This window comes from Rhizobium sp. 05L429, from assembly GCF_056397645.1.
On record NZ_JBFTNV010000008.1, the window covers coordinates 115,344 to 230,686 of the forward strand.

Sequence of the window (115,343 nt, forward strand, 5' to 3'; positions counted from 1 at the left end):
CTCCGCTGACTCAGCCAGACGCTGACCAGCACCATGGCAAAACCGACAAGCTGGGTTGGCGTCAGGCTTTGGCCGAGCGCCAGCCAGCCGAGCAGGGTCGCGACGACGGGGCTCAGGAAACCGAGCGATGCCGCGGCTGAAGGCTCGATGCGTGACAGACCGCGKAACCACAGCAGATAGGTGAAGGCTGCGCCGATGAGGCCGAGATAGGCGATGCCGACTATATTGGCTGCCGTCGGCACCGGAAGCGCAGGCTCCAGAAAGAAGGCGACGGGCACGAGCAGGATGCCGCCCGCAGTCAGTTGCCATGAGGTAAAAGTCAGGCTCGATACGGGCGGCTGCCAATGGCGGGTCAGCACCGTACCAAAAGCCATGGAGACGGCACCGGCAAGACCTGCGGCAAMACCGACAGGATCGAGTGCCGCTTTGGGGCCGAGCACCAGAAGTGCCACCCCACCCATGCCGATCAGGCCGGCAATGACAGCGAAGAATCGGATCGGCTTGCCAAGGAAAAGGCGCGACAGCGCGATGACGATCAGTGGCTGCACGGCGCCGACCGTGGCGGCCACGCCGCCCGGCAATCGGTAGGCCGAAACGAAAAGCATCGCCCAGAAGAATGAGAAATTCAGCGCGCCGAGAATGAAGGCGCGGCCCCACCAGATGCCCGTGGGCAGCGTCCGGACAATCAGCAGCAGAAGCAGACCGGCCGGCAGCGCGCGCAGCATCGCAACCGTCAGCGGATAATCCTGCGGCAGGAAGGACGTCGTGACGAAATAGGTGCTTCCCCAGATGGCGGGAGCAACAGCGGTCATCAGCACATCGGTGGCATAGCGTGCATTTGTCTTCATTTCAAGAATCTCTACTTCAAGATAAATTCAGGATAATGCATTTTATCTTGACGTCAAGAGATCTCCTGATATCGATGCGGTATGGGCAAAACCAATGAAGATCACGTCGACCGGATCCTGGCTCAGTGGCGGCGCGAGCGGCCAGAGCTGGATGTCGAACCCATGGGGATCTTCGGCCGGTTGAAACGGCTGACGACGCATATCGGCCGGGAAGTGGAAAACGTACTGCTCAAGCATGGCCTCTCCTCTTCCGCCTTCGATGTGCTGGCGACCCTTCGCCGCTCCGGCGCGCCCTACCGGCTTTCGCCCGGAGAATTGCTCGGCATGACTATGGTGAGTTCGGGCACGATGACGAACCGGATCGACCAGCTGGAAAAGGCCGGCTTCGTGGAACGGCTGTTTAATCCCGAAGACAGGCGCAGCGTGCTGATTGCGCTCACCGAGAAGGGGCTGGCGATCGTGGAAGAGGCGGTTGGCGCCCATGTCGCCAACCAACAGCGGTTGACGCGCAATCTGACAGATAAAGACAAGGCGGAGCTTGATCGGCTGCTGAAGAAATTCCTGTCGGACTTCGAATAGTCAGACGGCCGCGAGCACCTTGCGGATGCGCTCCAGATGCGCCCTGCGTCTGGCATCCGTCGTGCGGTCCATGTCGTGCAGGTTCAGCATACGGAAGACGAGTTTCTTCGAGCAGAAATTGGCAATGCCGCGCCTCAGCAGGCGGCGGACGGGATTGCCCATATAGAAATGCACCAGCCACCAGGGTGAACCTGTCGTCGTCAGCGCATAGAGCAGCCTGATATTGGTGAGCTGCGGCACGATGCGGCCGCCGGCGGCATCGTGGGTGAAAGCGACGCCCGGCGCAAAGATGCGATCGAAGAAGCCCTTCAGGATGGCCGGGAAATTGAACCACCACTGCGGGAAAACGAGGACGAGCCCGTCAGCAGCCTGAAGACGAGCCAAGATACCGGCAACGGCACAGGTGTCGTAAGGCACGTCGAAATAGCCGCTCCGCTMGGCCTTCGATAGCCGAGGGTCAAAATCCTCGGCATAGAGATCCAGCAGATCGACAGTATGGCCGGAGGCTTCGAGTGCCTCCTGAGCGGTCCGGGCCACAGAAGCAGCAAAGCTTTCCGGCAGCGGATGGGCGAGCACGAGCAGAATGTGCATCGCTAGAACAGGCTTCCCTGCTTCGGCGGCTCGCCGCCCCTTGCGGTGCGCTTCTTAGACCCTGCCGGTGGAGTGCCGCCTTCGGTCGTCATGGCTCCGACGCGGCCATCGGCAAACTCGATGGCGATGCCCATCCCGGCGGAGAGTGCGGCAGCCTGCGATACCGGCCTGTTGTCCTCATCGCGGATGACCGCATACCCGCGCTTCAGCACGTTCTTGTAGGAGAGAGACTGAAGAACGCGGTCCTGTGCAGAAAGCTCGGCGCGCGCACGCGTCAGCTGATGGCGGATCGCAGTATCGGCGTGGCGCGAAAGATTGCCGAGCCGCTCGCGGCCACGATCGGTCTGAGTCTTCAGCCGCGCCGGAAGCGAGGCGAGAATTGCTTCGGCGCGCTCAATGCGGGACTTTGAACGATCGAGCAGACGCTCGACGGTACGCTCAGCCCGGGCCATGCGCTCGTTGAGAAGCTGGCGACGCTCGGTGATGCGGTTCGACAGCACGTCCGGACGCAGATGCGAGGCGACACGCTCGAAACCGCGGCGCTTGTTGATGGTGTTGAGTTCCAGCCCGCGGCCGAGGCCGGTGGCCGCCTCATCGAAGCGGCGGCGGGGCAGCGCCAGCAATTGGTCGAGCGACGGCAGAGCGCGCATCAACGCGCGAACGGACTGGCGGCGCTGATCCATCTGGCGGCTCATGCAGCCCTGCAGGCGGGCAGTGAGATCTGCGGTCTGCGCCTCAAGCTCGGCCTTGACGGGCACGGCCATTTCAGCGGCACCCGTCGGTGTCGGCGCACGGACATCGGCGGCGTAATCGATCAGCGTCCAGTCCGTCTCGTGGCCAACAGCGGAGATCAAAGGAATTCGGCTGTCGGCTGCGGCACGCACGACGATTTCGTCGTTGAAGCTCCAGAGATCTTCGAGACTGCCGCCGCCTCGCGCGACGATCAGCACATCCGGACGCGGGATCTCACCGCCGGGTTCCATGGCATTGAAGCCGTTGATGGCGTTCGCCACCTCCTCGCCGGAGCCCTCCCCCTGCACCTTGACTGGCCAGACGATGACATGGACCGGGAAACGATCGGAGATACGATGCAGGATATCGCGGATGACGGCCCCGGTGGGCGAGGTCACGACGCCGATGACCTCAGGCATGAAAGGCAGGCGCTTCTTGCGCGATGGATCGAACAGGCCCTCAGCGCCGAGCCTGCGCTTGCGCTCCTCGATCAATGCCATCAGCGCGCCTGCACCAGCAGGCTCCAGGGTCTCGATGACGATCTGATATTTAGAAGAGCCGGGGAAGGTCGTGACCTTGCCGGTCGCGATCACCTCCATGCCCTCTTCCGGACGGAACTTCAGGCGGGAAAAAGTGCCTTTCCAAATGACCGCATCGATGCGAGCGCGGTCGTCCTTCAACGAAAAATAGGCATGACCGGAAGAATGCGGCCCGCGGTAGCCGGAAATCTCGCCGCGCACCCGCACCTGATCAAAGGCTGTCTCGACGGTCCGCTTGATGGAACCGGACAGTTCAGAGACTGAATATTCCGCAAGATTGGTGGGCGAATCGCCGTCAAAGACATTGCTCATCCGCCCTTTCTATTTTGATCGACCCCGAACGGGAAGGTCGGCTCCGTCGAAGGGCGTATTTTTACCCGAAAATCGACGAAAGACCCTAGAAATAGGGATATCGCTACGTCCAAAAAAAACTTAGTATTATTCATGTTCGTAGGGAGTGGCGAACACTGACCCGAAAATGAGCATGCTGGTGACAGTGAAAATTCCCCGCCGATGAAAGGCGCGGGAGCGATCGCTTATCTTATCGTCGCTATTGCTCAACCTTATTGGGTATCGGCTCGCCCTCTTTCCGAACAACCAGTCGATCCGACGTCGATCGAATTGCCAGCGTGATGCTGCTTCGTTCAACACCGGTGCTGTCACTGGAGAGTTCCGTTTACGTAAGCGAGAAAGTAACGGAACTTTTCAGCCTGTAACAGAGTTGATTTGTATCGAAACATGTACCCGGCGCGAGCCGGAGGAAATGCCGTCAGGTGAACGCATCCGTAACCATGGCCGCAATTGAAGCTTCCATGGAGGGTGGCCAATAAACTTTTGTTAGCGGAGGGCCCCTAGGCTCCTCGCAAACGACCTGAAGAAGAGGTGACGACATGATCATCCTGACAGCAACCACACTGGGCCTCACCGTCGGCCTCATGCGCTCGGCCAGCGTCATTGCGCTGGTCGCCATGCTGATCGGCGCGACCTTTGCTCTCGCCGCAATCGCTTCCGGCGGCGCGGTGTCATTCCTGGCGCTTCTCTACACGATCATCGGCTATAATGCCGGTCTGCTGCTTTATCTCGGTGGTCTCTTCACCACCGATCGTCTGCGAGCCGTACTCGTCCATTCCTGAAAGATAGGACGTCAGTCCGGCGTCGGCCGGTAACGGAAGAACTGGACGCCGCTGTTGGCGGCTTTCGGAAGCGGGTCGAGGTAGGGCGGAATCATGCCCTTGCCGAGCTGCGCATAGAGCCCATCGGGCTTCAATCTGGCGATTTCACGGGTCTGCAGATCATCCGCGCAGAACGCAAGCATCGTGACACCCGCTCCTTTCAGAAATGCTCCCGCCTCCAGCGGCTCAGCCAGACCGATATGCATCTCGGTCAGCATGCCACCCTGGTTTCGATGGTAGGGCGCCGACAGGACACGGTTGACGGTGTAGCGCAGGATTGGCACGCCCATTTCCGATGGCGCCGAGATCAGACCAGCGGGCACGGCGGCAAGCGGAGCGAGCGCCTGTTTCGATGAGCAGGAGAGACGCTCTGCCTCCTCCCCATTCTTCGTCTTGTCGAGTTGCATTTCGACAAGCGCGCCGCCGACGGCCCATACCGCCGGTACGCTTGCCAGAACCGTCACGATATAGACGAGGGCAATCGCGGCATTCTCGCTATCGCCGTTCGACATGCGACGCACATCGATGATCAGCAGGGCAAGCGGCAGGATGGACAGAAGGTTTGCGAAGACGGCTCCCCGGACCTGGACCAGGGCGACAGCCCAGCTGACGCTCAAGAGCGCCAGAAGGACGAGATGGATCTGCACGCGATCGCCCCGCACGGAGCGAAAAATGCAGACGGCGATCGCTAGCAGGCCCGGCGCATAGAATGCGCCAATGGAAAAGGGATCCGTCCGGCTGAGCGCGAGAATGGATTGCGCTTCCGAAACATTGCGAAGCCAGAGCTCGACCAGCATAGGATCAAGATCGGCAAGCGGATTGCGTAGGCATTGCGGCGCAATGACCATTGCCGAGCCGAGAACAGCAGCGCCGACGGCCGCAAGTATGGCAAAGCGCAGGCCGCGGCCGAGACGGCTGGCAAAGACTGCGGAAGCGAGCAGCAGGCCACCGCCAATCGTCGCCAAGCTGTAGAAGCCGAGCGAAAGATTGTCGCACGTCACCGTCGAATATTGTTGTTGCGGCACCGTCGCAAAGAAGAGGATGCTGATCGCAACAGCGAGGCTGAGGCCGAAAGCCTTGGTGGCGGCAGCGAACGGCTCGCCTTCCCAGGCCCAGAGCAAAGCCACCACCAGGCAATAGGTGGCAACGAAGGGTGTGGTTTCCGCGCCGATCGCGATCGCCAATGCCGCTGACACACCAGCGACGGCGTAGTTCCACGCGCGCTGTCTTTCATCGAACAACATCGCCACCATGGTTGCGACAAGCGCGAGCTGGGCATTGTGATGATCGATGGCGCCGGGCGCGAAGCGATTGCCGGTATAGATTGCCATACCGGCAAAGCAGAAGGACAGGTGCATACCGGCAAGGCCGCCGACACGCCTGCCGGCAAGGCCCATGGCAAGCATGGCAGGAAAAACGAGCGACAGAGGCCAGACCACAAGGGCCGCGGCTTCTGCGGCATCATGGCCGAGGAAGAGGCCGAAAAAGCGGATCAGAGCAGCGATCGGCAGGTCGATCAGCCGCGACCAATGCATGAGCGTGCCCTCGCCGAGGCCGAGCCGATACTGCATCAGATCKAACCAGCCCTGCCCATTCAGGAAATCTCTGACCTCCACGAGGCGCATGCCATCGTCATTATCAGGGCCGACATAATCGACCGGGCCGCCGGCATATTTCATGACGGTGATAATGCCGATCAGGATCACCGTGTAGATGAGGGCGGAAGGCAGGAGATGAGTGAGCATCTGCCGGATTCTGCCGATGAATCCAGTCCTGGCTGATGCGGATTGCKCCTTGGCGATCGGCTGCACTGCGTTCATCATGATAGCCAGGTCGTTGCGTGATGGGCAAACCTTAGCCGTGGCTTATCAAGAAAGTGTAAACCACAGGACGTGACGGCTTCGGTTCCTATAGCGGCTTGTTAACGCTGCATGCAGTAAATTCGCCGCGGTTTCTTTGTAACGAGTGTAACCCCATGGCGCGATCGCTCAGCGAAAGTCCTGATATTGCCGTTCTGCTTCCCTGCTACAACGAAGCGGCGACGATCGGTGCTGTTGTCAGGGGGTTCCGGGCGGCCCTGCCCGATGCGCATATCCACGTCTACGACAACAATTCCACTGACGGCACAGCGCTGCATGCCATGCTTGCCGGCGCGCAGGTCGTGCGCGAGCGGCGCCAGGGCAAAGGCCATGTGGTGCGCCGCATGTTTGCCGATATCGATGCCGACATCTACATCATCGCCGACGGCGACGGGACCTACGCGCCTGAGGATGCCGAAGAGCTGGTACGGACGCTGCTGACGGAACGGGCCGACATGGTGGTCGGCACGCGGCGCGGTGTGCATGACGACGCCGGCCGGCAGGGGCATGCCTTTGGCAACCGGCTATTCAATATCCTCTACCGCGCAATCTTCGGACCTGACTTCACCGATATCTTCTCCGGCTACCGGGCCTTCTCACGCCGTTTCGTCAAGAGCTTTCCAGCGGTTTCCGGCGGCTTCGAGATCGAAACGGAAATGTCGGTGCATGCCTCGCGGCTGAAATTGCCTGTCAGTGAACTGGAATTGCATTATGGCAGGCGCCCGGAAGGCTCGCATTCGAAGCTCTCGACCTTCCGCGACGGCCGCAAGATCTTGTGGATGTTCGCCATGCTGATGAAGGAGACGCGGCCCTTTGCCTTCTTCGGCACGATCAGCGCGCTCTTCATGCTGGCAAGCCTCGGCTTCATGGGGCCGGTGCTGGCGGAATATTTCGAAACCGGCCTCGTCAGCCGCATGCCGACCTGGGTGCTCTCGACGGCGCTGGCGATGATCTCGATCATGCTGTTTACGGCCGGCGTCATTCTGGACTCCGTTGCGCGGGCGCGGGCCGAGCAGTTGCGTATCCATTATATGAGCCTCGCAGCGCCGGTCGCGGCAAAGGATAAAACCTTGCCCATAACACTTGATAGCAAGAAGGCTGACGCGGCATGAAGAAGCTCATTCGCTTCGCGGTCGCCGGTGGGCTGGGCTTCATCGTCGATGCGAGCGTGCTTGCGTTGCTTCTGCACCTGACGCCACTCGGTCCCTTCATCGCTCGGCTGATCGCCATTGTCCTGGCGATGGCAACGACCTGGGCCTTCAACCGGAGCTTCACTTTCGACCGATCCGGCCGGTCGCTGGCAGTAGAAGGTTTTCGCTACGGCTCGGTCGGCATAACCGCCGCCCTTGTCAATTACGGGCTCTATTCGGCACTGCTTCTGTCACTACCGGCGCTGCAGCCGCTTGTCGCGATGGTGCTCGCGACCGCGGCATCGATGTTTTTCAGCTTCTTCGGCTATTCCCGCTTCGTCTTCCGCGGCAATGCCGATTAGAGGTCAGACGGCTTCCCAGCCATCCTGCTCGCTGGCGCGATAGATGGCGTCGATGACCTTCTGATTGAGCTTCGAATCCTCCAGCGTGACGATGTCTTCCTTTTCGCCTGATGCARCACGGGCAAAGGCTTCCGCCTGGCATTTGTACTGGCGGCTGTCCTGGAAGCGGATGATCTGGGATTCGTTGTGGCCGCGATTGGTCACTTCGATCTCCTCCGGCCCCCAGCGATTGGCATTGAAGGGCGACTTGACCTCGATATAACCGTCGGTGCCATGGAAGACCATGATCTGGCGGCCGGCCATCTGGGTAGAGATGTAGAAGCTCAGCTCGAACTCGCCGAAATCCGCCTTCACGCTGGAATAGAAATCGGTGCCGAATTCCGCATCGCGTTCGGTGATCGCCTGGATCCAGGACGGTTCCTTGCCGGTGGAAAAGCGGGTGCTGATGACGGGATAGACACCGATATCAGGCAGGCCGCCACCACCGAGCTCGGGGATATTGCGCATATTGCCGGGGTCGCGGTTGTAATAGGTAAATGCACCCTGCACATGGCGAAGCTCGCCGATCGCGCCCTCCTGCAGCAGCGAGCGGACTTTGCGCCAGACCGGCGAATAGGTGACCATGAAGGCTTCGCTGATGATGACCTTGTTGCGGTCGCGGGCGGCGATCAGATCGTCGATCTCGGAGGCCTTCAGCGCGATCGGCTTTTCGCAGAGCACGTGCTTGCCGGCATCGGCAGCCTTGATCGACCACTCGACATGCTGGGCAGTCGGCAGCGGAATATAGACGGCATCGATGGTGTCGGACGCCAGCATCTCCTCGTAGGAGCCGAAGGCATGCGGCACGGAGAAGCGGTCTGCCATTTCGCGGGCACGCGCAAAATCGCGGCTGGCGATCGCGGTAATGACGCAGTTTTCCGCGTCCTGGATGGCGGGAACGACGTTGTCCCTGCCGATCTTAGCCGTTGAAATTATACCGAAACGCAGCATGAAAGGTCCTCCTGAAATCGTCTGGGCGCACCTTATGCAGCCCTGTCATGCGGCGCAATGGCGCGACGGCCGATCACGGAAGTTTGGTTTCCTTCGAGGGTACTCCGCGCTAGGTTACTTGCGAACGGCGTTCTGTCGTTTCCTCAGATTTCAATCACTTCAGCATTTTGGGAGAGCGTCATGGAAATGCGCCGGCTTGGAAAAACAGGCCTTTCAATTTCGCCGATCGTCTTCGGCGGCAATGTATTCGGCTGGACGGCCGATGAAAAAACGTCCTTCGACATTCTGGACGGCTTTTTTGACGCCGGCCTCAACACGATCGACACGGCCGACGTCTATTCGGCCTGGGTGCCGGGCAACAAGGGCGGTGATTCCGAAGAGATCATCGGCAAGTGGCTGAAGAAGGGAAAAGTCTCCCGCGACAAGGCCGTCATCATCACCAAGGTCGGCTCGGACATGGGTCAGGGCAAGACGCTGAAGGCCAGCTACATCCTGAAGGCAGTCGAGGATTCGCTGCGCCGGCTGCAGACCGACTATATCGATCTCTATCTGTCGCACTGGCCGGATGCCGATACGCCGCATGAGGAATCGCTTGGTGCCTATGCTAAACTCCTGGAACAGGGCAAGATCCGTTCCGTCGGCTGCTCGAATTATGATGCGAGCCTGCTGCAGGCCTCCTTCGACGCCGCCGACAAGGCAGGTCTGCCGCGCTATCAGGCGCTACAGCCGGAATATAACCTCTACGAGCGTGCGAGCTTCGAAGGTCCGCTTGCCGATCTCTGCGCCAAGGAAGATATCGGCGTCATTACCTATTTCAGCCTCGCGGCCGGCTTTCTCTCGGGAAAGTACCGCAGCAAGGCGGATACGGAGGGCAAGGCGCGGGAGGGCCGCGTTGCCCAGTATTTGAATGACAAGGGCATGCGCATCCTCACGGCACTCGACAAGGTCTCCGACGAGACKGGTGCAAAACCCGCGGAAATCTCGCTCGCCTGGCTGCTGCGCAAGAAGGGCGTGACGGCGCCGATTGCCAGTGCTACGAGCCTTTCCCAGCTTGAAAGCCTGGTGAAATCGGCAACGCTTGAGCTCTCCGACGAGACAATGGCGCTGCTCGACAAGGCCGGCGCCTGAAACGAGGTGATGCCATGAGCGTGACAATCCGCGATGCGAGGCCTGAGGACGAAGCACGCTGGCGTGCGCTCTGGGCGGACTATCTCGCCTTCTACGAGGTCACCGTCGATGCCGACATTACCGATTCCACCTGGCGCCGGGTCTTCGATCCGGCGTCGGCAATCTTCATGCGGGTGGCGGAACTCGACGGCGCGGTCGTCGGCTTTACGCTCTGCCTGACGCATGAGGGCACCTGGATCCGCGGCAAGGACTGCTATCTGGAAGACCTGTTCGTTTCCGAGGATGTGCGCGGCAAGGGTGTGGGCCGGGCGCTGATGGACGACCTCGTGGCACTCTGCAAAAAGAACGGCTGGTCGCGGCTCTACTGGCATACGAGCGAACAGAACAAAACGGCCCGCGCACTCTACGACACATACGTCAAAAGCGACGGCCACATCCGCTACCGCATCAATTTCTGAGTTGCGGAAAGCCTTCATACCATTCGGAATGATCGCCTTCCCAGTTGGTCATGCCCTCCTTGGTGAGGATGCCCCGCGGGCGTACATAACTCTGAATTATCCGCTTCGGCCGTTCATGCCATTGGATATTGAAGGCCCATAATTTGGGGAAGAAGCAGAGCGAGGCATAAGGCAGGTGGTMGTGGATCCACCAGGCGAGCCGCTGCCAGTCGCTTTCATCGCCATAGCGATCGACCATCCAGGGAATGGCGATGCAGACGGCAGCGCCCATGCAGCCGTCAAAGTCTCTGACATCCCATATGTGATGGGCAGCAGTGGCTGCGTTGGTCGAGCAATTCAGTCTGTTCTCGTTGCCGAAGCGGTTGACCGCGGGTGAACGGTAGCCGGAGCGGATATGCAGGCGTCCGAAGGTCGCTTCCAGCGGTTCCAGAAGTTGCGCGCAAAGGCGTCTGCCCACCTCGATCGCCAGATCGGGATCGTCGGGGATATTCGGGATACGGTAGAAATCGGCAATCTCGGAATGGAGAAAATCGCGAAAGAAGAAGTTCTTCGACAGGCGCACCCGGCCGAGATCCTCGAGCCCTTTCATCGATCCCGGTTTCTTCATGTGCGAGCCCCCCGATTGCTCCCGACATCATTGCCCGGAAAATGCAGCCGTTCCACCCGAAACGCKCCGGGAACAATTAGCGCCGTATTTGCTTCTAAGAGTGTCGCCGAAAAGGGCGCGAATCCCCAATGAAGGAACGGAACAATGGCCAAGGAAAAGACGCTGGAAGATCTATTTTACGACACGCTGAAGGACATCTATTTCGCCGAACGGCAGATATTGCGCGCCCTGCCGAAGATGGCGCGCGCTGCCCAGTCGACGGAATTGAAGGCGGGTTTCGAAAAGCATCGTGAGGAAACCGAAGGCCATGTCGAACGGTTGCAGCAGGTCTTCGAGCTGATCGGCAAGCGCGCCCAGGGCAAAACATGTGAGGCAATTCAGGGCATCATCGCCGAGGGCGAAGAAATCATGGAGGAGTTCAAGGGTACGCCTGCCATCGATGCCGGCCTGATCTCTTCGGCGCAGGCCGTCGAGCACTATGAAATCGCCCGCTACGGCACACTGAAGACCTGGGCGCAGACGCTCGGCTTCAAAGAGGCCGTCACGCTTCTCGACCAGACGCTGCAGGAAGAAGGCAAGACAGACAAGTTGCTGTCACAGCTTGCGACGACCGCCGCAAATCAGAAGGCTTCGCGCGCGGCCTGAGCTGGCGCCCGAATACCGACAGGCAGAGCTGCCCCGATCGGGCGGCTCGCTTTTCTTCGAGCTTGTCTTCGCGCATGGCCCCGCTATCATTTCATTGGAAACTTGAGGCGAGGTATCGATATGGCCGACAGGCAGGCAATCGAAGCAACGGTTCATCTCTATGTCGAGGGCATGGCCTTTGCCAATGAAGCGGCCCTGAAGAAAGCCTTTCACCCGAAAAGTTCGATCATCGGGCACTATCAGAATGCGGTGGAATGGCTCTCGCGCGACGAGTTCATCGCCGCAATCCTCGAGGAAGGGGCCGCACCACCCGGCACTCAGCCTTATATGGATATCGGCAGCATCGATATTTCCGGTGACGCAGCGACCGCGAAAGTGACCGACGAGTTCGCCGGCATGCGATTTACCGACTATCTTTCATTGTTGAGGATCGACGGTCGCTGGACGATCGTCAGCAAGCTTTATCACCTCCATCTATGAAAAGACTGCAGCTTTCGGTTCCCGGGTTGATGGTCGAGGTCCGCAACAGGCTGCAAGACTTCATCCGGCGCAATCGACTTTCGGAACGTTTCGTCTGCAGATTCACAAAGTCAGAGCATCGCGGGCCTGAATGGACACACGATGCTCTATCTCTCTGTTTTCACGCAATTGCGGACGCAAAACCGTTGCGCAGTTTTGCGAGAGCCTGCTTTAGCCGGTTCAGCTTCTCAGGGTACCGCCGGTGAACTTGGCGACGCTGGCGACGATCTTCTGCGTTAGCGCCTCGAAATCCTCGTCGGTCAGCGTGCGCTCGGCCGGCTGGATCTGAACCTCAATCGCCACAGACTTCTTGCCCTCGCCAACAGAGGCACCTTCGAAAATATCGAAGACGTTGACGCTGGTGATAAGCTTGCGGTCGACGCTGGTTGTCGCCTTGATGATAGCGCCAGCTTCCACCGACTTGTCGACGACGAAGGCGAAGTCGCGCTTGACTGCCTGGAAGGGCGAAAGGTCGAGCGCCGGCTTGGTGCGGGTCGCCTTCTTCTTGGGCTCGGCCATGGCATCTAGGTAAACCTCGAAACCGCAGAGAGCGCCCGAGACATCAAGCTTTTCAAGGGTGGTCGGGTGGAACTCGCCGAAGTAACCGAGGATCACCTTCGGGCCCATCTTGATCGTGCCGGAACGGCCCGGATGATACCATTCGGGACCGCCCTGTTCGATCTGGATATTGGCCGTCGGCAGGCCGCAGACTTCGATAACGGCCAGCGCATCGGCCTTGGCGTCGAAGACGTCGACCGGCTTGCCGCCGCCCTTCGTCGCATTCGACCACATGCGGCCGGCGCCAGAAAGCGAAGCCGTACCGCGGCGGATACCGCCGGCAACGCGACGCTGGCCTTCCGGAGTATCGTTTTCATAGGTGCCCGAGACCTCGAAGATTGCCACGTCGCCATAGCCCTTGTCGGCGTTGCGCTGGGCAGCGGTCAGCAGGCCCGGTAGCAGCGAGGGGCGCATGTCCGACATTTCTGCAGCGATCGGATTGGCGAGCTTGAGAGCCGGAGAACCGCCCCCGAAGAGCTTCGCCTGATCTTCCGGGATGAAGGACCAGGTGACGGCTTCCAGCATGCCGCGCGAGGCAAGGGCGCGCTTGGCGGCGCGGGTGCGGATCTGCAGCACCGTCAGGATTTTACCGTTGACGGCAGCATGGCTTTCGAGGGGCGCCGGTTTGATGTTGTCGACGCCGTGAATGCGCATGACCTCTTCAACGAGATCGGCCTTGCCGTCCACATCAGGACGCCAGGAGGGAACGGCGACGGAGACGCGTTCGCCGGAGCCGGAGACCTTGAAGCCGAGGCGGGTCAGGATCGTGTTGCTTTCTTCCGTCGAGACCTCGAGGYCGGTCAGGCGCTTGACCTCCGAATAGGGGAAATCGACGATCTTCGGCTCGTAACCCTTGTAGCCGACGATCTCGGCCTTTGCCGGGGTGCCGCCGCAAAGCTCCAGAACCAGCTCCGTCGTGCGCTCGAGACCGGGAACCATATATTCCGGATCGACGCCGCGTTCGAAGCGGTAGCGGGCATCGGTGATGATGCCAAGCGCACGGCCGGACTTGGCGATGTTCATCGGATCCCAGAGAGCGGATTCGATCAGCACATCGACGGTGTTTTCATCACAGCCGGAATGCTCGCCGCCCATGATGCCGCCGATCGATTCAACGCCGTTCTCATCGGCGATGACGACGTTGTTCGGGCCGAGCTTGTATTCGCGCTGGTCGAGCGCAAGTACGGTCTCACCTTCCTTGGCACGGCGAACCGTCAGGCTTCCCTTGACCTTGGCGGCGTCGAAGACGTGCATCGGCCGGCCCTGATCAAAGGTCATGTAGTTGGTGATATCGACGAGCGCATTGATCGGACGCAGACCGATGGCGAGAAGCCGCTGCTGCAGCCAGCGCGGGCTCGGGCCGTTCTTGACGCCGCGCACGAGCCTGAGGCCGAAGCCCGGGCAAAGCTTCGCATCGTCGAGATCGAGCGTCAGCTTGACCGGGGTTTCGCCTTCGGCGGCGAAGGATGGAGCAGGCCGCGTCTTCAGCGTGCCGAGGCCGGAGGCTGCGAGGTCACGGGCAATGCCATAGATCGAAGTGCAGTCCGGACGGTTCGGCGTCAGGTTGATCTCGATGACAGGATCGTCKAGATGGGCGTAGGTAGCATAGCTCGCGCCGACCGGCGCATCTTCCGGCAGGTCGATGATGCCGTCATGGCTGTCGGAGATCTGCAGTTCCTTTTCCGAGCACATCATGCCGCGGCTTTCGACACCGCGGATATTGCCGACCGACAGCGTTACATCGATGCCCGGAACGTAGGTGCCGGGTGCCGCGAAGGCGCCGATGAGGCCTGCACGCGCATTTGGCGCGCCGCAGACGACCTGCACCGGTGCACCCTGGCCGATATCGACCATCAGCACTTTCAGGCGGTCGGCCTGCGGATGCTTTTCAGCGGAGAGAACCTTGGCGATGACGAAGGGCTTGAAGGCTTCCTTGTCGTCGACATCCTCCACCTCCAGCCCGATCTGCGTCAGGCGGGTGCAGATTTCATCGAGCGTGGCATCTGTTTCCAGATGATCCTTAAGCCAGGAGAGCGTGAATTTCATATGTCCAATCCTCCCTTAAACGCTCAGGCCGCCGAACAGCGTCGGCATGTCGAGCGGGCGGAAGCCGTAGTGGTTTATCCAGCGGACGTCGGCGTTGAAGAAGTCGCGCAGGTCCGGCATGCCATATTTCAGCATGGCGATGCGATCGAGGCCCATGCCCCAGGCAAAGCCTTGATATTCGTCCGGATCGAGACCGCCGTAACGCAGCACGTTCGGATGGACCATGCCGCAGCCGAGGATTTCCATCCAGTCGGTGCCTTCGCCGAACTTGATGATCGGGCCGGAGCGGTCGCACTGGATATCGACCTCGAAGGAGGGCTCGGTGAAGGGGAAGAAGGACGGGCGAAAGCGCATCGTCACGCCGTCGACCTCGAAGAAGGTCTTGCAGAATTCCTCGAGCACCCAGCGGAGGTTGGCGACATTGGCCTTCTTGTCGATGACCAGGCCCTCGACCTGATGGAACATCGGCGAATGCGTGGCATCGCTATCCTGGCGGTAGGTCTTGCCGGGAATGATGATGCGGATCGGCGGCTTCTGCGCTTCCATGGTGCGCACCTGCACCGGCGAGGTATGCGTGCGCAGAACCTTGCGCTCGCCCTTCTCATCCGGATTGAAGAAGAAGGTGTCGTGCATCTCGCGGGCCGGATGGCCTTCGGGGAAGTTAAGCGCCGTGAAATTGTAATAGTCGGTCTCGATATCCGGCCCTTCGGCGATCGAGAAGCCCATATCGCCGAAGATCGCGGTGATCTCATCGACGATCTGGCTGATCGGATGGATACGGCCGCGCTCGGCAGGCGACGAGCGGACCGGCAGGCTGACATCGACCGTTTCAGCCGCCAGCCGGGCGCTGATCGCTGCCTCCTTCAGCACCGACTTGCGGTCGGTGAAGGCGTCGCTCACCTCGTTCTTCAGCGCGTTGATCGCTGCGCCGCGGGTCTGGCGTTCGTCTGGGGTCATMGCGCCCAGCGTCTTCAAGAGCTCGGAAATCGAGCCCTTCTTGCCAAGCGCCGAAACACGGACGGCTTCGAGCGCGGGCTCGTCATTGGCGGCGGCAATTTCGGCAAGCAGAGAGAATTTAAGCTGGTCGATATCTGACATTGTCTTCTTTCCGTCCAGATCAGGCGGCGTTCGAAAGGCGGGCGCGGCAAGGCCGCGCCAGCAGTACAAAGAAAGAAAAACCCGCGCTAGCCCAAACCAGCGCGGGTTTCCCAAAATTCAAAAAAGCGTCAAGCTTGGGAAGCGCTGGTTACCGAACCGCGCCTTCAAACTCGTTAGCCGTGCCGGATTCCTTGAGGTATTCAAGGGCCTTCTTGGCGGCAGCAACCAGGGCGCCGAATGCTTCCGGCTCATGGATTGCCATATCGGAGAGAACCTTACGGTCGACTTCGATGCCAGCCTTGTTCAGACCGTCGATGAAGCGGCCGTAGGTCAGGCCGAATTCGCGGACGGCAGCGTTGATGCGCTGGATCCAGAGGGCGCGGAAATTGCGCTTGTTAACCTTGCGGTCGCGATATGCGTACTGCTTGGAGCGATCGACTGCGGCCTTGGCGGTACGGATGGTGTTCTTGCGGCGGCCGTAGAAACCCTTGGCCTGCTTCAGAACCTTCTTGTGCTTGGCGTGGGCGGTGACGCCTCTTTTTACACGTGCCATTTCATGATCTCCTTAATCTAACGCGTTACCGGAATAGTCTCAGAGACCGTTCGGCAGATAGTTCTTCACAACCTTGCGGCCATCGGGTTCTGCCAGAACCATCGTGCCACGTGCGTCGCGAATGAACTTGTTCGAGCGCTTGATCATGCCATGGCGCTTGCCAGCGGCAGCCGCCTTGACCTTGCCGGTGGCGGTGATCTTGAACCGCTTCTTGGCAGAGGACTTCGTCTTCATCTTGGGCATTTTGCTACTCCGTTTCTGTCCTCCCTGCGCGCTTCATCAAAGAAACCCTTTTGCGCAAGCCGGTTTTCCGGTCTTCGCCCAAGGCGCRGGAGCGTTTGTTGTTGATCTGCGGGTCAGGCGACGAAACCTGTCCGCAAGCATTCGAAACTGCCACGGCATGCCCTGCCGGTCAGTTCGGACGCGCGCTTATAACCGCAGCGTCATGAAAGTGCAACGGGGCGGATGACGAATCTTGCCGCCCCAGGAAACACAAAAGCCGCCCTGTCGGACGGCTTTGAGCGAAAGAATGCGGCACCGGTCACTTCGGCGCCAGCACCATCATCATCTGGCGGCCTTCGAGCTTGGGCTCGGCTTCGACCTTGGCGATCTCAAGCGTGTCGGCCTTGACCTGCTGGAGAAGCTTCATGCCAAGTTCCTGGTGGGCCATTTCACGGCCGCGGAACTTCAGCGTCACCTTCACCTTGTCGCCTTCGTCAAAGAAGCGACCCATCGCCTTCATCTTCACCTCATAGTCATGGGTGTCGATGTTGGGACGCATCTTGATTTCTTTGACTTCGACAATCTTCTGCTTTTTGCGCGCCTCGGCGGCCTTCTTCTGGTTGGCATATTTCAGCTTGCCCAGATCAAGGATCTTGCACACAGGCGGTTCGGCATTGGGGGAAATTTCGACGAGGTCGAGGCCGGCTTCTTCCGCCATTTTCAAAGCCTGGTCAGTGGGCACGATGCCCATATTCTGGCCGTCAGCAGCAATCAGCTGAACTTTCGGAATGCGGATATCCCGGTTCGAGCGCGGTCCATCCTTTACGGGCGCGTCGGTTTTAAAGGGTCTGCGAATGGTCGTATTCTCCTCGCGTTGTTCGGAACGTTGCAGCTTCGTGTCCCAGTTCGAAAGGGGGGCACAAACGGGTCACGCCATCACTGCAACGGATTCAATAACACCCTATAGCGGAAAAATCACCTGCTGTCAGCCTGTCAAGAATCTGTTTTATAGGCGAAAACAATAGGAGTTCTGCCCGATGTCCGACCAGATGCCTGTTCTTGAGCCCAAGTTCCTTGATGTCGGCGAAGGCGAGGCCGCGCGGCAGATCGCCATGCTGGTACGCCCGGCGCAGGCCAACACCGATCTTCCCGCCCTCATTTGGCTATCCGGCTACCGATCCGACATGAGCGGCAGCAAGGCCGTCGAAATCGACCTGCTTGCCGCGGAACTGGGCGCGGCCTGCATCCGCCTCGACTATTCCGGCCACGGGCTTTCCGGCGGAGCCTTCACCGATGGCACGATCTCGCGCTGGCTGGAGGAAGCACTCGCGGTGATCCGTCACAGCGCGCCGGAACGAATGATCCTTGTCGGCTCTTCGATGGGGGGCTGGATTGCGCTGCGGGTCGCACAGGAGCTTGCCCGGCATGGCGGACCAAAGCTCGAAGGCATGGTGCTCATCGCACCGGCGCCGGACTTCACCTCCGATCTCATCGAACCGAACCTCAAGAAAAAGGAACGCGCCTCGCTGGAGGAGCGCGGCTATTTCGAGGAACGCTCGCAGTATAGCCCGGAGCCCAACATCTATACGCGCGCGCTGATCGAGGATGGCCGCCAGAACCGGGTGCTGACCGGCATCATCGAAACGGGCTGCCCGATCCATATCCTGCAGGGCATGAAAGATGCCGATGTTCCCTATCTGCATGCCATGAAGCTCGTGGAACATCTTCCGGCAGACGACGTAGTACTGACCTTCATTCGCGATGGCGATCAMCGGCTATCGCGTCCGCAGGACATCGAGCGGCTGCGCAGCGCCGTCAAAGGCCTGATCCGGTGAGCGCAAGCCAGTCCCTATCAAAGCATATGCAACTGGCCAAATAGAAGGCCATGGTTGAATAAGATCTGTTCAATCATCCGGAGGTTATGTTGCATTTTAACCATGTCTACGAGTTGTACGGCACTCCCAAGAAGTAACGATTGACTCCTTTCGGCCCTCTCCGTTAACTCTTTGTTAATAAATAAAGGGCGATGCAGGGAAGTAGGGCGTGCGGATCAAGGGTTTCCTCGTGGCCATGATGGCCGTGTTTGCAATGGCGCCGGCCGCTATTCCGGCTCCGAGCAAGAATGCATCCATGGTGACCGGTAATGCGACATCGCAGCCGGTTGGCCATTACGACTTCTGTCAGACGCACCGCAGCGAATGCGGTGCCAACCGCAATACCGGCCCGGTCGCCATGACGGGTGCCCGGTGGGCGACGGTCCGTTCGGTCAACGCGACGGTCAACCGCACCATCACGCCGATGACCGACAAGGAAATCTACGGCAAAGACGAGGTTTGGGCCTATCCGACCACGGCCGGCGACTGCGAGGATTTCGCACTTCTGAAGCGCCGTGTCCTCATCCAGCGCGGCTTCTCGCCTGCCGATCTGCTGATGACCGTGGTGCGCAAGCCCGATGGCGAAGGCCACGCTGTGCTGACGCTGCGCACTGCTGAAGGCGACTTCGTGCTCGACAACCTCGCCTCCGACGTCAAGCCGTGGTTTGCGACGCCCTATAGCTTCATCAAGCGCCAGTCGAGCTTCAACGCCGGCCGCTGGGTCACCATTGAGAACGGCCGCGACGTTCTGGTCGGCGCTCTCAAGTAAAGAGTTTCGAGGGGGACTGTGAAAGAGCCGGCGAAAGCCGGCTTTTTTTATTTTGGCGTGTGGACGTCTCTCCGCACTGGCTGGGGCTGTGCCAGACCGCAATTAGGCATTGCCGATCAGAATACCGGCTGCGAGCACGAGGCTGCCGCCGACGACCACCTGGAAGGCGGCGCGCAGGAACGGCGTCTCCATGTATTTGTTCTGGATGAAGGCGATCGCCCAAAKCTCGAAGAAGACGATGACGGCGGCGGTGATGGTCGCGGTCCAGAAATGCGGGATCAGGTAGGGCAGTGCGTGACCGAGACCGCCGAGCGCCGTCATGATACCGCAGGCAAGGCCACGCTTGATCGGCGAGCCGCGGCCGGAGATCTTGCCGTCGTCATGGGCGGCTTCGGTGAAGCCCATCGAGATGCCTGCACCGACCGAAGCCGACAGACCGACGAGGAAGGTCTGCCAGGTATCCTGCGTGGCGAAGGCGGCAGCGAAGATCGGCGCGAGCGTGGAAACCGAGCCATCCATGAGACCGGCGAGACCCGGCTGCACATAGGTCAGTACGAACCGGCGCCGCGCCGTCTCGTCCTCTTCCTTCTTCACATCGTCGGGCGTGTGCTTGTCGCCCAGCATGCGGGCAATTTCCTCATGCCCCTGTTCGGCAATCGCGAGATCGCCGAGAAGCTGACGCGTGGAGGCATCAGATGTCTGCTTGATCGCCTCGACATAGAAACGATAGGCCTGCTCCTCCATCGCCTCAGCTTCCTGCCTGATGGAGTCGAGTGAGAGATTGGCGCGAAGCCAGTCCGGCTTGCGTTCGTAAAAGCCCTGAACATGCTCGCGCCGGATCAGCGGGATACGCTCGCCGAAGCGCTGGCGGTAGATTTCGATCAGCGACTTGCGGTGCGTGTCCTCCACCTCAGCCATATCCTCGAACACCTTGGCTGACGCCGGAAACTCGGCACGCAGGTGCTCAGCATAAGCGAGATAGATGCGGGCATCGTCTTCCTCGGAGGCGATGGCGAGAGCCAGGATTTCCTGCTCGGAGAGAGAGCGGAAGGAACGTTTCGGTGATCTGAAAAACCGGGCCAACATAGATATTCTCCAATAGTTTAGAATTATTCTAAATTTAAAGAGTGATGTGGCGAGGGTCAAGATCCAAGCCCGGCAAGATTGGCGGATTGCCGCAATTCGTCCATCGCGGTTTGGCAATCCCGTGCGCGGGCCTATATGAGGGCTGCCAGCAGCAAGTGGCGCCGGGGTCTACGATGAATAATGAGATACAGGGACGGGCTGCGCATGTTGCCGCGATCCGCGAAAAGGCCGAGGCCGAGATGAAGGCGATCGGCGTCGACGAGGCCTTCATTGCGAAGCTTGTGGAAACCTTTTACGGGCGTGTGCTGCAGCATCCCAAGCTCGGACCGGTGTTCGACGCGCGGCTTTCCGGGCGTTGGCCCGAACATATGGACAGGATGAAAAGCTTCTGGTCGTCCGTCGCCTTTCGCAGCGGCGCCTATGGCGGCAAGCCGGTGCAGGCGCATCACGGCGTGGCGAACATGACGCCTGATCTTTTCCCGCAATGGCTTTCGCTGTTTTCCGAAACGCTCGAGGACGTGGCACCGACGCCAGAGGCCAAGGACTGGTTCATGGCGACGGCCGAACGGATCGCAAAAAGCCTGACGCTGTCGCTCTTCTACAATCCGGCGCTCGACGATCCCACGAAGAAAACAGGCTGAGGCTTCATTGCCTCGCGGAAAAGGTTGCACCGGCGCTTGCGGCAACGACCAAAGCTGTTCCGGCCATCTGCAGAAGCGTCATGGGCTGTGCCAGAATGATGAAGCCTGCGACTGCGGCAATGGCAGGCTCCAGGCTCATGAGGATGCCGAATGAAGCCGTCGGCATGCGCCGCAACGCAATCAGTTCCAGCGTGTAGGGCAGCAGAGGCACGAGAACGGCGAGACCCGCCATTTCGATCAGGCCGTAAGCATCGAGCTTCGGCACGGCGCCCGAAAAACCCAGGGGTGTCGCGACCACCGCGGCGACCATAAGCGACATGGAGAGCCCCTCCAGTCCCTTGAAGCTCGCGCCGATCTTCTTCGTGAGCACGATATAGATCGCCCAACCGGTTCCGGCGCCAAATGCAAAGAGAACACCGAGCGGATCTCCAACCCAGCCCTCACCATCATGGGCGAGTGCCAGAACACCGAACGCGGCGACGAGCGGCCAGATAAGACGCCGGCTGAGGCCGTAKCCAATGGTCGCGACCGACAGGGGGCCGAGAAAATCAATCGCCACAGCAAGACCGAGCGGAATACGCGCGATCGCTGAGAAGAAACTCGTGGTCATCAGCGCCGTCGTCGTGCCGAGAACCAGTGCACTTACCCATTGATCACGACTATAGCTGAAGATGCGCGGGCGAACGACGATGGCTAGAATGACGGACGCAAAGGCAAGGCGCAGCCATGTAGCACCCGCCGGTCCATAAGTGGCGATGGCGGAGGAGGAAAGTGCCGCGCCGAACTGGATGGAGGACATGGACATGAGGCACATCAGCCCACCAGCCGCTACGCCGCCGAATGCTGGTGATGTCTCCGCGGTCAAGGCGCCGGCTTCAGCGTTCGTTCTCTCTTCCATTGATGTCTCCGATTGCGCGCTCTTCATACGAAGGCAGTTTGCCGGCGACAAATTCAAACTTCTGATCGTGTCAGCAAAAGGCTTGATGCGATATCAGAGGCGACCAGCGAGGATCACCTCTTCGGCATCCTCGAAGCTCATCCCGAAGACCTTCCTGCCGATCTCGAAACTGAAGCCGTTGCGGGCGAAGGCGGAGAGTTCCTTTGCTTTCCGCTTGTCGTCGAGTTCGACGCGACGGAAGGGACCGAAGGCGCGCTTGCGGGCGAAGATCGCTGCGGCATAGAGATCGTCAGCCTCTTCAAGCGCGGCCTCAACCCTGTCGCTGGAGACGCCCTTGACCGCAAGCTTCCGGGCGATGGCACGCTTCGATTTGCCGCTGCGCACGGCGGAACGGGTGCTGATTTCGGCATAGGCGGTATCGTCTAGAACCTTGTTGTCATAAGCGAATTTGACGGCGAAATCGGCAACCGCCTTGAGCTGTGCCCCGCTGATACCCTCGAATTTCTCCTTCGCCTTGCGGGCGATGGCATCAAAGAGTTGCTTTTCCGTCATCATGCGCCGTTCGAGGCGATAGATCGTCGAGTTGCGCGCCCAACTCAGCATGCGGGGCGTCGGGATATCTGATGAAATGGTCTCCTCGGTCATCGGCAGTGATCAGGCTTCCAGGCCTTTGAGCACATTGGCGACGTTAAGGCCGATTTCCGGCACGCCGTAGCCGCCCTCCATGCAAGTGACGACCGGCAGGCCGGCAGCGGAGATCATCTCGCCCATACGGATGAAGTCCTCCGATTTCAGCTTGAAGAAGGAGATCGGATCGCGCTCGAACGTATCGACGCCGAGGGCCACGACGATCGCTTCCGCGCCGAAGGTCTTGATGCGGGAGAGCGCATCCGACAGGGCCGATGCCCAGACATCGAAGTTCGTACCGCGTGCCATCGGATAATTGCGATTGGCGCCCTCGCCCTCCCCTTCGCCCACTTCATCGGCATGGCCGAGGAAATAGGGAAAGGCGTGGATGGGATCGCCATGCAACGAGGCGGTAAAGACATCGCTGCGGCGATAGAAGAGATCCTGCGTGCCGTTGCCATGGTGGAAATCGACATCGAGCACGGCGACCTTCCTGGCGCCATGATCGAGCAGGCGTTGCGCCGCGACGCCGGAATTATTGATGAAGCAGTAGCCACCGAAGAGGTCGATGCCGGCGTGATGGCCGGGCGGGCGGCAGAGTGCGAAGGCGAAGCGGTTGCCGGCATTCAGCCAATCCGCGGCTGTCATCGCGCAGCGCATCGAGGCAAGTGCTGCCTCGTAAGACCCCTTGGTGATGGAAGTATCGGCGGCATTCGCATAATGGCCGATCGCACCGACGATGTTCTCGGGCACGCGCTGGCTGGTGCGGCGGACGGGAAAGGAATTGGCAATCGCCTCACCCTTATAGCCTGCCGCCACCCAACGATCCCAGACCGTCGCCAGAAATTCCAGATAGGCGGGATCATGCACCTTGCGGGCCGTTTCAAGGCCGTGGGCCTCCGGCGCCACGACCTCGGAAAAGCCTGCTTCTCTGACCGCAGACAGAATCCATTCCGCCCGGAACGGCGCCTCGAAGGGCGTCACAAGCTGGCCATCATGCAGCTCCGTCTTCGCATCACGCAGCTTGTGGTCTTCGGAATAGATGACGCGCACCGAGGTCTCCGCAAATCAGTCTGTCAAACTCAAGCCTTACACAGGCTGGTCCGAAGAAAAAAGCGTTGAACACGCCTTGATCGCTGCCGCGGACGACGCCACGTTCAAGCCGATTTCAGAATGCGTTCCTTTTTCTCAAGAGATTAAGCCCCATGAAAATCCTGATGGTCGATGTCGATGGCGTGCTGGTTCACGGGCGGCCGGCGGACGGTCTGCCGCTATTTACCTACCTTGAGCGCGACCTAGGCCTGTCGGCACCGTTGCTTCAACAGGAGTTTTTCAAACCCTATTGGGTGGGCATTATCACCGGCCAGGAGCCGATAGAGCCCCGCCTGACGGAGGTTCTCGGCCGCATCGCCCCGCACCTTACCGCCGAGAAACTGCTCGACTACTGGTTTGAAAATGATTCCCGCCTGGACCGGCAGTTGCTTGCCGACCTCGCCCGCCTGAAGGACGAAGGCACGCTTCTCTATCTTGCTACCAATCAAGAGCATAGACGGKCGGCCTATTTGCGCGACGTGCTCGAACTCGGCGCGCTTTTCGACGGCATTTTCTATTCCGCAGCACTTGGCGCTCGCAAGCCAGCCACCGACTTCTTCCGCCTTGCAACAGAAGGCGTCGGTGTCGCGCCTGAAGACATCGGCTTTATCGACGATCTCGAGGAGAATATCGCTGCTGCCACGCAGTTTGGCTGGAAGGCATTGCACTGGACGCCGGCTTCGGCGCTTTCAGACGCCATCGCTGCCTTTACGCAGAATGCTCAGGCGACCCGCTTGTAGAAAAGCGTCGTGGCGCAAAGCCCGCCTTCCGGCCACAACGCGTAGTCGGGGATGACACCAACGCGCTCCCAGCCGAGGCGCGGGTAGATGGCTTCGGCGTCGCTGCCGGTTGCCGTGTCGAGGACGAGGATCGTCTTGCCGCGGCGGGCCGCTTCCTGTTCAGCCATGTCCATCAGCAGGCGCGCCAAGCCATGGCCGCGAGCGGAGCGATGAACAAGCAGCTTTTTCAGATCGCCGCGATGCGGCTGATTCGGCATCTGGGCAGCGCCGACCTGCACCGTGCCGACAACCTTGCCATCCACGTCGGCGACAAAGAGCAGAGTGGCACCATCGGCCACGGCTTCGGCGACACCACGCCAATAGGGTTCGGCATCCGCAGGCGTGTAGGGCTGCATGAAGCCGACCGAGGCGCCACCGTTGACGCAATCGGCGAGCACTTCGCAAAGGTCGGGAATGGCCGCGTGGGCCTCGGCGGCGGCGAGAAGGCGAATGGTCGGCATGATGGTCCCCTGGTAAATGAGCGCGTGAATTAGCGGGCGCCGCGATCCAGCACGACGCAATAGCGTGCCGGCGCGTGACCCGGATTGTGAAAGACATGGCCGTCACCGACCGGCATGAAGAGACAGTCGCCGGGCTTGAGGCGATGAACGGTGTCGCCGACCGTCATTTCCAGCTCGCCATCAAAGAGCCAGACGTGCTGAGTCATGCCGCGGCTCGCCGCGTGCGGCGGGAAGCTGACCCGTGCACCCGCCGGAAATTCAACATCGACGATATCGATATCCGAGGACGTGCCCGGTGGCGAAACGGCACGGCGCATATATCCGGTTTCGGGATCGCGCCAGACCAGTTGCTCCTGCCGGCGCGAAAGCGGCGACGCCTGCTCTCCCTCCTCGGCGAAGAAGGCAGACAGGGACAGGCCGAGTGCGGCGCAGACCCGGGCGAGCAGCGAAGCCGTCGGGCTCGCCTCCGCACGCTCGATGCGGGAGATCATCGCACGGCTGACGCCGGAAGCGGTGGCGAGGTCATCCAGCGTCAGCCCCTTCTCCATCCGCAGTGTGCGGATACGGATGCCGATCGCCTGTTCCAGTTCCTGTTCCATTTCTACGGTCCGAAATTCTACTATAAGAGAAATACAGGATCCGATGATGGAATCAAGTGCTCGTGTGCGGCCTTGCTTTCACCGTAACGCCGTCGATATATGGCAGCGGCATTCAAGAGCGGAGACCAGCATGGACGGCATCACGCAAGGCACTGAGACCGGGGAAAGCTTCACGGCTGCCGCCTGGGACCGGATCAAGCCAATCATGGCCGAGATCGAGAGATTGCCGCTGCTGCAACGTCTTTCCGACGGCACACTGCCGCCGGAGGTTTTCCGCCACTATATCCTGCAGGACGCGATCTACCTAAAGCACTATGCCCGGTGCCTTGCGATCGTCGCCGCCAAGGCGCCCGATAATGCACAGGTGCTGCGCTTCCTCGGTTCGGCGCAGAAGGCGATCACCGTCGAGCAGGGACTGCATGCCGGTTTTCTCAGCCAATTCGGTATTTCCAGCGCCGACGTGACGGCGGCCGAGCCCTCGCCTGCCTGCTTCGCCTATACGAATTTCCTGCTGGCGACGGCCTACCACAGTTCCTATGCGGTGGCGCTTTCGGCGATCCTGCCCTGCTTCTGGATCTACTGGCATGTCGGCGAAGACATCAAGAGCAAGCCGGCGATCGAAGGGAATGTCTTCCAGGCATGGATCAACACCTACGGCGATCCGCAGTTCGCAGCCGGAGCCCGCGAAGTCATCGCTTTGACTGATATCGCCGCCCGTGCTGCCTCGCTGGCAGAGCGCCAGCAGATGATGGACGCCTTCGTGCGCGCCTCGCAATATGAATGGATGTTCTGGGATTCGGCCTGGCGGCTGGAGACGTGGCCGGTCTGAACCAAGTTCCACAGGCTGCAAAATAGGGTAAACTGCAGGATAATTACCGCTTTGCGGGCGATGTGCGCGCTGCTATATGGCGCGCATGAGCACCAATCCGACGACTCCGCTATCCCATATCCGCAACTTCTCGATCGTGGCCCAYATCGACCACGGCAARTCGACGCTGGCCGACCGCCTGATCCAGACGACAGGTGGCCTCGCCGAGCGCGAAATGTCCGAGCAGGTGCTCGACAATATGGATATCGAGCGCGAGCGCGGCATCACCATCAAGGCCCAGACCGTGCGCCTGCACTATCAAGCGAACAACGGCGAGAAATACATTCTCAACCTCATCGACACGCCCGGCCACGTCGACTTCGCCTATGAAGTCTCCCGTTCGCTGTCGGCCTGCGAGGGTTCGCTGCTTGTCGTCGACGCCTCGCAGGGCGTCGAGGCGCAGACGCTCGCCAACGTCTACCAGGCGATCGACAACAACCATGAGATCGTCACCGTCCTCAACAAGATCGACCTGCCGGCCGCCGAACCCGACCGCATCAAGGAACAGATCGAGGAAGTGATCGGCATCGACGCCTCGGAGGCCGTGCTGATTTCGGCAAAGACCGGTCTCGGCATTCCCGACGTGCTCGAAGCAATCGTGCATAAGCTGCCGGCGCCGAAAAGCCCCGGCGGCGAGAAGGCGCCACTGAAGGCGTTGCTCGTTGACAGCTGGTACGACACCTATCTCGGCGTCATGGTTCTGGTGCGCGTCATCGACGGCGTGCTGACCAAGGGTCAGACGGTGCGGATGATGGGCACGGATGCGAAATACCAGGTGGAGCGCGTCGGCGTGCTCACACCGAAGATGGTCAATGTCGACAGCCTTGGCCCCGGTGAGATCGGCTTCATTACCGCTTCGATCAAGGAAGTGGCCGATACCCGCGTCGGCGATACAATCACCGAGGACAAGCGGCCAACGGCCGAAGCGCTGCCGGGCTTCAAGCCGGCGCAGCCAGTGGTGTTCTGCGGTCTCTTCCCGGTCGATGCGGCCGATTTCGAGGATCTGCGCGCCGCCATGGGCAAGCTTCGCCTCAACGACGCGTCCTTCTCCTTCGAAATGGAATCGTCGGCTGCTCTCGGCTTCGGTTTCCGCTGCGGCTTCCTTGGCCTTCTGCATCTCGAAATCATCCAGGAACGGCTGGAACGCGAGTTCGACCTCGACCTCATCGCAACCGCACCATCCGTCGTCTACAAGATGTACATGACAGACGGCACGGAGCGCGAGATGCACAACCCCGCCGACATGCCCGATGTCGTCAAGATCTCGGAAATCCACGAGCCGTGGATCCGCGCGACGATCCTGACGCCGGACGATTACCTCGGCGGCATCCTGAAGCTTTGCCAGGACCGGCGCGGCATCCAGGTCGAACTCACCTATGTYGGCACGCGCGCGATGCTGACCTACGACCTGCCGCTCAATGAAGTCGTCTTCGACTTTTACGACCGGCTGAAGTCGATCTCCAAGGGTTATGCCTCCTTCGACTACACACTCACCGAACACCGCGAGGGCAACCTCGTGAAGATGTCGATCCTCGTCAACGGCGAGCCGGTCGACGCGCTGTCGATGATGGTGCACCGGACAGCCGCCGAAAAACGCGGCCGCGACATGTGCGAGAAGCTCAAGGAGCTGATCCYGAAGCACATGTTCAAGATTCCGATCCAGGCCGCGATCGGCGGCAACGTGATTGCCCGCGAGACGATCTCGGCCCTGCGCAAGGACGTGACCGCGAAATGCTACGGTGGCGACGCCACCYGCAAGCGCAAGCTGCTCGACAAGCAGAAGGCCGGCAAGAAGCGCATGCGCCAGTTCGGCAAGGTGGAGATTCCGCAGGAAGCGTTTATTGCAGCGCTGAAGATGGGCGACGAGTAAGCGCCTCAGCTTTTTACCGGCCGAGCATAATCGGGGACACGGAACCGGCGGCGATAGACGCCGGGGCTTAGTCCTGTCATGCGCCTGAAGAGCCGGCGGAAGAAGGCGGGCTCCTCATAGCCGACCTGCCAGCTTATCTCATCGACCGGAGCATCCGTGCGCTCCAGTCGCCGCTTTGCGTCCTCCACGCGCAACCTCTGCACATAGGCGATTGGGCTGATGCCGGTCGCATGGGTAAAACGGCGCTTGAACGTTCGCTCTGTCAGGCCAGCGTGGCGAAACATCTCCTCGATGGGATTGGCGACCGAGAAATGGCTTGAAACCCATTCCTGTGCCAGCCGGATGGCAATATCGCCGTGATCCCTGCGCCCTTCGAAGACGATGTAGGGGGCAAGCCCATCCTGATGCCATTGCAGCGCAAAGAAGCGAGCGATCGCCTGCGCTGCCGAAGCGCCGGCATGGCGGGCGATCAGGTAGAGTACCAGATCATGCCAGGTCATCGAGGCGCCGGAGCTGATCAATTCCTCCCGCCTGCCGCAAACCACAAGCACGCGCTCGGGATGGACAGGCACCTGCGGAAAACTGGCCCGGAAGGCATCGGCATAACCGAGATGTACGGTCGCATCCATTCCATCGAAGAGCCCGGTTTCGGCGAGCAGAAAGAGCCCTGAGCAGGCCGAGCAGATGAGCGCACCGTGCGCATGCATGGCGCGGACCCATTCGACAAGTTCCGCATGGCGACCTTTCTCCCAGCCATCCGATGGCAGCAATATAGAGGGAACGATGATGATGTCCGTATGCTCAAGCGATGAAATGCTGCGCTGAACGGTGATGGGCACGCGGCTGGCAAGCTCGAGCGGCGCTGCGGACACGCCGACGATTTCGACTCTGAAGGGCGGACCGCGGGGGATGATTTCGCCTGCTGCCGGCAAGACTGCGAAGGCATTCATGACATCGAAGATGCCACTCAGCGTCGAGACGACCGCCTCGGGAATGGCCACGAGGCTGACATGAAGCGGTTCGGATGCTGCAGGATCGACACCGGATTGCATCTCATCCCCCGGAAGAAAGCGGCTCCGTCACTTGTCCCTATTGCCTACACCGCCGCAAGGATTGGCGCAAATGGCCCGCTTCTGGTCCATACCGCTCTGCCGCTCGGCTCCACCACCTGTCATTCAATTCGCATTCCGAATGTTTCGACAGGAGAAGACAATGGACCAGATAAGAAGCAGGACAATCGATGCGGCCAAGCTCGACCTCATCGTTTCACGGGCAATCGGCGATCTCTCTGCCGGCTATGGCGGGGTGATGGTCAGTATCGGGCACCGGCTCGGCCTTTATAAGGCGATGGCGGAAGCGGGTCCGGTCAGCTCGCATCAGCTTGCCGCCCGCACCGGATGCGCGGAACGCTATATCCGCGAATGGCTGGGTTCGCAGGTTGCCGGTGGCTATGTGATCTACGATGTCGCCGGCCACAGCTACGAATTGCCGGCGGAAAACGCAATGGTGCTAGCGCAGGACGACAGCCCGGTCTTCATGGCGGCAGCCTGGGCGATCCCGGCTTCGATGTGGGCGGATGAGGACAAGGCGCTCGAAGCCTTTCGCACGGGGGCCGGCATTCCCTGGGGCGACCATGACGGACGGCTCTATTGCGGTGTCGCCTCGCTTTACCGCAATGCCTACAAGGCAAGCCTCATCTCCGAATGGCTGCCGGCGCTCGATGGCGTGGTCGAAAAGCTGAAGGCCGGCGCGCTGGTCGCCGATGTCGGCTGCGGCCACGGACATTCAACGGCCCTGATGGCGGCGGCCTTTCCGGCCTCACATTTCCGTGGATTCGATTCGCACGCGGAATCGCTGGACGAAGCTCGACAGGTCGTAGCGAAGGTGGGTGGGACAGAGAATGTCGTATTCGAGACGGCGCGAGCGGATGCCTATCCGGACTCCGGCTATGATCTCATCTGCCTCTTCGACTGCCTGCACGACATGGGCAATCCGCTGGCTGTCGCTGATCACGCAGCCAGAACCATTGCGGCCAATGGGACAGTGATGCTGGTCGAGCACTTTGCGAAAGACGGCGTCGGCGATAATATCTCGCCGGTCGCGCGCATGTATTATGCCGCCTCGACGACGATCTGCTGTGCCCATGCGATCTCGGATGGCGGCCATACGGTGCTTGGCGCACAGGCAGGCGAAAAACGACTGGCCGAGATTTTTCGCAAAGCAGGGTTCACACGGTTCCRTCGGGCAATGGCTACACCGTTCAACCTTGTTTTGGAGGCACGGCTCTGATCTTTGCGATCGATGCCGAAAACCTTGCTGGGCTGATAAATTCAGCCCAGCGGCAGGTTTCAAAGCCCGGCCACCCAGCGGTGCCATTCATCCTCGCTGCCCCGGAAGACATTGAGGTCGATACGGCCTTCGACGCCGTGCGAGAGGCCGGAGCCGGAATATTGCCAGAAGAGCCATTTGCGGTTCGGATAGACCTTCGAAGGATGTTCCGCGACCGCACGCAGCCAGAAGTGATAGTTCTGGAAGGCGCCTTCGAGATTGTCCTCGTAGAAATCCGGGGCGGTATAAATAATGGGACGCTTGCCGTAGTGGCGCTCGATCTTCTCCATGAAGACCTGCATCTTTTCCAGCACGCGGGCGCGGGAAAGCTTCACCTTGCAGCTCGATTCGCCGTTCCATTCCACATCAATGACCGGCGGCAATGCATCCGGATCACGCGGGACGTTGCGGATGAACCAGTCGGCCTGCTCGCCGGCTGTGCGGCACCAATAGAAGAAGTGATAGGCGCCGCGCTTGATGCCGGCTTCCTTGGCTCGCCGCCAATTAGTCTTGAACATCGGGTCCAGGTGGTCGCCGCCATCGGTCGCTTTGATGAAGGCGAAGTTCGCGCCGCGGGTCCGCAGCGTTTCCCAGTCAATATCTCCCTGCCAGCGTGAGACGTCGACGCCGTGGACGGCGAGCTTGCGTGGCGAGATCTTGCCGAAATTGATCGGCTTGGCATCGCGGAAACCGTAGCCATAGACGCGCGAGCGGCCGCGGGTCGGCTGCTGGATCGCAGGAGCTGCCGCCATCGCGAATTCGACCGGGCGCTCAACGGGGACAGGCATTCCAGGCTGCGAAAGAGCTGAAGGCGTCACCGCCGAAAAGGCACGCGATTCCGGCGCCGACGCATCCCAGGCAAGGCTTTCCTGCGGGGTGGCCTCGTCCGGTTCGACCGCTGCGACCGTGGCCTGCGGTACGTGAGCCGGCGGCGGCGTGACGGAGGAGGTCATTTCCTTCGAAGGCTTCGGCGTGACGCCGGCGACGAGACTTTCCGGACCGGAAGCCGACGAGCAGCCAGCCAGAGCGAGGCAGGCAAGAAGGATTGCTGGGACAGCCGTGGAACGCATGAGCACCGTTACGCAAAACAACAACTGGGGGGTGCCTCAGCTATTCCGTGAGAACACCAATCCAGCATGACTAATAGAAAATTATCAAAAAAGACTGAATCCGATCTTTCCGCCCGGCGATTTGATAGCAGACGGATTGCGAGGCCCCTTACGAGCCTCTAGATCCCTTGAATAAAAGGAGCCTCCCATGACCGAGAAAGCCCGCGTGACCATCCTCTACTGCACCCAATGCAACTGGCTGCTGCGCGCCGGCTGGATGGCGCAGGAGCTGCTGCAGACTTTTACGGACAGTCTTGGCGAGGTAGCGCTCATTCCCGGCACCGGTGGCAATTTCGAAATCCGAGTCAATGGCGATCTGACCTGGGAGCGCAAACGTGATGGCGGCTTTCCGGGCCCGAAGGAACTCAAGCAGCGGGTGCGCGACATTATCGAGCCCGATCGCGATCTCAGCCACACAGACCGGGCTTCGCTGGAGAGCTGAGGCTCAGCGATAGGGCGAGCGGCAGGTTTTGTAGATACCTTCGTACGTCACGAAGCGATCCGTGCGCGGATTGTAGGACCGGTATTCGTTCCGGCACCATTCCACATGGCGACTGCTGTCTTTCGCCGAAGGCTGCACCCGTTGCACCGGTGGCGGGTCATAGGTCAACCGTGGCGGCAAAGTGCCGGGCGGCTGATAATATTTCGGACCGGCAGCATTCGGCGGGCGGTAATTCGGCTGGACATAGGCCGGGCGATGCCACTGCTGCGGACCGAAGCCGAAGCAACCGCGATAATCACAAATCGTCGATTGTGTATTGATAGGCCCAAGCGACGGCGAAGCGGCGTTGGCCTCAGCCAGCGGCACCGCCATAAGCAGGCCTGCGAGAAAAGCGTGGCGAAGGTCGAACATGGTGCATTCCTTTGCGGATATCCCCTAATATAGTGCGAATAGCAGGCCGTGCCATCCACTGACCCGCCGGGTGCGACAACGGCTTCATGAAGCTTTTTCACAGACTGTCAGGAAAACTTCAAAAACCCTGTTGACAGCAAAGAGCCACCCCCGTACATGGCTCTCCGTCGCCCAGATGGCGGAATTGGTAGACGCGCCAGCTTCAGGTGCTGGTACCCGAAAGGGTGTGGAGGTTCGAGTCCTCTTCTGGGCACCATTCCCATTGATCTCCAACGAGATCAAACAGATACAGGTTCTCCCTGTTATCTCGCTCACCGCAGCGTGTGTTAAGTTTCATCATTGTATTCGGAATGGCGGCCAACCCAACGTCATCGGGATTCCGTTTGCGGAAACCGTAGATTGATGCTGAAAGCTCCGCGGCAGTTGCGCTGCCGTTGTCGCGCGTTCGCTCGTTTTTMTCACCAAGGCCCATGGTTGTCGCAGCCTTTGGCCCAACTCAACATTGCGACAGCGAGCGCACTTATTTTTCGCACTTTTTATTCACCGGCATATTCGAATTTGCACAGTAGCATCGCCACATAAATGCCAATATGCCGCATTTCGATGCGTGTATGCGGATCCAGGTCTACATCATCACTTTTCTGCTCAGCGCCATCATGTGGGGCGTGACCTTCGATGCTGCGCGCAACGCTTATCGTGCCGCGCATACGGCTGGCTTGATGCCCAATCTGCATATTCAGCATAAGATCGATCGGATTCTTTGAGCGCCTCGCTCCCTTCAGACGCTTTTCTCACCCCTCAAAAATCATAGTCCCGCCGCGCCGACGTATGGCGTTGCGAAACAGCAAATAATTCCAAGAGACTACCGGCAAATTATGCAGCCGAGCGGCAGAAACCGCTCGGCTGTTGGCCATTTTCGCGCTGGCTAAGGCAAGCCTCGCACAAGAACGAAATCGGATACCGGCATCACGATGAAGATACTGCCGTTACGCTCCGTGGAGATCGTTGCCCGCATGCCGGACATGTTCGCCAGGCGCACGCCGGCCGCAATGAATATTATCAGACACTTTGGAGTTCGCTTGGGATGAAAGTCGTAATTCTGGCAGGTGGTCTGGGTTCGCGCCTCGCCGAAGAGACCAGTGTGCGGCCTAAGCCTCTGGTCGAAATCGGCGAAAAACCGATCCTCTGGCACATCATGAACATCTACGCCCATCACGGCCTGAATGATTTCATCATCTGCGCCGGCTACAAGGGCTATATGCTCAAGGAATATTTCGTAAACCTGTTCCTGCATCACAGCGACATCACCGTCGACCTCGCCACCAACGCGATCGAATACCACAAGGGCTCGAAGCCCAGCTGGAAGGTGACCATTGTCGATACCGGCATGAACTCCATGACGGGCGGCCGTATCCGGCGTATCCGGGATCATCTGGATCCGGACGAGCCCTTTTGCCTGACCTATGGCGACGGCGTTGCCGATATCGACATCAGTTCGGAGATCGCCTTCCACCGCAGCCATGGGCTGAAGGCAACGATGTGCGCGGTAACGCCCCCGGGCCGCTTCGGGGCGACGAATATCGAGAATGATGTCGTGACCGCCTTCATCGAAAAGCCGAAGGGCGACGGTCAGCGTATCAACGGCGGCTTCTTCGTGCTGGATCCTTCGGTCATCGACCTTATCGAAGGCGACGATACGATCTGGGAAGCCGGTCCGTTGCAGTGGCTGACATCCAACAAGCAACTGGCGGCCTTCCGTCACGACGGCTTCTGGCAGCCGATGGATACGTTGCGCGAACGCAATCAGCTCGAAGAGCTCTGGAGCTCCGGAAAGGCGCCGTGGAAGATATGGGCCTGACGGACTTCTGGAATGGCAGGCGTGTGTTCCTGACGGGACATACAGGGTTCAAAGGATCCTGGCTTTCGCTGTGGCTGGAAAAGCTCGGCGCGGAAGTGGCGGCGGTCTCGCTCGAACCCGAGACCAGTCCCTCTCTCTATGCGCGGCTTTCGCCCTGGAACGGGCAAGGCCACCACATCGCCGACATCCGCGACGCAACGGCGTTCAAGCAGCGCCTCGTCGATTTCGAGCCCGAAATCGTCATCCACATGGCAGCACAGGCGCTGGTCCGGCGCTCCTATGAAAATCCGGGCGAGACCTTCGCAACCAATGTGATGGGAACAGCAAACGTCCTTGACGCGGTCCGCGAGACTGCCTCCGTCAGGACGGTTCTCGTCGTCACCTCCGACAAGKTCTATGCCAACAATGGCAGCGGCATTCCCTTTATCGAAAGCGATACGCTCGGCGGCAAGGACCCCTACTCCAATTCCAAGGCCTGCACCGAACTCGTCGTCCAGAGTTACCGCGACAGCTTCTTCAAGGGGCGCGACATCAGCGTTGCTACCGTGCGCGCCGGCAATGTCATTGGCGGCGGCGACTGGTCCAAAGATCGGTTGATCCCGGATTTCATCCGCGCTTTTGAAAGCAACCAGCCGATCCTGCTTCGGTATCCCGAGGCCATCCGTCCCTGGCAGCATGTGCTGGAACCGCTTGGCGGTTATCTCGCCTTCGCCGAAGAGCTGACGCTTTCGGATGAAAAGGAGCTGCCCGAGGCGCTCAATTTCGGCCCCGATCCGCAGAGTTTCGCAACCGTCTGTGAACTCGCCGATGCACTTGGCCTCGCCCATGGTGTCAACGACGTCTGGGCGCAGGCACCCGGAACGCATCTGCCGGAGGCGCCTGCCCTCACGTTGAGCTCGGACCTGGCATTTTCCGCCATCGGCTGGCGCCCGCGCCTGAGCCTTCAGCAGACAATCGACTGGACCGCCGCCTGGTACAAGGCCAACCGCGAAGGGGCCGACATGCGCGCCTTCTCGCTCGGCCAGATCGCGGCCTATGAGGAAGCAATATCATGACAGCGCATAATTGCCGGTTCTGCGGCGCTCCCTTGCAGCACCGTTTCGTCGATCTCGGCTCGACGCCACTCGCCAACGCCTATCTGACGGAAGAGCAGCTCAAGCAGCCGGAGCCGTCCTATCCGCTGCGCGCCTTCGTCTGCTCCGATTGCTGGCTGGTGCAGGCCGACGCCTTCGTGCCGCCTGAAGACATTTTCAGTCACTACGCCTATTTCTCCTCCTACAGCGACAGCTGGGTGGAGCACGCCCGCCAGTTCACCATCATGGCCCGCAAGCGCTTCGGCCTCGGCGAGAAGTCCCAGGTTATCGAGGTAGCGAGCAATGACGGCTATCTGCTGAAGCATTTCGTCGAGGCCGGCGTGCCGGTGCTCGGCATCGAGCCGGCCGAAAACGTGGCCGAAGTGGCTCGGCAGATCGGCGTGCCCACGGAAGCGCGCTTCTTCGGCAAGGAAACGGCGGCCGATCTCGTCTCCCGCGGCCTGGCCGCCGACATCGTCATCGGCAACAACGTGCTGGCCCACGTCCCGGACATCAACGACTTCGTCGGCGGGCTCTCAGGCGTRCTGAAGCACGATGGCGTCGTCAGCGTCGAATTCCCGCATCTGCTGCGGCTGATCGAAAATATCCAGTTCGACACGGTCTACCACGAGCATTTCTATTACCTGTCGCTGCTGGCAGTCGAAAAGGTCTTCGCGGCGCACGGCCTGAAAGTGTTCGACGTGGAAGAACTGCCGACACATGGCGGCAGCCTGCGCGTGCTTGCCTGCAGGACGGCCTCTACTGCTCATCCGACCGGCCCCGGCGTCGCCAAGGTGCGCGCCGACGAGGCGGCTGCGGGCTTCGACGAGGTCGAAACCTACGAGGCGTTCCAGAGCCGCGTGGCACCGATCAAGGACGGGTTGCTCGCCTTCCTCGCGGAAGCGAAGCGCGACGGCAAGAAGGTCGCTGCCTATGGCGCCGCCGCCAAGGGCAATACGCTTCTGAATTTCTGCGGCGTCGGCACCGACCTCATCGACTACGTGGTCGACCGCAATCCGCACAAGCAGGGCCACTTCCTGCCGGGCAGCAAGCTGCCGATCTACGCGCCGGAAAAGATGGACGAGACGCGGCCGGACTACATTCTGATCCTGCCATGGAACATCAAGAACGAAGTCGTGGCGGCCAACAGCAGGGTCGGGGGCTGGGGCGGACGCTTCGCCGTCGCCGTGCCGGAACTGACGGTGATCGGATGAAATTCGTTCCGACCGCGGTTTCGGGTGCTTTTGTCGTAGAGGTCGACGCGCGTTCCGACGACCGCGGACTGTTTGCGCGGACTTTCGACGCCAAGAGCTTTGCCGACCACGGTCTCGTGCCTGTTTATCCGCAGTGCAACGTGTCGCAGAACCACAAGCGCGGTACCTTGCGTGGCATGCACTACCAGGCCGAGCCACGGCCGGAGATCAAGCTGGTGCGCGCCACGCGCGGCAAGGTGTTCGACGTGGCGCTCGATCTGAGGCGAGATTCGCCGACTTATCTGAAATGGGCCGCCGTTGAGCTCGATGCGGCCAGCCACAATGCCTTCTACATACCCGCCGGATGTGCACACGGCTTCCTGACGCTCGAAGACGACTGCGAGCTCTTCTACCAGATGTCGGAAGTCTACGTGCCGGAGCTTGCGCGCGGCGTCCGCTGGGACGATCCCGCCTTTTCCATCGCCTGGCCATTTATGCCGAGCGTCATCAGCGAGCGCGACGCCGCGCTTGAAAGCTACAGCCAGGAGACGAGCCTTTGAGCGGCATCAAACTCAGCATCTGCATTCCGACCTACAATCGCGAACCTTATCTCAGAAACGCGTTGGAGCATTGCGAGAGCTACAAGTTCAGCTTCCCCTACGAGATCGTCATTTCCGACAATGCTTCGACGGACAACACGACCCAGGTTGTCGAGGAGTTCATCGCCAAGGGACTGCCGATCCATTATCACCGCCKCGCCGTCAACGGCGGCTCGGGACCGAATCTTGCCTGCGCCTTCCATCACGCGGTCGGCGAATATTCGATCTACCTTGCCGATGACGATTTTCTGGTGCCTGCCGGCGTCGAGGCAGCAATGGCCTATCTGGACGCCAATCCCGATGTCGTCGCCTGCCACGCACCCTGGTATTTCTACGACGAAGTGCAGGACAAGGACGTCTCGAAGTTCTACGAGATCGCCGAGAACACGAAGTTCGCACGGCAGAATTTCGTGGAACTCTTCCAGTTCATCTACAACGGGCACATCTTCCCCGAGATCGGCATTTACCGCTCGTCCGCCCTGCGCTCCGCCTGGGTGCCGCGCGATTTCTGCTTCTGGGCCTTCGCCTATCTGGCGCATTTCGTCGATCAGGGTGCTGTCACATTTCTTAAAGAGCCCTTCTATCGCTCGGTGACGGTTTCCAAGATCGCGCCGACGCGCCAGCAGGCCGGCAATGACGACGTGATGACCGCCTGGGACAAGTATCGCGGTGGCCTCGAATATTTCCTCTATATCGCCGCCAAGCGTGGCAAGCTGAATACCAGCCGCGAGGCGCGCGCCATCTATGACGAGATGTGCAAGATCTTCACGCTGAACCGCATGTCGGTTGCCGTCCGTTTCTGGGTGGCTCGCAAGGACTTCATCAAGGCCTACGAGCTCTATACCCGCATGGCGCTCGGCGGGCTCGGCGAGCATCCGGAAGTGGCCCAGCTTCGTCACAACTTCCCGATGGCGGTGGCGATCCAGACGCTCGCCTATCAGGTCAACTCGACCGCCGGCATCAACAGGCTCATCCTCAGCGGCATGGCCGATCCGAAATCGATCGGCGAAATGCTGCGTGACATCGGTTTGTTGCCCGAGATCGAGATCGTCGCCGACCCGCAGACGCATGATCCGGCGCTTCTGGAGAAGACGGCGATCTTTGCCGCCGACATGCCGAGGCGCGAGAACTTCCTGAAGCTCGGCTACAAGCCGAACCTCATCTTCATCGAAACCGACCTGACGCAGCACGTGCTCGTCTGATGCCTGAAGTTGCGTCCGACGCTGCAAAGCCTCGCGCCAGTTTCACCCCCTAGTTTTTACAGAGTTCAATGTGCCCCGATTGCGTGAGTCTCAGCCCCATCACAAAAGAATTAAGGCATGACAAACAGGATATTCTACACCAAACCGTCCATCACCGAGCTTGAGACGAGCTATGCAGCCGATGCTGCGGCGAACGGCTGGGGTGCCCGCTGCTACGACTATATCATCCGCTTCGAGAAGGAATTTGCTGCCTATCTCGGCACCAGCCACGCGATTGCGACGTCGAGCTGCACCGGCGCGATGCATATGGGGCTTGCCGCGCTCGGCATCGGCGCCGGCGATGAGGTGATCCTCGCCGACACGAACTGGATCGCAACCGTTGCGCCGATCAAGCATCTGGGCGCTGAGCCCGTTTTCGTCGACGTGCTGCCCGATACCTGGTGCATCGACCCCGCGGAGGTCGAGCGCCAGATTACGCCGCGCACGCGCGCCATCATCGCCACCCATATCTATGGCAATCTCTGCGACATGGACGCGTTGCTCGACATCAGCCGCCGCACCGGCATCCCCGTCATCGAAGACGCAGCCGAGGCGATCGGTTCCGTCTGGCACGGCCGTCGCGCCGGCTCCATGGGCATTTTCGGCACCTTCTCCTTCCACGGCACAAAGACGCTGACGACGGGCGAAGGCGGCATGTTCGTGACCAGCGACACCGATCTCCATGAAAAGGTACTGACGCTCAGCAACCACGGCCGTGCCCGCAGCCAGAAGAAACAGTTCTGGCCGGATGCAGTCGGCTTCAAATACAAGATGTCGAACATCCAGGCGGCAATCGGCTGCGCCCAGCTGGAGCGCATCGAGGAGCTCGTCTCCCGCAAGCGAGAGATCCTGGCAGCCTATATGGTGCGCCTCTCCACACTGAACGGCATCAGCATGAACCCTGAATATACCGGCACGATCAATGGCGCCTGGATGCCGACGGCCGTCTTCCACCCTGCTACCGGCATCACGCGCGAAGTGCTGCAGCAGGCCTTCGAAGCCGCAAGTATCGATGCGCGCGTCTTCTTCCACCCGCTTTCCAGCCTTTCGATGTTCGGAAAAAAGCCGGCCAACATCAACGCCTGGAGCATTCCGGAGCGAGCGATCAATCTGCCGAGCTACCACGATATGAGCKAGGCCGATATCGACCGCGTGGCAGAAACGCTGATCTCGGTCGTCCGCAGCCATCAGGACAACAGCGCCGTTCACCTCCGTCAGTCGGCCTGAGCGCAGAATATACAGAAGGTTTCAGAGACTTATGACCACCAAGGACGATCGCCTCGAATTCGAAGCCCGCAAGCGCGAAATGTCGCTTGCGCTCGGCAATGACGAAGATGCCTTCCAGCAGTCGCTGAATACGCTGCTGACGCTCGACAAGTATGACTATGCCTATCTCTGGTCCTGGATGGGCGTGCCGATCATTCAGATGCCGGCCGACGTGATTGCCACCCAGGAAGTGGTCTGGAACACCAAACCCGACGTCATCATCGAAACGGGTGTAGCGCGCGGCGGCTCGATGATCTTCATGGCCTCGCTGCTGAAGGTCATCGGCAAGGGCAAGGTGATCGGCGTCGACATCGATATCCGCGCCCACAACCGCGATTCCATCGAAAACCACCCGCTCTCGCCGCTGATCACACTCATCGAGGGCCCTTCGACGACAGCGGAGACGCTTGCCAAGGTCAAAGCGGAAATTCCGGCCGGCGCTTCGGTCATGGTCGTGCTCGACAGCGATCACAGCCGCGACCACGTTCTCGACGAACTGCGCTGCTACGGCCCGCTAGTTACCGAGGGCCAGTATATCGTCGTTGCCGATACTCTGCTCGGCTATGGAAAAGATACGGCGCTGACGCCGAACAGACGCTCGAAAATCTGGCATCCGGGTGATGAGCCCTATACGGCGCTCAACATGTATCTCGAGGAGACCGATCGTTTCGAGACCGACGAAGCCCTGAACGGCAAGCTGGTACTGTCCAGCTCGCCGGGAGGATATCTCAAGTGCGTCGGCAAATGACGGAGCGCCACCGCCGTGTGGCTGGTGGCATGACGCGCGACGTGATGCGACCTGAGCCGCGACTGGAGAACGTGTAACATGACTGCCGTCGTCATTACGCAACCGATGCTGTTTCCCTGGCCGGGCTTCTTCGAACAGCTCATGATCGCCGACAGCTATGTCTATCTCGACGATACGCAGTTTTCGAAAGGCAGCTTCACCAACCGCATCCAGCTTCTGCGCGGCAACGATCGCTGCTGGATGACGATCCCGCTTGCCGGCAAAGGCAGCTTCCAGAAGATCTCCGAGCTCGCAGCGGCAGGCGAGGACTGGAAGGCGAGCCATCGCGCGCTGCTGCGTCAGTCGCTGCTTGGCGCACCCTTCATCGACGATGCTCTTTCGATCTTCGACAGCGTCTACAGCCATTCCTCCCTGCCGGAGCTGCTGATCGCCAGCATCGAGGAGCCAGCCCGGTATCTCGGCATCGGTGCGAACCGGACGGTCGAAAGAACCAGCAATATGGGCGTCGAGGGCACTTCCTGGCAGCGCGTGCTCGACATCGTTCTAAAGGCCGGCGGCACCCGCTATCTCACGGGCCATGGCGCGGCGAATTATATGGATCACAAGGCCTTTGAACGAGCCGGCGTGCAGGTGGACTACATGGACTACAGCCGCACCCCCTGGCCGCAGCCCGGAGGCTCGTTCACCCCTTATGTTTCAGTACTCGATCTCATCGCCCGAAGGGGTCCGGAGGCACGTCACTGTCTCATCCCGACCACCGTGGCGTGGCAAGACTTCCTGAAGGAGGAAACGGTAACATCATGACCGACGCAATCCCAACGTTCAAAGACAACCTGCGCGCTGAATTCGACAGCAAAGGCTATCTCGTCATCCGCGGTTTCTACGATCCGGCGACCGATATCGCGCCTATCCAGGAAGGTATCCGCAAGATCATCGAAGCCCTCTGCAGGAAGTACGGCGTCGATGCTCCGACCGGAACCACGCTCGAGGCCATGACGATCGCCTATCCGAAGCTGATCGCGCAGAACCGTTCGTGGGGCGGCGAAGTCTATGATGCGGTGAAGCAGATTCCGGCCTTCATGCAGCTCGTCACCAAGGCGAAGAATACGGCGGTCTTCGAAAAATTGCGGCCCGATTCCGTTCCCGGCATCGCTGCCGGCGGTTACGGCATCCGCATCGACAACCCCGGCGAAGAGAAATTCCGCGCGCAATGGCATCAGGAATTTCCGGGCCAGCTGCGAAGCCTCGACGGTATTGTCTTCTGGACGCCGCTGTTGCCGGTAACGGTGGACATGGGTCCGGTACAGATCGCCGAAGGTTCCCATGCCGAGGGGCTGATCCCCGTCTATCGCGATGACGCGGGCCTCGGAAAGACCGGCGCCTACGCGCTTTTCATGGACCGGGTCGACGAACGGCTGGCAAAATATGACGTCGTCGCACCGCTCCCCGAACCGGGCGACCTCATTCTGATGGACTTCCTGACGATGCATCAGGGTGGCCATAACGTTTCGAAGACGCCGCGGTGGAGCATTCAGTTCCGGTATTTCAATTTTGCCGAACCGCTCGGCGTTCGCATCGGCTGGTGCGGTTCTTTCGCCGCTGGCGTCGATTTCAGCAAAATCCTGCCGGAACTGGTGACCGATGGGGAGAACACCATATGACAGCGTGCCGCGTCTGCGGGTCGCATATCGCCGAAGCCTCGTACGAGGCTTCGGCGCCGGCGCTCACAACGACCATGGCGTTCGTCGATATTCCGACGCTCGCCTTCGTTTGCGATGAATGCGGGCATGCGCAATCCGGCGATCTGCCCGATATCGAGGCCTTCTACGATACGTCCTACCAGATATCGATGGCGTCGGACGATCACGACCAGATTTTCGCGATCGGCGCAGACAATCAGCCGATCTACCGCACCGACCATCAGGCAGCGGTGAGCCTGCGCCTGCTCGACCTGCCGCAGGGCGCCGAGATCCTCGACTACGGCGCGGCGAAATCGACGACCTTGCGCAAGATGCACAAGGCAAGACCGGATCTTCGGCCGCACGTCTTCGACGTCAGCGCCGACTACAAGTCTGCATGGCAGGGATGGGTCGCGCCGGAAAATCAAGCATCCTATACGATACCGGCCGAATGGGCCGGTCGCTTCCAGGCGATTATGAGCCATTTCGTCATCGAACATGTGCCCGAGCCGGTCGTCTTTCTGAAGGCCCTGCATGATCTCCTCGCCCCCGAAGGGCGTCTTCTCCTGTCCATGCCCGACGTCGCTGCCAACCCCGGCGACATGGCGGTTGCCGATCACCTCAACCATTTCAGCATCCCATCATTGAAGCGGGCCTTCAGCCTGGCCGGCTTCCGTGTCGATACGATCGACACGGAGGTTTTTCCGGGCGCATTCTTCGTCATTGCGAAACGTGCAGACGATTCTGTTCGCCTGAACGTGGACAGAGCCGAGATCGCCACGGCAACAGAAAAAGCCAGGGAGATTTGTTCTTTCTGGAAGCAAGCTGCCATCCGGCTCGACGAGGCAGCGACGGAATTTGCCGGTCGCCGCGCAGCAATTTACGGCTCCGGCTTTTATGGAAGCTGGATCTGCAGCCGGGTGGAAAGCGATGTCGATCTCAGCGTCTTCCTCGATCAGAATCCCAACCTGCAGGGTACCAGCCATTTCGGAAAGCCGGTTATTGCGCCCGCAGCCCTCGCAGACGAGGTCGACGTGGTTTTTGTCGGACTCAATCCCCTCAAGGCAAGGGCAGCCATTGCGCAGCAGCCCAGTCTGCATCGCCCCGGACTGAGCCTCGTCTGGATCGACAGCTAGAATGCACAGCTACCAGCAAGCCTGATGCCTTATCAAAAGGCCATGAGCCGAACGATCGTCGCCAACTGCGGAACCGGAAGGACCATATCGGTACATTCGGGAACCATCGACTCGAAGGAATTTGTATAATGACAGCAGCAGCCATAAACCTCGATGCGGTAACCTCAGAATATCGCCCGAACGGTGCAACGGCGATCGAGAACGATCTCATCCTCAACTGGTACCCCGAGCGGATCATCAATCGCTTCGGCCATTGCGGTTCGCTGCTGGAACTGGGCATCGGCCATGGATATACGCCAAGCATCTTCAACGCCGCCTGCGACCGCCACGTCATCATCGAAGGTTCGCAGGTCGTCATCGATCTCTTCAACGAGAAGAGCCCTGACTTCTCCGGTGAGGTCGTCTTCTCCTACTTCGAGGACTTCGATACGGAAGAACGCTTCGACGTTATCGTCATGGGCTTTGTTCTCGAACATGTCGAAGATCCGGGCCTGGTTCTTGATCGGTTCAGAAAGTTCCTGAAGCCGGGCGGCAAGCTCTTTGCAGCAGTTCCGAACGCAAAATCGATGAACCGTAGGCTCGGAGTCGAACTCGGCAAGATCGACRACATCTACAGCCTGAATGCGAACGATCTGGCACTTGGGCACCGTCGGCAATATTGCCGCGATACGTTCCAGCAAGAGCTGGAACGTCACGGATATTCGATGACCTACCAGGAAGGGATCTATCTCAAGCCGCTTCCGCTCGGAGTTCTAAAGACGCTGCCGGATTTCCAGGAGAATCTCGAAGCCATGCTGCGCGTCGGTATTGAATTTCCCGATCTTTGTGTTGCTTTGTTGATGGAAGCCGAAGCGGCATGACGACAGCCCTCGTCATCGGTCCTCGGTCGATGCTGGGAAGCCAGATTATCGAGCGGCTGCGGGCGCTCGATATCAAGACATTGACAGCGGGACGATCGACAGCGGACGATATCTTCCTTGATCTCGGCGTCTCCGCTGGCAACGTGTCGGAAGGACTCTCCGCCGATATCGTCTTTCATTCCGCGGCGAGTTTTGCAGACGACGGTGACAAGGGGCGCAGGCAGAATTTCGACGTCAATACTGCCAGCGCTGTTGATGTCGCTCAGCTGGTCAAGGAACTCGGCGCCAGCGTTCTTGTTTATGCAGGCTCAGCCTCTTCCGACGAGACCTTGGATCCAGGCAATTTTACATCCTATGGTCTGACCAAGGGTCTCGCGGAACAAGTCCTTGCCTGGGCGGCGCAAAAACATGGGTTTCGGTATTGCAGCCTGCGTTTTCCGCAGATCTACGACACAGAGGGACGCTGCTGCAGCCACCAGGCTTGGTTCGGTCGGATCATCGCCTACGCCTCGCGCGGGCAAAATATCCGCATGCCCCACTCGCTCGGTATCCGAAACTTCCTTCACGTCAGGGATGCCGCCGATCTGATGATCCGCGCCGCTCATACAGAGGTTAGGGGCATATTGAATATCTCCCATCCGGAAGCGATGACCTCAGATGAAATCGCCGCGGTCGCCTACGACACGTTCGGTCTGGGCGGCAATGTCATCGACGCGCCGGAAAAAGCGCCGTTCCGTAAGATAAACTTTCCCGATGGAGCACAGGCTTTCAGCCAGCTGAACTTGTTGCCCTCGATCACGATGAAAGACGGCATTGAGATGATACGGAATGCGGGGACCGCGAAAGCCTTCGGCCCCATGGATCTAGTGTGACGGCAGCAGGCATGAAGACAACTCCCATCACCGTCGTCGTGACTGCGGTCGGCGCCATCATCGGGCAAGGAATTGCCAGCTCCCTCCGGAAATCCGGGCTCTCTGTCCGGGTCATCGGCGTCGATCGGGATGCGCACGGTATCGGTCGCTACTGGTGCGACGACTTCTTCGCCAAGCCGCCATGCAGCGAAGAAAGCCCCGACTATTTCGACTTCTGGAAAAATCTCCTGATCCGGGAAAACGTCGATCTGGTATTTCCAGGGCTGGAGTCGGACGTGCTGTTCTTCAACCGAAATCGGGCTCTTACCCAAGGGACAGACGCTCGAGTCATCCTGAACAATCCCGATCTGATCGAACTTGCGCAGGACAAATGGAATTTCGGCGAAGCGCTGCAACGCCTGGGCCTGCCGGCCATACCTGGTTGCCTTGCTGCAGACTGGCACGATGCGATCGATCGCCTTGGCGCGCCCCCTTTACTTTTGAAACCGCGGCGCGGAAACGGATCGCGCGGCATCGCCGTTCTTCGGGACGAGCATGACTTTGCCTATTKGAGCCGGAAAAGCACCGACGATTTTCTCATCCAGAAATTCATCGGCAGCGACGACACTGAATTTACCGTCGGCGCCTTCGGCTTCGGCGACGGCACCAGTCTGCCGCCGATCATCTTCCGTCGCAAGCTGTCCGTCGCCGGCAATACGCAATATGCCGAAGTCGTCGAGCATCCGGTGCTGGCCAAGGCGGTCGAGACGATCGCCGGTCTTTTCAAGCCATTGGGACCGACAAACTATCAATTCCGCATGGATGGCGAGATCCCTTATCTTCTCGAAATCAATCCTCGGTTCTCCAGCAGTACGTCCTTGCGCGCCGCCTTCGGCTACAACGAAGCCCTCATGGCCGTAGAGCTCTTTCTTTGGGCCAAGCGGCCCGCAGCACCGGAGGTCCGCCCGGGCCGCGGCTGGCGCTACTATGAAGATTATGTGGTGACATGATCGCGATCATTTCAGATATTCACGGTAACCTGCCGGCCCTCGAGGCCGTACTGGAGCGCATCGATGCGCTCGGCTGCCGCCGGATCATATCGCTCGGCGATGTCGTGGGTTACTACGCTCAGCCGGGCGAATGTATCGATCTGCTGCGTGCCCGCGGGATCGTCAATATTCTGGGAAACCACGACCACTACATCGTCAGCGGCGAGGGATGCCCGCGTTCGAAACTGGTTTCGGATATCACCGATTATCAGAGAACGATTATTTCGCCGGAGCAGGTCTCCTGGCTGGCGACTTCGAAGAGTTTCATTGCCGACGGTCCGATCCATTTCTACCACGGCGGCATGCGGGACCCTATCGACCAATATCTCTATCAGATCGGACCCGCTGATCTTCCGGACGACGCATCGATCCTCTTTGCGGGCCACACCCATGTCCAGGCTTTGCTGAAACTGGGCGGGAAGCGCTTCTGCAATCCGGGCGCTGTCGGACAACCGCGCGACGGCGACCCGCGTGCGGCCTTCGCCACGCTCGCTGGTGATGTCATCGATCTGCACCGGGTCGATTACGACATCGACCGGACGGCATTTCATATGCGGCAGACAGGTTTTCCGGCGAAATGCTACGAGAACCTCTATATCGGAGCCCAGATCGGTGGCCGGATCGACAAGATCTCGCTAGCGGCTGTCTGACGGCTGGATAGATAACTTCAGGTTAGGTCCGTCAGCAGTATCCGCTTCCGGCTTTTACCGCACCGGCTGATAATGGCCGCGCAGCGGCACGCGGCTGTCCATGGAAATCACACCGTCCCGCTCGCAGACATACATCAGGGTCGGCATGCCGCCGGAGCGGAAGATCTCGTCGTGGCGGCGGCGGATCTGCACGGTTTCGGTGTGGCAGGCGTAGGACTCTTCCACCTTCTTGTCCGGCTGGGCCTTCACGCCCGGAAGATCCTTGTAGGGGTAAAGCGGCTGCACGGCCTGCCTGCCGGAATTCTGCCAGTCGATGGCAAAGGCGGGCGCGGCCGAAGTGCCGGCAACAAGCGACAGCAGGAGAACGGCAACCAACCGCATGACAACCTCTTTCACGCATCTTCCGTTCGATGCCCACTTTCAGGATGTAGGAAGATTGGAGGCCGCCATCAAGCGGAAGCGCGGGTGGGCTTGCGGAAATAACCTCTGATGACGGGATGAGAGAAGAGGCCGGCGAGGATCGCAAAACCGGCACCGACAGCAAAGCCGGCGAGCAGGCCGCCGATGATGCCCGCGACGATGATGATTTTCTTGCTCGGTCCATCCGCCTTGACCGGAACTTCGGCAGGGGAGACGACGMGGATATTGCTCTGGTTGAGGTTCTGCTGTTCGCTGGTCTCACCGGAGCGTTTGAGCACTGCCTCGTAAAGTTCACGGGCGGCGGTCGCCTTGCGCTGCAGCTCGTTCAGCTGCACCTGCTTGTCCGACGTCGTAGCCTGAAGAGCCTTCTGGATCGCCAGTTCCTTGGCGATATCGTCTTCGGCCTTCTTGGCCTGTTCATAGTCGGCCCTTGCCGAGGTCGCGACCCGCTGCAACTCGTCCTTGATTTCCGCCCCAATACTGCCGAGCGAAGAGCGGGCGGCCTGAAGGCGCGGGTGGCGGGCACCCATCTGGCTCTGCAGGCTGCCGACAACGGCCGCCTGCGCGGAATATTGCTGGCGCAGGCTGACGAGCGGCGATGTGCCCGTGGCGCCATCCGCCTGGCTGCCGGCGACGACATCCTCGACCCGCAGATTTGCGGCGGCATCGGCGCGGGCCTTGGCCTGAATGGTCTTTTCCTGGGAGTTGACGAGCAGCGTATTCAAGGATGAAAGGCGCTGGTCGGAGATCAGATTGCCCTCGGTCGCCGCCATGTCGTTGTCTGCGCGGAAGGTCTCCACTGCCTGCTCCGCCTGTTGCACTTTCTGGCGCAGATCGTCGAGGCGGCCGTCGAGTGTCGACGACGTGGTCTCGTAGATGCCGGTCGATGCACTGCTTTCCTCCTGCATGAAGGAGGTGACGACCTGGTTTGCGAGCTTTGCCGACTTTTCCGGATCGTGGGTCGTCGCCGCAAGCGAGACGACGTAGGTGTTGTTCTCACGCGTTATCAGCAGAGCTTTCTGAAGGGCGCCGATAACGGCGGCGTCATCCGTCCTGCCGCCAGTGAATTCCGGGTCCTGATCGAGTTTCAGGGCGTTGGCTACGCGGCGCAGCACATTGCCTGAGGTCAGTATCTGGACCTGGCTGTCGATCAGCGTCGAAACCATTTCCGGCGACACGGTCGAATTCTGCGAACCGCTATCGGCAAGACCGATCTGGCGCGGATCGAAATAGAGGGCGGCAACTGCTGTGAATTTCTGTTGAATGCGGGGCGCGATTACCGCGCCGGCGGCAGCACCGAGCAAACAAAGGCAGGCAACGATCAGGCGCCTGCTCCAGACGGCGCCAACGGCGGATCTGATATCGAGAAGTGGTCCGGCAACGACTGACGCCCCTTCGGCTGGGGGTTCGGGCGTTTCTCTGACCGGGAGAATAGCGCGAGACGAAGGCGCGGGCGCCGGCTCGGAAGCGTGGCGTTCCGATACTACCGGACGAGCAGGGAGCGGCTCGGGTTCGGGCGGCGGCGGCGGAACGAAATCGGTCGGCCGGATGATCGGGCTGCGCGCACGGGTTCCTTCAGGCGCAGGCTGAGACGACTCAAAACTGCGCCAGGCAGGCAGGCGGCTTACCCTGTTCCTGTCATACTGGTTCATACACACCGCATCCGCCCGGCGAGAAAGCGTGGCCGAGACAGAGCGACTTTAGAAATTCTTAGCTAACGGACCGTTAAGATACCGGCATCGAAGCCACGTGGCGACCTGCCGCGACCCACGAGGATGGCCCATGAGACGGAAAAGACTGCTGCAGAGGCTGCTGCTTGCCGCCGTCATGACCATTTCGTCTACCGTCCATGCGACGAGCGGGCCGCTCTGCTACTACGGCGTCAATCTTTCCGGCGGCGAGTATGGCGAGCGCGGCGGCGTCTACGGCACGAACTACACCTACCCGACGGAAGAAACGATAGGTTATTTTGCCAAGAAGGGCATGACGATCATCCGTCTGCCCTTCCGCTGGGAGCGCCTGCAGCCGACACTTGGCGCACGGCTTGACGATGACGAACTGCAGCGGCTGAAAGATACTGTGGCACTGGTTCGCAAGCACAAGATGAGCGTGCTGCTCGATCCGCACAATTTCGGCTATTACGACAAGGAACAGGTCGGCAAGCCGCCGGCGACGAATACGGCTTTTGCCGATTTCTGGGCGCGGCTTTCCGTCGAGTTTGCCAATCAGGATGGCGTGCTCTTCGGACTGATGAATGAGCCGCACGACATTCCCGCAACCGACTGGCTGAAAGCCGCCAATGCCGCAATCCGCAGCATTCGGGCGGTCGGCGCCCGCAATCTCATCCTCGTTCCGGGCACGGCCTGGAGCGGGGCGGCAAGCTGGGAAAGCGATGTGATCGGCGGCGCGAATGGAACCGTCATGCTCGGCGTGCGCGATCCGCTCGATTTTTATGCCTATGAATTCCACCAGTATCTCGATGTGGATTCTTCCGGAACGCACGATACATGCGAGGGTTCAAAGGCCGCGACCGATGCCGTCACCAATGTGACCGCCTGGCTGAAGAAGAACGKCAAGCGTGGCTTTCTCGGTGAATTCGGTGCTTCGGCGAATGCGGATTGCCTCGACGGGCTGAAGACGATGCTCACCACCGTGTCCGACAACAGCGACGTCTGGTTCGGCTTCTCCTATTGGGCAGCAGGCGAATGGTGGCCGGCGACAGAACCTTTCAACGTGCAGCCGCGCGATGCGCCGGAGCGTCCGCAGATGCGCCTTCTCGAGCAGATGGTGGAGAAACACGCCCCCGTCTGTGCCGCCGTCAAACCCGCGGGGAAGTGACATGACKGCAATCGGAGAAACCAGTGCGAGGTTTGAAAGGGCGGCCGGCGCGGCCAGCACCGCTTCACGTCTCGATTACCCGATCCTGATACTCGGGCTGCTTTCAGTCCTCTACAACGGCATCCTGGCTTTCATAAACCACAACATCATGCCGCTTTCGATGACTCATGTGGCTGCCAGCGAAGGCCTGATCATGGCAAGCGCGATCCTCTATATCCTGCACAAGGGCATTTACGAGGAGGATCTTCCGGCTTTCCTCTTCATGCTTTTCACGCTGATCGTGACGATCTATGTCAGCGTGCTCAACCGCATGGCCTTTATCGACCATTTCCGCAACGTGCTGATCATTTTCTGCTTCACCGGGCTTGGAGGCTGGTGCAACGAACGGACGCTGAAGCTGGTCTTCCGTGTGGCCTGCGCCATGGTGCTGCTTTTCCTKATCTTCGAGATCATCAGCGTGCCATTCTATGTCAGTATCGTGCATCCCTCGGACTATTTCGCCAATACGCGCGGACTGTTGCCGCTCAGCTACAATAAAACCGGCCTGTTTCAGAACGCACTCGGCTTCGAGGGTCGTTTCTCCTTCGGCCTTATCGACCATCGTTCCTCGTCGATCTTCCTCGAACAGGTGTCGCTTGCCAATTTCTGCGGCGTGATCGCGATCTACCTGATTTCGATGTGGGATCGGCTGACGAGGACTGACCGGKCGCTGGCTGTTGCGACAGCAGTCCTGATCCTGACGACCAACGACACGCGCACGATGCTGATCTTGTGCATCTGCTGTATCGGCGGCTATTTCGTCTTTCCGAAAATCCCCAAAGCCGTCAACCTGGCACTGATGCCGCTCATCGTTTGTGCCGGCTTCCTTGTCTACATGAAGGACCCCAACGCGATCGGCGACAATTTCACCGGGCGCATCAATCTGACGATGAAGAAACTGATGGATCTCGATCCGCTGGCGGTCCTCGGACTTTCGGTCGACAAGGTCGCCCAATTCGCCGATAGCGGCTATGTCTATCTCGTCTATGGCGCAACGGTCTTCGGCGTCATCGCCTTCTGGCTTTTCGTCTGCCTGTTCCCGGGGGGCACGAGCCCGGCCCAACGGCGCTGCGCCCATTCACTTTCTCTTTTCATTTTTCTGAATATGATGATCGGCGGGACGGCAATCTTCTMGATGAAGATCGMCGGCCTTCTCTGGCTTGTCGTCGGGTACATGCGTTTCCGCGACACGCCACGCATCCGGCAGGATCGTCCGGCAAATGTACTGAGTTGACGAAGCGGCCTGCCGAGGGGCAATCCGCGGAGCCTGTGGGAGCAAGACATCAGATGCTTGTCCAGCTGCAATATCTGCGCGCTATCGCGGCGCTTATGGTCGTCTATTTTCACGCGATCCTGCAGCTTGCCAAGGTCAATCCCGCCATCGACGCGACCTCGTTCATCTATGGCGAAACGGGTGTCGATATCTTCTTCGTGCTCAGCGGCTTCGTGATGTGGTTGACGACGAGCGGACGCGCCATGACGCCGGCCGACTTCGCCCGCAAACGCATCAAGCGGATCGTGCCGCTCTACTGGCTGGCGACGCTTTTCTCAGCGACCGTGGCGCTCATCGCCCCATCACTTCTGAAGTCGACCGCCTTCGACCTGCCGCATCTCATGGCATCGCTGCTCTTCCTGCCGTGGATCAACCCGGTCGATCCGACGATGATCGCGCCTGTTGTCGTTCCTGGCTKKACACTGAACTATGAGATGTTTTTCTATTTCGTCTTCGCCTTGCTGCTGCCGCTGCGCGAGGATTATCGACTGCCTGCCCTGTTCGGCGCCTTTCTAGCCATCCTGATCGTCTGCCATCTGCTGCCGGAAACGACGGCCACGACATTCTACGGCGAACCCATCATCCTGGAATTTCTGGCCGGTGCGGTGCTTGGCTGGCTCTATGGCCAGAAAATCCTGTTGCCGCAGCGCTGGGCATGGGTCCTGCTGGCCGTCGGCTTTGCCTTCCTGTTCATCAACGAGGATCTGGTGCGGGCCGAGAACCGCTATTACGGCTGGGGCATACCGGCGATCTTCATCGTCTACAGCGCTGTTTCCATCGACTTTTCGAAACTGCCAACTGTCGGCTGGCTGAACTATCTCGGTGATGCCTCCTACGCGATCTACATCACACACGCGTTCACGCTGGCGTTCCTGCGCATCATCGCCAATCATTTCCCCATCGGCGCGCTTCAGCAGCCCGTTTTCTTCGTGATCCTTTGCCTTGTGCTCTCTTCTGTTCTGGGAGCAGTTATTCATGAAATCACCACGCCGCGCCGAAAAGTCCGGGTTGCCAGCCGACCGGCCACCTGACTTCAACACATCAAAAGGCGAGGACGGGCTTTCCGACGGCGCAGGCAGAACGGAATCCTGCATAGCCTGTCATAAGCTTGCGGCCATGAAAGCAAATGCCGCAGGCGTGAAAGTTCGGCTTGCAGTTTATTGCAGAAATGAAAGCTTGCCGGCCTGTTCGCGGCCACGGCTTTGAACTAAGCACGGCCCGGCGCCGCAAAGAGGGAAGAGGACATGACGGACTATGTATTGACGGTAACCTGCAAGTCGACGCGCGGCGTCGTGGCGGCGATTTCCACCTATCTCGCCGAAAAGGGTTGCAACATCATCGATAGTTCGCAGTTCGACGACCTCGATACCGGCAAATTCTTCATGCGCGTCAGCTTCATTTCGGAAGAGGGTGTGTCGCTTGCCGAGATCCGCGAAGGCYTCAAACCGATCTACGAGAAGTTCGGCATGGACGCGGAAGTGCATGACGGGAGCGAGCGCCTGAAGGTGCTTCTGATGGTCTCCCGCTTCGGCCACTGTCTCAACGACCTGCTCTACCGCTGGAAGATCGGCGCGCTGCCGATCGACATCGTCGGCGTCGTCTCCAACCATTTCGAATACCAGAAGGTTGTGGTCAACCACGACATTCCCTTCCACCACATCAAGGTGACGAAGGAGAACAAGCCGCATGCCGAAGCCCAGATCCTCGACATCGTCGAGCAGACCGGTACCGAACTGATCGTGCTTGCCCGCTATATGCAGGTTCTCTCCGATGCCATGTGCAAGAAGATGTCAGGCCGCATCATCAACATCCACCACTCCTTCCTGCCGAGCTTCAAGGGTGCCAATCCCTACAAGCAAGCCTACGAGCGTGGCGTGAAGCTGATCGGCGCGACCGCGCATTATGTGACGGCCGATCTCGACGAAGGCCCGATCATCGAACAGGACACGGCGCGCATTACCCATGCGCAGAGCGCCGACGACTATGTCTCGATCGGCCGCGATGTCGAAAGCCAGGTGCTGGCGCGCGCCATCCATGCGCATATCCACCGCCGCGTCTTCCTCAACGGCAACCRCACCATTGTCTTCCCCGCCAGCCCGGGAAGCTATGCTTCCGAACGCATGGGTTGAGCCGGGCAACCGGMCTCCACCCAAATCCGGACGGCTGAAATCTTCCGTTGCCTGTCGGCAAGTGCTTGATTATCTTTTTTATTAGGTAGTCGAATCATGCTGCGGAGGGGTGCCATGACCGAGGAAGCGCTTGTGGACCGCATGGCGCTGCCGCGCCCCGATGTGACCGCTTCCGAAGCTGCGGATATTCTGCTCACCCATTACGGGCTTTCCGGCACGCTCTCCGAACTCGGCAGCCAGCAGGACCGTAACTACCGGCTCGACACGGACGACGGCCGCTATGTGCTGAAGATCTGCCATGCCGCCTATGCGACAGAGGAGCTTGAGGCGCAGAACGCGGCGATCCGTCATCTGCGCACCAAGGAAGCCGCGCCCCGCGTCCCCGATGTGCTTGCCTCTACCGAGGGGCGGGAGATCGTTGCGGTCACCGTKAGGGAGCAGGACTATCAGGTTCGGCTGCTCGAATATCTCGAAGGAGAAGGCCTGGCGCACCGGTCCTATCTGGCGCCCGCTTCGGTCGCAGCACTCGGCGCGCTCTGCGCACGGCTGGCTGAGGCACTTGCCGATTTTACCCATCCCGGGCTCGACCGCAGCCTGCAATGGGATCTGCGACGGGCCGGCCCCGTGGCCGTGCAACTGCTTTCATCCATTACCGACAGTGTCGCCCGCGACAGGATCGCCAAGACGATGGTCATGGCTGTGCGCCGCATCCAGCCACTTGCGCCGTCGCTGCGGCTTCAGGCGGTTCATCACGACGTGACGGGCGACAATGTCGTCAGCCGCCCTGACGCGCATGGACGACCCGTTCCTGACGGGGTGATCGATTTCGGCGACATCATCCGCGGCTGGCTGGTCGGCGACCTTGCCGTGACCTGCGCCTCTCTGCTGCATCAGGCCGATGGCGATCCCTTTTACATCCTGCCGGCGGTGAAAGCCTATCACGCAATCTACCCGCTGACGGAGGAAGAGCTGAAGGCACTCTGGCCGCTCATCGTGGCGCGCGCCGTCATTCTCGTCGCCAGCGGTGAGCAGCAGATCACGATCGATCCTGACAACGACTATGTCAGAGGAAATCTGGAGGGCGAACGGCGCATCTTCGATACGGCGATGGCCGTGCCGTTCGAACTGATGGAAGCGGCAATCCTGAAAGCGGCCGGTCTCGATATTGCCGGTGCCGATACGTCGGACTGGCAGCCGCTCCTGCCGGAAATCGATCCCACATCCATCACCTTTGTCGATCTCGGCGTGCAGAGCCCGCATTTTTCTGATGGTAACTGGCTGGCGACCGACATGGACTGGCGGTTGCTTGCCCGCGCGGCAGTGGAAACGGGAACTGCGGCGACGCGTTACGGCGAATATCGCCTGTCCCGCGCTGGCCTGCACCATGCAAAGGCCCAGGCGATCTATGCCCTGCACATGGATATCTGCCTTGCGGCGGGCAGCCTCGTTGCCGCTCCCTTTGCCGGCCGGATCACCTGGTACGACCAGCATCTGGTGCTTACGGGCGCCGACATGAAGCTGCATATCGACGGCATCGAGCTCTCGGTCGCTGATGGYAGCGAGGTTACAGCCGGCCAGGAGCTCGGCACAGTCTCCGGTGAAACATCCTCGCTCGGCGGATTGCGCCTGCAGCTTTGCAGCATCGCCGGCTTCGAGCCGCCACTCTTTGTGACACCGCAACAAGCCGGGGCGTGGTCTGCGCTCTGCCCCTCGCCCGCGGTGCTCCTCGGGCTGGGCGCCGATGCGCCGAAACCCGAAACGGCAGCGCTTCTCGAACTGCGGCAGGCGCATTTCGCCAGCCCACAGAAGAATTATTACGAGCACCCGCCGCAGATCGAGCGCGGCTGGAAGGAGCATCTCTTCGATATCGAAGGTCGCGCCTATCTCGACATGGTCAACAATGTCACCATCCTCGGCCATGGCCATCCGCGCATGGCGGAAGCGATCGGCCAGCAATGGCTGATGCTGAACACCAATTCCCGCTTCCACTATGCCGCCGTCGCGGAATTCTCCGAGAGCCTTGCATCGCTGGCGCCCGACGGCATGGATGCCGTGTTCCTCGTCAATAGCGGCTCGGAAGCCAACGATCTGGCGCTGCGGCTTGCCTGGGCGCATAGCGGCCGACGCAACATGGTCTGCCTGCTGGAGGGCTATCACGGCTGGTCGGTGGCAAGCGACGCCGTCTCCACTTCGATCGCCGACAATCCGCGGGCGTTGACGACACGGCCGGACTGGGTTCACGCCGTCGTTTCGCCCAACACCTATCGCGGCCAGTTCCGCGGGCCGGAATCGACTGCGGATTATCTCGGCACCGTGATGCCGGTGCTGGAGACCATCGACGCCAAGGGCGAGGGGCTGGCCGGCTTCATTGCCGAATCGGTCTATGGGAATGCCGGCGGTATTCCGCTGCCCGACGGGTATCTGACGGAGGTCTACCGGCAGGTCCGGGAGCGCGGCGGTCTCTGCATCGCCGACGAGGTGCAGGTGGGTTACGGGCGGCTTGGCCATTATTTCTGGGGCTTCGAGCAGCAAGGCGTCGTGCCCGATATCATCACCATCGCCAAGGGTATGGGCGACGGCCACCCGCTCGGCGCCGTCATCACGACGAAAGAGATCGCCACTTCACTGGAGAAGGAAGGCTATTTCTTCTCCTCGGCCGGCGGCAGCCCGGTCAGTTGCGTTGCCGGCATGACGGTTCTCGACGTGATGGCCGAGGAGCGTCTGCAGGACAATGCCCGCGCGGTGGGCGACCATCTCAAGGCGCGGCTGGCGGCACTCATCGACAGCTACCCCATCGTCGGCGCCGTGCACGGCATGGGCCTTTATCTCGGCCTCGAATTCGTACGCGACAGAGTGACGCTGGAGCCGGCGACCGAGGAGACGGCGGCGATCTGCAACCGGCTGCTCGAACTCGGCGTCATCATGCAGCCGACGGGTGATCACCTGAACGTGTTGAAGATAAAACCGCCACTTTGCCTAACCGAACAAAGTGCTGATTTCTTCGTCGACATGCTGGAAAAGCTGCTTCGGGAAGGCTGGTAGACAGGGAATTGCGGCCATTAAAGAATTCGGTCTTTTCGAGGCTTTGCGATTTTTAACGAAACGCCCCATTGCCCGAATCAAATCGGCTTCCTATGTCTGCCTCGGCGATTTCGAGGCGTCTCGAACCGTCACATTGATTGCACGAAGGCGTGATAGAATTGTTCCTGCAAATCGAGATGTGATGGAATGAATTTTTTCGGATCGTCGAGATTTTGACACGTTTCGGAATATGTTTCTTATACGCCGTCCGCTATTCTCTACTAGGTTTGTAGATTATAGAGATGGTCTTTCACCGGCCCCGGGCTCTTCCGGGACCTCGCAAGTGCAACGCCAACGCAAGGAACGAGACATGTTTGATTTCGAAATTCTCGCCGTACTGCCTGGGCGATCTGTGCTTGGCAATGACMGTCCGGGCGCCCTCTCCCGCCCGAACTGTCGAATGTGACGTTCGTCCCCCTTTCAACGGTACCAGACAAGTCAATTCGCCATAGCCTGCGCATCCGCGCGGCAGGAGTTCTACGCATGAAAAAAGAAGTTATCGAATATGCAGGCATCCCGGTTGGGATCGTCATTCCGGATGATGATCGGCTGAAATTCATCGCCGTCAAATTCCATGTCCATGACCTCGACGAGCAGCATTTCAGCTCGCCCGCCGAGGTGAAGCTGGCCATTCACGATCTGATGACCCGCCGCCACCCGAAGCCCCTTCATGCCTGACGCAGAACGCGGCTTTGATACTATTAGAGGATTTCCGACCGGCCCGGCAAAACGGGCCGGTCTTGTTTTTGGATAGTCTTGTCTTTTAAACGCATTTGACTTCCTATCGGCGCGCTTCCATTCAAGACAGGAGCCCGCGCTTGTCCGATCTTCTCAACCTCCTCACCGATATCGAAGGCGTCTCCGTCGGCCATGCAACCGACCTCTCGCTTGGTTCCGGCGTCACGGCCATCGTCTTCGATGAACCGGCAGTCGCTTCCGGCAGCGTGCTCGGTGGCGCGCCGGGCGGGCGCGATACAGCATTGCTCGACCCTTCCATGGTCGTCGATGCCGTCGACGCCTTCGTGTTGTCAGGCGGATCGGCCTTCGGTCTCGACGCGGCAGGCGGCGTTCAATCCGGATTGCGGGAGATGGGACGCGGATTCCAGGTCGGCCCGGTGCGGATCCCGATCGTACCGCAGGCAATCCTGATGGATCTGCTGAACGGCGGCGACAAGGACTGGGGGGTGCATTCACCTTATCGCGAGATGGGATATGAAGCCGTCAAAGCGGCCAGCAAGGGCGCTTTCGATCTCGGCACTGTTGGTGCCGGCACGGGTGCCACGACCGCGACCTTCAAGGGCGGGCTCGGTTCGGCAAGTGCGATCAGCAGTTCCGGGCACCGCATCGCAGCCATCGTTGCCGTCAACGCCGTCGGTTCAGCGACGATCGGCGAAGGCCCGCATTTCTGGGCCGCACCCTTCGAGCAGAATGGAGAATTCGGCGGACTTGGCATACCCAAGGATATCGATCATCGGCTGCGGCTCAAGGGCGTGAAGACGACGGCAACGACGATCGGTGCTGTTGTCACCGACGCGTCACTCATCAAGGCGGAGGCGCACCGGCTTTCCATCGCCGCTCATGACGGGTTGGCGCGTGCGGTGCTGCCCGCCCACCTGCCGCTCGACGGCGATACGGTTTTTGCGGCTTCCACCGGCAAACATAAACGTAACGACATGGCAAGCCTGATGGAACTGTGTCATCTCGCCGGGATCGTCATGGCGCGGGCAATCGCACGCGGCGTCTACGAGGCGACGGCACTTCCGGTGCCGGGCGCTCTGCCGGCATGGCGCGACCGCTATGCGGCCGGGCGCTGATCGCCTAGATTAAATAAAATTGCCTGAGGGCGGAGAACGGGTGAATGCAGATTCGGGCGCTGATGTATTTCGACGAGCTGGTGCGAACCAACTCCATGCGCCAGGCGGCCGAAAACCTGAATGTCGCCCCGACCGCAATCAGCCGGCAGATCGAGAATCTCGAATACCATTTCGGCGCGCCGCTGGTGGAACGCAGCGCCCGCGGCGTGAAGCTGACGGCAGCCGGCGAATTGCTGGCAGCACGCGCCGGTCGCACGCTGCGCGAACTCGACCATGTGCAGCAGCTGATCGAAGATCTGAAGGGCCTGCAGCGCGGCCGTGTCAACATTTACGCGAACGGCGCGACCGTCGCCAATCTGCTTGCACCTGCGCTGGCCGAATTCAGCCTGAAATATCCCAAGCTGCGCTTTGCCGTGACGATCACGAGCGCGCGGGCCGCCATCGAAGCCGTGAACAGTGCAGAGGCCGATATTGCGGTGACGCTGTTTGCGCCACCGATGTCCGGCACGAAGGTGCGGCTGCGCTCGGAGATCACCTACGACCTCATCACCTCGCCAAGCCATCCGGCGGCGGCGCGTCCGGATATTCCCCTTGGGGAATTGGCCGATTATGCGCTGGCTCTGCCCGATCAATCCTTCGGCTTTCGCCAGGCCTTCGACGCGCTCTTCGAAAAGGACGGGCTGAGCCTCGATCCGGTTTTCGTGACAAGTTCGCTCGAGATGCTCAAAGAACTGGTGTTGAGCAACGCGGCGGTGACGCTGCTGCCKGCGCTGACCGTTCGCCGCGAGATCGAGGCTGGACAGCTCTGCGCCATTCCCCTTGCCGACAAGACCGGCATCCGCACGCATGTCGATCTATGCGTGGCGCCCGATCGGCAGCTTTCCTTTGCCGCAACGAAGCTTCTCGATTTTATCGAACGCTTCATGCGCGAACGCGCCAACCGCAAGGCCGACAGCAAGCCATAGACCCTCACGGACTTGCATTAGGCCAGGAATTGCTGTGTAGCTTTTTCGGCTACACTGAGCACACAAAATCGTCATTGTGTGTGCACTGTCGTAGTGTCACTCTACTTGCAAAAGGGATCCGCCAAGCAGCGGAACCAACAGGGGAACAGGATGATCAAGGTTTTGCTCGCGCCGTCGGCGCGTCTCATGCGGCGTCTTTCCATGGGCGTTGCGCTTTCCGCCGGCATCATGATGCTGGCGCTGACGCCTGCCGAAGCCGCCAAGACCACACTCAATCTCGGCATGAGCGTCGAGCCTGCCGGACTCGACCCGACAATCGCCGCACCTGTCGCCATCGGCCAGGTGACCTGGCAGAACATCTTCGAAGGACTTGTTAGCATCGACGAGACCGGCAAGGTGCAGCCGCAGCTCGCCAAGAGCTGGGAGATTTCCCCCGATGGGCTGACCTATACGTTCAAGCTGCAGACCGGCGTCAAATTCCACGACGGCGAGGCCTTCGATTCGGCCGCCGCCAAGTTCGCTCTCGACCGCGCCCGCGGCAAGGATTCCGTCAATCCGCAGAAGCGCTTCTTCGCATCGATCGCCTCCATCGATACGCCGGATGCGGAAACGCTGGTGCTGCATCTTTCCAGCCCGACCGGCAGCCTGATCTACTGGCTCGGCTGGCCAGCCTCCGTCATGGTCGGACCGAAGTCCGCAGCCGACGACAAGACGACGCCTGTGGGCACCGGACCGTTCAAATTCTCCACCTGGGCCAAGGGCGACCATGTAGAGCTCGTCAAGAATGCGGACTACTGGAACAAGGAGCGTGCTGCCAAGCTCGACAAGGTGACCTTCCGCTTCATCAATGATCCGCAGGCACAGGCAGCTGCGCTCAAATCCGGCGACCTCGATGCCTTTCCGGAATTTGCAGCTCCGGAACTGATGAGTTCTTTCGATGGCGACGCGCGCCTGGCAACCAAGATCGGCAATACCGAGCTCAAGGTCGTGGCCGGCATGAACAATGCCCGCAAGCCCTTCGACGACAAGCGCGTGCGTCAGGCCCTGATGATGGCGATCGACCGGAAGACCGTGATCGACGGCGCCTGGTCCGGCCTCGGCACCGAGATTGGCAGCCACTATACGCCGAACGATCCCGGCTATCAGGACATGACCGGCGTACTGCCCTACAATGTCGAAAAGGCGAAGGCACTGCTCGCCGAAGCAGGCTACCCCAACGGCTTCACCTTCACGATCAAATCGCCGCAGATGGCCTATGCGCCACGAAGTGCGCAGGTGATGCAGGCCATGTTTGCCGAAATCGGCGTGACGATGAATATCGAGCCGACGGAATTCCCGGCGAAGTGGGTGAAAGATGTCATGACCAGCCGCGATTACGACATGACGATCGTCGCCCATGCCGAGCCAATGGACATCGACATCTATTCGCGCGATCCCTACTATTTCAACTACAAGAACCCCGCCTTCAACGATCTCATGAAGAAGGTGCAGGAGACGCCCAACCCGGCCGAACAGGCGCAGTTTTACGGCGAAGCACAGAAGATCCTCGCCGAGGACGTGCCGGCGCTCTACCTCTTCGTCATGCCCAAGCTCGGCGTCTGGGACAAGAAACTGAAGGGCCTGTGGGAGAACGAGCCGATCCCCTCCAACGTTCTCAGCAACGTTTCCTGGGAAGAGTAATATCGGGTGCGGGCGGCGGCTGACAGGGTGACGAAGACGATATGATCGCACTACTTTCCCGCCGCCTCGCCGGCCTTGTCATTACCCTTCTCGTCGTTTCGCTGGTGATCTTCGCCGTCATGGATCTGCTGCCCGGCGATCCCGCCTCGATCATGCTCGGCACCTCGGCAAGCCCGGAGACACTGGCGGCGCTGCGGCATGAGCTCGGCCTCGACCAGCCGCTCATCCTGCGTTACGGCCAATGGCTTGCCGGTGTCTTCTCGGGCAATCTCGGGCAGTCCTATACCTATGGCGTGCCGGTTGCCGGACTGATCTTCGAGCGGCTGGCCGTAACGCTGCCGCTTGCGCTGATGGCCATCGTGCTGTCGGTATTGATTGCACTGCCGCTCGGCGTGCTGGCAGCGTCGCGGCGCGGCGGCATCCTCGATACGATCGCCACGATCTTCTCGCAGGTCAGCATCGCCGTGCCGGCCTTCTGGGTGGCGCTGCTGCTCATCATCCTTTTTTCCACGACGCTCGGGCTGATGCCATCGGGCGGTTTCCCAGGATGGAGGTCCGGGTTTCTGCCCGCATTGCAGGCGTTGGTGATGCCGGCCGTGGCACTGGCCCTGCCGCAAGCCGGTGTGCTGACACGCGTGGCTCGCTCAGCGGTGCTCGACACCATGCATGAGGATTTTGCCCGTACAGCGCTCGCCAAAGGGCTGTCGCGCAGCACCGTACTCTGGCGGCACATCGTGCCGAATGCGCTGGTGCCGATCTTGACCATCCTCGGGCTGCAATTCACCTTTCTGGTCGCCGGTGCGGTTCTGGTCGAAAATGTCTTCAACCTGCCGGGGCTCGGGCGGCTTGCCTTTCAGGCCCTGTCCCAGCGCGACATCATCGTCATGCAGGATGTCGTGCTGTTCTTCGCAGCCCTCGTCATCGTCATGAACTTCATTGTCGACCTCTCCTATCTCGCGATCGACCCGCGGATGCGAAAGGCGGCATGATGGCACCCATCGTCTCTTCCGCCATTATTCCGCGACGCCGAAGCTTCAGGCTTAGCCGGCGAAAGAATCTCATCGCCGGAATCGTCGTCGTCGGCTTTCTGGCCGCGATCGCCCTTCTGTCGCTTTTCTGGACGCCCCTGCCGCCAGCAAAAATGCAGATCATTCACAAGCTGCAGCCGCCGCTTGCCTTCGGCCTTCTCGGCACGGACCAGTTCGGCCGCGACGTGCTCTCCATGCTGATGGTCGGATGCTGGAATTCGCTGTCGATCGCCGTCAGCGCGGTGGCCATCGGCGGCACGCTCGGCTCGATCGCCGGGATTTCGGCGGCTGCCATCCGCGGCCCCTACGAGGCGTTGCTGATGCGCGCCTGCGACGTGATCTTCGCGCTGCCGCCGATCCTGTCCGCCATGATCCTCGGCGCCTTTCTCGCACCGGGGCGTTTCACCGCCATCACGGCCATCGCCGTGTTCATGGTGCCGGTCTTTGCGCGCGTGACGCTCGCCACCTCCCTGCAGGCCTGGAGCCGCGATTATGTTCTGGCGGCGCAGGCGATCGGCAACAGCCGTTTCACGATCTCGGTGCGGCATGTGCTGCCGAACATCATGAGCCAGATCATCGTGCATGCGGCGATCCAGCTTGGCCTTGCGATCCTGACCGAAGCCGGCCTCTCCTTCCTCGGCCTCGGCATGGCGCCGCCCGCACCGACATGGGGCCGGATGCTGGCAGACGCCCAGACCTTCCTTTCGCTGGCCCCGTGGCTGGCGATCCTGCCCGGCCTTGCCATTGCGCTTACCGTCTTCGGCTTCAACATGCTGGGTGACGGGCTGCGCGACCTTTTCGACCCGCGCGAGGCGAGCCGCTGATGTCCTCCCGAGACAAAACGCCCGAAAGATCAGACCATGCCAGATACCGATTTCACCATCCGCGAGCTCAGGCGGCGCTTCGCCGATAAAAGCCTCTCGCCGCTCGAATACTGGCTTGCCCTCGAAAAGCATATCGAGGCCTGGGAGCCCTCGATCGCCGCACTTTACCTCTACGACCCGAAAGGGGCGCGAGAGCAGGCGAAGGCCTCGACCGAGCGCTGGATGACGGGCAGGACGCTTGGCGCGCTGGACGGCATCCCGGTCACCCTGAAGGAACTGATCGCGACCAAGGACCAGCCGGTGCCGCTCGGCACGAAAGCCGTCGAACTGAAACCTGCGGAGGCGGATGCGCCTGCTGCGGCACGTATTCGGGAAGACGGTGCTATCATCTTCGCCAAGACGACCTGCCCCGATTACGGCATGCTCTCGTCGGGCCTTTCCAGCTTCCATCATCTGAGCCGCAATCCCTGGGACATGACGCAAAACCCTGGCGGATCGAGCGCGGGCGCCGCTGCGGCAGCCGCTGCCGGCTACGGGCCGCTGCATGTCGGCACCGATATTGGCGGCTCTGTGCGCCTGCCGGCGGGCTGGACAGGCGTGTTCGGCTTCAAGCCAAGCCACGGGCGTATTCCGGTCGATCCCTATTATGTCGGGCGCTGCGCGGGGCCGATGACCCGCACCGTGGAGGATGCCGCTTATTCGATGGCAACGCTTTCCCGCCCAGACTGGCGCGACGGCACCAGCCTGCCGCCGAATGATTTCGACTGGATGGATCTCTATATCGATCTCAGCGGCATGCGAATCGGGCTGATGCTCGATGCCGGCTGCGGTCTTGCGGTCGATGAGGATGTGAGGATATCAGTCGAAGAGGCTGCGAAGCTCTTCGAGAAGGCGGGGGCGACGATTGTCCCGGTTGGACCGGTGCTGACGCGCGCCATGCTGGATGGGCTCGACAATTTCTGGCGCTCGCGCTTCTGGGGCGATATTGCCGGGCTCAGCGAGGAGCGCCGCGAGAGCATCCTGCCCTATATCTACGAATGGGCGAAGGGCGGCGCCGATATCAACGGCGTGGATGCGGTCAAAGGCTTCAACCAGACGATCGAGATGCGCAAGACCTGCGGTCAGCTTTTCACCGGGGTCGATGCCGTGCTCTCACCGACCAATCCGATCGTTTCCTATCCGGCTGAATGGGCCTCTCCCACCAATGATCCGAAGCTGCCCTTCGAGCACATCGCCTTCACGGTACCGTGGAACATGTCGGAGCAGCCGGCGTCGTCCATCAATTGCGGCTTCTCGCAATCCGGCATGCCGATCGGCCTGCAGATCGTCGGGCCGCGTTTCGACGACATGCGCGTGCTGAGGCTCTCCAAGGCCTTCGAAGATCGGACTGGCGGTGTGAAGAACTGGCCGAAGCCGCCAATCGCCTGACGCTGGCGGGTACCGCCAGAGCTGCGACAAAACAAGAGATAGAGCATTCGCGATTCGAAGAACTAAAATGCCTTAGAACGGCCGGCGATAGCCGGTCGGCCGCTCGTAGAGCCAGCCGATGCGCTCGACAGCGCCCTCGAAATTCTCGCGCGCGACGGTCATCGTATGGCCATTGGCATGGATGATGGTTTCGGGATCTTCGAAAATCGCAACATGCCCCTTCCAGAAGACCAGATCGCCGCGGCGCACATCGGAGCGCTCGATCGGCTCTCCGAGATCAGCCGCCTGCATGTCGGTATCACGCGGCGCGCTTCTGCCGGTCATCTGCAGCGCAAGCTGGACGAGGCCGGAGCAATCGATGCCGAGGCCGGAGCGGCCGCCCCAGAGATAGGGCGTCTCCAGAAAGCGAGAGGCGATATCGACATAGTCCTGGCCGTCGAGAGCACCGAGCGGCTGCAGATGTTTGGAGAAGATCGCGGTGCCGTCATCGAGCACAAGATAGTGGTTGCCGCGCGCTTCCGCCTTGCCGGCAATATGGACACGGCTGCCCATCGAGAGGACCGCCTTATAAGGTTTGCGAAGTTCCGGCTCGCGATAGAGAAACGTCCGTTGCGGAACGACGATATGGGTCGGGGCCGGTCCCGCTTCGGTGAGTGCTTCCTGCGGTAGATAGCCGACATAGCTGTCGGAAACCGCCTTGACCCAGCACCAGCCATCGGCGCGATCGAATACCGTGACATCCTCGCCGAAAAGCAGTTCCGTATCGATGCCGCGCGAAAGATCCGGCTGCGGGCGCAAGGCTACGACCGGAATGGAGACACGAGCCGGCGTGCMGCTCACAAAGCGCGTCGCCTCAACCTTGCCTTCAAGGCCGGTTTCCGCGAGATCCGGGCGGTAGGCGTGAAGGCGGCGGTCGAGCATCGTCATGGTATTCCTTTCAGATGGGCCTTTCAGTCGGGGGCCTTTCAGAGTGGCCTTTCAGTCGGGGGCCTTTCAGACCGAAAGCTTGCGGCCCTGCTCGCGCACGAGGTCGCCGAGCTTTTCGAGATAGAGCGCACCGCCGACGGTGCGCTTGATGATGACGTTGCGCCGGTCGGCATCGTCGCGGACGCGATCGACGAGGCCCATCTCGCCCATCGTATCGAGCGCGCGGGTGATGACCGGTTTCGTCACGTTCAGCGTCGCTGCCAGCCCGCGCACGGTATGCGGCGGCGGCACGAGATAGATATGCAGCAGGATCGCCATCTGGCGCAACGTCAAATCTCTGTTGTCGTGACGGACCTGGTTGAGCGCCACACTATGCCAGAGGCCAAGCGCCTGCGAGGCGGTCAGTTCAATCGGCACGGCCCCTCCGGAAATCGTTACGCTAACGTTTCATTTTCCGGCAGTTACAGCGCGCAAGCAAGAGGCGGCACAGAATGCCGCCTCACAAGGTGAATAAAATTTTAACGAATGGCTCAGCGAAGGCTTTTGTTTTCACATGTCGTTATCGCAAACCGCTGCACACTTTTGCGCGACATGCTTTGGCGGCTCAGCGGACGTTGTGGCGGATATGGTGGTAAAGCGCACGGATGGCCTGCGCCTCGCCGCCTCCCGGCGAATGCGCACGCTCGTTCGGCGCCCAGCCGTAGATGTCGAAATGCGCCCAGCTTTTCGCCTTGCTGACGAAGCGCTTCAGGAAGAGTGCCGCGGTGATGGCGCCCGCCATGCCACCCGCCGGAGCGTTGGTGATATCGGCGAACTTGGCGCGGATGTCCTTCTCGTAGCCGGTGTAAAGCGGCAGTCGCCAGAGCGGATCGTCCGTTTCGAGGCTCGCTTCCATCAGGTCGTGAGCGAGGATCGCATCATCGGTGAAGAAGGGTGGCAGATCTGGGCCGAGGGCGACGCGGGCAGCACCGGTCAGGGTCGCCATGTCGATCAGCAGATCCGGTTCTTCCTCGTCGGCATAGGCGAGCGCATCGGCCAGAATCAGGCGGCCTTCGGCATCGGTATTGTCGATCTGGACCGTCAGCCCCTTGCGGCTCTTGTAGATGTCGCCGGGGCGGAAGGCATTCGACGAGATGGAATTCTCGACGACGGGGATGATGACGCGCAGATCCACCTTCAGCTTGGCATCCATGATCATAAGCGCCAGGCCCATGACATTTGCCGCGCCGCCCATGTCCTTCTTCATCAAGAGCATGGAGGAAGCCGGCTTGATGTCGAGGCCGCCTGTGTCGAAGCAGACACCCTTGCCGACCAGCGTAACCTTGCGGTGGCCCTTCTTGCCCCAGCGCAGTTCCAGCAGGCGCGGCGCATCGGCGCTGGCGCGGCCAACGGTGTGAACCAGCGGGAAGTTTTCCTTGAGCAGGTCGTCACCTATGATAACCGACATCTCGGCCTTGTAGTGCGCTGCCAGGCCACGGAAAGCGGCTTCGAGCTGCTCCGGCCCCATGTCGTTGGTCGGCGTGTTGATAAGGTCACGGGCGAGGAAGACACCGGCGAGCTGGCGCTTGATCTCGCTGCCGTCGGCATCGCGCGGGATCATCAGCGTTGCGGTGGGCGACTTTTCAGACTTGTAACGGTCGAAACGATAGCTGCCGAGACCGAAGCCGAGCGCCAGGCGGTTCGCCGTCAGCGGCGCGGTCTCGATGTGCCAGTCGCCGGCCGGAAGCGCGCGGGCGAGCCTGCCGGTGATGTAGGGCTGCTCCGACGGATTGGTGCCGAGGCCGAAGAGCGCGCCGCCGAGGTGGCCCTCGGCCGTCGGGATCAGAAGCAGGGAGCCGCTTTCCGCCTTGTAGCCGGCTTTACCTGCCCAATCGAGCGCGATCGGATCAATGGTGCCGGTTTCGATATGGGCGGGCGTGACAGCAAAGATTGGCAGCGTCGACCCACCCTTGGTGTTGAAAGGCGTCGGTCTCTCGATGAACTGGAAGGGGGCCATGTTTGTCCTTAGCGGCAGGGGCAGAATCACTTCTTAACTGTCTGTTAGGGTTAACAGACTATTGCTGGAGCGAAGATTGCGTCAAACCTTTCCCTGTTCCGCTTCGAGGTCAGGCGCCGATTTATTCAGGAACGCGCAATGCCCTTCTCGGCCTCTACCCCTTTTAAGAAGCGTGTTTTTCAGGGAACCGTGGCTCTTCTCGCCATGCTCGCCCTCGGCGGCTGCTCGACAACATCAAAGGATCGGATGACGACCGGTTCGATCCCGAAACTCGACAGGCCAGTCGAGCAGATGGATGCCAACGAATTGCGGGCCGCCACCGACCGCGTCGGCCAAGCCTATGAGAAGAACCCGCGCGATCCCGTCAACGGCGTCAACTACGCCAATCTGCTGCGCATGAACGGGCGCGACGCACAAGCGCTTGCCGTCATGCAGCAGGTCGCCATTGCCAATCCCGGTGATCGCAACGTGCTTGCCGCCTATGGCAAGGCGCAGGCCGCCGCGGGGCAGCTTCAGCAGGMGCTGGACACCATCGGCAGGGCGCAGACGCCCGATCGGCCCGACTGGCGGCTGATCTCTGCGGAAGGCGCGATCCTCGATCAGATGGGCAAGCCAAACGACGCGCGTCAGCGCTATCGCGACGCGCTCGACATCCAGCCGAACGAGCCGTCGATCCTTTCCAACCTCGGCATGTCCTATCTCCTGACGGGCGATCTGCGCACGGCGGAAACCTATCTTCGCTCGGCGGCAGGCCAGCCTTCCGCCGACAGCCGCGTGCGCCAGAACCTCGCCCTCGTCGTCGGGCTGCAGGGCCGTTTTCCCGAGGCCGAGCAGATTGCGCGGCGCGAACTCTCACCGCAGCAGGCCGACGCCAACGTCGCCTATCTGCGCGGCATGCTTACCCAGCAGAATTCCTGGCAGAAGCTCGCAGCGAAAGACACGACGTCCGTCGCCGCCAGCAATACCAACTGAACTATTTGCCGCCCAACCCGGACAGGATGAGACGCAGGCCAAGGCCAGCCATGACCGCGCCTGCGGCCCTGTCGATCCAGGCCTTGGCGGCGATATAGATCTTACGCGGACGATGGGCGGAAAAGGCAAATGCCACAATCGCATACCATCCCGCCTCCACCAGGAAGACACCGACGGGCAGCGCCAGCAAAAGCTCCACCGGCACGGTTTTGGGCAAGAGTGCCGCAAAGATACTGGCGTAGACCACGATCGCCTTCGGATTGCTCAACTGCGTCAGCAGAGCGGCCGTGAAACTGCGTGCCGGCATGCTTTTGCCGGCGATATCGCCTGACAGCGCGAGTGGTTCACTCGCCCCCTTCCAAATCGCGAAGGCAATGTAAATCAGATAGGCGCCGCCCGCGATCTTCAGCACCAGATAGAGCCACTCGAATTGTGAGAGCAGCGCCGTCAGGCCCGCAAGAGCGAGAATAGCAAAGGTCACGCCGCCGACGCCCATGCCAAGTGCGGCGGCGAGCCCATCAAAGCGCGAGCGGGAAATGGCAATGCGCGAGACAACGACAAAACTTGGACCKGGGCTCATCGCGCCGATCATCAATGCACTGATGATACTGATAAAAATGCCCATGGAGGACATAGCAAAACTCCATTTTCACGCAATTCCGGCCGTAAAACCGCTACGCATTTTTGCTGGCTCAAGTTATCGAGGATTGCCTGTCGAGCGACAGGAACGTCAGCGCCTCCCGATGGAGACCTATCTCATTTGCCAGCTACGCGGAGGCGCAAGCTAGCGGGATTTGCGCTGAGCGGCAAGCGTCAGAACCGGTCCGCAACCTGGATGCCGGCCGGACCAAGGATGACGGCGACCAATACCGGCAGGAAGAAGAGGATCATCGGGACGGTCAGCTTCGGCGGTAGCGCAGCAGCCTTCTTTTCCGCCTCGTTCATGCGTTCGTCGCGGCCTTCCTGCGCAAGCACGCGCAGTGCCGTCGCAACCGGCGTGCCGTAACGGTCCGCCTGCATGAGCGCCTGTGTGACCGAACGCACGAGATCGATCTGAGTGCGCGTCGCGAGATTGTCGAGCGCGGCGCGGCGATCCGGCAGGAAGGAGAGCTCAGCGGTCGTCAGCACCATTTCTTCGGCGAGCGCCGGCGATTGTTCGCCGAGTTCTTCGGAGACACGCCGCATGGCCGCTTCGATGGAAATGCCCGATTCCACGCAAATCAGCATCATGTCCAGCGCGTCCGGCCAGGCGCGCTTGATGGAGTGCTGACGCTTGCCCATACGGTTGGAGATATAGATGTTCGGTGCATAGAAACCGATATAGGCGATGCCAATGACGATGAAGAGCCGTATCGGCAGGCCTTTGTCGGCAAGGTTGCCGAGGCCGAACACCCAGAAAGCGGCAACCGCCAGGAAGAGAAATGGCAGAAGAAAGCGCGCGACGAGGAAGGTGTTCAACGCATTTTCCGAACGAAAACCAGCGGCGCGCAGCTTGTTCATCGTGTTCTCGTCGACAAGTGCCTTGCGCAGGTTGAAACGCTCGACGATCTGGCGGACGGGTCGGCTGTTCTGGCTTCTGAGCGTGGCCTTGCCGCCGACGTCGGCATTCAGACGGGCGCGCTCGCGGGCGCGGATCTGCTCGCGCTCGGTCGAGACGGCCTTCATGCGTTTGTTGAGATCACCGCGCTCGAAAAAGGGAACGGCAAGCGTGTAGAAGGTGGCGAAGACGGCGATGGCGACGAGTGCCGCCACGATCATGGCGGGATCGGTCAATGTTGCGGCGAGTTCCTGCGACATGCTGCTTGCTCCCGCTAGATATCGAAGTTGATCATGTTGCGCATCACGAAGATGCCGATCGACATCCAGACCGCCGAAAAGCCCATGATGAAGTGGCCACGCGGATCGGTGAACAAGACCATCATATATTGCGGAGACGTCAGGTAGACGAGCGTGGCAACGATGAATGGAAGGGCGCCGATAATGACGGCAGATGCCTTGGCTTCCATCGACAATGCCTTGACCTTGGCCTTCATCTTCTTGCGGTCGCGCAGCACCTTGGAAAGGTTGCCGATCGCTTCCGACAGGTTGCCGCCGGCCTGCGACTGGATGGCAATGACGATCGCGAAGAAATTGACTTCCTGCAGCGGCATCTGATTGGTCATGCGGGCACAAGCTTCGGGCACGCTGAGGCCGACTTGCTGCGATTCGACAATACGGCGGAATTCGCTCTTGACGGGTTCCGTCCCCTCGGTCGCAACGAGGCGGATCGCATCGTTCAGCGGGAGGCCGGAACGGATGGAGCGAACGATAACGTCGAGCGCATTCGGAAATTCGTCTAGAAACTTGTTCTGGCGGCGCGAGACGAGGAAGCCGAGCACCCAGCGTGGCAGACCAAGTCCTGCGGCCACGGGAACACCGAGCATGATCGGTGTCGATGCACCCACGATGAAAAGCACGACCAACAGCACAAACGCGAAGAGCGCGCTGAAAAGATAGAAGCGGGCGGGCGTGATCGGCAGTCCCGCCTGCACCAGGCGGGATTTCAGCGATAGCACTTTCTTGGTCTTTTCGTGCTGCCGCTTTTCGAGATCCTTCAGGCTGTCCTGCACCGATTTGCGACGCTTCGACAGTTCCTGAACGCGGTCGCGAGCAGCCTTGACCTTTGTACGATCGACTTCGGCTGATTTGACGCGGTTGATGCGGCTTGCCGACTTCTTGTCGCTCTCGATACGCGAGAACAATACGGCATAACTCACCCCGGCTGCCGCAACGGCTGCGAGAACGACGATTGCCAGTACTGTCGGATCGATGCCGAACATCTCAGTCCTTCGATTTCGCTTCCAGYTCGTCGAGCGCAGCGGCGAGGCGTTTGTCTTCGTTGTAATAGCGGGCGCGGTCCCAGAAATGCGGCTTGCCGATACCGGTAGACATATGGCGGCCGATCAGACGACCGCTCGCGTCCTCGCCGTCGATTTCGTAGCGCATCAGGTCCTGGGTGATGATGACGTCACCTTCCATGCCGACCACTTCGGTGATCTGGGTGATGCGGCGCGAACCGTCGCGCAGGCGCTGGGCCTGGATGATGACGTCGATCGAGGAGGAGATGATCTCGCGCACGGTCTTTGCCGGCAAGGTGAAGCCGCCCATGGCGATCATCGATTCCATACGGCTCAAGCATTCGCGCGGGTTGTTGGCGTGGATGGTGCCCATGGAACCGTCGTGACCGGTGTTCATGGCCTGCAGGAGGTCGAAAACCTCCGGTCCGCGCACTTCGCCGACGATGATGCGTTCGGGACGCATGCGCAGGCAGTTCTTGACCAGATCGCGCATGGTGATCTCGCCCTCGCCTTCGATATTCGGCGGGCGGGTTTCGAGACGCACGACATGCGGCTGCTGGAGCTGCAGTTCGGCCGTATCCTCGCAGGTGATGACGCGCTCGTCGCGGTCGATGTAGTTCGTCAGGCAGTTCAAGAGCGTGGTCTTGCCCGAACCCGTACCACCGGAGATGATGACGTTGCAGCGGACGCGGCCAATGATCTGCAGGACGGTCGCGCCTTCGGGCGTGATGGCCCCGAAGCGCACGAGCTGATCGAGCGTCAGCTTGTCTTTCTTGAACTTGCGGATGGTGAGCGCCGGGCCATCGAGCGAAAGCGGCGGCGCGATGACGTTGACGCGCGAGCCGTCGGGCAGGCGCGCGTCGCAGATCGGGCTCGATTCATCGACGCGGCGGCCGACCTGGCTGACGATGCGCTGGCAGATCGACAGAAGCTGCGAATTGTCGCGGAAGCGGATTTCGGATTCGATCGTCTTGCCGCCGACTTCGATGAAGGTCTGGCCAGCACCATTGACCATGATATCGGCAATGTCGTCGCGCGCCAGCAGCGGCTCGAGCGGACCGTAGCCCAGCACGTCATTGCAGATATCCTCGAGCAGTTCCTCCTGCTCGGAGATCGACATGGCGAAATTCTTGATGGTGATGATATCGTTGACGATATCGCGGATTTCCTCGCGCGCGCTTTCGCCATCCAGCTTCGAGAGCTGCGAGAGGTCGATCGTATCGATCAGCGCGGAAAAAACCTGCGCCTTGGTATCGTAATATTCGTCCGTGCGGGCGGGGCGCTTGCGCTGCGGCGTCTGCATCGGCGGCGGCGTCACCTGCTGGCGGACAGGCTCGCGCGACGGCTCGACAAGCACCGCGGGACCGGATGGGGCGGCAGCCGGCATCGGTGGCGGCGGAGCGGCGATACCGCCGGCACCGGCCTTTCCGAAACCATCATTTCCGCGTTTTCCGAACATTGAGCCGATCCAATTCTACTCGTTTACTTGCGCTTCAGAAGGCCGAGAAGGCCGCCCTTCCTGGATTTCTTGATTGCCACGCGACCGGTGACGATGTGCGAGATCTGCGAAAAGGTCTCCGCCGTCGGAGATTTCGGATCGACCTCCGAAATCATCCGGCCACTGTTGGCGGCGTTGCCAAAGAGGCCGATATCGAAGGGAATGATGGCAATCGGCTCGACTTCCAGCGGTTCGCAGAAATCGGAAATCGAGATTTCCGGCCGCTTCGGCATACCGACCTGATTGAGAATGAGATGCGGCAGCTTGTCGTTCGGACGTATCTTGCGGAGCGCATCCAGCATGTTCTTGGTGTTGCGCAGATTGGCAAGATCGGGAACCGCGCAGATAACCACTTCGTCAGCGCTTGACAGGACCGTACGGGTCCAGTCCGACCAGGCATGCGGAACGTCGAGCACCGTGACAGGCGCGCTGCGCTGCAGCACATCCATGACAGGCTGGAAGGCTAGGCCCTCGAAATCATAGGCACGGTCAAGAAGCGAGGGGGCGGCCAGCAGGGAAAGATGTTCCGAGCACTTCGTCAGCAGGCGGTCGAGGAAAACCTCGTCAAGCCGCTCCGGCGCAAAGACGGCCTCGGCAATGCCCTGGGCCGGGTCCTGATCGAAATCGATGTTCGCCGTGCCGTAGGGCAGGTCGAGATCGGCCAGGATGGTCTCGGTCGAGAACAGGTTCGAGATGCCGAAGGCGCAATTATGAGCGACGGTCGATGCGCCGACGCCACCCTTGGCGCCGATGAAGGCGATGCTGCGGCCAAGCGGCTCGGCTTCCGGATCGACGAAGATCGTCGCCATTGCGCCCATGATATCGGGCATGGCGACAGGTTGAACCATATATTCGGAAATGCCGTTGCGGATCAGATCGCGGTAGAGGCCGATATCGTTGTAATAGCCGACGATGATGACCTTGGTCGAGGGATCGCAGACGGCAGCGAGCGGAGCCAGTTCGGCGAGCAGGCCGGCGGAGTTCGCCCTGGTCTCGATGATAATCAGGTTCGGCGTCGGTGCGCCTGAGAACATGTTTGCGGCGGCAKCCGTGCCGCCGCTGGTGATGCGCAGACTGACTTTCGACATGCGCCGGTCATTGGCGCAACGCTCCATCACCCGCTGCAGTCCTTCGCTTTCGCAGAAGGCATGAACGGAGATGCGCGGCAGTGGCCGCATGTTTTCCAGTTCGCCCATGCGCATCGCTTCTTCGGCATGGCGGAGCTCGCTGGTATTCTTGATCTCGTAGTCGACGGTGCTCATCGTTCTGTCCCGCGGTACTCCTGGATTGCCTCGTTACGCTGCTCTGCGTCGATCGGGGTCATGCCGCGCGGAGCGACGAAATCTTCCGGATTGGCGACCTGGGCGGCGAGGTTGTTCTGCGAGGCGCAGCCGAAATTGTAATAATTCTGGTTCGTGAAATCGGCCGAGATATCCTTCGGCCATTGGCCGCACCGTGTCGTTACTGCCGTCATGCCGGTGAAGCTCAGGCGTATCGGCGCGGCATCGAGAAGGCCGGTTGCGGCGTAAGTCGTGTTGATGATCCTGTTGCTCGCAATGCCGCGCGAAGCAAGTTCAACGCGAACCTGGCTGCGCAGGGCGCGGGCCGCTCCTGCATTCGCCGATCCCTCCGGAGACAGGATGTAGACGGGGCCAGACGCGCGCGACACGTAATTTTGCGCAAAGCCGCGGATCAACTCGCGCTGGGCGATCGTTAGTCGGCGGTCGCTGGAGGCAACAGGAATGTCCACGGTTTGCTCGGCTTCCGTCACGACGATGGGATGGCGTTCCCGGTAGTCATCAGGAATACCGCCGGTCGTCAGCTGATCACGCGGGCCGGCGCAGCCAGAAAGAATTGCAACGGCGAGTGACGCAGCCACGAGCAGAGGCTTTGTCGTGCGGAAATGTTTCGCGCTCCAATGAGCCATCGCCTGATCTCTGTTCGTTTTCATCGGTCCAGACCGTGCTCCGCTCATTTGTAGATAAATCCGATAGAACCGTGGAACTGCGCATCGGCGACCGGCGCCTCGCGGCTGCCGTAAACCTTGTTGACGCGGTTCATGAAGAAGGCGGACGCATCGTTTTCCGGGCTGAAATTATCATCCGGCCGATTAAGCTGATTGCGCGCCACCGGACGCACCAGATAGGGCGTCGCGATGATGACGAGTTCCGTTTCCTGGCGTTCGACTCCCTTCTGGCGGAACAGCGTGCCGAGGAGCGGGATCTTCGAGACGCCGGGGGTGCCGTTCATCGTCTGGGAGATGTTGTCGCGAATAAGGCCAGCAAGAGCGATCGAGCCACCCGAGGGAAGCTCGACCGAGGTCTGTGCCGAGCGGCGCTGATAGGTCGGCGCAGCACCCGATACCGACGGCGCCGGCTCCGAGACGTTTGTGTTGATCTGCAGGCTGATGCGGCCGGATGAAAGGACCAGCGGCTTGAAGGCCAGATTGATACCGTAGTCATAGGGAACGACGGTGACGTTGCCGTTATTGTCTGTCGTCGAGTAAAGAACCTGACCGCCGGAATTGAAAGTCGCAGCCTGGCCGGAAATCGCCGTCAATGTAGGTTCGGCCAGCGTGCGGACGACCTTGCCCTGTTCCAGCGCATTCAGATAGGTCGAAATATCGTACTTGCCGATCGAGTTCTTGAAGAGTGCGGCGAGGCCGCCGCCAACGACGGATGTGGCGCTATCGGCGGACGGGCTGCCGAGCTGGGCGACCRTCATGCCCGAGGAATTGGTGACGAGATTGTCGAAGCCAAGCTGTTTCAGGACTTCACGGCGGACCTCGGCGATCGTGACCTTGAGCGTGACCTGGTCTTCGCCCTCGATCTTCAGGAGGTTGACGACCTGGGACTCCTGACGGCCTTCGTTAAACAGCGCAACCGAATTGTCTCCACCGCTGCCGGAAATACTTTGCGAGCGCGTCGTGGCCTCGCCGCCTTTCAGGAAGGCCTTGGCGAGCGCTGCCGCCTGCGTGGCGTCCTGAGGTGTGCGAACGGTACCGGTCAGTACGATATTGTCGGAAACGATCTCGACCTTGATGGCGGAGTCCGGGATAAAGCGGCGCAGATTGGCCTCGAGACCCGAGACGTCGCGTTCGATCTCGACATCGAGGCTGATGACCTCTTCGCCGCTGGCGCCGAACACAAAAATATTGGTCTGCCCGACCTTCTTGCCGAACAGGTAGATGCGCCGCGAGGTGCGGGTCACGGCATCGGCCATGACCGGATCGGAAACGAGAATATCGTGCGCGTCTTCAGGCAGATCGACGACAACGGCCTTGTTGAGACCGAGCTTCACACGGCGATGTGCGCCGGGGCCGCCCTGCGATATGCGGATGAGGCTTTCCGACGCGGCATTGGCCTGTTCGATGCCCGAGGATGCGATGAAGGAGAGCGGCGTGATGCCGGCGGCAGCCATTGCCAGGGAAAGGCAGCCGGTGAGGAAAAGCCTGGTGCGCTGTGTCGAGTTGCCCATCTGCATTTCCTTTACTCCGGCTTTACTGAGCCGGTGGCATCCGTGACGATGGAGCCGGACTTGATGACCTGGATGAGTGCGCTGCCGTTGTCGCCGCTGAGCAGATAGTCTGCCGCGCTGGTGTCCTGCTCCTGCGCATCGGCGACCGACCGCAGGGCAAGCGAAAGGCGATCGGCCATCTGCTGGGCGACGGCCAGAACCTTGGTCTGATCGGGGGTCAACTCCAGCGTTGCGGTGGTGCCGACCGCTGCCTTGGTGCCGTCTTCCTTTTCTTCGATCTGCTGGTCGATGGCGAGGACGCGAACGTTGCTCAGGACGGTTTCGGTTATGTATTTGTCGCTGCCCTGCCCCTTGCGCACCATGATGACATCGACACGGTCGTTGGGGAGGATGAAGCCACCAGCTCCGGTCGAAACGGAGATTTCGGTCGCAACGGCGCGCTTGCCGGCAGGCAGCAGGGAGGACAGGATACGGCTATTGGAATCGGCGACCTTTTCCGGACGGATCGGCTCTCCTTCGAAGACCGGCAAGCGCACGACGGCCCCCTGCAGATCCTTGATGGCATCAGGCCGATMGGTCTCGGTAATGAAGCCCTGGACAACGCCATTCTGAGGCCAGGCCATCCAGTGGACGGCCTTCTCATCCAGTCTCGCGCCGACAGGAAGATTGGCGCTGGAGACCAGCACGTTGACGGTCGGCTCCTTCTCGATAACGGACTGGACTTTTGTTACGATGCCTMGATTGCCGGCCATGTTCATCGCAAGAAGACCGGCAAGGCCGGCTGCCACCACGGCGACAGCTAGAATAATAAGGCGGGCCGGTTTCATTGATCATTCCTTGGGGCACGACGCGTTCGCCCCGCAGAATGCTCAGGAATTGGTATAATTATGGTTAATGTAACGCTTAGATTTTAAGTTAACGGCCGATTAAAACGCCGTTATTTCAGGCTTTCCAGCGCGGCAATGAAGAGCGGCGAGGATGGGAACGCCAGGAAGCCGCCGATCGCAATGGCAATACCATAGGGAACTTTCTTGGCGAGCAGGAGCGAATTGGGAATGGGCAGTCCGATGGCCAATATCGTATTTGATTGTGACCGGATCAACAGGATTGCCAACGTCACCAAGCCGCCGATGACACCGACATAGGTCAGAAAAGACAGCAGAGCGGGATCGTAACCGAACCAGATCGCGGCCGCGCTCAAGAGTTTCGCGTCTCCACCGCCCATCACATTGAGGGCAAAGAGGGCAAAGCAAATGCCGAACACGATGGCGGCACCAAGTGCGTGCATTCCGATTGCGGAAAGAGCCAAGCCGCTCAGGGGGGCGAGCACGGCGAATGAAACTATCAGGATCAACGACACCCTGTTCGGGATGGTCATCGTCAACAGATCGGATATGGCAGCAAAAGCGAGGCAGAGCGGAAAAATCAGAAGGATTGCGGCTACGATCATCTTCTCACTTGCCCAAGTTCTCATCTACCCAAAACGAACAGGCTCACGGGCGTTCGCTCGTGAGCCTGTTTCACTTCCAACCAGAGCTGGGCTCCAGCAATTATCAAGGCTTCACAGCGTCGTCCAACTTGTTGCCCAGCTCGATGAACGTAGAGTTCAGCTTGCCGCCGAGCGTGGTGGCGCCTGCAACGAGGGCTACGGAAATGAGGGCGGCGATCAGGCCGTATTCGATTGCGGTCGCGCCGGATTCATCCTTCAGAAAACGGCTAAAAAGCTTGGTCATGGTTACCTCTAACTCCAGTTGATGTTCAGCACGTCCGCCAACTGTTTCCGTTGATCGGATGGCTGCAACCTAGCGAATGGCCGTTTCCATCGACTTAATGAAATGCGTTAACAAGGTGTAAACGAGACAACCGGACCGGTCAGAGTAAGTAATTCCTTATCGCATTGCTTACGTTTCTAGTGAAACTCCGGAGGAAACGTGGAACAATAGCTTACAGGCATCCAGAAATGGCACGAATTTCCGCAGCCAGTCGATCTCTCGCCACATCGGCTCGTGCCGAAACGATCCAATGCGTTTCACTCATGAACATGGCACGGAGAGCTTAAAGCTTCGTTCACCATTTTTTTCCATTCTATCTGCAATTTGCATAGCGATCGTGAAAGAGGCCAAAATGCCATCGAACGGCAAGACCGTTTTCTTTGCCTGGGTGATTGCGGCTCTTACGGCATACACAGCCTCCGCCCAGGAAGACATGCTGCGCGTCTATATGGATCACGCGCGCGTCCTGAAACTCGACCGGCCGGTCAGCAAGGTCATCGTCGGCAATGCCAAGGTTGCCGATGCGACGGTCGCCGACGCGAGGACAATCGTATTGACGGGCCGCGCCTTTGGCACGACCAACATCGTGCTGCTCGATGGTGACGGCAACGCCATTCTGGACGAACGCATTCTCGTTTCCATCGATGAAGGCAATACGGTGCGCGTCTATCGCCAGACGGAGCGCTCGGTTCTTTCCTGCACGCCCAATTGCGAGCAGCATTCTCAGCAAGGTGAAGCCACTTCTGCAAACTAGKCAATATCATCGGAATTCACGCGCATTCGTTAAAATAGCTGCTCCGACCTGAAACGGAAAATCAACGAACGCGCCCTAGTGTGACGCTCGAAGAACATTTTCGAGGCCAGACTATGGCGATCAGTGAGCAGGAGACGGGCAAGGTGCGTGCGTCCCTCCGTTTATCCAGACTTCGCGCCCTGGCCCGCTCGCGCGACGGCTCCGCAGCGATCGAATTCGCGCTGCTCGCCATTCCCTATTTCGTCGTCGTATTCGCCATCCTGGAAACCTTCATCGCCTTTGCTGCGGAAGAACTCGTCTCGAACGCCGTCGATACGATGAGCCGCCAGATGCGGACAGGGCAGATCACCTTCGTCGATCCCACGCGTGCGGGCTATAAGACGCAGACCCAGTTCCGGCAGGCCTTCTGCGATGAAATCTCGATCATCATCCGTTGTTCGCAAACGGAGGCGGCGACACCCGGCAAGCTCTATCTGGATGTGCAGAGCTTCCCCACCTTTGCTGCCATGCCAGTAGCGATCCCGAGAATGTCTGCGGATAAATATTCCGATCTGAAAATTTCAGCCTTTAAGTTCACGCCTGGCGGCCCCGGTTCAATCAACATGCTGCGTGCCTATTATCGCTGGTCCATCATCGTCGATCTCGTGCGTCCCTACATTACGGGGCTTCGTCCGGTTGGCAGTTCCATGCCGAGCGAATATTTGATCGTCTCGACGGCCGCCTTCCAGAACGAGCAGTATCCATAGTGGCCCGCCGCGGACTTCTCATATGGCTGGGTTCGACGGCGCGGCGTTTTGCACGCGACCGGAAGGGCGTCGGCGCCATCGAGTTTGCCATCATCTTCCCGGTTCTGGTCATGCTCTATCTCGGCGCATTCGAGATCACGGTCGGGCTCAGCGTCAGCAAGCGCACGACACGCGCTGCCGGCTCGATCGCCGATATCGTCACCCAACAGCAGAGCGTCACAAAGAGTTCTCTTACAGATATCGCTAAAGCCGCGCCGCCGATCTACTCGCCCTATAACAGTTCGGATATGCTGGTGAAGGTCACCGCAATCCAGATCGACGGCAGCTCCAAACCTACTGTCATGTGGTCCTGGGCGTCAAAGGGGGCAGCGCCTTATGCCAAAAACAGCACGGTTTCCGACGTGCCGACGGAAATGAAGAAGGCCAACAGCTTCCTCATCCGAAGCGAACTCAGCATACCCTATACACTATTCGTCTTTGCGCCCAACTTCATGCCTGCGAAGATGCGCACGATCACGATCGGCCGCAGCTATTTCTATCGCCAGCGACAGAACGAAAATATCCCCTGCGGGGACTGCTAGCGTATCACGATCCCTGGTATCCGCCTGCCACGCTGTCGATGAATGTCGTTATCGCAAACCACTGCACACTTTGCGCAACATGCTTTCTATCTGGCGCATGTCGTTATCGCAAAACTGCTGCACACTTTTGCGCGACATGCTCTGGCGCTTCCACACCTCAAATTTGYCAAGCGGTTCCCGTCATTATATGGCTGGGCGCCAGTCAGATCGTTCCAGCTTTACGCTGGCGACAGCAGATAATACGGGTGAAAAATGGCGCGTGCCTTTCTCTTCGTTCTGGATTCCTTCGGTGTCGGCGGAGCGCCGGATGCCGCAGCCTATGGCGATGAAGGCGCCGACACGCTTGGCCATATCGCCGAATTCTGTGCCGCCGGTGCTGCCGACCGAGCAGGCCTGCGTTCCGGCCCTCTTGCGCTCCCGAACATGTCGGCACTCGGATTGTTGCATATTGCGCGAGCCGCCACCGGGCAGTTTCCGGCCGGCATGCCACTGCCGGACACGATCTATGGTGTCTATGGCGCCGCCAACGAAACCTCGCGCGGCAAGGACACACCATCGGGACATTGGGAAATCGCCGGAACGCCCGTCACCTTCGACTGGGGCTATTTTCCGAGCGAGGGCGATGCCTTTCCACAGGAACTGATCGAAGCGCTCTGCCGTGCAGCTGATGTGCCCGGCATTCTTGGCAACTGCCATGCGTCGGGAACCGATATCATCGCCCGCTATGGCGAGGAGCATATGCGCAGCGGCAAGCCGATCTGCTACACGTCAGCGGATTCCGTCTTCCAGGTGGCGGCTCATGAGGTCTATTTCGGCCTCGACCGCCTGCTCAACTTCTGCCAGATCGCCCGCGGTCTTCTCGATCCCTATAATATCGGCCGCGTCATCGCGCGCCCCTTCATCGGCCAGAGCGTTGCGACCTTCCAGAGAACGGGCAACCGTCGCGACTTCTCGGTGCCGCCGCCGGAACCGACGCTGCTCGACCGGCTCGTTCAGCACGGCCGCAATGTGCATGCGGTCGGCAAGATCGGCGATATCTTCGCCCATCACGGTGTTTCCCGGGTGATCAAGGCCAATGGCAACGATGCCCTCATGGATGCGACACTGACTGCGATCGACGAGGCGGAGGACGGTGATCTCGTCTTCACCAATTTCGTCGATTTCGACATGGCGTACGGTCATCGCCGCGATGTGCCGGGTTATGCAGCCGCTCTCGAAGYCTTCGACGCACGCCTGACGGAAGTTCACAAGAAGCTGCGGGCCGGCGACCTCGTGGTTTTGACCGCCGATCACGGCTGCGACCCGACCTGGCGCGGCACCGACCATACGCGCGAGCGCGTGCCTGTTATCGCCTACGGTCCCGGCATCAGATCGCGCTCTGTCGGCGTGCGTCGGACCTACGCCGATATCGGCGAGAGCATTGCGCGGCATCTCGGCATTCCCTCGGGGCCGTATGGAAGGAGTTTTCTGTGACATCGCATTTGAAGAAGGTCGAGTTGCACTGCCATCTGGAGGGTGCCGCCCCCCCTGCCCTGACCGAGGCTCAGGCGCGTAAATACGGTATCGACATCAGCGCCTATCTGCAGGACGGCGCCTATGTCTGGCACGATTTCGCGAGCTTTCTGGAATGCTATGACAAGGTTTCCGAGGTCTACAAGACCGAGGATGACTATGCGCTGCTGACGGAAACCTATCTCGAAGAGCTTGCCGGCATCGGTACGATCTACAGCGAACTCATCGTTTCGCCCGATCACGGCAAGCGTATCGGTCTCGGCGCGGATGCCTACATTGCGGGCGTGTGCGAAGGCATCCGCCAGGCGAAGGCAAAAAGCGGCATCGAGGCGCGGCTAATTGTAACAGGTGAACGGCATTTCGGCCCTGAGAGCGTGATCGGCGCTGCCGAATATGCGGCGAAGACCAATAATCCGCTGATTACCGGTTTCAATCTTGCCGGCGAGGAACGGATGGGCCGCGTCGCCGACTATGCGCGCGCCTTCGACATCGCCCGCGATGCAGGGCTCGGCCTGACCATCCATGCCGGCGAAGTCTGCGGTGCCTTCAGCGTTTCGGATGCACTGGACGAGGTGCGCCCCTCGCGTATCGGCCACGGTGTGCGGGCAATCGAGGATGCCGATCTCGTCAAGCGGCTTGCTGACCAAGGCACGGTGCTGGAAGTCTGCCCCGGCTCGAATATCGCGCTCAAGGTTTTTCCGGATTTCGCCGCGCATCCACTGCGCAGGCTGAGGGATACGGGTGTGAAGGTGACGATCAGCTCCGATGATCCACCCTTCTTCCACACGTCGCTCAAGCGGGAATACGAGCTTGCCTCGGAGGCTTTCGGCTTCAGCGATGCTGAAATCAATGCGATGACGCGAACGGCCGTCGAGGCGGCTTTCGTCGATGAAGAGACTCGCAAAGCGTTGCTCGCCCGCCTCTAGAGGTGGACGGGATTGTTAATGCTCCAGGCAAATTCACCTCTGCTCTTGCAGTGGAGGCAATTTCCATGGAAAAAACACCCGATAAGAACAAAGAATTGGAAGGTTTCTCCTATGGACGGCGTCACAGTCATCGATCACCCGCTCGTGCAGCACAAACTCACCATCATGCGGCGCAAGGAAACCTCGACAGGCAGCTTCCGCCGGCTGTTGCGCGAAATCTCGACACTGCTCTGCTATGAGGTGACGCGCGATCTGGAACTGACGATGGAGACGATCGAAACGCCGATCCAGGAGATGCAGTCGCCGATCCTCGAAGGCAAGAAACTGGTTTTTGCCTCCATCCTGCGCGCCGGCAACGGACTGCTGGAAGGCATGCTCGATCTCGTGCCTTCCGCCCGCGTTTCCCATATCGGCGTCTATCGTGATCACGAAACGCTGCAGCCGGTCGAATATTACTTCAAGGCGCCTGAGGATGTCGCCGAGCGCCTGATCATCGTCGTCGACCCGATGCTTGCGACCGGCAATTCCTCGATTGCCGCCATCGACAAGCTCAAGGAGCGCGGCGCGCACAATATCCGCTTCCTCTGCCTGTTGGCCGCTCCCGAGGGGATCAAGAACTTCCGCGCCGCCCATCCGGACGTTCCTGTTTTCACGGCGGCGATCGACAGTCATCTGAACGAGAAGGGCTATATCGTGCCCGGTCTCGGCGATGCCGGCGACCGCATGTACGGCACCAAATAATTTCGATTTCCTTTACCAATTCGAAAGACTTGCAAGGCCCGGGCGGTTCGTTCCGGGCCTTTTTTATGTTCCCGTTAGCAACTTTTCAGCACTTATGGCTTAGCTGCTTGAAGCGTGAGGTCMCGCATGAGGCGGGGTTTATACAGGAAGGATTTCTGTTTCATGCTCATGCGTACGGTCATATTTGCCAGCATCGCGGCTGCGCTGGCGACACAAGTGCCTTCTTTGCTCACCCGCACGACGCAGCAGCCCGGCAATACAATTTCCGCAAATTTCGTCTCGACCGAAGATAGCGCACCTGACGCGCCGGCCACGATCGGCGATGGCGGTATGACCCGCCTGCAGGCCGATGCGCAGGGCCATTATACCGGCAATTTCAGGATCAACGGCAAGCCGGTGCAGGGGCTGATCGATACCGGCGCCACCTATGTCGCGCTGAACGAAAGCCTCGCCCGCAGGCTGGGCTATAGCGGCAACCAGCTCGATTTCCGTTATGCGGTCAATACGGCGAACGGCCAGACCAAGGCGGCGCACGTGATGCTCGATCGCATGGAAATCGGCGGCATCCGCGTTCGCAGCGTCGAAGCTTTCGTGCTGAAGGATGAGGCGCTGAGCGGCACGCTTGTTGGTATGAGCTTCCTGCAGAAGCTTGCTTCCTACTCTGTTGCCGACGGCTCCCTCAGCCTCAAGCAATAAATCCCATCAGATACGGCCGGCGATGACGGGCGGCAGCGCCGGTTTTTCGTCGGCAATGCGATAGTTTGCTGCAAGTGCGACGACGGCCCTTTCGGCCGAAGCCTCGTCGGCAGCGTGAACGAGGGCGATCGGATCGCCTTCATTCACACGCGTTCCGAGCGGCTGCAGGCCGGTGAAGCCGACGCTGTGGTCGATCCTGTCAGCCGGATGGCGGCGGCCGCCACCAAGATCGATGACGCTGACGCCCAATTCACGCGCATCGCAGGCAGCGAGCCAGCCGGCGCGGGACGCCGGAACGGGGCGCTCGACCGGTGCCCGGCGCAAATAGGCATCCGGCCGTTCCAGAAGATCGGCCGGGCCGCCCAGCATATGCACCATGCGGGCGAAAATCTCCGCAGCCCTGCCGGAGGAAAGCGCTTCCTGTGCCCTGCCCTCCGCCTCGAACAGCGAGCCGGCAACGCCGGACTGCACGAGCATTTCGGCGGCAAAGGCAAGCACCACGGTTTCAAGGCGGGTGCCGGCCTTTCGGCCTGCGAGGAAATCGAGACAGTTGCGCACTTCCACCGCATTGCCGGCGCTATCGGCAAGCGGCTGGTTCATGTCCGTTATCAATGCCGATGTCTTCACGCCCGCGCCATTTGCGACCTCGACCAGCGAATGCGCCAACACGATTGCCTGCTCCGGATCGGCCATGAAGGCGCCGTTGCCGGTCTTGACGTCGAGCACCAATGTCTGAAGGCCGGCAGCAAGCTTCTTGGAAAGGATCGAAGCCGTTATCAGCGGGATGGAATCGACGGTCGCCGTCACATCGCGCACGGCATAGAGCCGGCCATCGGCTGGCGCCAAGGCACCCGTCGGGCCGATGATGGCGCAGCCGACATCCTTCACCACCTTGCGAAAGAGAGCGGCGTCGGGGTTGATTACATAGCCTGGAATGGATTCGAGCTTGTCGAGCGTACCGCCGGTATGGCCGAGGCCGCGGCCTGATATCATCGGCACCGCCAGACCGCAGGCAGCGGCAATCGGAGCAAGCATCAGCGAAACATTGTCGCCGACGCCGCCGGTCGAATGCTTGTCGGCGACCGGCCGGTCGATTCCCTCCCAGGAGAGCATGTCGCCGGAGCGCGCCATGGCGAGCGTCAGCGCAACGGTTTCGGTGCGCGACATGCCCTTGAACCAGACAGCCATGGCGAATGCGCCGATCTGGCCCTCCGACAGATTGCCGGCAGCCAGCGCCGCGATAAAGGCGTCGATATCGCCGGATGGAAGTTCCGCGCCATTACGCTTCTGGCGGATGATCTCCTGCGGGATCATCTCAATAGCTCGAGGCAGCCGCCGGCTTTGGCTCCGTGCCGCTGAGAACGGAAAGGATATTGTCGAGCAGGCCGGATGCTCCGAAACGGAAGGTTGAAGGCATGGCCCAATCCGGCGCCATGATGGTTTCGGCAAGGCTCAGATAGAGGGTTGCATCCGCAACGGTGGAAATGCCGCCGGCCGGCTTGAAGCCCACCTTGCGACCACTTTCTCTGATCGAGCGGATCATGATGTCGGCCGCCTCCAGCGTCGCATTGACGGCGACCTTGCCGGTGGAGGTCTTGATGAAATCGGCACCGGCCTCAATCGCCAGTTCGGACGCGCGGCGGATAATGGCGGCATCCTTCAACTCGCCGGCCTCGATGATGACCTTCAGCAGAACGGGCGCAACACATTCGGCGCGCACGGCCGCCACCATATCGGTCACCGCCTTCTCGTTGCCCGCAATCAGCTTGCGATAGGGAACGACAAGATCGATCTCATCGGCGCCGTCGGCGATCGCCTCGCGCGTTTCGGCCGCGACATCGGCGATTTCCATGTCGCCGGAGGGGAAGTTGACGACGGTCGCGATGCGGACCGGATGGCCCTTGCCGAGCACGATGCGGGCATGGGCGACGAAACGCGGCCAGATGCAGATTGCAGCGCTATTGCCATAAGGCGTCTGCGCGCGGGCGCAAAGCGCATCGATCTGCTCCTGGGTGCAGTCATCCGCCAGATTGGTGAGATCGAGAAGGGAGAGGGCAACAGCGGCCGTTTCCCGGCTGGAATGGCTATTCATTTTCGCTTCCTCCGCCGGCAATCATTTACCGGCAATCATTTCTTTCAGTATAGCGGCGAGACGGGCACCGCCAACCGGCGCCATATCCTTGGTTTCCTCGTGGCTGAGCTCGTTTCCGGTCATGCCAGCCCCATAGTTGGTGATTACCGAGGCGGCGGCAACCCTCAAGCCCAGCATTCTTGCAATGATGACCTCGGGCACAGTCGACATGCCGACCGCATCGGCGCCGAGAATGCGAGCCATGCGGATTTCGGCCGGGGTCTCGAAACTCGGGCCCGAGAACCACATGTAGACGCCGCTTGCGAGCGGGATACCAAGCGTCTTGGCGGCATCTCGCATCGCAGCCGAAAGCTCCGCATCATAGGCATTGGTCATGCCGACAAAACGGCGGTCGCTCTCTTCACCGATCAGCGGGTTCATGCCGGAATAGTTGATGTGATCGGCGATCTGCATCACCGAGCCGGGCGCAATGTCGTCTTTCAGGKAGCCGGCCGAATTGGTGAGGATCAAGTTCTCGACGCCGAGGGCGTGTAACACCTCGATCGGCAGGCGCATGGCGTTGGCATCGCCCTTTTCATAATAGTGGACGCGGCCCGAGAGCATGATGACCGGCTCCGAACCGAGATGGCCGGCAACGACGTTTYCTGCATGACCGGAGACCGCACTGACCGGAAAGCCCGGCAGGTCCTTGTAGGGAATGCACACGGCATCCGTGACCTGATCGACCAATGAGCCGAGGCCGGAGCCGAGTATGATGCCGTAGCGCGGCTTGAGCCCGCCGAGCAGAGCCGCGAGCAGATCGATGGTCGCGATCATCCGAGTTCCGTCTCGAAGCTGAAGGGAAGAAGCTCTTCCATGGTCATGGTCTTCTTCACCCCGGCTTCGTCGCAGAGATAGATCCTTGTGTCCTTGGAGGCGAATTCCGAAATCTTCTGCCGGCAGCCGCCGCACGGCGGGCAAAGCGGCAGTTTTTCGGCGATGACGGCCATTTCGACGATCTTCTTCGCACCACCCATGATCATCGCGCCGATCGCCGTCGGCTCGGCGCACCAGCCTTGAGGAAAGGAGAGGTTCTCGATATTGGCGCCGGTATAGACCTTGCCGTCCTCGGCGCGGATCGCGGCGCCCACCGGAAATTTGGAATAGGGCGCGTGCGCGAAGGCCATGGCGCCGCGCGCGGCTTCGAACAGATCGTGAGACATATCAACGCTCCTTCGTATAGGGCACGCCACCGGCCTTCGGCGGGATCGCGACGCCGATGAAGCCTGCGAGCAGGACGCAGGTCAGGATATAGGGCAGTGCCTGGAAAACCTGTACCGGCACTTCGCCGATCAGCGGTACCGATTTGCCCTGCATGAAGTTCGACAGCGCATCGAGGAAACCGAAGAGCAGGCAGGCGAACATGACGGGCACAGGCCTCCACTTGGCAAAGACGAGTGCGGCGAGCGCGATATAGCCCTTGCCCGCCGACATGTCCTTGATGAAGGCGGCTGACTGGGCGATCGCAAGATAGGTGCCGGCGAAGCCGCAGAGGATGCCCGCGCACATGACGGCGCGGTAACGCAGCCAACTCACCGAAATGCCCGCCGTATCCACCGCACCCGGATTTTCACCGACAGCGCGAAGGCGCAGGCCGAAACGTGTGCGATAGAGAACCCACCAGGAGAAGGGCACGGCGAGGAAGGCAAGATAGGTGAGGATATTGTTGCTGGAGATCACGCCGGCATAAAGCGGGCCGATGATCGGCACGTCGCGCATGGCATCGGCGCCCGGAAGCGTGATCGGCGAGAAGCGGGCGTCAGCTGCCAGCTGTGGCGTGCGGCCGCCCTGCCCGAACCAGGCCTGGCCGAGCACGATGGTGATACCGGCGATGAAGAAGTTGATGGCGACGCCCGAAATGATCTGATTGCCGCGATTGGTGATTGAGGCAAAGCCGTGCACGAGGCTGAGCGCCACCGAGCAGACCACGCCGGCGCCGAGGCCCGCCCAGGCCGAACCGGTGAGATAGGCGACACAGGCAGCAGCAAATGCAGAACCCAGCATCTTGCCTTCGAGACCGATATCGAAAATGCCGGCGCGTTCGGAAAACAGGCCGGCAAGTGCGGTGAAGATCAGCGGGATGGAGAGCCGGATCGTCGAGCTCAGAACGCTGATGAAGATTTCATAATAATCCATCGTCCGTTCCTCAGGCTCGCTTGAACTGCTGGTAGATGTGCACCATCGCCGGGCGGAACATATATTCAAGCGCACCGGCAAACAGGATCACCAGACCCTGGATGACAAGGATCATCTCGCGGGTGATGTTGGGCATTTCGAAGGAGATCCAGTCGCCGCCCTGGTAAAGGATTCCGAAAAGGATCGCAGCGAAGACGATGCCGAGCGGATGGTTTCTTCCCATCAGCGATACCGCAATGCCGACAAAACCTGCGCCACCGACGAATTCCACCTGCAGGCGGGCCGACGAGCCCATGACCGGGTTCAGCGCCATCATGCCGGCGAGCGCACCCGACAGCAGCATGGCGATGATGACGGTGCGCGCATAGGGAATRCCCGCATAGGCGGCAGCCGTCGGGCTGACGCCCAGCGTGCGCATATCGAAGCCGAGCTTGGTGCGCCAGACCAGCACCCAGACAAACCAGGCGGCGATCAGCGCGATGATGAAGGAGACGTTGAACGGCGCAGCACCGAGCTTGGCTCCGAACATCGTCATGATCCAGCCGAGCTTCGGAAGCTGTCCGCCTTCAAGGAAGGTGCGGGTTTCCGGCGCCATCTTGCCCGGCACGATCAGCACATGCACCAGCAGATAGACCATGAGGGCTGCGGCGATATAGTTGAACATGATCGTCGTAATGACGATATGGCTGCCGCGCTTGGCCTGCAGGAATGCCGGAATGAAGGCCCAGGCAGCGCCGAAGAGGCCGGCGCCGATGACGGCGATCGGCATCGTCACATACCAGGGCACGTAATTATCGAGCGCCAGTGCCACCAGCGCGCAGCCGAGGCCGCCAATATAGGCCTGGCCTTCCGAGCCGATATTGAAGAGGCCGGCATGGATGGCAACGGCGACCGAAAGGCCGGTGAAGATGAAACTGGTCGCATAATAGAGCGTGAAGCCGATGCCCTCGCCGCTGCCGAAGGCGCCCTCGATGAGAAGCGAGAGGGCGGCAAGCGGGCTTTCGCCGATCAGCCAGACGACGAAGCCGGAGATCAGGAAGGCGATGACCAGGTTCAAAAGAGGGATCAGACCGTAATTGATCCATCTCGGTAGTGTTACGGAAGCAGTGCTCATCGAGGCCTCACGCGGCAATGCCGGCCATCATCAGGCCGAGGGTCTGTTCACCGGCATCGGGCGTCTTCTCGCCGACCACATGGCCGGCAAACATGACAAGGATACGGTCTGAAAGGGCGCGGATTTCGTCGAGTTCGACGGAGACGAGCAGGATGGCCTTGCCCGCATCGCGCATCTCGATGATCCGGCGATGGATGAATTCGATGGCGCCGATATCGACGCCACGGGTCGGCTGGCCGATGATCAGCATTTTCGGATCGCGTTCGATCTCGCGGGCAACAACGATCTTCTGCTGGTTGCCGCCGGAGAAATTCGCCGTCTTCAGGCGCGGGTTCGGCGGGCGGATGTCGTATTTCTCGATCTTCTCCATCGCATCCTTGCGGATGGCGTCGAGATCGAGCAGCGGGCCGCGGCTGTAGGCAGGCCGGCGGTGATAGCCGAGCACCGAATTCTCGTATTCCTCGAACTTGAGGACCAGGCCCATGTGATGGCGGTCTTCGGGGATATGAGCGAGACCAAGCTCGCGCAGGCGCGCCGGATCGGCCTTGTCGATCGTCTGGCCGTCGAGCAGAATTTCGCCGGAGGCCGGCTTACGGATGCCGGCAATCGCTTCCAGCAGTTCCGACTGGCCGTTACCCGCGACACCGGCAATGCCGACGATCTCGCCGGCGCGCACATCGAAGGAGACGTTGTCGACCATCGTCACGCCTCTGTTGTCCTTGACCGTCAGGTTGCGGATGGAGAGCACGACATCGGCGGGCTTTGCCTCACCCTTCTGGACGCGCAGCAGCACGCGGCGGCCGACCATGAGTTCGGCAAGCTCTTCGACCGTGGTCTCGCTCGTCTTGCGGGTGGCGACCATCTCGCCGCGGCGCATGACGGAGACCGTATCGGTGATCGCCATGATCTCGCGCAGCTTGTGGGTGATGAGGACGACGGTTTTGCCCTGGTCGCGCAGCACGCCCAGGATACGGAACAGGTGATCGGCCTCAGCCGGCGTCAGCACGCCCGTCGGCTCGTCGAGAATGAGGATCTCGGCGCCGCGATACATGGCTTTCAGGATTTCCACCCGCTGCTGAAGGCCGACCGGAAGCTGCTCGATCACCGCGTCCGGATTGACCTCAAGACCGTATTCCRTTTCCAGCCGCTTGAGTTCGGCGCGCGCCGACGCGACACCCTTTGCCAGCAACGCTCCGCCTTCGGCGCCGAGCATGATATTCTCAAGCACAGTGAAATTTTCGACCAGCATGAAGTGCTGGTGCACCATGCCGATGCCGGCAGCGATGGCCGCCTGACTGTCCCTGATGATGATGGGCTGGCCGTTGACGCGGATCTCGCCGCTGTCGGCCTGGTAAAAACCGTAGATGATGGACATCAGGGTMGATTTGCCAGCGCCGTTTTCCCCGATGATGCCGTGGATCGAGCCCTTGGCAACGGTCAGGTTGATGTCCCTGTTGGCGTGAACGGCGCCGAATTTCTTGTCGATGCCGACAAGTTCGATAGCAGGCTGGTCTGTCACAGCAGGCTCCAAATAAGAAAAGGGCRTATGGCGAAAATCCTTGTCCGCCATACGCCCGATCTCAGTTACGACTCACTTCGGGCAGGCGTTGTCCGTGGTGTAGTCGTGAACCTTGATGGTTCCTGCGATGATGTCGGCCTTGGCCTTGTCGACGGCAGCCTGCATTTCCGGCGTGATCAGCGACTTGTTGTTGTCGTCGATCGCAGCGGCAACGCCGTCTTCCTTGACGCCGAGGGACTGGACGCCAGCGGTGAACTTGTCGTTCTTGGTATCATTGTAGGCGTTATAGACGGCGAGATCGACGCGCTTGACCATCGAGGTCAGAACGGAACCCGGATGCAGGTGGTTCTGGTTGGAATCGACGCCGATCGACAGCTTCTTGTTGTCGGCTGCGGTCTGCAGAACGCCGAGACCGGTCGCACCGGCTGCCGCGTAAACGACGTCAGCGCCCTGGTCGATCTGGTTCTTGGTCAGCTCACCGCCGCGGACGGGGTCGTTCCAGGCTGCACCCGTCGTGCCGGTCATGTTCTGGAAGACTTCGATGTCAGCCTTGACGGCGYGCGCACCCTGCTCGTAGCCGCACTCGAACTTGCGGATCAGCGGAATATCCATGCCGCCGACGAAACCGACCTTGCCGCTCTTGGACGCCATGCCGGCGAGAACGCCGACGAGATAGGAGCCTTCCTCTTCCTTGTAGAGGACGGAGCGGACGTTCGGCTTGTCGACGACGGAGTCGACGATGATGAACTTGGTGTCCGGGAATTCTGCAGCAACCTTCTCGACAGCCGAGGTCCAGGCGAAGGAAACGGCGACGACCGGATTGAAGCCGCGGCTTGCGAAGTTGCGGATAGCCTGCTCGCCCTGGGTGTCGCCGGTCGGTTCAAAGTCACGGTAGGCGATACCGGTTTCCTTCTTGAACTTTTCAGCGCCGTTAAAGGCAGCTTCGTTGAAGGACTTATCGAACTTCCCGCCGGTGCCGTAAACGAGAGCCGGCTTGATGTCGGCGGCAAGCGCCGTCGTCGACATCGCTGCCACGGCAAGGAGGGTGAGAAGGGATTTTTTCATGAGTGCAGCCCTGTTGTTGCTATTTGTTTGGGGTCCTCCCGCAAGCCTTTTCCAGGCATGTCTGCGGAACCACCGACCTCCCCCCGGAGGCCTGGCTGCGTGCATCCTTGCATGGCTCAACGAAAAATTCACGAGAAATTTTTCGGTTGGTAAAGATTTGCCATCATTGCCGAAAATCAGTCCTCGGGGGCTGAATTCTGGGCAAATCGACCGCTAAAATGCGGATTTTCTAACCAGTGCGGGCGCCGCACCGGCATCATTATCTTCGCGTTCTGGTAGCTGCCGGTTGCGCTCATCCACACCCTCCAGCACCATCTGTTACGCGGTAAAACGGCCTGCCACCGGCGGCTTCTTGTAGCCGATCATCCACAGCAGTAGCGACACTATCAGAAGCACGGCAAAGGCCGGCTGCAGCATCAGCCACTGAAAGATGAAGGCGTAAAAACGCGGGTGGACATAATAGGAGACGGACGACTGGAGCGCGACAAGCGTCGAGGGACTGACATCCTGCCATGCATCCGCCATCGGGGTCATGATCACTTCAGAGGAGGCAACGGACTGAATCGAATCGATCGTCCCGGCAATGACCGCAACTGCCAGCGCAACCAAGCTGGCAAGACGCAACAAAAAACGCATCGATTCCTCCGACGACGGGTAAGCCTTGATGTCCGGCGAGCCGCGCCATTCTCCACCCAAACCTAGAGATAGGCTTGGCGCGGGCACGGCGCAATGGACGGCATGCGCGCAGTTTTATCGGAAGAAGTCAAAAAACTGTTAGATTTGGGTTGATCGGCAAAAATTCTTGGGTATATATCGCGCCGTTCCGACGATTTGCTCCTCTCCAAGGCGCGAACGCCCAAAAAGGACAGGTGGCCGAGTGGTTTAAGGCGCACGCCTGGAACGCGTGTGTACGTGAAAGCGTACCGTGGGTTCGAATCCCACCTTGTCCGCCATTGGTTTTCTCTACATCATTGTGATTATTGGTATTTTTGCCGATTTCCAAAGTGGAATCCTGGTGGTGATCTCAGCAGCACGAATTCGACATTCGCGATGCAGCGGGCGCCGTCGCGTGCTTGCCTCCCACCCTTTCAACAATCGAGTAATGCCTTTTACCGGCATAGCGATCTGGCTCGGGGCCGCGCTTCTGCTGGTTCTATGGGCCTTGAAATACCTCAATCCTCACGGATAGCTTCATCCGCTGTTTATCGGATGCGCAAGTGCGAAGGTCTGTGACGTTGTTTACAAAGGGAAAAAATCCCGCTCCAAGCACTCCACACAATGGAGCGCATCTGGCATACCGACCTGATATCGACGGACTACGCGCCCTTGCCATCCTGCCGGTCGTACTTTTCCATGCTGAAATTCCCGGCATCAGCGGCGGATTYGTCGGCGTCGATGTCTTTTTCGTCATCTCCGGCTATCTGATGTCGTCGCTGATCGCCGGCGAGATGGCGAAAGGCGAGTTCAGCCTCCTGAATTTCTATCAACGGCGCATCCGCCGTATCTTCCCGGCCCTCTTTGCGATGATGGCGGCTTGCGCCATCGTCGCCTGGTTCGCCCTCATGCCTCTGGAGCTTTCATATTTTGCCAGGAGCATGACAGCCGCCGCCCTCTTCATGTCGAACGTTCAGTTTGCAAAAGAGGTGGGCTATTTCGATATTGGCGCGCAGATGAAGCCGCTGCTGCATACGTGGTCGCTTGCGGTCGAAGAGCAATTCTATATCGCCTTTCCCCTCGTCATGATCCTGTTTCAGAAGGTCGCGCCGCGGCGAATGGTTCCCTTCGCGCTTGTCGCCTTCGCCGCATCGTTCGCCGCCGGTATCGGTGTTTTGAACAGCGATTCGACAGCGGGCTTCTACCTTTCGCAATACCGGATCTGGGAACTTTTGATCGGCGTCATCATCGGCCTCAAGGCCATCCCCGAGGTGAAAAACGAGACGGGTCGGCAGGCATTGGCGGCTATCGGCCTCGTACTGATCGGCATTGCGATTTTCACCTTTACGGAGAAAACGCCCTTTCCGGGTTACGCCGCATTGCTGCCCTGCCTGGGCGCCGCCTTCATCATCCATGCGCGCGCAGGCAGCGGCATCGTCGGTCGACTTCTTTCGCGGCGGCCGCTGGTCTTTATCGGGCTGATTTCCTATTCGCTCTATCTCTGGCATTGGCCGATTATCGTCTTCACCCGCTATTTCGCGGGTCACGAGCTGACGCCGCTGCTGCGGTGCGCCGTGATCCTGGCATCGATGCTTGTTGCGGTCGCCTCCTGGCGGTTCATCGAAAGGCCGTTTCGTGGAAATTGGGGGCTGCTCACCGGCAAGCGGCTGCCGGCAATCGCGGCCGCACTGATTGGGCTTACGGCCGGCGCAGGGCTGCTTCTGGTCATGAGTGGTGGCGCACCGGGCCGATTGCCGGCCGACGTTCGGTCAATCTATGCGGCCACCTATGACCGAAGCCCCTTTTACATGGACGGCTGCTTTACCGAGTCGGATCACGAAGGCCCGTCAAACGCCGATATCGAAGCCGGCAAGGTCTGCGGCCTGGGCGATCCGAATGATGCTGGCCCCGACTTTCTGGTGTGGGGCGACTCGCACGCTGCTGCGATGGCACCGGGCATCGATGCCGCCGCCACTGCTGCGGGCTTTGGCGGCAGGTTCGCTGCACATGCGTCATGCCCTCCGCTGACCGACGTTGCGCTTGCGGGCAAAAACGATACGCGACGCTGCACGGCCTTCAACGATTCAGTGCGCGACCTCATCAAGCGGGAGCATATTCCACTGGTGTTCATGCTCGCCTATTGGCCGAAATACGTTCACAATTCAGAACTACCGAACCAGGGGGACTATTTCGATCCTTCAATTCCCCCGTCTGTGGCCGATTACTCGACACCGATCGCCGCGGCCCTGGACAAGACTCTCGCCGAGCTGAAGCAGGAAGGCGTCACGGTCGTGCTGGTTATGGACGTGCCCGAGATGGGGCATTTCGTGCCCGAGGCTCTTGCCAAGGCCAARCTCGACGGCACTTCGACGGATATCGCCCCACCCCTGTTCTACGTCGCCGAACGGCAGGCGCTCGCCCGCGCGATGCTGGAGAAATATGCCGATCAATATGGTGCAATCGTCGTCGATCCGCTGCCGGCCTTTTGCAACAACGATCGTTGCCACGCCTCGCAAAGCGGCGTGCCGCTTTACATGGATGCCGACCACATCACGGCGTCAGCAGCCAAGAGCCTCTTTTATCTCTTCGCGCCCGTTTTCAAGATGGCGCAAAACATTTGAGATCGCAGCGGGTCGCCGGTTGGAGCGTTCGTAGCGCTTCGTCGATACGCCGGCCAGCATCGCGAGGATGCTTGCGGTGCGTACATTCCCGGCACCGGTAGCCGGTCGAACTTCCAAAGGACCGCATCGACGCTGTCTTCCTCGCCCGGGCGATCATCTGCCCGTTGACGATCCGGCCGCGCTCGATGAAATCCGAAAGCGCCTCTATGAGCGCCTCATGCGGCGGGCGGCTCGAACGCCCTTCTTCACGCTGTCTCACCAGACCAAGCCCTTGTGAGTTTGTCGCGCAGTCGCCAAGATGCTCCGGACTTTCGATGCAAAGCCACTTCATTGCCAACAACACACACACGGGAGACCAGCAATGACGAATTTCAAGGCTGAAGACGAAGCGATCGGGACGATCGTTCTGATGGAGGAACTGTTTCAAAGCATGGTCAAGTCCGGCGTCCTGCCTGCAGCCGTTATGGCCGACGTCGTGCGCGGCGCAGTTGCGAGGCTGGATACGACCGATCATTTCGGCGCGGGTGCGGCTGTGCGCCACTATTTCGAAAGCTGGCTGTCGAAGTAGATAATCTCGCTGGGTGCATAGGATGCAGGTGATGCAGGGGCAGTTTTGGCCGCTCTATAGGAAATGTCAGATTCAATACCTGTCATGGCACCATCTGACATTTCCCACATTACCTATGAAAAACCCTATGCAAGTTATGTATCCTATGCATCTCGGGTTCGATCAAAAAAGACCTTCCGTTCCGGAAGTGCGCATGAAGCTGGTTCCAGCATCTAGCCATCGGCCGCGGCTTGGCGAAGGGCAAGCGGCACCATGTTTCCGTCCCATCCGGCAGACGGACAAACATGACCATCGGCGTTTCCTTGCCGCCATCGGGTAGATCATGGCGCAGCACATAGCCCAGAAGCGAACCGTCAGCGTTGCGATAGGGAAATACCATCGAGGGCGCGAACGAGCCCCATTCTGAGCCCTCGGCCGGCTGCCGATGCCGCCGCCGAGAATGCGGATGGCTTCGGGCAGATCGACGCCCTTCGCCTCCCGCACGAAATCAAGGACATCGCCTTGCTTGCCACAGCCGAAGCAATGGAAACGTTCCACTCCATCGTGCGCTATGAAGACCTTGAACGACGGCGTGTCTTCGGCATGGAACGGGCAGCAGGTTTCGAACTCCCGCCCATTACGGCCGAGTTCGTAGCCGTATTGCGTGACGGTCGAAGACAGCGACACGTCACGCCGCAGACGTGCGATATCGTCRGGTTCGGCCGAGGATGCGTATGCATGTGTTCGCGACATGAAATTTTCCATGTGAGTTAAAGGCTTGATTTTCTTGGCCGGGGTCGTTGATGCATCGCCCGTGGCCCCCTCATCCGACCCTTCGGGCCACCTTCTCCCCGCTGGGGAGAAGGGGGAAACAGGCGCCGCGGTACGTCCCTTCTCCCAGTGGGGAGAAGGTGCGCGAAGGGCGGATGAGGGGGCTACAGGCACCAGGCCAGCCATCAAAAGACGATCTCAGCCCTCTCGATGACAGCATCGAACAGCACGTCGCCGCCGCGTGGCAGCATCGTCCGTCTGCGGTCCTTATCCGACCCTTCGGGCCACCTGACCGATGAAGGCGCTAGTCCGAAACCTGGAGGTTCCTATCGACGAAATCCTGCAGATCCGCCGGGCGGAACAGGGTGCGAGAACCGAGTTTCACGAAGGGAAGCTGGCCGGCCCTCATCTGCCGGTAGATGCTGGCGCGGCTGATGCCGGTCGTCGCTGTGACTTGCCTGATGTTCAGCAGAATTTTTGGGGTGACTTCCACGGTTTCTCTCCGAGTCTGGTTGTGTGCCTGACCGTATCCGTAAGGACGAAGAGTTATCGGGACGAAGTCACGCGGATGCGGTGGGGCATCTCCTTCGGCGCAACAGACATTCGCGGCTCCCTGGCGGCTCCCTGCCGGCATTTTCCCGAAGCCACCAAAAATGGATCGCGATGGCATGCGCTTGTCCGCGCTCCCGGTAAGGCTTGGCAAAGCAAAAGCCGGTAACGATCCGATGTGGCGCGATCCGGAGCGAGAGGGGTGGCAAGGGCTGCTGCCCGCCGGGACGCGACCATCCGGGGACCTACCATGAAGAAGCTCATCATTGCCGCCGCTTTCGCGGCATTCCTGCCTGTGATTGCCCAGGCGGAAACGCTGGAATTTCCGAGCGACGATCCGGTCGCGACCGTCACCATTCCCGACAACTGGGGGCCGAAGGAGACGGAGACCGGCATCGATGCCCAGTCCGATGATTCGGCGATCTATCTTTCGATCGACGTTGCCGATGCAAAGACGAGCGACAAGGTCATCGACGAGGCCTTCGCCTTCCTGCAGAAGAACGGCGTGACCATCGAGGAGAAGACCCAGAAGGAATCCGATGCCGAAATCAACGGCATGAAGATGAAAACCTTCGACTGGGATGGCACCGACAAGGAAGGCCCGGTCAATATCGGCGTCGCCGTGCTTTCGCCAAGCGAAGACAAGCTGCTGCTGATCACCTATTGGGGCACCAAGGGCAAACAGGACGCGCATGACGACGAGCTGATCGCCATCATCAGCTCGCTGAAGCCTGCCGGCTGATATACGCTTGAGATAATGGAAAGCGCCGCTCACGACGTGGCGCTTTTTTCATGTGTGAGAGACAGGCTTTGTCTTGACGCAAGACCGGACGCAAAACCGCTACACACTTGTACTGGAATTGCGGCCTTATGTAGCGTGATCACCAAAATAATTAATGTTTTCAGCTACCTAACATTCTGGCTGAGTTCAAGTCACTTTGGCATTCGCTTATTTGTATCGCCAAATTCATAGGCCTCTCTCTCCGAATCAAATCGGCACGTTCTTTTTATGTACTCCTCTAAAGATTGACGTTAAGAGAACATAAGAAGAACATTTTAGCATTTGTTCTCTCTTTTTCCCCGATATTCACTCATTTGCCTTCTCTGCGTCTCCCACGCTAGAGACTGATTGACCTGAAAGTAATTATGCTCAAGTGATTTTCACCATGAGCGACGATGCAGTTGAAATTGCTAAGGCTAAGATCGCGCAATACGAGGCCGAGATTAAGCGCTTGGAGCAATTTATCGAGATGGCCAACAGCCTTCTCGAAGATCGAACGATGTTTGAGCGCTATAAAGCCGAGCAAAAAGATAACACTGCGACGGCCAAGCAGATTGAACCACTTTCAGGTGTGAGAATCATCGCATCGTCATCCTCACCCACAGAGCTAATCTTGAAAGAGGCTGCTGACGTTCTCCGTCAAGAAGGCAAGCCAATGCTCGCCGCAGACATCTTCGACAAAGTAACACGACGCGGGGTGAAGATCGCGGGAATGAATCCCAAAGGGAACCTCACCGCTAAGTTTTCGCTTAAACGTGAAGTGTTTATTTTGGACAAAGAGACGAAGCTTTGGTCACTGGCTGAGTGGTCTAAGGATAAAACACAAGAAGCCTCCCCCGATCTTCTCGGATGAAGGCTTCTTTGGCTCACCGGCAGKAGCGCAATTCCTGCCAAGCACGGAGTGATGGATGGTGTAGCGCCATCACTCCCAATAACCGCTGCTACGCGGGCAGACTCGGCACTGCGTAGATGCCGAGAAGGAGGTCACGAGGATGCTTACGTACCCTCTCAAACAAAGCCCGAAAATGGGCTGCGTTTGGCTCATAATAGCTTAACCAGCAGCGGGCGGCGAAAGTCGCCCGCTTCGTATTTTATACCATAGGGGATTTTTGCCCTCAATGGATAACGAGCAAAAGGATTAATCTCCTATGGCTGAACGCATCCATTTGCCAAAAACGAAAACATTCTCCCACGCCATAACCGGCCTGCTTGGCAATTGCTTTAAACCAGCACGGCCTGATCGGTCCGGTCCTCGGTGCCGAAGAATTTCAGATAGCGTTCGACTTCCGCCGGTTCGCCGGTCGCCTTCTGCGGATTGTCCGAGAGCTTGACGGCCGGGCGGCCATTGGCGTCGCTCACCTTGCAGACGATGGATATCGGCAGGAAATCGGAACTGTCGTTCGGCGCACAGCCGGCGAAGTCATTCGTCAGGTTGGTGCCCCAGCCGAAGCTCATGCGGACACGGCCTTCGAAATGCTTGTAGGTATCGATGATCGCATCGACATCGAGGCCGTCGGAGAAGATCAGCAACTTCTGGCGCGGGTCGCGGCCCATCTTCTTCCACCAGTCGATGATCTTCTCGCCGCCTTCGACCGGCGGAGCGCTATCCGGGCGGAAGCCGGTCCAGTCCGCCACCCATTCCGGCGCATCGCGCAGGAAGGCGGCCGTGCCGAAAGCGTCCGGCAGCACKATCAGCAGGTTGCCGCCATAGAGCTTGTTCCAGTCGCGCAGCACCTTGTAGGGCGCGTTCTTCAGCTGCTCGTTCGTCTCGGCAAGGGCGGCGGCCACCATCGGCAGCTCATGCGCATTGGTGCCGACGGCCTCGAGATCGGAATMCATAGCCAGCAATACATTGCTGGTGCCGGTGAAGGCAGGACCGATGCCTTCCTTCAGCGCTTCCACGCACCAGCGCTGCCAGAGGAAGCTGTGGCGGCGGCGGGTGCCGAAATCGGAAATGCGCAGGCCGGGCAGTTCACTCAGCTTTTCCACCTTGGCCCACATCTTGGCCTTGGCGCGGGCATAGAGCACATCGAGCGTGAATGGCCCCATCGTCTTCATGGCGGCGCGCGAGCGCAGCTCGTTTATGATGGCAAGGGCGGGGATTTCCCACATGGTCGTTTCCTTCCACGACCCATGGAAATCCAGCACATACTGCCCGTCCTTCTTGGAGAGCTCATATTCCGGCAGCTGGAAATTGGAGAGCCAGGCGAGGAATTCCGGCTCGAAGATCTGTGCGCGACCATAGAAGCTGTTACCGGCGAGCCAGATCATCTCCTTCTTGGCGAGCCGCAGCGTGCGCGCGTGATCGAGATGCTCGCGCAATTCGCCCTCGTCGATCTGTTCGGCCAGGCGCACGCGCTTGGTGCGGTTGATCAGGGTGAAGGAGGCGCTGACATCAGGATAGAGCTTCCAGATCATCTGCAGCATCAGGAGCTTGTAGAAGTCCGTATCGATCAGACTACGGACGATCGGATCGAGTTTCCAGGTATGATTGTAGACGCGTCTTGCGATATCGGTCCTGGCCATGAAACTCCCGCCTGTCCGTCAATCCGGTCAAGTGCGGGCTGGCAACGGCCAGCGCACGAAACCGGCTCGTGCGCTTTCTTATCGAAAAATCGAGCTGCAAAGTCCAGAAAAAACAATAGGCAACGTCCCGCAGCAAGAACGGCTTCGGGACGTTGCTTAAATGTCTGACATCAACGCATTATTGTGCGGGTGCGGGTGCGGGTGCGGGTGCCGGGGCGGCAGGCTGGGCCGGGGCGGTGGCGCCACTCTGCGGCGCAGCTGCCGGGACCTGAGACTGCATCTGCTGGCCGGGCTGCTGAGGAGCGACATCATCGGCTTCCTTCTGGCCCCAGATTTCGACAGGGATCCAGACGAGGAAAGCCAGCACCAGTGCGGCAATCAGCACGGCCAGAATGCGACGGCCTGTGCGGCCCTGCTTGGCCTTGACCGGTGAAATTTCTTCTTCGACATGAAGCTTCTGATCGGACTTTTCCCAACGCGTTTCCGTTTGCGCCATGATCGTCTCCTTGCGCTGATCCGCAGGCCATGCCTGCAGAACTTCCGAGAAGAAACGAAGAGTGGCGTCGGATGGTTCCGAAGGGCTTTCCAGAGCATGTCGTTATCGCAAAACCGCTGCACAGTTTTGCGGAATTATGTCGCAAATGGAAAGCGCGAGGGTCGTGCACGTTCAGGCCCGAGAGGCCCAGCGGTTATTGTCTGCTTTGAAGGTGTCGTCGGCCCTCCGGGAGCCCCTGCGGGGCCAGGTCCATTGATGACGTGATCATGGGAGCCTCAAGTCCAGACCGAGCATACTGCTAAGGACGAAGGCGATGAGCCCCACGCCTAGTACCGCCAGCGCGAAGACTGCGGCCATCTTGCCGCCCGCGCGTAGTACCGCTCGCCTGTCTCCCTTCTCTCCTCGATCGTAATGCCACTTGATGGCGAAGAACATGGCCGCTCCTAAAGCGAAAACCTTGAACGTAACGAAGACTACAGGGACCCAATCCATATTAAGGACTCTCATGTGCATCAGCTACGCGCCTTATGATCTCATCTCAGGCAAACGCATACTTCCTATTATGCAACGCAGATATGTAATAGCAGGTGGCGGTTTCCTGGCCTGTCTCGTTGGGTTCGGGAATGACCGCTCAGGGCAGGAAACGGACATTGGCGGTGCTTGCTCAATAGTTCCGCGCTTTTGCGCGACGCGCACTACAGCATCGGCCCGAAAATCGGAATCGATTTTCGGGAAGCCTGATGCGGTGAATCAAGGAGTTAGAGCATCCTTTGTGCGTCCGAACGGACGCACGGCGCTCTAGGGCAATTCCAGCAAAAGTGGKAACCGGTTTTGCGTCCGGAATTGCAGAGAAAACAATAAGCTAGAGCATTGAAGGCGAAGCCGTTCTCGCCGGAGAGGCTCTAGTACCCCGCCTTGCGATCGACGACGAATTGCAGCGGCTCGCTGCGTTCGAAGCGGGCGATCTGGGCCTCGACATGACGGAAGAGCGCGTTCTCTTCCGAGATCGCAGCGTCATGCGGGGTGATGAAGACATTTTCCAGATGCCAGAGCGGATCATCTGCCGGCAGCGGCTCGACTTCGAAGACATCGAGCGAGGCGCCGCCGAGCACGCCGCCCTCAATCGCAGCAACGATATCGGCCTGCACCTGGCTCTTGCCGCGGCCGGCATTGATGAAGACCGGCTTGCCGAGGGCGCCACCCTGGCGCAGCCTGGTGAAGAAGGCCTTGTTGTAGAGGCCCGTCGTCTCCGGGGTCAGCGGCAGCAGGCCGACGACGATATCGGTCTTTGACAGGAAGGTATCGAGTTGCGGGCCGTCGAAGGTTTCGATGCCTTCAACCTCTTTCTTCGAGCGCGACCATCCGATCACGTTGAAGCCCATGACGCGTAGCTTGGCGACCGCATCCTGGCCGAGAATGCCGAGGCCCATGACGCCGACGGTGATGTCTGCAGCTTCCGGCGGGACGAGCTTGCCCCAGACCCGATCGCGCTGGTGCCGGTCATGCTCGCGCTGCAGGCGCAGGTGCATGAGGCACTGCATGACCACCCATTCACTCATGCGCGTCGTCAGGCTGCGATCGACGAAACGGACGATCRGAAGATCGGGCAGATCAGCGATGGACAGGATGCTATCGACCCCGGCACCACCGGAGAAGAGCACCTTCAGGTTCGGCGCGCGCTGGAAAATATCCGCATCAGGCTTCCAGAGCAGCGCATAATCGATGCTGGTCAGGTCGAGCGCCTTGCTGGCGGGATCGGCGGAATTGATGCTGCCGCGATCGGCAAAGGCGGTCTTCAGGATGCGGGCAACGGTCTCGGGGTCGAACTTGAGATCGACGAGAATGGGAGGTCTTGCTGACATGATCTTCTTTACTGCTGAACCGCAGGCGTGGACACCGCCTCGATATTGAAGGCGGCGGCCATCAACGCCTTGGTATAGTCATCCTTCGGTGCACGGAAGATTTCCGCTGACGACCCCTGCTCGACGACCTTGCCGAAGCGCATGACGATGACGTCATTGGCAAGCGCCTTGACCACTTTCAGGTCGTGACTGATGAAGAGATAGGCGAGATCGTGCTTCTTCTGCAGATCGCGCAGCAGGTCCACCACCTGCGCCTGCACGCTCATGTCGAGCGCCGATGTCGGCTCATCGAGCATGACGAAACGCGGCTTCAGCACCATGGCGCGGGCGATCGCGATGCGCTGACGCTGGCCGCCGGAAAATTCGTGCGGGAAACGCCAGCGGGTCAGTGGATCGAGGCCGACTTCCTCAAGCGCCCAGCAGACGCGCTGGTCGCGCTCCTCTGATGACAGCGAACGCTCGTGCACTTTCAGGCCCTCGGCAACGATATCGCCAACCGACATGCGCGGGCTGAGCGAGCCATAGGGATCCTGGAAAACGACCTGAAGCTGGTTGCGCAGGGGCCGCATTTCCGTGAATGAATAGCCTGCTATATCTCTTCCGACGAAGGAAATGCGCCCCTTCGACGAGATGAGGCGCGTGAGCGCGAGCCCGAGCGTGGTCTTGCCGGAACCGGATTCGCCGACGACACCAAGCGTCTGGCCCGCCCTCAGCGTCAGGTCGATGCCATCGACCGCCTTCACGTGATCGACGACCTTGCGCATGAGCCCGGCCTTGATCGGGAACCAGACCTTGATATCGCTGCCTTGCATGACGACAGGCTTGGAGGGGTCGGTCACCGGCGGTTCGCCGCGCGGTTCGGAGGCGAGCAAATGGCGCGTGTAGTCATGCTTCGGATTGGTGAAGACCTCTTCCACCGGTCCGGTCTCGACGATCTTGCCCTTGGTCATGACGCAAACGCGGTCGGCGAATTTGCGCACGATGCCGAGATCGTGGGTGATGAACAGCATGGACATGCCGTGCTCGCCCTTCAGCTTGCGCAGGAGTTCGAGGATTTGCGCCTGGACGGTGACGTCGAGCGCGGTTGTCGGCTCGTCGGCAATCAGCAATTCCGGCCGGTTGGCGAGCGCCATGGCGATCATCACACGCTGGCGCTGACCGCCCGAAAGTTCATGCGGATAGGCTTTCAGGCGCTTTTCCGGCTCGCGGATGCCGACCTGGTTCAAGAGCTCCAGCACACGGGTGCGCGCCGCCTGCCCGGTCATGCCCTGATGCAGGTCCAGGATTTCGGCAATCTGCCTTTCGATCGTGTGGAGCGGATTGAGCGATGTCATCGGCTCCTGGAAGATCATGGTGACGTCGTTGCCGCGAACTTCGCGCATTTCGCGGTCGGAGGCCTTCAAGAGATCCTTGCCCTTGAAGAATATCTCGCCGCCCGGATGGCTTGCCGAGGGATAGGGCAGGAGACGCAGGATGGAGTTTGCCGACACCGACTTGCCGGAACCGGATTCGCCGACGAGCGCGACAACCTCGCCCTTCTCGATATCGAAGGAGATACGGTCGACGGCAAGCGACGTTTCGCCGCCCTGATGGAAGGCAACGGAGAGATCGCGGACGGAGAGCAGCGGTTCACTCATTGGAACGTCTTTCTCGGATCGAAGGCATCGCGCACCGCTTCGCCGACGAAGATCAGCAGCGACAGCATGATCGACATGGTGAAGAAGGCCGTCAGCCCGAGCCATGGCGCCTGGAGATTGGCCTTGCCCTGGGCGATCAGTTCACCGAGCGAGGGAGAGCCCGGCGGCATGCCGAAGCCCAGGAAGTCGAGCGAGGTCAGCGTGGTGATCGAGCCCGAGAGTATGAAGGGCAGGAAGGTCAGGGTCGCGACCATCGCATTCGGCAGCATATGCCGCCACATGATGGTGCGGTTGTTGACGCCGAGCGCCCGGGCAGCCCGGACATATTCGAAATTGCGGGCGCGCAGGAACTCGGCACGCACGACGCCGACAAAGCCCACCCAGGAAAACAGCAGCATGATGCCGAGCAGAACGAAGAATCCGGGCGGCAGGATCGCGGCGATGATCAGCAGGATGTAAAGCACCGGCATCGAGGACCAGATCTCGATGAAACGCTGGAGAAGCAGGTCCGTCCAGCCGCCGAAATAGCCCTGGATGGCACCGGCCGTCACGCCGATGACCGCCGAGCAGATGGTCAGCACCAGGCCGAAGAGAACGGAAATGCGGAAGCCATAGATGACGCGGGCAAAAACATCGCGCGCCTGGTCGTCGGTGCCGAGCCAGTTGAGGTTGCCGAGCCTGCAGCCGGGATCATCGACGCCCTGCGGATAGGCCGAGCAGCGCTCCTGCGACGACATCAGCCAGAACGGAGCGGTCGGGGCCGAATGCGGGATGTTGGAATTGACCGACTGATAGGAATAGCGGATCGGCGGCCAGATCATCCAGCCATTGGCATTGATCTCATCTGCTATGACCGAGGAACGGTAGTCCGTCTCGGCGAGGAAGCCGCCGAACTTMTCCTCGGGATAATCGATGACGACAGGGAAAAGGATCTCGCCCTTGTAGGAGGCGATGATCGGCCTGTCGTTGGCGATGAACTCGGCCATGAGGCTGAGCACGAAGAGCACGAGGAAGAGCCAGAGCGACCAGTAGCCGCGCCTGTTTGCCTTGAAGTTCTGCCAGCGGCGGATGTTGGTCGGCGACAGAAGGCCTTTGCGGGGCGGGCGGACGGGCGCTGATGTCGTCGGATTTGCGGCGGCATCCATCAGACGTCCCTCCGCTCGAAATCGATGCGCGGATCGATCCAGGTGTAGATCAGGTCCGAGATCAGGCCGACGAAGAGGCCGAGCAGCGAGAAGATATAGAGCGTCGCAAAGACGATCGGATAGTCGCGGTTGACGACGGAGAGGTAGCCGAGGCGGCCAAGGCCGTCGAGCGAGAAGATRTTCTCGATCAGGAGCGAACCGGTGAAGAAGGCGGAGATGAAGGCGGCTGGAAAGCTCGCGATGATGATCAGCATGGCATTGCGGAAAACGTGGCCGTAAAGCACCTGCCGCTCGTTCAGACCTTTGGCGCGCGCGGTGATGACATACTGCTTCTTGATCTCGTCGATGAAGGAATTCTTGGTCAGCAGCGTCGTCGTGGCAAATGACGCCAGCGACAGCGAGATCAGCGGCAGCGCGAGGTGCCAGAAATAATCGAGCGGCTTCTGCCACCAGGAAAGCTGGTCGAAATTATCCGAGACGAGGCCGCGCAGCGGGAACCAGTCATAGAAGGAGCCGCCGGCAAACAGCACGATCAGCAGGATGCCGAACAGGAAGCTCGGCACGGCATAACCGACGATGATGACGGCTGATGTCCAGACATCGAAGGAAGAGCCGTCCTTGACCGCCTTTCGGATGCCGAGCGGAATGGAGATGGCGTAGGAAAAGATCAGGATCCAGATGCCGAGCGAGATCGAGACCGGAAGTTTCTCGATAATCAGATTGAGCACGGTCGTATTGCGGAAGAAGCTCTCGCCGAAATCGAAGCGGATGTAGTTCCACATCATTTCGCCGAAGCGGGTCAGCGGGGGTTTGTCGAAGCCGAACTGTTTTTCCAGCTTGGCGATCAGTTCCGGATCAAGACCTTGCGCGCCGCGATATTTGGAACCGGCATCATCGAATTGCTGGCCGGCATCGCCACCGCCGCCGAGGCGCTGGTCGGCGCTGTCGGCTTGTCCCGTCAGCTGGGCAATGACCTGCTCCACCGGACCGCCAGGGGCGAACTGTATGACGATGAAGGAAATTGCCATGATGCCGATGATCGTCGGGATCATCAGAAGCAGGCGGCGAAAAATATATGCCCCCATCAGCGTGCGCCGATCCGATAGGCAGCCGCTATGCTGCGACGTTCAGTTTTCGCCAATTCCCGTCTTTCCTTTCGTCCGTCCCATGCAGCTATTGCCTGATTCGCACATAATTTGGACGCCCCAGGCATTCGATGGCAAGAATTTCCTTGTTGCCGGCCTATTTGCCGGCATTGGTGGACCACCACACGCCAGGCATGCCGAGCCCATATTCAGGCAGTTCGGCCGGATGCATGATGCTGTTCCAGTAGGCAAGGCGCGAGGTGCGTGAGCCATAGCTCGGAACGACGATATGCTTGGCAAGCAGCACGCGGTCGAGTGCCTTCGTCGCCGCCACCAGCTCGTCGCGGTCCTTGGCGAAGATCACCTTGGGAATGAGAGCATCGATGGCGAGATCGCTGATGCCGCTGTAATTCTGCGAGCCGACGCGCTTGGCGGCATCCGAGCCCCAATATTCGGCCTGCTCGTTGCCGGGATTGATGGATTCGGCCCAGCCGTTGTACATGACGTCGAAGTCACGGGAGCGCCAACGGTTGGTAAACTGCGACGGCTCGATGCTGCGCACACTTGCATCGATGCCGATCTTCTTCAGGTTCTGCGAGAAGGCGAGCGCGATCGGCTCGATCGTCGGTCCGTTGAGCAGGATTTCAAAAGACAGCGGCTGGCCCGTCTTCACGTTGACCATACGGCTACCCTTCAGCTCGTAGCCCGCCTCCTTCAGCAGGCCGATTGCCGTGCGCAGGTTGTCGCGAAGCTTGGCCGGATCGCCGGCAACCGGATTGGTATAGGGCTTGGTGAAAACATCAGGTGGAACCAGATCCTTGACTTCATTCAGGATTTCGAGCTCTCGGCCTTCAGGCAAGCCCGAAGAGGCAAGCTCGGTTCGGAAGAAGAAACTGTCGATCCGCTCATAGGAGCCGTAGAAGATCGTGCGGCGCAGCTCCTCGAAATCGAAAGCATAGTTCAGCGCCTCGCGCACCTTCTCGTCGGCGAACTTGTCACGGCGCAGGTTGAAGATGAAGCCGACCATGACGCCGACCTTGCGCATCTCGTTTTCAACTTCCTCACGCTTGATGCGCCCGTCCTTGACGGCCGGGAAATCATAGGCGGTGGCCCAGCGCTTGGCGGCATTTTCCCACCAATAGTCGGTATTGTTCGACCTGAAAGCTTCGAACATGACGTCGCGATCGGCATAATAAGTGTATTCGATCGCGCCGAAATTGTTCTGGCCGACATTCACGTTGAGGTTCTTGCCCCAATAGTCGTCGCGCAGCTCGTAGCGGATCTTCGATCCCGGAGTGACGGAGACCATCTTGTAGGGGCCGGAGCCCATGGGCATTTCCAGCGAGGTGCGTGAAATGTCGCGTGGTTTCCCATCTGCGCCGTTCGCCTGCCACCAGTGCTTGGGTACGATCACCAACTGCCCGACGGTCTGCGGCAGTTCGCGGTTGTTGGGTTCGTCGAAACTGAAGGTTACCTCACGATCGCCCGTTTTTTCTGCCGACTTCACGTGGCGATAATAGAACTCCATCTGCGGATCGTTCTTTTTCGCCTGCTCGAAGCTGAAAACGACATCGTCTGGCGTCACAGGCTGGCCGTCGGCCCATTTGGCCTCGGCGCGCAGGCGGAAGGTCGCCGAGGTCAGGTCATCGGGATATTTCAGGCTCTCGGCCAACAGGCCGTAGGACGACGAAAGCTCGTCGAGGGCCGGGGTCAGCAGCGTATCGAACACCGTGCCCAGACCGGCGCCCACCTCTCCGCGCGCAAGCAATGGGTTCAGCGTATCGAAGTTGCCTTCGTCCGAAAGACGCAGCGTGCCGCCCTTCGGCGCCTGCGGATTGACATAGTCGAAATGGTCAAAACCCTGGGGATGCTTGAGATCGCCGACCGTCGAAGTCCCGATCCGCCATCCATCCGCATCCTGTGCAAAAGCCCCGATTGCGAGAGACAGAGACGCTGCCGCGGACAGAAGAAATTTCAGCGTCCAAGATGCCATTCACCAAACCCCTTGTTCTTTTTAGCTTCGTCGAGAATACGGGAAATGCTGGCAAAAAACAGAAAAGAGTTCCGTTTTTATGCCCCTCGCGAAATTTTGACCTGATCATTCCGGTTCAGGGCGTCACTTCCTCGAGACGCTTGCGGAGCATGCGACGCAGCTCCCCGACGAGGCGCGGATCGCCCGAGCCATCGGGGTCATTGGCGGCCGCGACGACGATGCGCAGCAGCTCCAGGACGAGGGCGCCCAGGAGATCGACATCGCGCTCCACCGACGGTTCGGCATTCTTCAGAAGTGCGGTGATACTGGCGCGAAGCTCCGCACGCGATTTCGCMTTGCGCTCCTTGGGCACATCGCGCCGCGCAGCGAGAACCGGAAATTCCGGATGGTCCTCGATGAAGCGACCGAGCCGCGTGAAGATCGCATCGCCGATTTCGGCAGCGCTCTTGCCCCGTGTCTTCTGCGCGAGTTCGGCAAGCCCGCTGTTCAGATGCTGCAGGCGGTCTATGTGCAGCGCCTCGGCAAGGAGAGGCTTGGTCGGGAAGAACTGATAGAGCGAGCCGATCGAGGAATTCGCCGCCGCGGCAATCTCCGTCATGGTTGCGGCATCATAGCCTTTTTCGAGAAAGACCCTGGCTGCCGCTTCGAGGAGAATGGCGACGCGCTCATGGCCGCGCTGGCGCTTCGGCACACGGGTCTGCGGTTCGGGGCTTGATTTTTGCGAGGCTATCCTCGTATTTGTCATTGTGAGGATACCCTCATATTTCCTTCCTCCGGAGATTTCCCATGTCCCTTTATGATCCMAACACCACCGCACTTATTTCCATCGACCTGCAGGGCTTTATCGTCGGCCGGCAGCTTGCGCCCCACTCCGCCCAGCAGGTGATCGAGAATACCGCCGCAATCGCCGACAAACTGAAATCCGAAGGCGGGACAGTGATCCTCGTTACCGTCGGATTCTCCCCGGACTATGCCGATGCTGTCAACCAGCCGGTGGACGAGCCAGCGGTTTTCCCCGAAGGTGGCCTTCCGGCCGCCGCACTTGCGGCACCCGCGGAAATCGCCGCGCTCGCGGTCGACGTCCATATCGTCAAGCATCAGTGGAGTGCCTTCTACGGCACGGCGATGGATCTCCAGCTTCGCCGCCGCGGCATCAGGACCGTGATCCTGACCGGCATCGCCACGAATTTCGGCGTCGAGGCGACGATCCGCGATGCATTTGCCCATAATTACGCAGTCATCGCCGTCGAGGACGCAATGAGCACCTTCTCCGCCGAAATGCATTCGCTTGCCTGCGAGCGCATCCTGCCGCGCCTGTCGCGCATGCGCAAAACAGCCGAGGTTCTAGCCAATACATGATACTGCGGCGTCCCGCACCGCCTGCCAAAACATCGATTCACCAAAATTGCTTTTCACGATAGATTCGATCGCAAATCACCTTGGAGCGCCGTGCGTCCATTCGGACGCACAAAGGACGAGCCCGGGCAGCGCCAAGGCGATTTTCGGCGCCGTGAAATTGCCGACGCAGGGGCCGGCGCAACCGATCGGTTTCTACGCCAAGGGCTGCATGACCGGTGCCGAGGCGCTGCCGGCTGACGGGCCGACCTGGCAGGCGATGCGCCTTTCGCGCAATCGCCGCTGGGGCAATCCCGCGATGATCTCCCTTCTGGAAAAATTCTCGCAGGATGCGCGTGCCAGGATCGGCTGGCCCGGTATCCTCGTCGGCGATATTGCCCAGCCGCGCGGCGGGCCGATGTTCAACGGTCATGCCTCGCACCAGATCGGCCTCGATGCCGATGTCTGGCTGACACCCATGCCCTCACAGCGTTTGAGCTACGAAGAGCGGGAGGACCTGCCCTTCATCACCATGCTGCAGAAAGATAAGTTCCTGACCGTCGATCCGAAAGTGTGGAGCAAACAGCGGGCGGAGCTTTTGATGCTGGCGGCAAGCTATCCGCAAGTCCAGCGCATCTTCGTCAACCCGGCAATCAAGAAGAAGATGTGCGACACCTGGACCGGCGATCGCACCAATCTCGGCAAGCTGCGGCCTGAATACGGGCATGACTCGCATTTCCATATCCGCCTCAACTGCCCGCCGGGTGCCAAGGGCTGCACGTCGCAGGCGCCTGTCGCCGCCGGCGACGGCTGCGACAAGTCGCTTGCCTGGTGGTTCACCAAGGAGCCGTGGGCGGCGCCGAAACCGCCGAAGCCCGGTGCAAAGCCGCCGAAGCCGCCGCGTGAAGTCATGGTCTCGGACCTGCCGAAAGCCTGCTCTGCCGTTGTAGACGCACCGTCCGTCGCCTCCTCCGAGGCTGCGACCTATGACGGTCCTTCCGCAGCAAGTGCGCTGACGGCGGCGCCGACCGCTGCTCCGGCGGTCGACACCGGCAGCGCGCTGCCGTCCGTCGGCCCGGTTCCGAACGACAAGCCTTCCGTGCAATAGGCTGTGGTGCGGCTGTCTTTCAAATCACAAACGCTTGGTGTAAAGCCGTCAAATCGATTGAATTACGCGTGGAGGTTCCGTTCATGGCCGGCGGCAAGTGCCTAGCATTGATTGCGCATGACCAGAGGAAGGACGAGATGGCGGAGTTTGCCCGCCGCAACAGGGATCTCCTCGCCCAATGGAAAATCGTCGCCACCGGCACCACCGGCGGACGCGTGCTCGACGCCGTTCCCGACCTTCACGTGACGCGGCTCAAAAGCGGCCCCCTCGGCGGCGACCAGCAGATCGGCGCACTGATTTCCACCGGCGAAGTCAGCGCCCTGATCTTCTTCGTGGACCCGCTGACGCCGATGCCGCATGATGTCGATGTCAAGGCGCTGATGCGGCTTGCGATCGTCTACGACATACCGATGGCGCTGAACGAATCGACGGCTGAAAAGCTCCTCCCTACCCTTAACGCCTGATCTCTCGGGCCTACAGCACGGAACCGGCCATGACTGCACACTCAACTCCCTTGCCCTTTCCGATCCTGATCGGCGACATCGGTGGCACGAATGCCCGCTTCTCCATCCTGACGGATGCCTATGCGGAGCCGAAGCAGTTTCCCAATGTACGCACGGCCGACTATGAGACGATTGACGAGGCGATCCAGAAGGGTGTGCTCGACAAGACCTCCGTGCAGCCGCGCGCCGCGATCCTGGCTGTCGCCGGGCCGATCAAGGCGGATGAAATCCCGCTGACCAATTGCCCCTGGGTGGTGCGGCCGAAGAGGATGATCGAGGGGCTCGGCCTTGTCGACGTGCTCGTCGTCAATGATTTTGAAGCGCAGGCGCTGGCGGTCGCGGCCCTTTCGGATGAGAACCGCGAGCGCATCGGCAATGCATCCGGCGACATGGTGGCGTCCCGCGTCGTGCTCGGACCCGGCACGGGCCTTGGCGTCGGCGGCCTGGTTCACACCCAGTCGACCTGGATTCCGGTTCCCGGCGAAGGCGGCCATGTCGACCTCGGGCCGCGCAGCAAGCGCGACTATGAAATCTTCCCGCATGTCGAGACCATCGAGGGTCGCGTTGCAGCCGAGCAGATCCTCTGCGGCCGCGGCATCGTCAACCTCTACCGCGCCATCTGTGCAGCCGATGGCGTCGAGCCGACAATGAACGATCCGGCGGATATCACATCGCACGCACTCGCCGGCAGCGACAAGGTCGCGGTCGAAACCGTCTCGTTGTTTGCCACCTATCTCGGCCGCGTGGCAGGCGACATGGCGCTGGTGTTCATGGCCCGCGGCGGCGTCTATCTGTCGGGCGGCATCTCGCAGAAGATCCTGCCGGCACTGAAAAAGCCGGAATTCCGGGCCGCCTTCGAAGACAAGGCGCCGCATTCGGCCCTGCTGCGCACCATCCCGACCTATGTCGTGACGCATCCGCTCGCAGCACTATCGGGGCTTTCCTCCTATGCGCGCATGCCCGCAAATTTCGGTGTTTCGACGGATGGCCGGCGCTGGCGGGCTTGAGCCTCAAGCATAGTTTCAAGGCGTTAGAGCGTCCTTTGTGCGCCCCGATGGGACGCACGGCGCTCTAGCCAAAGCCCCCTCAACTCTTTATAGAGCCCGCGCATATGCGCGCCGCGCCTGCGGCATGCAGCCCTGAGACAGGAAGCCTATTTTTGGAAGCCGCCGACAGCAGAAAGCCACACGTCAACAGCGATACCGTGACGGGCATCCTGAAACGCATCATTGCGGAAAACGGCCGGGACCATCTCTGGGGCTATGTCTTCGCAATCTCCTGCCTTGTCGTCATAGCGCTTTCGACGGCGTTCACGGCCTGGATCATGCGGGCGATCATTGACGAGGCCTTCGCCAACCGCCGCGCCGACGTCGTCTGGATCATCTGTCTTTCGATCTTCATCGCCTTCGTGCTGCGCGGTTTTGCGAGCTACGGGCAGGGCGTTGCCCTTTCAAGGATCGGCAACGATATCGTCGCGCGCTATCAGCGACGTATCTATTCGCATCTGATGACGCTCTCGGTCGGCTATTTCAACGAGTCTCGCTCCGCCCATATCGCCGCTCAGGTGAGCCAGAACGTTACCGGTATCCGCGACGTATTGAACCTCACCATCACGTCGACCGTGCGCGACCTCCTGACCTTCGTCTCGCTGATCGGCGTCATGGTCGTTCAGGATCCGCTGCTGAGCCTTGCCGTCTTCATTCTGGCGCCGCCGCTGCTCTATGCGCTGCGTTACGTTTCCAAGCGGCTGCGCTCGGCCACCCGCGAGGCGGTCGATCTCAACAGCCACGTTCTCGGCGCCATGCAGGAGACGATCCAGGGCATTTCCATCGTCAAGGCCTTCACGATGGAAGAGGCACTGGAAAAAAAGGTCAACAAGCTGATCGGCGCTGCCGAAGGCCGGGCAAACCGTATCGCGCGGCTTTCCGAGCGCACCTCGCCGCTGACCGAAAGCTTTGCCGGCTTTGCGGTTGCGAGCGTGCTTGCCTACGCCGCCTACCGCTCGATCTACCAGGGTGTGCCGCCGGGCGCCTTTTTCTCGTTCGTCACGGCGCTGCTGCTCGCTTACGATCCGGCCCGGCGCCTCGCCCGCCTGCAGGTGCAGATGGAACGCGCCATCGTCAACGCCCGGATGATCTACGAGCTGCTCGACATGGAACCGCGCCAGCGCGACCTGCCGGATGCCAAGCCGCTTGTTGTCACCGAAGCGAAGATCGAATTCCGCAACGTTTCCTTCGCCTATGGCAATGAACGCGTGCTTGACGGCGTGACGCTGACGGCCGAGGGTGGCAAGACGACGGCGCTCGTCGGTCCTTCGGGCGCCGGTAAATCGACCGTCATCAGCCTCATTCCACGCTTTTATGATCCGAAGGAAGGCGAGATCCTGATCGACGGACAGGATATCGCCCATATCACCAAACAATCGCTGCGCCGGCAGCTCGCCTATGTCTCGCAGCAGCCATACCTCTTCGAAGGCACGATCCGCGACAATATCCGTTACGGCCGTCCGGAAGCGAGTGACGAGGATATCGAGAAGGCAGCGCGGCTTGCCTATGCGCATGACTTCATCGTCGCGCAGCCGCAGGGCTATGATACGCCGGTCGGCGAAAACGGCGTAACCCTTTCCGGCGGCCAGCGCCAGCGCCTGTCGATCGCCCGCGCTCTGGTGCGCAACGCACCGATCCTGCTTCTCGACGAGGCGACCTCGGCGCTCGATACGGAATCGGAAGCCGCCGTGCAGAAGGCGCTCGACGAGGCCATGACCGGCCGCACGGTCGTCGTCATCGCCCACCGTCTCTCGACCGTGGTGCGCGCCGACAAGATCATCGTGATGCAGCAGGGCCGCGTCGTCGAAGAAGGCAATCACGAGACGCTTGCGAAGGTCAGTGACGGACTTTACGCTCGCCTCAACAATCTGCAGAGGCCTTCGGCTTCTGATTCATACTGATCGGGATGACGGACTGACATGAGCGACGCTGCGATGAAACTGGTTGTGGTCGGAGCGGCGGGGCGCATGGGCCAGACGCTCATCCGTCTCATTCATTCCATCGATGGCGTGACACTGCATGCAGCGGTCGCGCGGCCGGGATCGCCCTTCGTCGGCAAGGATGCCGGTGAAATCGCCGGTCTCGGCGCCAATGGCGTCATCATCGGCGACGATCCCCTGGCAGCGTTCCTGCATGCCGAGGGMGTGCTGGACTTCACATCGCCCGCCACGTCAGTGGAATTTGCCGGACTGGCGGCACAGGCGCGCATCGTTCATGTCGTCGGCACGACCGGCTGCTCCGATGAGCACAATGCAAAGATTGCGGCCGCCTCGCGCCATGCCCGCATCGTCCAGTCGGGCAATATGAGTCTCGGGGTCAATCTGCTGAGCGTTTTCGTGCAGCAGGCGGCTCAGGCGCTTGATCCCGCCGACTGGGATATCGAAATTCTCGAGATGCATCACAAGCGCAAGGTCGACGCGCCCTCCGGAACCGCATTGTTGCTCGGCGAGGCGGCGGCAAAGGGCCGCAATATCGACCTTGYCGCGAAGTCCGTGCGCGTGCGCGACGGCCATACGGGAGCGCGGGAAGCCGGCACGATCGGCTTTGCGACGCTGCGCGGCGGCTCCGTCATCGGCGAGCATTCGGTGCTCTTTGCCGGCGAAGGCGAAACCGTTACGCTTTCGCATAGCGCAACCGACCGTTCGATTTTCGCGCGGGGCGCCATCAAGGCCGCCCTTTGGGCGCGMGACAAGAAACCGGGGCACTATTCCATGCTCGACGTTCTCGGGCTTTCTTCCCATTGACCATTTGTAGGAGGCATTTTTCATGAGCGGTACCCTCGTCCTCGTTCGCCACGGCCAGAGCGACTGGAATCTCAAGAATCTCTTCACCGGCTGGAAGGACCCTGATCTGACCGAGCTCGGCATCCAGGAAGCCACGACCGGCGGCCAGGCACTAGCCGACTACGGCATCAAGTTCGATATCGCCTTCACGTCGGCACTGGTGCGCGCGCAGCACACGCTGACGCTCATCCTCGACAAGGTCGGCCAGCCTGATCTCGAGACGATCCGCGACCAGGCGCTCAACGAGCGCGACTACGGCGATCTCTCCGGCCTCAACAAGGATGATGCC

Annotated in this window: 117 protein-coding genes, 2 tRNA genes and 1 pseudogene (2 of these 120 cut by a window edge); 65 read left to right on the forward strand and 55 right to left on the reverse strand. The window is 60.2% G+C overall.

The window, feature by feature from the left end:
• Positions 1 to 848, reverse strand: the 5' portion of a protein-coding gene (locus AC1DNW_RS10750) for an EamA family transporter (protein ID WP_477852634.1). 73 nt of this gene lie to the left of the window's left edge; only the first 848 of its 921 coding nucleotides appear in the window; its start codon is at positions 846 to 848; its stop codon lies off the left edge, out of view.
• A gap of 81 nt (positions 849 to 929) precedes the next feature.
• Between AC1DNW_RS10750 and AC1DNW_RS10755 the strand changes: the two genes are divergently transcribed.
• Positions 930 to 1,427 (forward strand): MarR family transcriptional regulator, encoded by a 498-nt coding sequence (locus AC1DNW_RS10755; protein WP_113298246.1) that lies wholly within the window; start codon positions 930 to 932, stop codon positions 1,425 to 1,427.
• Here AC1DNW_RS10755 and AC1DNW_RS10760 read toward each other — a convergent pair whose 3' ends face one another.
• Positions 1,428 to 2,018, reverse strand: coding sequence for an NAD(P)H-dependent oxidoreductase (locus AC1DNW_RS10760; RefSeq protein ID WP_477852635.1), 591 nt, complete (start codon positions 2,016 to 2,018; stop codon positions 1,428 to 1,430).
• Positions 2,019 to 2,020: 2 nt separating this feature from the next.
• Complete coding sequence (gene xseA, locus AC1DNW_RS10765; RefSeq protein ID WP_113307278.1) at positions 2,021 to 3,601, reverse strand: exodeoxyribonuclease VII large subunit; 1,581 nt, start codon at positions 3,599 to 3,601, stop codon at positions 2,021 to 2,023.
• Between the two features lie 578 nt (positions 3,602 to 4,179).
• On the opposite strand from xseA, the gene AC1DNW_RS10770 reads away from it, so the two are divergent.
• Positions 4,180 to 4,422: a hypothetical protein gene (locus tag AC1DNW_RS10770; RefSeq protein ID WP_113298243.1), complete on the forward strand. Its 243-nt coding sequence runs from the start codon at positions 4,180 to 4,182 to the stop codon at positions 4,420 to 4,422.
• Positions 4,423 to 4,433: 11 nt separating this feature from the next.
• Here AC1DNW_RS10770 and AC1DNW_RS10775 read toward each other — a convergent pair whose 3' ends face one another.
• Positions 4,434 to 6,281: a hypothetical protein gene (locus tag AC1DNW_RS10775; protein WP_477852720.1), complete on the reverse strand. Its 1,848-nt coding sequence runs from the start codon at positions 6,279 to 6,281 to the stop codon at positions 4,434 to 4,436.
• Between the two features lie 155 nt (positions 6,282 to 6,436).
• Between AC1DNW_RS10775 and AC1DNW_RS10780 the strand changes: the two genes are divergently transcribed.
• The gene (locus AC1DNW_RS10780; RefSeq protein WP_113307277.1) at positions 6,437 to 7,432 is read left to right on the forward strand and encodes a glycosyltransferase; all 996 of its coding nucleotides are present in this window, start codon (positions 6,437 to 6,439) and stop codon (positions 7,430 to 7,432) included.
• Positions 7,429 to 7,812, forward strand: a complete 384-nt coding sequence (locus tag AC1DNW_RS10785) for a GtrA family protein (RefSeq protein WP_113307276.1) — start codon at positions 7,429 to 7,431, stop codon at positions 7,810 to 7,812. Before AC1DNW_RS10780 ends, AC1DNW_RS10785 begins: the two co-directional genes overlap by 4 nt.
• Positions 7,813 to 7,815: 3 nt before the next feature.
• On the opposite strand, the gene AC1DNW_RS10790 is transcribed toward AC1DNW_RS10785, so the two are convergent.
• Positions 7,816 to 8,802: a Gfo/Idh/MocA family protein gene (locus AC1DNW_RS10790; protein ID WP_477852638.1), complete on the reverse strand. Its 987-nt coding sequence runs from the start codon at positions 8,800 to 8,802 to the stop codon at positions 7,816 to 7,818.
• Between the two features lie 180 nt (positions 8,803 to 8,982).
• On the opposite strand from AC1DNW_RS10790, the gene AC1DNW_RS10795 reads away from it, so the two are divergent.
• Both AC1DNW_RS10795 and AC1DNW_RS10800 read left to right on the forward strand, forming a co-directional pair.
• On the forward strand, positions 8,983 to 9,930 hold the full coding sequence (locus AC1DNW_RS10795) for an aldo/keto reductase (RefSeq protein ID WP_113307274.1): 948 nt from the start codon (positions 8,983 to 8,985) through the stop codon (positions 9,928 to 9,930).
• Between the two features lie 14 nt (positions 9,931 to 9,944).
• On the forward strand, positions 9,945 to 10,388 hold the full coding sequence (locus tag AC1DNW_RS10800) for a GNAT family N-acetyltransferase (protein WP_113307273.1): 444 nt from the start codon (positions 9,945 to 9,947) through the stop codon (positions 10,386 to 10,388).
• Here the strand turns inward: AC1DNW_RS10800 and AC1DNW_RS10805 are convergent.
• The gene (locus AC1DNW_RS10805) at positions 10,378 to 10,995 is read right to left on the reverse strand and encodes a hypothetical protein (protein ID WP_477852640.1); all 618 of its coding nucleotides are present in this window, start codon (positions 10,993 to 10,995) and stop codon (positions 10,378 to 10,380) included. The genes AC1DNW_RS10800 and AC1DNW_RS10805 overlap by 11 nt on opposite strands.
• A gap of 144 nt (positions 10,996 to 11,139) precedes the next feature.
• On the opposite strand from AC1DNW_RS10805, the gene AC1DNW_RS10810 reads away from it, so the two are divergent.
• Complete coding sequence (locus tag AC1DNW_RS10810; RefSeq protein WP_113307271.1) at positions 11,140 to 11,640, forward strand: YciE/YciF ferroxidase family protein; 501 nt, start codon at positions 11,140 to 11,142, stop codon at positions 11,638 to 11,640.
• A gap of 120 nt (positions 11,641 to 11,760) precedes the next feature.
• Positions 11,761 to 12,120 (forward strand): nuclear transport factor 2 family protein, encoded by a 360-nt coding sequence (locus tag AC1DNW_RS10815; RefSeq protein WP_113298234.1) that lies wholly within the window; start codon positions 11,761 to 11,763, stop codon positions 12,118 to 12,120.
• A 219-nt stretch (positions 12,121 to 12,339) separates the two neighbouring features.
• Here AC1DNW_RS10815 and pheT read toward each other — a convergent pair whose 3' ends face one another.
• From pheT to infC, 5 genes are all read right to left on the reverse strand, one after another.
• Entirely contained in the window at positions 12,340 to 14,763 is a 2,424-nt protein-coding gene (gene pheT / locus AC1DNW_RS10820; protein ID WP_477852642.1) for a phenylalanine--tRNA ligase subunit beta, read from the reverse strand.
• A 15-nt stretch (positions 14,764 to 14,778) separates the two neighbouring features.
• The gene (gene pheS, locus AC1DNW_RS10825) at positions 14,779 to 15,861 is read right to left on the reverse strand and encodes a phenylalanine--tRNA ligase subunit alpha (protein ID WP_113307269.1); all 1,083 of its coding nucleotides are present in this window, start codon (positions 15,859 to 15,861) and stop codon (positions 14,779 to 14,781) included.
• 148 nt (positions 15,862 to 16,009) lie between these two features.
• The gene (gene rplT, locus AC1DNW_RS10830; RefSeq protein ID WP_113298232.1) at positions 16,010 to 16,414 is read right to left on the reverse strand and encodes a 50S ribosomal protein L20; all 405 of its coding nucleotides are present in this window, start codon (positions 16,412 to 16,414) and stop codon (positions 16,010 to 16,012) included.
• Positions 16,415 to 16,453: 39 nt separating this feature from the next.
• Entirely contained in the window at positions 16,454 to 16,657 is a 204-nt protein-coding gene (rpmI, locus tag AC1DNW_RS10835) for a 50S ribosomal protein L35 (protein ID WP_007813308.1), read from the reverse strand.
• 298 nt (positions 16,658 to 16,955) lie between these two features.
• Positions 16,956 to 17,492 carry a translation initiation factor IF-3 gene (gene infC, locus AC1DNW_RS10840; protein ID WP_113298231.1) on the reverse strand — a complete coding sequence of 179 codons (537 nt, stop codon included), beginning with the start codon at positions 17,490 to 17,492 and terminating at the stop codon, positions 16,956 to 16,958.
• 181 nt (positions 17,493 to 17,673) lie between these two features.
• On the opposite strand from infC, the gene AC1DNW_RS10845 reads away from it, so the two are divergent.
• The gene (locus tag AC1DNW_RS10845) at positions 17,674 to 18,471 is read left to right on the forward strand and encodes an alpha/beta hydrolase (RefSeq protein ID WP_477852644.1); all 798 of its coding nucleotides are present in this window, start codon (positions 17,674 to 17,676) and stop codon (positions 18,469 to 18,471) included.
• A gap of 208 nt (positions 18,472 to 18,679) precedes the next feature.
• Complete coding sequence (locus tag AC1DNW_RS10850; RefSeq protein WP_113298229.1) at positions 18,680 to 19,279, forward strand: transglutaminase-like cysteine peptidase; 600 nt, start codon at positions 18,680 to 18,682, stop codon at positions 19,277 to 19,279.
• A gap of 102 nt (positions 19,280 to 19,381) precedes the next feature.
• On the opposite strand, the gene mbfA is transcribed toward AC1DNW_RS10850, so the two are convergent.
• On the reverse strand, positions 19,382 to 20,365 hold the full coding sequence (gene mbfA, locus AC1DNW_RS10855; protein ID WP_477852646.1) for an iron exporter MbfA: 984 nt from the start codon (positions 20,363 to 20,365) through the stop codon (positions 19,382 to 19,384).
• Between the two features lie 173 nt (positions 20,366 to 20,538).
• On the opposite strand from mbfA, the gene AC1DNW_RS10860 reads away from it, so the two are divergent.
• Complete coding sequence (locus tag AC1DNW_RS10860; RefSeq protein ID WP_113298227.1) at positions 20,539 to 21,006, forward strand: truncated hemoglobin; 468 nt, start codon at positions 20,539 to 20,541, stop codon at positions 21,004 to 21,006.
• 4 nt (positions 21,007 to 21,010) lie between these two features.
• Here AC1DNW_RS10860 and AC1DNW_RS10865 read toward each other — a convergent pair whose 3' ends face one another.
• The 3 genes from AC1DNW_RS10865 to AC1DNW_RS10875 form a co-directional block, all read right to left on the reverse strand.
• Positions 21,011 to 21,904, reverse strand: a complete 894-nt coding sequence (locus tag AC1DNW_RS10865) for an EamA family transporter (protein ID WP_113307267.1) — start codon at positions 21,902 to 21,904, stop codon at positions 21,011 to 21,013.
• A gap of 93 nt (positions 21,905 to 21,997) precedes the next feature.
• Positions 21,998 to 22,549, reverse strand: a complete 552-nt coding sequence (gene recX / locus AC1DNW_RS10870) for a recombination regulator RecX (RefSeq protein ID WP_113307266.1) — start codon at positions 22,547 to 22,549, stop codon at positions 21,998 to 22,000.
• Between the two features lie 9 nt (positions 22,550 to 22,558).
• Positions 22,559 to 23,584 (reverse strand): histone deacetylase family protein, encoded by a 1,026-nt coding sequence (locus AC1DNW_RS10875; RefSeq protein WP_113307265.1) that lies wholly within the window; start codon positions 23,582 to 23,584, stop codon positions 22,559 to 22,561.
• 152 nt (positions 23,585 to 23,736) lie between these two features.
• On the opposite strand from AC1DNW_RS10875, the gene AC1DNW_RS10880 reads away from it, so the two are divergent.
• Positions 23,737 to 24,363 carry an HAD-IA family hydrolase gene (locus AC1DNW_RS10880; protein WP_477852648.1) on the forward strand — a complete coding sequence of 209 codons (627 nt, stop codon included), beginning with the start codon at positions 23,737 to 23,739 and terminating at the stop codon, positions 24,361 to 24,363.
• Here the strand turns inward: AC1DNW_RS10880 and AC1DNW_RS10885 are convergent.
• Both AC1DNW_RS10885 and AC1DNW_RS10890 read right to left on the reverse strand, forming a co-directional pair.
• On the reverse strand, positions 24,345 to 24,863 hold the full coding sequence (locus AC1DNW_RS10885; RefSeq protein WP_477852650.1) for a GNAT family N-acetyltransferase: 519 nt from the start codon (positions 24,861 to 24,863) through the stop codon (positions 24,345 to 24,347). The genes AC1DNW_RS10880 and AC1DNW_RS10885 overlap by 19 nt on opposite strands.
• A 29-nt stretch (positions 24,864 to 24,892) precedes the next feature.
• Positions 24,893 to 25,462 carry a helix-turn-helix domain-containing protein gene (locus AC1DNW_RS10890; protein ID WP_113307263.1) on the reverse strand — a complete coding sequence of 190 codons (570 nt, stop codon included), beginning with the start codon at positions 25,460 to 25,462 and terminating at the stop codon, positions 24,893 to 24,895.
• Between the two features lie 130 nt (positions 25,463 to 25,592).
• Here AC1DNW_RS10890 and tenA point away from each other — a divergent pair, with 130 nt between their 5' ends.
• Both tenA and lepA read left to right on the forward strand, forming a co-directional pair.
• The gene (tenA, locus tag AC1DNW_RS10895; RefSeq protein ID WP_113307262.1) at positions 25,593 to 26,291 is read left to right on the forward strand and encodes a thiaminase II; all 699 of its coding nucleotides are present in this window, start codon (positions 25,593 to 25,595) and stop codon (positions 26,289 to 26,291) included.
• A gap of 76 nt (positions 26,292 to 26,367) precedes the next feature.
• Positions 26,368 to 28,200: a translation elongation factor 4 gene (lepA, locus tag AC1DNW_RS10900; RefSeq protein WP_477852652.1), complete on the forward strand. Its 1,833-nt coding sequence runs from the start codon at positions 26,368 to 26,370 to the stop codon at positions 28,198 to 28,200.
• A gap of 5 nt (positions 28,201 to 28,205) precedes the next feature.
• Here the strand turns inward: lepA and AC1DNW_RS10905 are convergent, their stop codons facing one another.
• On the reverse strand, positions 28,206 to 29,252 hold the full coding sequence (locus AC1DNW_RS10905; protein WP_113307261.1) for a helix-turn-helix domain-containing protein: 1,047 nt from the start codon (positions 29,250 to 29,252) through the stop codon (positions 28,206 to 28,208).
• Positions 29,253 to 29,412: 160 nt separating this feature from the next.
• On the opposite strand from AC1DNW_RS10905, the gene AC1DNW_RS10910 reads away from it, so the two are divergent.
• A complete protein-coding gene (locus AC1DNW_RS10910) occupies positions 29,413 to 30,489 on the forward strand; it encodes a class I SAM-dependent methyltransferase (protein WP_477852654.1) in 1,077 nt (358 codons plus the stop codon).
• Between the two features lie 59 nt (positions 30,490 to 30,548).
• Here AC1DNW_RS10910 and AC1DNW_RS10915 read toward each other — a convergent pair whose 3' ends face one another.
• Positions 30,549 to 31,598 carry a GH25 family lysozyme gene (locus AC1DNW_RS10915; protein ID WP_113298217.1) on the reverse strand — a complete coding sequence of 350 codons (1,050 nt, stop codon included), beginning with the start codon at positions 31,596 to 31,598 and terminating at the stop codon, positions 30,549 to 30,551.
• 187 nt (positions 31,599 to 31,785) lie between these two features.
• Between AC1DNW_RS10915 and AC1DNW_RS10920 the strand changes: the two genes are divergently transcribed.
• Positions 31,786 to 32,079, forward strand: coding sequence for an Rdx family protein (locus AC1DNW_RS10920; protein ID WP_477852656.1), 294 nt, complete (start codon positions 31,786 to 31,788; stop codon positions 32,077 to 32,079).
• A gap of 3 nt (positions 32,080 to 32,082) precedes the next feature.
• Here the strand turns inward: AC1DNW_RS10920 and AC1DNW_RS10925 are convergent, their stop codons facing one another.
• Positions 32,083 to 32,490: a BA14K family protein gene (locus tag AC1DNW_RS10925; protein ID WP_113307259.1), complete on the reverse strand. Its 408-nt coding sequence runs from the start codon at positions 32,488 to 32,490 to the stop codon at positions 32,083 to 32,085.
• A gap of 169 nt (positions 32,491 to 32,659) precedes the next feature.
• Between AC1DNW_RS10925 and AC1DNW_RS10930 the strand changes: the two genes are divergently transcribed.
• Positions 32,660 to 32,746 (forward strand) — tRNA-Leu (locus tag AC1DNW_RS10930).
• Between the two features lie 280 nt (positions 32,747 to 33,026).
• Here AC1DNW_RS10930 and AC1DNW_RS10935 read toward each other — a convergent pair.
• Positions 33,027 to 33,233 (reverse strand): hypothetical protein, encoded by a 207-nt coding sequence (locus tag AC1DNW_RS10935; RefSeq protein ID WP_162747150.1) that lies wholly within the window; start codon positions 33,231 to 33,233, stop codon positions 33,027 to 33,029.
• A gap of 341 nt (positions 33,234 to 33,574) precedes the next feature.
• Between AC1DNW_RS10935 and rfbF the strand changes: the two genes are divergently transcribed.
• From rfbF to AC1DNW_RS11005, 14 genes are all read left to right on the forward strand, one after another.
• Positions 33,575 to 34,348 (forward strand): glucose-1-phosphate cytidylyltransferase, encoded by a 774-nt coding sequence (gene rfbF / locus AC1DNW_RS10940; RefSeq protein ID WP_113298214.1) that lies wholly within the window; start codon positions 33,575 to 33,577, stop codon positions 34,346 to 34,348.
• Positions 34,339 to 35,403, forward strand: a complete 1,065-nt coding sequence (gene rfbG / locus AC1DNW_RS10945; protein WP_477852721.1) for a CDP-glucose 4,6-dehydratase — start codon at positions 34,339 to 34,341, stop codon at positions 35,401 to 35,403. The genes rfbF and rfbG overlap by 10 nt, the downstream gene beginning before the upstream one ends.
• Positions 35,400 to 36,635 carry a class I SAM-dependent methyltransferase gene (locus AC1DNW_RS10950; RefSeq protein ID WP_113507352.1) on the forward strand — a complete coding sequence of 412 codons (1,236 nt, stop codon included), beginning with the start codon at positions 35,400 to 35,402 and terminating at the stop codon, positions 36,633 to 36,635. Before rfbG ends, AC1DNW_RS10950 begins: the two co-directional genes overlap by 4 nt.
• On the forward strand, positions 36,632 to 37,174 hold the full coding sequence (rfbC, locus tag AC1DNW_RS10955) for a dTDP-4-dehydrorhamnose 3,5-epimerase (protein ID WP_113298211.1): 543 nt from the start codon (positions 36,632 to 36,634) through the stop codon (positions 37,172 to 37,174). Before AC1DNW_RS10950 ends, rfbC begins: the two co-directional genes overlap by 4 nt.
• The gene (locus AC1DNW_RS10960; RefSeq protein ID WP_477852657.1) at positions 37,171 to 38,415 is read left to right on the forward strand and encodes a glycosyltransferase family 2 protein; all 1,245 of its coding nucleotides are present in this window, start codon (positions 37,171 to 37,173) and stop codon (positions 38,413 to 38,415) included. The genes rfbC and AC1DNW_RS10960 overlap by 4 nt, the downstream gene beginning before the upstream one ends.
• 117 nt (positions 38,416 to 38,532) lie before the next feature.
• Positions 38,533 to 39,681: a DegT/DnrJ/EryC1/StrS family aminotransferase gene (locus tag AC1DNW_RS10965; RefSeq protein WP_477852659.1), complete on the forward strand. Its 1,149-nt coding sequence runs from the start codon at positions 38,533 to 38,535 to the stop codon at positions 39,679 to 39,681.
• A 31-nt stretch (positions 39,682 to 39,712) separates the two neighbouring features.
• The gene (locus AC1DNW_RS10970) at positions 39,713 to 40,468 is read left to right on the forward strand and encodes a CmcI family methyltransferase (RefSeq protein WP_113507349.1); all 756 of its coding nucleotides are present in this window, start codon (positions 39,713 to 39,715) and stop codon (positions 40,466 to 40,468) included.
• Positions 40,469 to 40,546: 78 nt separating this feature from the next.
• The gene (locus AC1DNW_RS10975; RefSeq protein ID WP_113507348.1) at positions 40,547 to 41,272 is read left to right on the forward strand and encodes a WbqC family protein; all 726 of its coding nucleotides are present in this window, start codon (positions 40,547 to 40,549) and stop codon (positions 41,270 to 41,272) included.
• Positions 41,269 to 42,129, forward strand: coding sequence for a phytanoyl-CoA dioxygenase family protein (locus AC1DNW_RS10980; protein WP_113507347.1), 861 nt, complete (start codon positions 41,269 to 41,271; stop codon positions 42,127 to 42,129). The genes AC1DNW_RS10975 and AC1DNW_RS10980 overlap by 4 nt, the downstream gene beginning before the upstream one ends.
• On the forward strand, positions 42,126 to 43,283 hold the full coding sequence (locus AC1DNW_RS10985; protein WP_113507346.1) for a class I SAM-dependent methyltransferase: 1,158 nt from the start codon (positions 42,126 to 42,128) through the stop codon (positions 43,281 to 43,283). The genes AC1DNW_RS10980 and AC1DNW_RS10985 overlap by 4 nt, the downstream gene beginning before the upstream one ends.
• A gap of 128 nt (positions 43,284 to 43,411) precedes the next feature.
• Positions 43,412 to 44,143 (forward strand): class I SAM-dependent methyltransferase, encoded by a 732-nt coding sequence (locus AC1DNW_RS10990; protein ID WP_477852662.1) that lies wholly within the window; start codon positions 43,412 to 43,414, stop codon positions 44,141 to 44,143.
• A complete protein-coding gene (locus AC1DNW_RS10995; RefSeq protein WP_113507344.1) occupies positions 44,140 to 45,015 on the forward strand; it encodes an NAD-dependent epimerase/dehydratase family protein in 876 nt (291 codons plus the stop codon). Before AC1DNW_RS10990 ends, AC1DNW_RS10995 begins: the two co-directional genes overlap by 4 nt.
• A gap of 11 nt (positions 45,016 to 45,026) precedes the next feature.
• Positions 45,027 to 46,004, forward strand: a complete 978-nt coding sequence (locus AC1DNW_RS11000) for an ATP-grasp domain-containing protein (RefSeq protein ID WP_477852664.1) — start codon at positions 45,027 to 45,029, stop codon at positions 46,002 to 46,004.
• Entirely contained in the window at positions 46,001 to 46,693 is a 693-nt protein-coding gene (locus AC1DNW_RS11005; RefSeq protein ID WP_113298201.1) for a metallophosphoesterase family protein, read from the forward strand. Before AC1DNW_RS11000 ends, AC1DNW_RS11005 begins: the two co-directional genes overlap by 4 nt.
• 54 nt (positions 46,694 to 46,747) lie before the next feature.
• Here the strand turns inward: AC1DNW_RS11005 and AC1DNW_RS11010 are convergent, their stop codons facing one another.
• Positions 46,748 to 47,074 carry a hypothetical protein gene (locus tag AC1DNW_RS11010; RefSeq protein WP_113307247.1) on the reverse strand — a complete coding sequence of 109 codons (327 nt, stop codon included), beginning with the start codon at positions 47,072 to 47,074 and terminating at the stop codon, positions 46,748 to 46,750.
• 68 nt (positions 47,075 to 47,142) lie between these two features.
• Complete coding sequence (locus AC1DNW_RS11015; RefSeq protein ID WP_477852665.1) at positions 47,143 to 48,765, reverse strand: GumC family protein; 1,623 nt, start codon at positions 48,763 to 48,765, stop codon at positions 47,143 to 47,145.
• Between the two features lie 130 nt (positions 48,766 to 48,895).
• Between AC1DNW_RS11015 and AC1DNW_RS11020 the strand changes: the two genes are divergently transcribed.
• The 12 genes from AC1DNW_RS11020 (at position 48,896) to AC1DNW_RS11075 (ending at position 64,212) form a co-directional block, all read left to right on the forward strand.
• Positions 48,896 to 49,951, forward strand: a complete 1,056-nt coding sequence (locus AC1DNW_RS11020) for a glycoside hydrolase family 5 protein (protein ID WP_477852667.1) — start codon at positions 48,896 to 48,898, stop codon at positions 49,949 to 49,951.
• A 1-nt stretch (position 49,952) separates the two neighbouring features.
• The gene (locus AC1DNW_RS11025; protein WP_477852669.1) at positions 49,953 to 51,224 is read left to right on the forward strand and encodes a hypothetical protein; all 1,272 of its coding nucleotides are present in this window, start codon (positions 49,953 to 49,955) and stop codon (positions 51,222 to 51,224) included.
• A 53-nt stretch (positions 51,225 to 51,277) separates the two neighbouring features.
• A complete protein-coding gene (locus tag AC1DNW_RS11030; protein ID WP_477852670.1) occupies positions 51,278 to 52,294 on the forward strand; it encodes an acyltransferase family protein in 1,017 nt (338 codons plus the stop codon).
• Between the two features lie 213 nt (positions 52,295 to 52,507).
• Positions 52,508 to 53,392, forward strand: a complete 885-nt coding sequence (gene purU / locus AC1DNW_RS11035; RefSeq protein WP_477852671.1) for a formyltetrahydrofolate deformylase — start codon at positions 52,508 to 52,510, stop codon at positions 53,390 to 53,392.
• A 114-nt stretch (positions 53,393 to 53,506) separates the two neighbouring features.
• Positions 53,507 to 56,434, forward strand: a complete 2,928-nt coding sequence (locus AC1DNW_RS11040) for an aminotransferase (protein WP_113307242.1) — start codon at positions 53,507 to 53,509, stop codon at positions 56,432 to 56,434.
• A 522-nt stretch (positions 56,435 to 56,956) separates the two neighbouring features.
• Entirely contained in the window at positions 56,957 to 57,151 is a 195-nt protein-coding gene (locus AC1DNW_RS11045) for a hypothetical protein (protein WP_025669973.1), read from the forward strand.
• A gap of 140 nt (positions 57,152 to 57,291) precedes the next feature.
• Entirely contained in the window at positions 57,292 to 58,287 is a 996-nt protein-coding gene (locus tag AC1DNW_RS11050; RefSeq protein WP_113307241.1) for a P1 family peptidase, read from the forward strand.
• Positions 58,288 to 58,331: 44 nt separating this feature from the next.
• Complete coding sequence (locus tag AC1DNW_RS11055; RefSeq protein WP_113307240.1) at positions 58,332 to 59,252, forward strand: LysR family transcriptional regulator; 921 nt, start codon at positions 58,332 to 58,334, stop codon at positions 59,250 to 59,252.
• Between the two features lie 150 nt (positions 59,253 to 59,402).
• Positions 59,403 to 60,932 carry an ABC transporter substrate-binding protein gene (locus tag AC1DNW_RS11060; protein WP_113307239.1) on the forward strand — a complete coding sequence of 510 codons (1,530 nt, stop codon included), beginning with the start codon at positions 59,403 to 59,405 and terminating at the stop codon, positions 60,930 to 60,932.
• 41 nt (positions 60,933 to 60,973) lie between these two features.
• The gene (locus AC1DNW_RS11065) at positions 60,974 to 61,921 is read left to right on the forward strand and encodes an ABC transporter permease (protein WP_113307238.1); all 948 of its coding nucleotides are present in this window, start codon (positions 60,974 to 60,976) and stop codon (positions 61,919 to 61,921) included.
• On the forward strand, positions 61,921 to 62,784 hold the full coding sequence (locus tag AC1DNW_RS11070) for an ABC transporter permease (protein ID WP_113307293.1): 864 nt from the start codon (positions 61,921 to 61,923) through the stop codon (positions 62,782 to 62,784). The genes AC1DNW_RS11065 and AC1DNW_RS11070 overlap by 1 nt, the downstream gene beginning before the upstream one ends.
• Positions 62,785 to 62,820: 36 nt before the next feature.
• Complete coding sequence (locus AC1DNW_RS11075) at positions 62,821 to 64,212, forward strand: amidase (RefSeq protein WP_113307237.1); 1,392 nt, start codon at positions 62,821 to 62,823, stop codon at positions 64,210 to 64,212.
• Between the two features lie 72 nt (positions 64,213 to 64,284).
• Here AC1DNW_RS11075 and AC1DNW_RS11080 read toward each other — a convergent pair whose 3' ends face one another.
• From AC1DNW_RS11080 to AC1DNW_RS11090, 3 genes are all read right to left on the reverse strand, one after another.
• Positions 64,285 to 65,139, reverse strand: a complete 855-nt coding sequence (locus AC1DNW_RS11080; RefSeq protein ID WP_477852674.1) for a C40 family peptidase — start codon at positions 65,137 to 65,139, stop codon at positions 64,285 to 64,287.
• A gap of 66 nt (positions 65,140 to 65,205) precedes the next feature.
• A complete protein-coding gene (locus AC1DNW_RS11085; RefSeq protein WP_113298189.1) occupies positions 65,206 to 65,556 on the reverse strand; it encodes a MarR family transcriptional regulator in 351 nt (116 codons plus the stop codon).
• A 187-nt stretch (positions 65,557 to 65,743) separates the two neighbouring features.
• Positions 65,744 to 67,135 carry a leucyl aminopeptidase family protein gene (locus AC1DNW_RS11090; protein ID WP_113298188.1) on the reverse strand — a complete coding sequence of 464 codons (1,392 nt, stop codon included), beginning with the start codon at positions 67,133 to 67,135 and terminating at the stop codon, positions 65,744 to 65,746.
• 138 nt (positions 67,136 to 67,273) lie between these two features.
• Here AC1DNW_RS11090 and AC1DNW_RS11095 point away from each other — a divergent pair, with 138 nt between their 5' ends.
• A complete protein-coding gene (locus tag AC1DNW_RS11095) occupies positions 67,274 to 68,107 on the forward strand; it encodes a tetratricopeptide repeat protein (RefSeq protein ID WP_477852676.1) in 834 nt (277 codons plus the stop codon).
• 1 nt (position 68,108) lies between these two features.
• Here the strand turns inward: AC1DNW_RS11095 and AC1DNW_RS11100 are convergent, their stop codons facing one another.
• From AC1DNW_RS11100 to AC1DNW_RS11145, 10 genes are all read right to left on the reverse strand, one after another.
• Positions 68,109 to 68,741 (reverse strand): LysE family translocator, encoded by a 633-nt coding sequence (locus AC1DNW_RS11100; protein ID WP_113307234.1) that lies wholly within the window; start codon positions 68,739 to 68,741, stop codon positions 68,109 to 68,111.
• 179 nt (positions 68,742 to 68,920) lie between these two features.
• Positions 68,921 to 69,904, reverse strand: coding sequence for a type II secretion system F family protein (locus AC1DNW_RS11105; RefSeq protein WP_113307233.1), 984 nt, complete (start codon positions 69,902 to 69,904; stop codon positions 68,921 to 68,923).
• Positions 69,905 to 69,918: 14 nt separating this feature from the next.
• Entirely contained in the window at positions 69,919 to 70,926 is a 1,008-nt protein-coding gene (locus AC1DNW_RS11110; RefSeq protein WP_113307232.1) for a type II secretion system F family protein, read from the reverse strand.
• 1 nt (position 70,927) lies between these two features.
• Positions 70,928 to 72,403, reverse strand: coding sequence for a TadA family conjugal transfer-associated ATPase (locus tag AC1DNW_RS11115; protein ID WP_113298183.1), 1,476 nt, complete (start codon positions 72,401 to 72,403; stop codon positions 70,928 to 70,930).
• Positions 72,404 to 72,426: 23 nt separating this feature from the next.
• A complete protein-coding gene (locus AC1DNW_RS11120; protein ID WP_477852678.1) occupies positions 72,427 to 73,704 on the reverse strand; it encodes a CpaE/TadZ family protein in 1,278 nt (425 codons plus the stop codon).
• Positions 73,701 to 74,417, reverse strand: a complete 717-nt coding sequence (locus tag AC1DNW_RS11125; protein ID WP_113307230.1) for a CpaD family pilus assembly protein — start codon at positions 74,415 to 74,417, stop codon at positions 73,701 to 73,703. The genes AC1DNW_RS11120 and AC1DNW_RS11125 overlap by 4 nt, the downstream gene beginning before the upstream one ends.
• Complete coding sequence (locus AC1DNW_RS11130; protein WP_477852679.1) at positions 74,414 to 75,925, reverse strand: type II and III secretion system protein family protein; 1,512 nt, start codon at positions 75,923 to 75,925, stop codon at positions 74,414 to 74,416. Before AC1DNW_RS11130 ends, AC1DNW_RS11125 begins: the two co-directional genes overlap by 4 nt.
• A 5-nt stretch (positions 75,926 to 75,930) precedes the next feature.
• Positions 75,931 to 76,746: a Flp pilus assembly protein CpaB gene (gene cpaB / locus AC1DNW_RS11135; RefSeq protein WP_477852681.1), complete on the reverse strand. Its 816-nt coding sequence runs from the start codon at positions 76,744 to 76,746 to the stop codon at positions 75,931 to 75,933.
• Positions 76,747 to 76,856: 110 nt separating this feature from the next.
• Positions 76,857 to 77,369, reverse strand: coding sequence for an A24 family peptidase (locus AC1DNW_RS11140; RefSeq protein ID WP_113307227.1), 513 nt, complete (start codon positions 77,367 to 77,369; stop codon positions 76,857 to 76,859).
• A 103-nt stretch (positions 77,370 to 77,472) separates the two neighbouring features.
• On the reverse strand, positions 77,473 to 77,652 hold the full coding sequence (locus AC1DNW_RS11145) for a Flp family type IVb pilin (protein ID WP_113307226.1): 180 nt from the start codon (positions 77,650 to 77,652) through the stop codon (positions 77,473 to 77,475).
• 391 nt (positions 77,653 to 78,043) lie between these two features.
• Here AC1DNW_RS11145 and AC1DNW_RS11150 point away from each other — a divergent pair, with 391 nt between their 5' ends.
• The 7 genes from AC1DNW_RS11150 (at position 78,044) to AC1DNW_RS11180 (ending at position 83,647) form a co-directional block, all read left to right on the forward strand.
• Positions 78,044 to 78,445: a pilus assembly protein N-terminal domain-containing protein gene (locus AC1DNW_RS11150; RefSeq protein WP_113307225.1), complete on the forward strand. Its 402-nt coding sequence runs from the start codon at positions 78,044 to 78,046 to the stop codon at positions 78,443 to 78,445.
• A 113-nt stretch (positions 78,446 to 78,558) separates the two neighbouring features.
• A complete protein-coding gene (locus AC1DNW_RS11155; RefSeq protein WP_113298591.1) occupies positions 78,559 to 79,191 on the forward strand; it encodes a TadE/TadG family type IV pilus assembly protein in 633 nt (210 codons plus the stop codon).
• Positions 79,191 to 79,772 (forward strand): TadE/TadG family type IV pilus assembly protein, encoded by a 582-nt coding sequence (locus AC1DNW_RS11160; protein WP_113307224.1) that lies wholly within the window; start codon positions 79,191 to 79,193, stop codon positions 79,770 to 79,772. The genes AC1DNW_RS11155 and AC1DNW_RS11160 overlap by 1 nt, the downstream gene beginning before the upstream one ends.
• Before the next feature lie 252 nt (positions 79,773 to 80,024).
• Positions 80,025 to 81,245 (forward strand): phosphopentomutase, encoded by a 1,221-nt coding sequence (locus tag AC1DNW_RS11165; protein WP_477852684.1) that lies wholly within the window; start codon positions 80,025 to 80,027, stop codon positions 81,243 to 81,245.
• The gene (locus AC1DNW_RS11170; protein WP_113307222.1) at positions 81,242 to 82,210 is read left to right on the forward strand and encodes an adenosine deaminase; all 969 of its coding nucleotides are present in this window, start codon (positions 81,242 to 81,244) and stop codon (positions 82,208 to 82,210) included. Before AC1DNW_RS11165 ends, AC1DNW_RS11170 begins: the two co-directional genes overlap by 4 nt.
• Positions 82,211 to 82,321: 111 nt before the next feature.
• Positions 82,322 to 82,951, forward strand: coding sequence for a uracil phosphoribosyltransferase (gene upp / locus AC1DNW_RS11175; protein ID WP_037100564.1), 630 nt, complete (start codon positions 82,322 to 82,324; stop codon positions 82,949 to 82,951).
• Between the two features lie 126 nt (positions 82,952 to 83,077).
• Complete coding sequence (locus tag AC1DNW_RS11180) at positions 83,078 to 83,647, forward strand: TIGR02281 family clan AA aspartic protease (RefSeq protein WP_113298173.1); 570 nt, start codon at positions 83,078 to 83,080, stop codon at positions 83,645 to 83,647.
• 6 nt (positions 83,648 to 83,653) lie between these two features.
• Here the strand turns inward: AC1DNW_RS11180 and deoA are convergent, their stop codons facing one another.
• The 9 genes from deoA to AC1DNW_RS11225 form a co-directional block, all read right to left on the reverse strand.
• Positions 83,654 to 84,961 (reverse strand): thymidine phosphorylase, encoded by a 1,308-nt coding sequence (deoA, locus tag AC1DNW_RS11185; protein ID WP_113307221.1) that lies wholly within the window; start codon positions 84,959 to 84,961, stop codon positions 83,654 to 83,656.
• 1 nt (position 84,962) lies between these two features.
• Positions 84,963 to 85,739: a deoxyribose-phosphate aldolase gene (gene deoC, locus AC1DNW_RS11190; RefSeq protein WP_113307220.1), complete on the reverse strand. Its 777-nt coding sequence runs from the start codon at positions 85,737 to 85,739 to the stop codon at positions 84,963 to 84,965.
• Between the two features lie 21 nt (positions 85,740 to 85,760).
• Positions 85,761 to 86,555 (reverse strand): purine-nucleoside phosphorylase, encoded by a 795-nt coding sequence (locus AC1DNW_RS11195; protein WP_477852686.1) that lies wholly within the window; start codon positions 86,553 to 86,555, stop codon positions 85,761 to 85,763.
• Complete coding sequence (locus tag AC1DNW_RS11200; protein WP_113298169.1) at positions 86,552 to 86,941, reverse strand: cytidine deaminase; 390 nt, start codon at positions 86,939 to 86,941, stop codon at positions 86,552 to 86,554. The genes AC1DNW_RS11195 and AC1DNW_RS11200 overlap by 4 nt, the downstream gene beginning before the upstream one ends.
• Before the next feature lies 1 nt (position 86,942).
• The gene (locus AC1DNW_RS11205) at positions 86,943 to 87,914 is read right to left on the reverse strand and encodes an ABC transporter permease (protein ID WP_113307218.1); all 972 of its coding nucleotides are present in this window, start codon (positions 87,912 to 87,914) and stop codon (positions 86,943 to 86,945) included.
• A 10-nt stretch (positions 87,915 to 87,924) separates the two neighbouring features.
• Positions 87,925 to 89,028 carry an ABC transporter permease gene (locus AC1DNW_RS11210; RefSeq protein ID WP_113298167.1) on the reverse strand — a complete coding sequence of 368 codons (1,104 nt, stop codon included), beginning with the start codon at positions 89,026 to 89,028 and terminating at the stop codon, positions 87,925 to 87,927.
• A gap of 7 nt (positions 89,029 to 89,035) precedes the next feature.
• On the reverse strand, positions 89,036 to 90,547 hold the full coding sequence (locus AC1DNW_RS11215; protein ID WP_477852688.1) for an ABC transporter ATP-binding protein: 1,512 nt from the start codon (positions 90,545 to 90,547) through the stop codon (positions 89,036 to 89,038).
• A gap of 72 nt (positions 90,548 to 90,619) precedes the next feature.
• Positions 90,620 to 91,612, reverse strand: a complete 993-nt coding sequence (locus tag AC1DNW_RS11220; protein WP_477852689.1) for a BMP family lipoprotein — start codon at positions 91,610 to 91,612, stop codon at positions 90,620 to 90,622.
• A 318-nt stretch (positions 91,613 to 91,930) separates the two neighbouring features.
• On the reverse strand, positions 91,931 to 92,248 hold the full coding sequence (locus AC1DNW_RS11225) for a hypothetical protein (RefSeq protein ID WP_113307217.1): 318 nt from the start codon (positions 92,246 to 92,248) through the stop codon (positions 91,931 to 91,933).
• 227 nt (positions 92,249 to 92,475) lie between these two features.
• Between AC1DNW_RS11225 and AC1DNW_RS11230 the strand changes: the two genes are divergently transcribed.
• From AC1DNW_RS11230 to AC1DNW_RS11245, 4 genes are all read left to right on the forward strand, one after another.
• A tRNA-Ser gene (locus AC1DNW_RS11230) sits at positions 92,476 to 92,565 on the forward strand.
• On the forward strand, positions 92,538 to 92,801 hold the full coding sequence (locus tag AC1DNW_RS11235; RefSeq protein WP_162748419.1) for a hypothetical protein: 264 nt from the start codon (positions 92,538 to 92,540) through the stop codon (positions 92,799 to 92,801). Before AC1DNW_RS11230 ends, AC1DNW_RS11235 begins: the two co-directional genes overlap by 28 nt.
• Positions 92,802 to 92,841: 40 nt before the next feature.
• On the forward strand, positions 92,842 to 94,887 hold the full coding sequence (locus AC1DNW_RS11240; RefSeq protein ID WP_477852691.1) for an acyltransferase family protein: 2,046 nt from the start codon (positions 92,842 to 92,844) through the stop codon (positions 94,885 to 94,887).
• Between the two features lie 361 nt (positions 94,888 to 95,248).
• Entirely contained in the window at positions 95,249 to 95,455 is a 207-nt protein-coding gene (locus AC1DNW_RS11245; RefSeq protein WP_037100544.1) for a hypothetical protein, read from the forward strand.
• A gap of 162 nt (positions 95,456 to 95,617) precedes the next feature.
• Here AC1DNW_RS11245 and AC1DNW_RS11250 read toward each other — a convergent pair whose 3' ends face one another.
• A complete protein-coding gene (locus AC1DNW_RS11250) occupies positions 95,618 to 96,187 on the reverse strand; it encodes a CHC2 zinc finger domain-containing protein (protein WP_162748418.1) in 570 nt (189 codons plus the stop codon).
• 34 nt (positions 96,188 to 96,221) lie between these two features.
• Here AC1DNW_RS11250 and AC1DNW_RS11255 point away from each other — a divergent pair.
• Positions 96,222 to 96,398 (forward strand): annotated as a pseudogene (locus AC1DNW_RS11255) (endonuclease domain-containing protein); the annotation flags it as partial.
• 111 nt (positions 96,399 to 96,509) lie between these two features.
• Here the strand turns inward: AC1DNW_RS11255 and AC1DNW_RS11260 are convergent.
• Complete coding sequence (locus AC1DNW_RS11260; protein WP_162748417.1) at positions 96,510 to 96,698, reverse strand: helix-turn-helix domain-containing protein; 189 nt, start codon at positions 96,696 to 96,698, stop codon at positions 96,510 to 96,512.
• 306 nt (positions 96,699 to 97,004) lie between these two features.
• On the opposite strand from AC1DNW_RS11260, the gene AC1DNW_RS11265 reads away from it, so the two are divergent.
• Together AC1DNW_RS11265 and AC1DNW_RS11270 are read left to right on the forward strand one after the other, a co-directional pair.
• Positions 97,005 to 97,496, forward strand: coding sequence for a histidine kinase (locus AC1DNW_RS11265; protein WP_113298159.1), 492 nt, complete (start codon positions 97,005 to 97,007; stop codon positions 97,494 to 97,496).
• A gap of 424 nt (positions 97,497 to 97,920) precedes the next feature.
• On the forward strand, positions 97,921 to 98,388 hold the full coding sequence (locus tag AC1DNW_RS11270; RefSeq protein ID WP_113307213.1) for a hypothetical protein: 468 nt from the start codon (positions 97,921 to 97,923) through the stop codon (positions 98,386 to 98,388).
• Positions 98,389 to 98,756: 368 nt separating this feature from the next.
• Here the strand turns inward: AC1DNW_RS11270 and pncB are convergent, their stop codons facing one another.
• From pncB to AC1DNW_RS11310, 8 genes are all read right to left on the reverse strand, one after another.
• Positions 98,757 to 100,061, reverse strand: coding sequence for a nicotinate phosphoribosyltransferase (pncB, locus tag AC1DNW_RS11275; protein ID WP_477852693.1), 1,305 nt, complete (start codon positions 100,059 to 100,061; stop codon positions 98,757 to 98,759).
• Between the two features lie 178 nt (positions 100,062 to 100,239).
• A complete protein-coding gene (locus tag AC1DNW_RS11280) occupies positions 100,240 to 100,560 on the reverse strand; it encodes a hypothetical protein (RefSeq protein ID WP_113307211.1) in 321 nt (106 codons plus the stop codon).
• Between the two features lie 899 nt (positions 100,561 to 101,459).
• Positions 101,460 to 102,419: a 2-hydroxyacid dehydrogenase gene (locus tag AC1DNW_RS11285; RefSeq protein WP_477852695.1), complete on the reverse strand. Its 960-nt coding sequence runs from the start codon at positions 102,417 to 102,419 to the stop codon at positions 101,460 to 101,462.
• 8 nt (positions 102,420 to 102,427) lie between these two features.
• The gene (locus tag AC1DNW_RS11290; RefSeq protein WP_113307208.1) at positions 102,428 to 104,056 is read right to left on the reverse strand and encodes an ABC transporter ATP-binding protein; all 1,629 of its coding nucleotides are present in this window, start codon (positions 104,054 to 104,056) and stop codon (positions 102,428 to 102,430) included.
• Positions 104,053 to 105,201, reverse strand: coding sequence for an ABC transporter permease (locus AC1DNW_RS11295; RefSeq protein ID WP_477852697.1), 1,149 nt, complete (start codon positions 105,199 to 105,201; stop codon positions 104,053 to 104,055). The genes AC1DNW_RS11290 and AC1DNW_RS11295 overlap by 4 nt, the downstream gene beginning before the upstream one ends.
• The gene (locus tag AC1DNW_RS11300; protein ID WP_113307206.1) at positions 105,201 to 106,286 is read right to left on the reverse strand and encodes a microcin C ABC transporter permease YejB; all 1,086 of its coding nucleotides are present in this window, start codon (positions 106,284 to 106,286) and stop codon (positions 105,201 to 105,203) included. Before AC1DNW_RS11300 ends, AC1DNW_RS11295 begins: the two co-directional genes overlap by 1 nt.
• A gap of 157 nt (positions 106,287 to 106,443) precedes the next feature.
• A complete protein-coding gene (locus AC1DNW_RS11305) occupies positions 106,444 to 108,279 on the reverse strand; it encodes an extracellular solute-binding protein (RefSeq protein WP_113307205.1) in 1,836 nt (611 codons plus the stop codon).
• Positions 108,280 to 108,394: 115 nt separating this feature from the next.
• Positions 108,395 to 109,024 carry a TetR/AcrR family transcriptional regulator gene (locus tag AC1DNW_RS11310; RefSeq protein WP_477852699.1) on the reverse strand — a complete coding sequence of 210 codons (630 nt, stop codon included), beginning with the start codon at positions 109,022 to 109,024 and terminating at the stop codon, positions 108,395 to 108,397.
• Positions 109,025 to 109,065: 41 nt separating this feature from the next.
• On the opposite strand from AC1DNW_RS11310, the gene AC1DNW_RS11315 reads away from it, so the two are divergent.
• The 7 genes from AC1DNW_RS11315 to AC1DNW_RS11345 all read left to right on the forward strand — a co-directional run.
• Positions 109,066 to 109,638 (forward strand): hydrolase, encoded by a 573-nt coding sequence (locus AC1DNW_RS11315; RefSeq protein ID WP_113307204.1) that lies wholly within the window; start codon positions 109,066 to 109,068, stop codon positions 109,636 to 109,638.
• A 58-nt stretch (positions 109,639 to 109,696) separates the two neighbouring features.
• Entirely contained in the window at positions 109,697 to 110,722 is a 1,026-nt protein-coding gene (gene mepA / locus AC1DNW_RS11320; protein ID WP_477852723.1) for a penicillin-insensitive murein endopeptidase, read from the forward strand.
• Positions 110,723 to 110,805: 83 nt separating this feature from the next.
• Entirely contained in the window at positions 110,806 to 111,186 is a 381-nt protein-coding gene (locus AC1DNW_RS11325) for a methylglyoxal synthase (protein ID WP_113298147.1), read from the forward strand.
• Positions 111,187 to 111,215: 29 nt separating this feature from the next.
• Complete coding sequence (locus AC1DNW_RS11330) at positions 111,216 to 112,232, forward strand: glucokinase (protein WP_113307203.1); 1,017 nt, start codon at positions 111,216 to 111,218, stop codon at positions 112,230 to 112,232.
• Positions 112,233 to 112,384: 152 nt separating this feature from the next.
• Positions 112,385 to 114,172: an ABC transporter ATP-binding protein gene (locus AC1DNW_RS11335; protein ID WP_113307202.1), complete on the forward strand. Its 1,788-nt coding sequence runs from the start codon at positions 112,385 to 112,387 to the stop codon at positions 114,170 to 114,172.
• Positions 114,173 to 114,190: 18 nt separating this feature from the next.
• Positions 114,191 to 115,015: a 4-hydroxy-tetrahydrodipicolinate reductase gene (dapB, locus tag AC1DNW_RS11340; RefSeq protein ID WP_477852701.1), complete on the forward strand. Its 825-nt coding sequence runs from the start codon at positions 114,191 to 114,193 to the stop codon at positions 115,013 to 115,015.
• Between the two features lie 22 nt (positions 115,016 to 115,037).
• Positions 115,038 to 115,343, forward strand: the 5' portion of a protein-coding gene (locus AC1DNW_RS11345) for a 2,3-bisphosphoglycerate-dependent phosphoglycerate mutase (protein WP_113298143.1). It continues 330 nt past the right edge of the window; only the first 306 of its 636 coding nucleotides appear in the window; its start codon is at positions 115,038 to 115,040; the stop codon falls past the right edge of the window.

Coding starts and splice junctions, on each gene's coding strand:
- AC1DNW_RS11245 (WP_037100544.1), top strand. CDS start 95,249: ATGACGAATTTCAAGGCTGAAGACGAAGCGATCGGGACGATCGTTCTG.
- AC1DNW_RS10915 (WP_113298217.1), bottom strand. CDS start 31,598: ATGCGTTCCACGGCTGTCCCAGCAATCCTTCTTGCCTGCCTCGCTCTG.
- AC1DNW_RS11180 (WP_113298173.1), top strand. CDS start 83,078: ATGAGGCGGGGTTTATACAGGAAGGATTTCTGTTTCATGCTCATGCGT.
- AC1DNW_RS10995 (WP_113507344.1), top strand. CDS start 44,140: ATGACGACAGCCCTCGTCATCGGTCCTCGGTCGATGCTGGGAAGCCAG.
- rplT (WP_113298232.1), bottom strand. CDS start 16,414: ATGGCACGTGTAAAAAGAGGCGTCACCGCCCACGCCAAGCACAAGAAG.
- AC1DNW_RS10935 (WP_162747150.1), bottom strand. CDS start 33,233: ATGCTGAATATGCAGATTGGGCATCAAGCCAGCCGTATGCGCGGCACG.
- deoA (WP_113307221.1), bottom strand. CDS start 84,961: ATGATCCCGCAGGAGATCATCCGCCAGAAGCGTAATGGCGCGGAACTT.
- AC1DNW_RS11105 (WP_113307233.1), bottom strand. CDS start 69,904: ATGTCGCAGGAACTCGCCGCAACATTGACCGATCCCGCCATGATCGTG.
- rfbF (WP_113298214.1), top strand. CDS start 33,575: ATGAAAGTCGTAATTCTGGCAGGTGGTCTGGGTTCGCGCCTCGCCGAA.
- AC1DNW_RS11110 (WP_113307232.1), bottom strand. CDS start 70,926: ATGTTCGGCATCGATCCGACAGTACTGGCAATCGTCGTTCTCGCAGCC.
- AC1DNW_RS11045 (WP_025669973.1), top strand. CDS start 56,957: ATGAAAAAAGAAGTTATCGAATATGCAGGCATCCCGGTTGGGATCGTC.
- AC1DNW_RS11140 (WP_113307227.1), bottom strand. CDS start 77,369: ATGATCGTAGCCGCAATCCTTCTGATTTTTCCGCTCTGCCTCGCTTTT.
- AC1DNW_RS11060 (WP_113307239.1), top strand. CDS start 59,403: ATGATCAAGGTTTTGCTCGCGCCGTCGGCGCGTCTCATGCGGCGTCTT.
- AC1DNW_RS11325 (WP_113298147.1), top strand. CDS start 110,806: ATGGCCGGCGGCAAGTGCCTAGCATTGATTGCGCATGACCAGAGGAAG.
- AC1DNW_RS11265 (WP_113298159.1), top strand. CDS start 97,005: ATGAAGAAGCTCATCATTGCCGCCGCTTTCGCGGCATTCCTGCCTGTG.
- AC1DNW_RS10815 (WP_113298234.1), top strand. CDS start 11,761: ATGGCCGACAGGCAGGCAATCGAAGCAACGGTTCATCTCTATGTCGAG.
- recX (WP_113307266.1), bottom strand. CDS start 22,549: ATGACCGAGGAGACCATTTCATCAGATATCCCGACGCCCCGCATGCTG.
- AC1DNW_RS11070 (WP_113307293.1), top strand. CDS start 61,921: ATGGCACCCATCGTCTCTTCCGCCATTATTCCGCGACGCCGAAGCTTC.
- AC1DNW_RS11090 (WP_113298188.1), bottom strand. CDS start 67,135: ATGGCCCCCTTCCAGTTCATCGAGAGACCGACGCCTTTCAACACCAAG.
- xseA (WP_113307278.1), bottom strand. CDS start 3,601: ATGAGCAATGTCTTTGACGGCGATTCGCCCACCAATCTTGCGGAATAT.
- AC1DNW_RS10860 (WP_113298227.1), top strand. CDS start 20,539: ATGAATAATGAGATACAGGGACGGGCTGCGCATGTTGCCGCGATCCGC.
- AC1DNW_RS11270 (WP_113307213.1), top strand. CDS start 97,921: ATGAGCGACGATGCAGTTGAAATTGCTAAGGCTAAGATCGCGCAATAC.
- rpmI (WP_007813308.1), bottom strand. CDS start 16,657: ATGCCCAAGATGAAGACGAAGTCCTCTGCCAAGAAGCGGTTCAAGATC.
- AC1DNW_RS10920 (WP_477852656.1), top strand. CDS start 31,786: ATGACCGAGAAAGCCCGCGTGACCATCCTCTACTGCACCCAATGCAAC.
- AC1DNW_RS11155 (WP_113298591.1), top strand. CDS start 78,559: ATGGCGATCAGTGAGCAGGAGACGGGCAAGGTGCGTGCGTCCCTCCGT.
- rfbC (WP_113298211.1), top strand. CDS start 36,632: ATGAAATTCGTTCCGACCGCGGTTTCGGGTGCTTTTGTCGTAGAGGTC.
- AC1DNW_RS11125 (WP_113307230.1), bottom strand. CDS start 74,417: ATGAGCGGAGCACGGTCTGGACCGATGAAAACGAACAGAGATCAGGCG.
- AC1DNW_RS11005 (WP_113298201.1), top strand. CDS start 46,001: ATGATCGCGATCATTTCAGATATTCACGGTAACCTGCCGGCCCTCGAG.
- AC1DNW_RS11065 (WP_113307238.1), top strand. CDS start 60,974: ATGATCGCACTACTTTCCCGCCGCCTCGCCGGCCTTGTCATTACCCTT.
- AC1DNW_RS10905 (WP_113307261.1), bottom strand. CDS start 29,252: ATGCAATCCGGTGTCGATCCTGCAGCATCCGAACCGCTTCATGTCAGC.
- AC1DNW_RS11145 (WP_113307226.1), bottom strand. CDS start 77,652: ATGACCAAGCTTTTTAGCCGTTTTCTGAAGGATGAATCCGGCGCGACC.
- AC1DNW_RS10810 (WP_113307271.1), top strand. CDS start 11,140: ATGGCCAAGGAAAAGACGCTGGAAGATCTATTTTACGACACGCTGAAG.
- AC1DNW_RS11305 (WP_113307205.1), bottom strand. CDS start 108,279: ATGGCATCTTGGACGCTGAAATTTCTTCTGTCCGCGGCAGCGTCTCTG.
- AC1DNW_RS10975 (WP_113507348.1), top strand. CDS start 40,547: ATGACTGCCGTCGTCATTACGCAACCGATGCTGTTTCCCTGGCCGGGC.
- AC1DNW_RS10970 (WP_113507349.1), top strand. CDS start 39,713: ATGACCACCAAGGACGATCGCCTCGAATTCGAAGCCCGCAAGCGCGAA.
- AC1DNW_RS10770 (WP_113298243.1), top strand. CDS start 4,180: ATGATCATCCTGACAGCAACCACACTGGGCCTCACCGTCGGCCTCATG.
- AC1DNW_RS10800 (WP_113307273.1), top strand. CDS start 9,945: ATGAGCGTGACAATCCGCGATGCGAGGCCTGAGGACGAAGCACGCTGG.
- AC1DNW_RS10780 (WP_113307277.1), top strand. CDS start 6,437: ATGGCGCGATCGCTCAGCGAAAGTCCTGATATTGCCGTTCTGCTTCCC.
- AC1DNW_RS11200 (WP_113298169.1), bottom strand. CDS start 86,941: ATGTCTCACGATCTGTTCGAAGCCGCGCGCGGCGCCATGGCCTTCGCG.
- deoC (WP_113307220.1), bottom strand. CDS start 85,739: ATGAATAGCCATTCCAGCCGGGAAACGGCCGCTGTTGCCCTCTCCCTT.
- AC1DNW_RS10890 (WP_113307263.1), bottom strand. CDS start 25,462: ATGGAACAGGAACTGGAACAGGCGATCGGCATCCGTATCCGCACACTG.
- AC1DNW_RS10925 (WP_113307259.1), bottom strand. CDS start 32,490: ATGTTCGACCTTCGCCACGCTTTTCTCGCAGGCCTGCTTATGGCGGTG.
- AC1DNW_RS10755 (WP_113298246.1), top strand. CDS start 930: ATGGGCAAAACCAATGAAGATCACGTCGACCGGATCCTGGCTCAGTGG.
- AC1DNW_RS11010 (WP_113307247.1), bottom strand. CDS start 47,074: ATGCGGTTGGTTGCCGTTCTCCTGCTGTCGCTTGTTGCCGGCACTTCG.
- AC1DNW_RS11150 (WP_113307225.1), top strand. CDS start 78,044: ATGCCATCGAACGGCAAGACCGTTTTCTTTGCCTGGGTGATTGCGGCT.
- AC1DNW_RS11330 (WP_113307203.1), top strand. CDS start 111,216: ATGACTGCACACTCAACTCCCTTGCCCTTTCCGATCCTGATCGGCGAC.
- AC1DNW_RS11205 (WP_113307218.1), bottom strand. CDS start 87,914: ATGGATTATTATGAAATCTTCATCAGCGTTCTGAGCTCGACGATCCGG.
- AC1DNW_RS11290 (WP_113307208.1), bottom strand. CDS start 104,056: ATGAGTGAACCGCTGCTCTCCGTCCGCGATCTCTCCGTTGCCTTCCAT.
- AC1DNW_RS10785 (WP_113307276.1), top strand. CDS start 7,429: ATGAAGAAGCTCATTCGCTTCGCGGTCGCCGGTGGGCTGGGCTTCATC.
- tenA (WP_113307262.1), top strand. CDS start 25,593: ATGGACGGCATCACGCAAGGCACTGAGACCGGGGAAAGCTTCACGGCT.
- AC1DNW_RS10980 (WP_113507347.1), top strand. CDS start 41,269: ATGACCGACGCAATCCCAACGTTCAAAGACAACCTGCGCGCTGAATTC.
- AC1DNW_RS10885 (WP_477852650.1), bottom strand. CDS start 24,863: ATGCCGACCATTCGCCTTCTCGCCGCCGCCGAGGCCCACGCGGCCATT.
- upp (WP_037100564.1), top strand. CDS start 82,322: ATGGACGGCGTCACAGTCATCGATCACCCGCTCGTGCAGCACAAACTC.
- AC1DNW_RS10985 (WP_113507346.1), top strand. CDS start 42,126: ATGACAGCGTGCCGCGTCTGCGGGTCGCATATCGCCGAAGCCTCGTAC.
- AC1DNW_RS11225 (WP_113307217.1), bottom strand. CDS start 92,248: ATGCGTTTTTTGTTGCGTCTTGCCAGCTTGGTTGCGCTGGCAGTTGCG.
- AC1DNW_RS11075 (WP_113307237.1), top strand. CDS start 62,821: ATGCCAGATACCGATTTCACCATCCGCGAGCTCAGGCGGCGCTTCGCC.